Origin of the sequence: Fodinicola feengrottensis (genome assembly GCF_010993775.1) — a bacterium.
Taxonomy (GTDB): domain Bacteria; phylum Actinomycetota; class Actinomycetes; order Mycobacteriales; family HKI-0501; genus Fodinicola; species Fodinicola feengrottensis.
Map to the genome: position 1 here is coordinate 1 of NZ_WOTO01000010.1, position 108,727 is coordinate 108,727.

The 108,727-nt window shown below is 66.1% G+C and carries 129 protein-coding genes, 1 tRNA gene and 22 pseudogenes (1 of these 152 cut by a window edge); 76 read left to right on the forward strand and 76 right to left on the reverse strand.

Annotated features, from left to right (window positions below):
* Positions 1-312, reverse strand: a 312-nt coding sequence (locus tag GNX96_RS50780) for a hypothetical protein (protein WP_279580016.1), incomplete at its 3' end; no start/stop codon positions are given.
* Positions 313-531: 219 nt separating this feature from the next.
* The gene (locus GNX96_RS11295) at positions 532-963 is read right to left on the reverse strand and encodes an NUDIX domain-containing protein (RefSeq protein WP_163568058.1); all 432 of its coding nucleotides are present in this window, start codon (positions 961-963) and stop codon (positions 532-534) included.
* A gap of 46 nt (positions 964-1,009) precedes the next feature.
* Between GNX96_RS11295 and GNX96_RS11300 the strand changes: the two genes are divergently transcribed.
* Both GNX96_RS11300 and GNX96_RS50785 read left to right on the forward strand, forming a co-directional pair.
* Positions 1,010-1,855 (forward strand): glycosyltransferase family protein, encoded by an 846-nt coding sequence (locus tag GNX96_RS11300; protein ID WP_163568059.1) that lies wholly within the window; start codon positions 1,010-1,012, stop codon positions 1,853-1,855.
* Between the two features lie 312 nt (positions 1,856-2,167).
* A complete protein-coding gene (locus GNX96_RS50785; RefSeq protein WP_279580017.1) occupies positions 2,168-2,620 on the forward strand; it encodes a hypothetical protein in 453 nt (150 codons plus the stop codon).
* A 220-nt stretch (positions 2,621-2,840) separates the two neighbouring features.
* Here GNX96_RS50785 and GNX96_RS11310 read toward each other — a convergent pair whose 3' ends face one another.
* Positions 2,841-3,305, reverse strand: a complete 465-nt coding sequence (locus GNX96_RS11310; protein WP_163568061.1) for a hypothetical protein — start codon at positions 3,303-3,305, stop codon at positions 2,841-2,843.
* A gap of 910 nt (positions 3,306-4,215) precedes the next feature.
* Between GNX96_RS11310 and GNX96_RS11315 the strand changes: the two genes are divergently transcribed.
* Complete coding sequence (locus GNX96_RS11315; RefSeq protein WP_163568062.1) at positions 4,216-5,784, forward strand: tyrosine-type recombinase/integrase; 1,569 nt, start codon at positions 4,216-4,218, stop codon at positions 5,782-5,784.
* Between the two features lie 196 nt (positions 5,785-5,980).
* Here the strand turns inward: GNX96_RS11315 and GNX96_RS11320 are convergent, their stop codons facing one another.
* The 4 genes from GNX96_RS11320 to GNX96_RS11335 all read right to left on the reverse strand — a co-directional run bounded on the left by GNX96_RS11320 (position 5,981) and on the right by GNX96_RS11335 (position 8,253).
* Positions 5,981-6,736: a hypothetical protein gene (locus tag GNX96_RS11320; RefSeq protein WP_163568063.1), complete on the reverse strand. Its 756-nt coding sequence runs from the start codon at positions 6,734-6,736 to the stop codon at positions 5,981-5,983.
* 81 nt (positions 6,737-6,817) lie between these two features.
* Positions 6,818-7,057, reverse strand: a complete 240-nt coding sequence (locus GNX96_RS11325) for a hypothetical protein (protein ID WP_163568064.1) — start codon at positions 7,055-7,057, stop codon at positions 6,818-6,820.
* 148 nt (positions 7,058-7,205) lie between these two features.
* A complete protein-coding gene (locus tag GNX96_RS11330; RefSeq protein WP_163568065.1) occupies positions 7,206-7,373 on the reverse strand; it encodes a hypothetical protein in 168 nt (55 codons plus the stop codon).
* 682 nt (positions 7,374-8,055) lie between these two features.
* Complete coding sequence (locus GNX96_RS11335; protein ID WP_163568066.1) at positions 8,056-8,253, reverse strand: hypothetical protein; 198 nt, start codon at positions 8,251-8,253, stop codon at positions 8,056-8,058.
* A 79-nt stretch (positions 8,254-8,332) separates the two neighbouring features.
* Here GNX96_RS11335 and GNX96_RS50790 point away from each other — a divergent pair, with 79 nt between their 5' ends.
* From GNX96_RS50790 to GNX96_RS11365, 7 genes are all read left to right on the forward strand, one after another.
* Positions 8,333-8,527, forward strand: coding sequence for a hypothetical protein (locus GNX96_RS50790; protein ID WP_279580018.1), 195 nt, complete (start codon positions 8,333-8,335; stop codon positions 8,525-8,527).
* 43 nt (positions 8,528-8,570) lie between these two features.
* Entirely contained in the window at positions 8,571-10,205 is a 1,635-nt protein-coding gene (locus tag GNX96_RS11340) for a tetratricopeptide repeat protein (RefSeq protein WP_163568067.1), read from the forward strand.
* 361 nt (positions 10,206-10,566) lie between these two features.
* A complete protein-coding gene (locus GNX96_RS11345; RefSeq protein WP_163568068.1) occupies positions 10,567-10,902 on the forward strand; it encodes a hypothetical protein in 336 nt (111 codons plus the stop codon).
* Positions 10,899-11,357 (forward strand): hypothetical protein, encoded by a 459-nt coding sequence (locus GNX96_RS11350; protein ID WP_279580019.1) that lies wholly within the window; start codon positions 10,899-10,901, stop codon positions 11,355-11,357. Before GNX96_RS11345 ends, GNX96_RS11350 begins: the two co-directional genes overlap by 4 nt.
* A gap of 204 nt (positions 11,358-11,561) precedes the next feature.
* Positions 11,562-11,705: a hypothetical protein gene (locus GNX96_RS11355; protein ID WP_163568070.1), complete on the forward strand. Its 144-nt coding sequence runs from the start codon at positions 11,562-11,564 to the stop codon at positions 11,703-11,705.
* Positions 11,706-11,787: 82 nt separating this feature from the next.
* Entirely contained in the window at positions 11,788-11,985 is a 198-nt protein-coding gene (locus GNX96_RS11360; RefSeq protein WP_279580020.1) for a hypothetical protein, read from the forward strand.
* A gap of 272 nt (positions 11,986-12,257) precedes the next feature.
* Positions 12,258-12,337, forward strand: a tRNA-Thr gene (locus GNX96_RS11365).
* A gap of 53 nt (positions 12,338-12,390) precedes the next feature.
* On the opposite strand, the gene GNX96_RS60995 is transcribed toward GNX96_RS11365, so the two are convergent.
* The 7 genes from GNX96_RS60995 to GNX96_RS50815 form a co-directional block, all read right to left on the reverse strand.
* A complete protein-coding gene (locus tag GNX96_RS60995; RefSeq protein WP_313885631.1) occupies positions 12,391-12,969 on the reverse strand; it encodes an NAD(P)-dependent oxidoreductase in 579 nt (192 codons plus the stop codon).
* A gap of 20 nt (positions 12,970-12,989) precedes the next feature.
* Positions 12,990-13,367 (reverse strand): Rossmann-fold NAD(P)-binding domain-containing protein, encoded by a 378-nt coding sequence (locus GNX96_RS61000; RefSeq protein WP_313885632.1) that lies wholly within the window; start codon positions 13,365-13,367, stop codon positions 12,990-12,992.
* 290 nt (positions 13,368-13,657) lie between these two features.
* The gene (locus tag GNX96_RS50795; protein ID WP_279580021.1) at positions 13,658-13,855 is read right to left on the reverse strand and encodes an NAD-dependent epimerase/dehydratase family protein; all 198 of its coding nucleotides are present in this window, start codon (positions 13,853-13,855) and stop codon (positions 13,658-13,660) included.
* Complete coding sequence (locus tag GNX96_RS50800) at positions 13,842-14,030, reverse strand: hypothetical protein (protein ID WP_279580022.1); 189 nt, start codon at positions 14,028-14,030, stop codon at positions 13,842-13,844. Before GNX96_RS50800 ends, GNX96_RS50795 begins: the two co-directional genes overlap by 14 nt.
* A 124-nt stretch (positions 14,031-14,154) precedes the next feature.
* Positions 14,155-14,364, reverse strand: a complete 210-nt coding sequence (locus tag GNX96_RS50805; protein ID WP_279580023.1) for a hypothetical protein — start codon at positions 14,362-14,364, stop codon at positions 14,155-14,157.
* Positions 14,334-14,507 carry an NAD(P)H-binding protein gene (locus GNX96_RS50810; RefSeq protein ID WP_279580024.1) on the reverse strand — a complete coding sequence of 58 codons (174 nt, stop codon included), beginning with the start codon at positions 14,505-14,507 and terminating at the stop codon, positions 14,334-14,336. The genes GNX96_RS50805 and GNX96_RS50810 overlap by 31 nt, the downstream gene beginning before the upstream one ends.
* Before the next feature lie 94 nt (positions 14,508-14,601).
* Positions 14,602-14,946, reverse strand: coding sequence for a DUF4232 domain-containing protein (locus GNX96_RS50815; protein ID WP_279580025.1), 345 nt, complete (start codon positions 14,944-14,946; stop codon positions 14,602-14,604).
* Between GNX96_RS50815 and GNX96_RS50820 the strand changes: the two genes are divergently transcribed.
* A complete protein-coding gene (locus GNX96_RS50820; protein WP_279580026.1) occupies positions 14,947-15,276 on the forward strand; it encodes a hypothetical protein in 330 nt (109 codons plus the stop codon).
* Positions 15,277-15,338: 62 nt separating this feature from the next.
* On the opposite strand, the gene GNX96_RS11385 is transcribed toward GNX96_RS50820, so the two are convergent.
* Complete coding sequence (locus GNX96_RS11385; protein WP_279580027.1) at positions 15,339-15,980, reverse strand: TetR/AcrR family transcriptional regulator; 642 nt, start codon at positions 15,978-15,980, stop codon at positions 15,339-15,341.
* Between the two features lie 101 nt (positions 15,981-16,081).
* Between GNX96_RS11385 and GNX96_RS11390 the strand changes: the two genes are divergently transcribed.
* Positions 16,082-17,209 (forward strand): FAD-dependent oxidoreductase, encoded by a 1,128-nt coding sequence (locus GNX96_RS11390; RefSeq protein WP_163568165.1) that lies wholly within the window; start codon positions 16,082-16,084, stop codon positions 17,207-17,209.
* Positions 17,210-17,241: 32 nt separating this feature from the next.
* On the opposite strand, the gene GNX96_RS11395 is transcribed toward GNX96_RS11390, so the two are convergent.
* A complete protein-coding gene (locus tag GNX96_RS11395; RefSeq protein ID WP_163568073.1) occupies positions 17,242-18,315 on the reverse strand; it encodes an alpha/beta hydrolase in 1,074 nt (357 codons plus the stop codon).
* A 148-nt stretch (positions 18,316-18,463) separates the two neighbouring features.
* Here GNX96_RS11395 and GNX96_RS11400 point away from each other — a divergent pair, with 148 nt between their 5' ends.
* Together GNX96_RS11400 and GNX96_RS11405 are read left to right on the forward strand one after the other, a co-directional pair.
* Positions 18,464-21,016 (forward strand): helix-turn-helix domain-containing protein, encoded by a 2,553-nt coding sequence (locus GNX96_RS11400; RefSeq protein WP_279580028.1) that lies wholly within the window; start codon positions 18,464-18,466, stop codon positions 21,014-21,016.
* Positions 20,971-21,693, forward strand: a complete 723-nt coding sequence (locus tag GNX96_RS11405; protein ID WP_163568074.1) for a hypothetical protein — start codon at positions 20,971-20,973, stop codon at positions 21,691-21,693. Before GNX96_RS11400 ends, GNX96_RS11405 begins: the two co-directional genes overlap by 46 nt.
* 173 nt (positions 21,694-21,866) lie before the next feature.
* On the opposite strand, the gene GNX96_RS50825 is transcribed toward GNX96_RS11405, so the two are convergent.
* The 4 genes and pseudogenes from GNX96_RS50825 to GNX96_RS11420 form a co-directional block, all read right to left on the reverse strand.
* Entirely contained in the window at positions 21,867-23,021 is a 1,155-nt protein-coding gene (locus tag GNX96_RS50825; protein ID WP_279580029.1) for a WXG100-like domain-containing protein, read from the reverse strand.
* 26 nt (positions 23,022-23,047) lie between these two features.
* A pseudogene (locus GNX96_RS67135) lies at positions 23,048-23,143 on the reverse strand (hypothetical protein); the annotation flags it as partial.
* Positions 23,136-23,414, reverse strand: a complete 279-nt coding sequence (locus tag GNX96_RS11415; protein WP_163568075.1) for a hypothetical protein — start codon at positions 23,412-23,414, stop codon at positions 23,136-23,138. The gene GNX96_RS11415 and the pseudogene GNX96_RS67135, both read right to left, overlap by 8 nt.
* Positions 23,415-23,530: 116 nt before the next feature.
* Positions 23,531-23,959: a MarR family winged helix-turn-helix transcriptional regulator gene (locus GNX96_RS11420; RefSeq protein ID WP_279580101.1), complete on the reverse strand. Its 429-nt coding sequence runs from the start codon at positions 23,957-23,959 to the stop codon at positions 23,531-23,533.
* Here GNX96_RS11420 and GNX96_RS50830 point away from each other — a divergent pair.
* The 5 genes from GNX96_RS50830 to GNX96_RS11440 all read left to right on the forward strand — a co-directional run bounded on the left by GNX96_RS50830 (position 23,846) and on the right by GNX96_RS11440 (position 26,536).
* Positions 23,846-24,121, forward strand: coding sequence for a hypothetical protein (locus GNX96_RS50830; protein WP_279580117.1), 276 nt, complete (start codon positions 23,846-23,848; stop codon positions 24,119-24,121). The genes GNX96_RS11420 and GNX96_RS50830 overlap by 114 nt on opposite strands.
* 65 nt (positions 24,122-24,186) lie before the next feature.
* Positions 24,187-24,369 (forward strand): hypothetical protein, encoded by a 183-nt coding sequence (locus GNX96_RS11425; protein ID WP_163568077.1) that lies wholly within the window; start codon positions 24,187-24,189, stop codon positions 24,367-24,369.
* Complete coding sequence (locus tag GNX96_RS11430) at positions 24,350-25,345, forward strand: hypothetical protein (protein ID WP_163568078.1); 996 nt, start codon at positions 24,350-24,352, stop codon at positions 25,343-25,345. Before GNX96_RS11425 ends, GNX96_RS11430 begins: the two co-directional genes overlap by 20 nt.
* Positions 25,346-25,547: 202 nt before the next feature.
* A complete protein-coding gene (locus GNX96_RS11435; RefSeq protein ID WP_163568079.1) occupies positions 25,548-25,826 on the forward strand; it encodes an alpha/beta hydrolase in 279 nt (92 codons plus the stop codon).
* A 71-nt stretch (positions 25,827-25,897) separates the two neighbouring features.
* Positions 25,898-26,536 (forward strand): hypothetical protein, encoded by a 639-nt coding sequence (locus GNX96_RS11440; RefSeq protein WP_163568080.1) that lies wholly within the window; start codon positions 25,898-25,900, stop codon positions 26,534-26,536.
* A gap of 7 nt (positions 26,537-26,543) precedes the next feature.
* Here GNX96_RS11440 and GNX96_RS11445 read toward each other — a convergent pair whose 3' ends face one another.
* On the reverse strand, positions 26,544-27,107 hold the full coding sequence (locus GNX96_RS11445) for a TetR/AcrR family transcriptional regulator (RefSeq protein WP_163568081.1): 564 nt from the start codon (positions 27,105-27,107) through the stop codon (positions 26,544-26,546).
* Between the two features lie 163 nt (positions 27,108-27,270).
* Between GNX96_RS11445 and GNX96_RS11450 the strand changes: the two genes are divergently transcribed.
* The 9 genes and pseudogenes from GNX96_RS11450 (at position 27,271) to pnuC (ending at position 32,409) form a co-directional block, all read left to right on the forward strand.
* Positions 27,271-27,780, forward strand: a complete 510-nt coding sequence (locus GNX96_RS11450; protein ID WP_452124470.1) for a (2Fe-2S)-binding protein — start codon at positions 27,271-27,273, stop codon at positions 27,778-27,780.
* Positions 27,767-28,732: an FAD binding domain-containing protein gene (locus GNX96_RS11455; RefSeq protein ID WP_163568082.1), complete on the forward strand. Its 966-nt coding sequence runs from the start codon at positions 27,767-27,769 to the stop codon at positions 28,730-28,732. Before GNX96_RS11450 ends, GNX96_RS11455 begins: the two co-directional genes overlap by 14 nt.
* A gap of 71 nt (positions 28,733-28,803) precedes the next feature.
* Positions 28,804-28,848 (forward strand): annotated as a pseudogene (locus GNX96_RS61005) (hypothetical protein); the annotation flags it as partial.
* A 113-nt stretch (positions 28,849-28,961) separates the two neighbouring features.
* The gene (locus GNX96_RS50840) at positions 28,962-29,489 is read left to right on the forward strand and encodes a molybdopterin cofactor-binding domain-containing protein (RefSeq protein ID WP_279580102.1); all 528 of its coding nucleotides are present in this window, start codon (positions 28,962-28,964) and stop codon (positions 29,487-29,489) included.
* Positions 29,490-29,589: 100 nt separating this feature from the next.
* Positions 29,590-30,165: pseudogene (locus tag GNX96_RS50845) on the forward strand (molybdopterin cofactor-binding domain-containing protein); the annotation flags it as partial.
* Between the two features lie 46 nt (positions 30,166-30,211).
* Positions 30,212-30,904, forward strand: a complete 693-nt coding sequence (locus tag GNX96_RS50850) for a xanthine dehydrogenase family protein molybdopterin-binding subunit (RefSeq protein WP_279580031.1) — start codon at positions 30,212-30,214, stop codon at positions 30,902-30,904.
* A 118-nt stretch (positions 30,905-31,022) separates the two neighbouring features.
* Positions 31,023-31,193 (forward strand): annotated as a pseudogene (locus GNX96_RS63150) (trypsin-like serine protease); the annotation flags it as partial.
* 64 nt (positions 31,194-31,257) lie between these two features.
* Positions 31,258-31,734 carry a trypsin-like serine protease gene (locus GNX96_RS11465; RefSeq protein ID WP_279580103.1) on the forward strand — a complete coding sequence of 159 codons (477 nt, stop codon included), beginning with the start codon at positions 31,258-31,260 and terminating at the stop codon, positions 31,732-31,734.
* Positions 31,735-31,803: 69 nt separating this feature from the next.
* Positions 31,804-32,409, forward strand: coding sequence for a nicotinamide riboside transporter PnuC (pnuC, locus tag GNX96_RS11470; protein ID WP_163568083.1), 606 nt, complete (start codon positions 31,804-31,806; stop codon positions 32,407-32,409).
* Positions 32,410-32,464: 55 nt separating this feature from the next.
* On the opposite strand, the gene GNX96_RS50855 is transcribed toward pnuC, so the two are convergent.
* A complete protein-coding gene (locus tag GNX96_RS50855; protein WP_279580032.1) occupies positions 32,465-32,626 on the reverse strand; it encodes a hypothetical protein in 162 nt (53 codons plus the stop codon).
* Between the two features lie 288 nt (positions 32,627-32,914).
* On the opposite strand from GNX96_RS50855, the gene GNX96_RS50860 reads away from it, so the two are divergent.
* Positions 32,915-33,448 carry an AAA family ATPase gene (locus GNX96_RS50860; protein WP_279580104.1) on the forward strand — a complete coding sequence of 178 codons (534 nt, stop codon included), beginning with the start codon at positions 32,915-32,917 and terminating at the stop codon, positions 33,446-33,448.
* 108 nt (positions 33,449-33,556) lie between these two features.
* Here the strand turns inward: GNX96_RS50860 and GNX96_RS50865 are convergent, their stop codons facing one another.
* Positions 33,557-33,805, reverse strand: coding sequence for a hypothetical protein (locus tag GNX96_RS50865; RefSeq protein WP_279580118.1), 249 nt, complete (start codon positions 33,803-33,805; stop codon positions 33,557-33,559).
* On the opposite strand from GNX96_RS50865, the pseudogene GNX96_RS50870 reads away from it, so the two are divergent.
* The 3 genes and pseudogenes from GNX96_RS50870 to GNX96_RS11485 form a co-directional block, all read left to right on the forward strand.
* Positions 33,761-33,904, forward strand: a pseudogene (locus GNX96_RS50870) (SAM-dependent methyltransferase); the annotation flags it as partial. The gene GNX96_RS50865 and the pseudogene GNX96_RS50870 sit on opposite strands and share 45 nt — an antisense overlap.
* Before the next feature lie 68 nt (positions 33,905-33,972).
* Entirely contained in the window at positions 33,973-34,419 is a 447-nt protein-coding gene (locus tag GNX96_RS50875) for a class I SAM-dependent methyltransferase (protein ID WP_279580033.1), read from the forward strand.
* Positions 34,420-34,440: 21 nt separating this feature from the next.
* Positions 34,441-35,529, forward strand: coding sequence for a terpene synthase family protein (locus GNX96_RS11485; RefSeq protein WP_279580105.1), 1,089 nt, complete (start codon positions 34,441-34,443; stop codon positions 35,527-35,529).
* A gap of 715 nt (positions 35,530-36,244) precedes the next feature.
* Here the strand turns inward: GNX96_RS11485 and GNX96_RS11490 are convergent.
* Positions 36,245-36,733, reverse strand: coding sequence for an RICIN domain-containing protein (locus GNX96_RS11490; protein WP_163568084.1), 489 nt, complete (start codon positions 36,731-36,733; stop codon positions 36,245-36,247).
* A gap of 178 nt (positions 36,734-36,911) precedes the next feature.
* On the reverse strand, positions 36,912-37,442 hold the full coding sequence (locus GNX96_RS11495; RefSeq protein WP_390623974.1) for an MFS transporter: 531 nt from the start codon (positions 37,440-37,442) through the stop codon (positions 36,912-36,914).
* Here GNX96_RS11495 and GNX96_RS50880 point away from each other — a divergent pair.
* Positions 37,387-37,779 (forward strand): hypothetical protein, encoded by a 393-nt coding sequence (locus GNX96_RS50880; RefSeq protein ID WP_279580035.1) that lies wholly within the window; start codon positions 37,387-37,389, stop codon positions 37,777-37,779. The genes GNX96_RS11495 and GNX96_RS50880 overlap by 56 nt on opposite strands.
* Before the next feature lie 262 nt (positions 37,780-38,041).
* Here the strand turns inward: GNX96_RS50880 and GNX96_RS63155 are convergent.
* A pseudogene (locus GNX96_RS63155) lies at positions 38,042-38,239 on the reverse strand (MFS transporter); the annotation flags it as partial.
* Between the two features lie 315 nt (positions 38,240-38,554).
* Here GNX96_RS63155 and GNX96_RS11505 point away from each other — a divergent pair.
* The gene (locus GNX96_RS11505; protein WP_279580106.1) at positions 38,555-39,148 is read left to right on the forward strand and encodes a TetR/AcrR family transcriptional regulator; all 594 of its coding nucleotides are present in this window, start codon (positions 38,555-38,557) and stop codon (positions 39,146-39,148) included.
* 380 nt (positions 39,149-39,528) lie between these two features.
* Here GNX96_RS11505 and GNX96_RS11510 read toward each other — a convergent pair whose 3' ends face one another.
* The 5 genes and pseudogenes from GNX96_RS11510 to GNX96_RS11530 all read right to left on the reverse strand — a co-directional run bounded on the left by GNX96_RS11510 (position 39,529) and on the right by GNX96_RS11530 (position 43,634).
* Positions 39,529-39,927, reverse strand: coding sequence for a GNAT family N-acetyltransferase (locus GNX96_RS11510; protein WP_163568166.1), 399 nt, complete (start codon positions 39,925-39,927; stop codon positions 39,529-39,531).
* Positions 39,928-39,987: 60 nt separating this feature from the next.
* Positions 39,988-40,631, reverse strand: a pseudogene (gene vanX / locus GNX96_RS11515) (D-Ala-D-Ala dipeptidase VanX).
* Positions 40,628-41,673 (reverse strand): annotated as a pseudogene (vanA, locus tag GNX96_RS11520) (D-alanine--(R)-lactate ligase). The pseudogenes vanX and vanA overlap by 4 nt, the downstream one beginning before the upstream one ends.
* Positions 41,670-42,651 (reverse strand): annotated as a pseudogene (gene vanH / locus GNX96_RS11525) (D-lactate dehydrogenase VanH). Before vanH ends, vanA begins: the two co-directional pseudogenes overlap by 4 nt.
* Positions 42,652-42,656: 5 nt before the next feature.
* Complete coding sequence (locus GNX96_RS11530) at positions 42,657-43,634, reverse strand: D-alanine--D-alanine ligase family protein (RefSeq protein WP_163568088.1); 978 nt, start codon at positions 43,632-43,634, stop codon at positions 42,657-42,659.
* A 224-nt stretch (positions 43,635-43,858) separates the two neighbouring features.
* On the opposite strand from GNX96_RS11530, the gene GNX96_RS61010 reads away from it, so the two are divergent.
* The 5 genes and pseudogenes from GNX96_RS61010 (at position 43,859) to GNX96_RS11550 (ending at position 48,329) form a co-directional block, all read left to right on the forward strand.
* Positions 43,859-44,080 carry a response regulator gene (locus tag GNX96_RS61010; protein WP_313885634.1) on the forward strand — a complete coding sequence of 74 codons (222 nt, stop codon included), beginning with the start codon at positions 43,859-43,861 and terminating at the stop codon, positions 44,078-44,080.
* The gene (locus tag GNX96_RS61015; RefSeq protein ID WP_390623980.1) at positions 44,061-44,513 is read left to right on the forward strand and encodes a winged helix-turn-helix domain-containing protein; all 453 of its coding nucleotides are present in this window, start codon (positions 44,061-44,063) and stop codon (positions 44,511-44,513) included. The genes GNX96_RS61010 and GNX96_RS61015 overlap by 20 nt, the downstream gene beginning before the upstream one ends.
* The gene (locus GNX96_RS11540; protein WP_163568089.1) at positions 44,510-46,009 is read left to right on the forward strand and encodes a sensor histidine kinase; all 1,500 of its coding nucleotides are present in this window, start codon (positions 44,510-44,512) and stop codon (positions 46,007-46,009) included. The genes GNX96_RS61015 and GNX96_RS11540 overlap by 4 nt, the downstream gene beginning before the upstream one ends.
* A gap of 199 nt (positions 46,010-46,208) precedes the next feature.
* Positions 46,209-47,633, forward strand: a pseudogene (rox, locus tag GNX96_RS11545) (rifampin monooxygenase).
* Positions 47,634-47,885: 252 nt separating this feature from the next.
* Positions 47,886-48,329: a hypothetical protein gene (locus GNX96_RS11550; RefSeq protein WP_279580036.1), complete on the forward strand. Its 444-nt coding sequence runs from the start codon at positions 47,886-47,888 to the stop codon at positions 48,327-48,329.
* A gap of 52 nt (positions 48,330-48,381) precedes the next feature.
* Here GNX96_RS11550 and GNX96_RS11555 read toward each other — a convergent pair whose 3' ends face one another.
* Positions 48,382-48,726, reverse strand: a complete 345-nt coding sequence (locus GNX96_RS11555) for an EthD family reductase (RefSeq protein ID WP_279580037.1) — start codon at positions 48,724-48,726, stop codon at positions 48,382-48,384.
* Between the two features lie 107 nt (positions 48,727-48,833).
* Complete coding sequence (locus GNX96_RS11560) at positions 48,834-49,970, reverse strand: NB-ARC domain-containing protein (protein WP_390623975.1); 1,137 nt, start codon at positions 49,968-49,970, stop codon at positions 48,834-48,836.
* A gap of 244 nt (positions 49,971-50,214) precedes the next feature.
* On the opposite strand from GNX96_RS11560, the pseudogene GNX96_RS11565 reads away from it, so the two are divergent.
* Positions 50,215-50,764: pseudogene (locus GNX96_RS11565) on the forward strand (GNAT family N-acetyltransferase).
* Positions 50,765-50,845: 81 nt separating this feature from the next.
* Here the strand turns inward: GNX96_RS11565 and GNX96_RS11570 are convergent.
* The 7 genes and pseudogenes from GNX96_RS11570 to GNX96_RS11585 all read right to left on the reverse strand — a co-directional run bounded on the left by GNX96_RS11570 (position 50,846) and on the right by GNX96_RS11585 (position 56,153).
* Entirely contained in the window at positions 50,846-51,232 is a 387-nt protein-coding gene (locus tag GNX96_RS11570) for a nuclear transport factor 2 family protein (protein ID WP_163568092.1), read from the reverse strand.
* 58 nt (positions 51,233-51,290) lie between these two features.
* On the reverse strand, positions 51,291-51,485 hold the full coding sequence (locus GNX96_RS50885) for a hypothetical protein (RefSeq protein WP_279580038.1): 195 nt from the start codon (positions 51,483-51,485) through the stop codon (positions 51,291-51,293).
* 117 nt (positions 51,486-51,602) lie between these two features.
* A pseudogene (locus tag GNX96_RS63160) lies at positions 51,603-51,986 on the reverse strand (WD40 repeat domain-containing protein); the annotation flags it as partial.
* 14 nt (positions 51,987-52,000) lie between these two features.
* Positions 52,001-53,179 (reverse strand): annotated as a pseudogene (locus tag GNX96_RS50890) (WD40 repeat domain-containing protein); the annotation flags it as partial.
* On the reverse strand, positions 53,091-55,100 hold the full coding sequence (locus GNX96_RS50895) for an nSTAND1 domain-containing NTPase (RefSeq protein WP_279580040.1): 2,010 nt from the start codon (positions 55,098-55,100) through the stop codon (positions 53,091-53,093). The pseudogene GNX96_RS50890 and the gene GNX96_RS50895, both read right to left, overlap by 89 nt.
* An 86-nt stretch (positions 55,101-55,186) precedes the next feature.
* Complete coding sequence (locus GNX96_RS11580; RefSeq protein WP_163568093.1) at positions 55,187-55,666, reverse strand: DUF2716 domain-containing protein; 480 nt, start codon at positions 55,664-55,666, stop codon at positions 55,187-55,189.
* Between the two features lie 34 nt (positions 55,667-55,700).
* The gene (locus GNX96_RS11585) at positions 55,701-56,153 is read right to left on the reverse strand and encodes a hypothetical protein (RefSeq protein WP_163568094.1); all 453 of its coding nucleotides are present in this window, start codon (positions 56,151-56,153) and stop codon (positions 55,701-55,703) included.
* Between the two features lie 234 nt (positions 56,154-56,387).
* On the opposite strand from GNX96_RS11585, the gene GNX96_RS11590 reads away from it, so the two are divergent.
* Positions 56,388-56,705 (forward strand): hypothetical protein, encoded by a 318-nt coding sequence (locus tag GNX96_RS11590; protein ID WP_279580041.1) that lies wholly within the window; start codon positions 56,388-56,390, stop codon positions 56,703-56,705.
* A gap of 2 nt (positions 56,706-56,707) precedes the next feature.
* Entirely contained in the window at positions 56,708-57,067 is a 360-nt protein-coding gene (locus tag GNX96_RS11595; RefSeq protein WP_163568096.1) for a hypothetical protein, read from the forward strand.
* 120 nt (positions 57,068-57,187) lie between these two features.
* On the opposite strand, the gene GNX96_RS50900 is transcribed toward GNX96_RS11595, so the two are convergent.
* Positions 57,188-57,499: a hypothetical protein gene (locus GNX96_RS50900; protein WP_279580042.1), complete on the reverse strand. Its 312-nt coding sequence runs from the start codon at positions 57,497-57,499 to the stop codon at positions 57,188-57,190.
* Positions 57,415-58,434, reverse strand: coding sequence for an MFS transporter (locus GNX96_RS11600; protein ID WP_279580043.1), 1,020 nt, complete (start codon positions 58,432-58,434; stop codon positions 57,415-57,417). The genes GNX96_RS50900 and GNX96_RS11600 overlap by 85 nt, the downstream gene beginning before the upstream one ends.
* Positions 58,435-58,505: 71 nt before the next feature.
* Between GNX96_RS11600 and GNX96_RS11605 the strand changes: the two genes are divergently transcribed.
* A complete protein-coding gene (locus GNX96_RS11605; protein WP_163568097.1) occupies positions 58,506-59,348 on the forward strand; it encodes a LysR family transcriptional regulator in 843 nt (280 codons plus the stop codon).
* A 7-nt stretch (positions 59,349-59,355) separates the two neighbouring features.
* Here the strand turns inward: GNX96_RS11605 and GNX96_RS11610 are convergent, their stop codons facing one another.
* Together GNX96_RS11610 and GNX96_RS11615 are read right to left on the reverse strand one after the other, a co-directional pair.
* Positions 59,356-61,773 carry a M15 family metallopeptidase gene (locus tag GNX96_RS11610; protein WP_163568098.1) on the reverse strand — a complete coding sequence of 806 codons (2,418 nt, stop codon included), beginning with the start codon at positions 61,771-61,773 and terminating at the stop codon, positions 59,356-59,358.
* A 399-nt stretch (positions 61,774-62,172) separates the two neighbouring features.
* Positions 62,173-62,580, reverse strand: a complete 408-nt coding sequence (locus GNX96_RS11615) for a VOC family protein (protein WP_163568099.1) — start codon at positions 62,578-62,580, stop codon at positions 62,173-62,175.
* Positions 62,581-62,764: 184 nt separating this feature from the next.
* Between GNX96_RS11615 and GNX96_RS63165 the strand changes: the two are divergent.
* Both GNX96_RS63165 and GNX96_RS11625 read left to right on the forward strand, forming a co-directional pair.
* Positions 62,765-63,933: pseudogene (locus tag GNX96_RS63165) on the forward strand (serine hydrolase domain-containing protein).
* Positions 63,934-64,068: 135 nt separating this feature from the next.
* A complete protein-coding gene (locus GNX96_RS11625) occupies positions 64,069-64,599 on the forward strand; it encodes an Lsr2 family DNA-binding protein (protein ID WP_163568100.1) in 531 nt (176 codons plus the stop codon).
* A gap of 50 nt (positions 64,600-64,649) precedes the next feature.
* Here GNX96_RS11625 and GNX96_RS11630 read toward each other — a convergent pair whose 3' ends face one another.
* The 3 genes and pseudogenes from GNX96_RS11630 to GNX96_RS50910 form a co-directional block, all read right to left on the reverse strand.
* Positions 64,650-65,636: a response regulator transcription factor gene (locus tag GNX96_RS11630; RefSeq protein ID WP_452124471.1), complete on the reverse strand. Its 987-nt coding sequence runs from the start codon at positions 65,634-65,636 to the stop codon at positions 64,650-64,652.
* A gap of 82 nt (positions 65,637-65,718) precedes the next feature.
* A pseudogene (locus tag GNX96_RS50905) lies at positions 65,719-65,970 on the reverse strand (histidine kinase); the annotation flags it as partial.
* A complete protein-coding gene (locus GNX96_RS50910; protein ID WP_279580044.1) occupies positions 65,903-66,526 on the reverse strand; it encodes a hypothetical protein in 624 nt (207 codons plus the stop codon). The pseudogene GNX96_RS50905 and the gene GNX96_RS50910, both read right to left, overlap by 68 nt.
* Before the next feature lie 177 nt (positions 66,527-66,703).
* On the opposite strand from GNX96_RS50910, the pseudogene GNX96_RS63170 reads away from it, so the two are divergent.
* Both GNX96_RS63170 and GNX96_RS11645 read left to right on the forward strand, forming a co-directional pair.
* Positions 66,704-67,444: pseudogene (locus tag GNX96_RS63170) on the forward strand (acyltransferase family protein); the annotation flags it as partial.
* 85 nt (positions 67,445-67,529) lie between these two features.
* The gene (locus GNX96_RS11645) at positions 67,530-67,871 is read left to right on the forward strand and encodes a hypothetical protein (protein ID WP_163568102.1); all 342 of its coding nucleotides are present in this window, start codon (positions 67,530-67,532) and stop codon (positions 67,869-67,871) included.
* A gap of 5 nt (positions 67,872-67,876) precedes the next feature.
* On the opposite strand, the gene GNX96_RS11650 is transcribed toward GNX96_RS11645, so the two are convergent.
* The 4 genes from GNX96_RS11650 to GNX96_RS50915 form a co-directional block, all read right to left on the reverse strand.
* Positions 67,877-68,536: a peptidylprolyl isomerase gene (locus GNX96_RS11650; RefSeq protein ID WP_163568103.1), complete on the reverse strand. Its 660-nt coding sequence runs from the start codon at positions 68,534-68,536 to the stop codon at positions 67,877-67,879.
* A gap of 27 nt (positions 68,537-68,563) precedes the next feature.
* Positions 68,564-68,929 (reverse strand): hypothetical protein, encoded by a 366-nt coding sequence (locus GNX96_RS11655; RefSeq protein WP_163568104.1) that lies wholly within the window; start codon positions 68,927-68,929, stop codon positions 68,564-68,566.
* Entirely contained in the window at positions 68,926-69,222 is a 297-nt protein-coding gene (locus GNX96_RS11660; RefSeq protein ID WP_163568105.1) for an SRPBCC family protein, read from the reverse strand. Before GNX96_RS11660 ends, GNX96_RS11655 begins: the two co-directional genes overlap by 4 nt.
* 194 nt (positions 69,223-69,416) lie before the next feature.
* On the reverse strand, positions 69,417-69,704 hold the full coding sequence (locus tag GNX96_RS50915) for a MarR family transcriptional regulator (RefSeq protein WP_279580045.1): 288 nt from the start codon (positions 69,702-69,704) through the stop codon (positions 69,417-69,419).
* Between the two features lie 208 nt (positions 69,705-69,912).
* Here GNX96_RS50915 and GNX96_RS63175 point away from each other — a divergent pair.
* Positions 69,913-70,221: pseudogene (locus GNX96_RS63175) on the forward strand (WHG domain-containing protein); the annotation flags it as partial.
* Positions 70,149-70,556: a TetR-like C-terminal domain-containing protein gene (locus GNX96_RS63180; RefSeq protein WP_390623981.1), complete on the forward strand. Its 408-nt coding sequence runs from the start codon at positions 70,149-70,151 to the stop codon at positions 70,554-70,556. The pseudogene GNX96_RS63175 and the gene GNX96_RS63180, both read left to right, overlap by 73 nt.
* Here GNX96_RS63180 and GNX96_RS11675 read toward each other — a convergent pair.
* From GNX96_RS11675 to GNX96_RS63190, 4 genes and pseudogenes are all read right to left on the reverse strand, one after another.
* Positions 70,507-71,427 (reverse strand): aminoglycoside phosphotransferase family protein, encoded by a 921-nt coding sequence (locus GNX96_RS11675; protein ID WP_163568106.1) that lies wholly within the window; start codon positions 71,425-71,427, stop codon positions 70,507-70,509. The two genes, GNX96_RS63180 and GNX96_RS11675, sit on opposite strands and share 50 nt — an antisense overlap.
* Before the next feature lie 52 nt (positions 71,428-71,479).
* Positions 71,480-71,818 (reverse strand): TetR/AcrR family transcriptional regulator C-terminal domain-containing protein, encoded by a 339-nt coding sequence (locus GNX96_RS50920; protein WP_279580047.1) that lies wholly within the window; start codon positions 71,816-71,818, stop codon positions 71,480-71,482.
* Positions 71,803-71,955, reverse strand: a pseudogene (locus GNX96_RS63185) (hypothetical protein); the annotation flags it as partial. The gene GNX96_RS50920 and the pseudogene GNX96_RS63185, both read right to left, overlap by 16 nt.
* Positions 71,956-72,020: 65 nt before the next feature.
* Positions 72,021-72,095, reverse strand: a pseudogene (locus tag GNX96_RS63190) (hypothetical protein); the annotation flags it as partial.
* 147 nt (positions 72,096-72,242) lie between these two features.
* On the opposite strand from GNX96_RS63190, the gene GNX96_RS11685 reads away from it, so the two are divergent.
* Together GNX96_RS11685 and GNX96_RS11690 are read left to right on the forward strand one after the other, a co-directional pair.
* Positions 72,243-72,629: a Dabb family protein gene (locus tag GNX96_RS11685; RefSeq protein ID WP_313885639.1), complete on the forward strand. Its 387-nt coding sequence runs from the start codon at positions 72,243-72,245 to the stop codon at positions 72,627-72,629.
* 9 nt (positions 72,630-72,638) lie between these two features.
* Complete coding sequence (locus tag GNX96_RS11690; RefSeq protein ID WP_313885641.1) at positions 72,639-73,079, forward strand: RrF2 family transcriptional regulator; 441 nt, start codon at positions 72,639-72,641, stop codon at positions 73,077-73,079.
* Positions 73,080-73,151: 72 nt separating this feature from the next.
* Here the strand turns inward: GNX96_RS11690 and GNX96_RS11695 are convergent, their stop codons facing one another.
* A complete protein-coding gene (locus GNX96_RS11695) occupies positions 73,152-74,006 on the reverse strand; it encodes a nuclear transport factor 2 family protein (RefSeq protein WP_163568108.1) in 855 nt (284 codons plus the stop codon).
* Positions 74,007-74,135: 129 nt separating this feature from the next.
* On the opposite strand from GNX96_RS11695, the gene GNX96_RS11700 reads away from it, so the two are divergent.
* Positions 74,136-74,534, forward strand: a complete 399-nt coding sequence (locus GNX96_RS11700; RefSeq protein WP_163568109.1) for a winged helix-turn-helix transcriptional regulator — start codon at positions 74,136-74,138, stop codon at positions 74,532-74,534.
* Positions 74,521-75,819: an erythromycin esterase family protein gene (locus GNX96_RS11705; protein WP_163568110.1), complete on the forward strand. Its 1,299-nt coding sequence runs from the start codon at positions 74,521-74,523 to the stop codon at positions 75,817-75,819. Before GNX96_RS11700 ends, GNX96_RS11705 begins: the two co-directional genes overlap by 14 nt.
* Here the strand turns inward: GNX96_RS11705 and GNX96_RS11710 are convergent.
* Positions 75,809-76,474: a TetR/AcrR family transcriptional regulator gene (locus GNX96_RS11710; RefSeq protein ID WP_279580048.1), complete on the reverse strand. Its 666-nt coding sequence runs from the start codon at positions 76,472-76,474 to the stop codon at positions 75,809-75,811. The genes GNX96_RS11705 and GNX96_RS11710 overlap by 11 nt on opposite strands.
* Before the next feature lie 194 nt (positions 76,475-76,668).
* Between GNX96_RS11710 and GNX96_RS50925 the strand changes: the two genes are divergently transcribed.
* Genes GNX96_RS50925 through GNX96_RS11720 form a run of 4 tightly spaced genes read left to right on the forward strand, consistent with a single transcriptional unit; the run spans position 76,669 to position 78,849 of the window.
* Positions 76,669-77,046: a class II glutamine amidotransferase domain-containing protein gene (locus GNX96_RS50925; protein ID WP_279580049.1), complete on the forward strand. Its 378-nt coding sequence runs from the start codon at positions 76,669-76,671 to the stop codon at positions 77,044-77,046.
* Complete coding sequence (asnB, locus tag GNX96_RS11715; protein ID WP_279580108.1) at positions 77,043-78,428, forward strand: asparagine synthase (glutamine-hydrolyzing); 1,386 nt, start codon at positions 77,043-77,045, stop codon at positions 78,426-78,428. The genes GNX96_RS50925 and asnB overlap by 4 nt, the downstream gene beginning before the upstream one ends.
* 12 nt (positions 78,429-78,440) lie before the next feature.
* Positions 78,441-78,545 carry a MerR family DNA-binding transcriptional regulator gene (locus GNX96_RS63195; protein WP_390623976.1) on the forward strand — a complete coding sequence of 35 codons (105 nt, stop codon included), beginning with the start codon at positions 78,441-78,443 and terminating at the stop codon, positions 78,543-78,545.
* Complete coding sequence (locus GNX96_RS11720; RefSeq protein WP_390623982.1) at positions 78,523-78,849, forward strand: MerR family DNA-binding protein; 327 nt, start codon at positions 78,523-78,525, stop codon at positions 78,847-78,849. The genes GNX96_RS63195 and GNX96_RS11720 overlap by 23 nt, the downstream gene beginning before the upstream one ends.
* Positions 78,850-79,076: 227 nt before the next feature.
* On the opposite strand, the pseudogene GNX96_RS63200 reads toward GNX96_RS11720, so the two are convergent.
* Positions 79,077-79,939: pseudogene (locus tag GNX96_RS63200) on the reverse strand (aldo/keto reductase); the annotation flags it as partial.
* Between the two features lie 144 nt (positions 79,940-80,083).
* Here GNX96_RS63200 and GNX96_RS11730 point away from each other — a divergent pair.
* On the forward strand, positions 80,084-80,965 hold the full coding sequence (locus GNX96_RS11730) for an AraC family transcriptional regulator (protein WP_163568111.1): 882 nt from the start codon (positions 80,084-80,086) through the stop codon (positions 80,963-80,965).
* Between the two features lie 104 nt (positions 80,966-81,069).
* The gene (locus tag GNX96_RS11735; protein ID WP_163568112.1) at positions 81,070-81,888 is read left to right on the forward strand and encodes an SAM-dependent methyltransferase; all 819 of its coding nucleotides are present in this window, start codon (positions 81,070-81,072) and stop codon (positions 81,886-81,888) included.
* 259 nt (positions 81,889-82,147) lie between these two features.
* On the opposite strand, the pseudogene GNX96_RS11740 reads toward GNX96_RS11735, so the two are convergent.
* The 7 genes and pseudogenes from GNX96_RS11740 to GNX96_RS11770 form a co-directional block, all read right to left on the reverse strand.
* Positions 82,148-82,354 (reverse strand): annotated as a pseudogene (locus GNX96_RS11740) (IS982 family transposase); the annotation flags it as partial.
* 308 nt (positions 82,355-82,662) lie between these two features.
* On the reverse strand, positions 82,663-82,998 hold the full coding sequence (locus GNX96_RS63205; protein ID WP_163568113.1) for an HNH endonuclease: 336 nt from the start codon (positions 82,996-82,998) through the stop codon (positions 82,663-82,665).
* A 16-nt stretch (positions 82,999-83,014) separates the two neighbouring features.
* A complete protein-coding gene (locus GNX96_RS11750; protein WP_163568114.1) occupies positions 83,015-83,908 on the reverse strand; it encodes a DUF222 domain-containing protein in 894 nt (297 codons plus the stop codon).
* Positions 83,909-84,174: 266 nt separating this feature from the next.
* Complete coding sequence (locus GNX96_RS11755) at positions 84,175-85,623, reverse strand: MFS transporter (RefSeq protein ID WP_279580052.1); 1,449 nt, start codon at positions 85,621-85,623, stop codon at positions 84,175-84,177.
* Positions 85,616-85,963 (reverse strand): VOC family protein, encoded by a 348-nt coding sequence (locus GNX96_RS11760; protein WP_163568116.1) that lies wholly within the window; start codon positions 85,961-85,963, stop codon positions 85,616-85,618. Before GNX96_RS11760 ends, GNX96_RS11755 begins: the two co-directional genes overlap by 8 nt.
* 1 nt (position 85,964) lies before the next feature.
* Entirely contained in the window at positions 85,965-86,144 is a 180-nt protein-coding gene (locus GNX96_RS11765) for a ribbon-helix-helix protein, CopG family (RefSeq protein ID WP_163568117.1), read from the reverse strand.
* Positions 86,145-86,270: 126 nt separating this feature from the next.
* Positions 86,271-87,146, reverse strand: a complete 876-nt coding sequence (locus GNX96_RS11770; protein ID WP_163568118.1) for an SDR family NAD(P)-dependent oxidoreductase — start codon at positions 87,144-87,146, stop codon at positions 86,271-86,273.
* Positions 87,147-87,277: 131 nt separating this feature from the next.
* Here GNX96_RS11770 and GNX96_RS11775 point away from each other — a divergent pair, with 131 nt between their 5' ends.
* Positions 87,278-87,832: a TetR/AcrR family transcriptional regulator gene (locus GNX96_RS11775; RefSeq protein ID WP_279580053.1), complete on the forward strand. Its 555-nt coding sequence runs from the start codon at positions 87,278-87,280 to the stop codon at positions 87,830-87,832.
* Here the strand turns inward: GNX96_RS11775 and GNX96_RS63210 are convergent.
* Genes GNX96_RS63210 through GNX96_RS11780 form a run of 3 tightly spaced genes read right to left on the reverse strand, consistent with a single transcriptional unit; the run spans position 87,829 to position 89,414 of the window.
* On the reverse strand, positions 87,829-88,092 hold the full coding sequence (locus tag GNX96_RS63210; RefSeq protein WP_390623977.1) for a BBE domain-containing protein: 264 nt from the start codon (positions 88,090-88,092) through the stop codon (positions 87,829-87,831). The two genes, GNX96_RS11775 and GNX96_RS63210, sit on opposite strands and share 4 nt — an antisense overlap.
* Complete coding sequence (locus tag GNX96_RS50940; RefSeq protein WP_279580054.1) at positions 87,974-88,372, reverse strand: hypothetical protein; 399 nt, start codon at positions 88,370-88,372, stop codon at positions 87,974-87,976. The genes GNX96_RS63210 and GNX96_RS50940 overlap by 119 nt, the downstream gene beginning before the upstream one ends.
* Positions 88,341-89,414 carry an FAD-binding oxidoreductase gene (locus GNX96_RS11780; RefSeq protein ID WP_279580055.1) on the reverse strand — a complete coding sequence of 358 codons (1,074 nt, stop codon included), beginning with the start codon at positions 89,412-89,414 and terminating at the stop codon, positions 88,341-88,343. Before GNX96_RS11780 ends, GNX96_RS50940 begins: the two co-directional genes overlap by 32 nt.
* A 324-nt stretch (positions 89,415-89,738) precedes the next feature.
* Here GNX96_RS11780 and GNX96_RS11785 point away from each other — a divergent pair, with 324 nt between their 5' ends.
* From GNX96_RS11785 to GNX96_RS11795, 3 genes are all read left to right on the forward strand, one after another.
* Complete coding sequence (locus tag GNX96_RS11785) at positions 89,739-90,140, forward strand: hypothetical protein (protein WP_163568119.1); 402 nt, start codon at positions 89,739-89,741, stop codon at positions 90,138-90,140.
* Positions 90,074-90,667, forward strand: a complete 594-nt coding sequence (locus GNX96_RS11790; RefSeq protein WP_163568120.1) for a hypothetical protein — start codon at positions 90,074-90,076, stop codon at positions 90,665-90,667. The genes GNX96_RS11785 and GNX96_RS11790 overlap by 67 nt, the downstream gene beginning before the upstream one ends.
* A 62-nt stretch (positions 90,668-90,729) precedes the next feature.
* The gene (locus GNX96_RS11795; RefSeq protein ID WP_163568121.1) at positions 90,730-91,023 is read left to right on the forward strand and encodes a hypothetical protein; all 294 of its coding nucleotides are present in this window, start codon (positions 90,730-90,732) and stop codon (positions 91,021-91,023) included.
* A 67-nt stretch (positions 91,024-91,090) separates the two neighbouring features.
* Here the strand turns inward: GNX96_RS11795 and GNX96_RS11800 are convergent, their stop codons facing one another.
* A complete protein-coding gene (locus tag GNX96_RS11800) occupies positions 91,091-92,266 on the reverse strand; it encodes a S53 family peptidase (protein ID WP_279580056.1) in 1,176 nt (391 codons plus the stop codon).
* Between the two features lie 3 nt (positions 92,267-92,269).
* Positions 92,270-94,354, reverse strand: coding sequence for a hypothetical protein (locus tag GNX96_RS11805; protein WP_279580057.1), 2,085 nt, complete (start codon positions 94,352-94,354; stop codon positions 92,270-92,272).
* 609 nt (positions 94,355-94,963) lie between these two features.
* On the opposite strand from GNX96_RS11805, the gene GNX96_RS11810 reads away from it, so the two are divergent.
* The 3 genes from GNX96_RS11810 to GNX96_RS11820 all read left to right on the forward strand — a co-directional run bounded on the left by GNX96_RS11810 (position 94,964) and on the right by GNX96_RS11820 (position 98,070).
* Positions 94,964-95,821 (forward strand): hypothetical protein, encoded by an 858-nt coding sequence (locus GNX96_RS11810; protein ID WP_279580058.1) that lies wholly within the window; start codon positions 94,964-94,966, stop codon positions 95,819-95,821.
* Entirely contained in the window at positions 95,757-96,869 is a 1,113-nt protein-coding gene (locus GNX96_RS11815) for a hypothetical protein (protein ID WP_163568124.1), read from the forward strand. The genes GNX96_RS11810 and GNX96_RS11815 overlap by 65 nt, the downstream gene beginning before the upstream one ends.
* A 688-nt stretch (positions 96,870-97,557) precedes the next feature.
* On the forward strand, positions 97,558-98,070 hold the full coding sequence (locus GNX96_RS11820) for a S8 family serine peptidase (RefSeq protein WP_163568125.1): 513 nt from the start codon (positions 97,558-97,560) through the stop codon (positions 98,068-98,070).
* Between the two features lie 172 nt (positions 98,071-98,242).
* Here GNX96_RS11820 and GNX96_RS11825 read toward each other — a convergent pair whose 3' ends face one another.
* The 3 genes from GNX96_RS11825 to GNX96_RS11835 all read right to left on the reverse strand — a co-directional run bounded on the left by GNX96_RS11825 (position 98,243) and on the right by GNX96_RS11835 (position 101,275).
* Positions 98,243-99,601, reverse strand: a complete 1,359-nt coding sequence (locus GNX96_RS11825; protein WP_279580059.1) for a cellulose binding domain-containing protein — start codon at positions 99,599-99,601, stop codon at positions 98,243-98,245.
* 12 nt (positions 99,602-99,613) lie between these two features.
* Entirely contained in the window at positions 99,614-100,276 is a 663-nt protein-coding gene (locus GNX96_RS11830; protein ID WP_279580060.1) for a 3D domain-containing protein, read from the reverse strand.
* 423 nt (positions 100,277-100,699) lie between these two features.
* Entirely contained in the window at positions 100,700-101,275 is a 576-nt protein-coding gene (locus GNX96_RS11835) for a TetR/AcrR family transcriptional regulator (RefSeq protein WP_279580061.1), read from the reverse strand.
* Positions 101,276-101,374: 99 nt separating this feature from the next.
* Here GNX96_RS11835 and GNX96_RS11840 point away from each other — a divergent pair, with 99 nt between their 5' ends.
* A complete protein-coding gene (locus GNX96_RS11840; protein ID WP_163568126.1) occupies positions 101,375-102,487 on the forward strand; it encodes an FAD-dependent oxidoreductase in 1,113 nt (370 codons plus the stop codon).
* A 46-nt stretch (positions 102,488-102,533) separates the two neighbouring features.
* On the opposite strand, the gene GNX96_RS11845 is transcribed toward GNX96_RS11840, so the two are convergent.
* Entirely contained in the window at positions 102,534-102,845 is a 312-nt protein-coding gene (locus GNX96_RS11845) for a DUF6355 family natural product biosynthesis protein (RefSeq protein WP_163568127.1), read from the reverse strand.
* A gap of 227 nt (positions 102,846-103,072) precedes the next feature.
* Between GNX96_RS11845 and GNX96_RS11850 the strand changes: the two genes are divergently transcribed.
* The 9 genes from GNX96_RS11850 (at position 103,073) to GNX96_RS50960 (ending at position 107,649) form a co-directional block, all read left to right on the forward strand.
* Positions 103,073-103,915, forward strand: coding sequence for a polysaccharide deacetylase family protein (locus tag GNX96_RS11850; RefSeq protein WP_163568128.1), 843 nt, complete (start codon positions 103,073-103,075; stop codon positions 103,913-103,915).
* A 120-nt stretch (positions 103,916-104,035) separates the two neighbouring features.
* Positions 104,036-104,221 (forward strand): hypothetical protein, encoded by a 186-nt coding sequence (locus GNX96_RS11855; protein ID WP_163568129.1) that lies wholly within the window; start codon positions 104,036-104,038, stop codon positions 104,219-104,221.
* Positions 104,172-104,486 carry a hypothetical protein gene (locus tag GNX96_RS11860; protein WP_163568130.1) on the forward strand — a complete coding sequence of 105 codons (315 nt, stop codon included), beginning with the start codon at positions 104,172-104,174 and terminating at the stop codon, positions 104,484-104,486. Before GNX96_RS11855 ends, GNX96_RS11860 begins: the two co-directional genes overlap by 50 nt.
* 19 nt (positions 104,487-104,505) lie before the next feature.
* Complete coding sequence (locus tag GNX96_RS11865) at positions 104,506-104,685, forward strand: hypothetical protein (protein ID WP_163568131.1); 180 nt, start codon at positions 104,506-104,508, stop codon at positions 104,683-104,685.
* A 12-nt stretch (positions 104,686-104,697) separates the two neighbouring features.
* Positions 104,698-105,051 carry a helix-turn-helix domain-containing protein gene (locus GNX96_RS50945; protein WP_279580062.1) on the forward strand — a complete coding sequence of 118 codons (354 nt, stop codon included), beginning with the start codon at positions 104,698-104,700 and terminating at the stop codon, positions 105,049-105,051.
* A 50-nt stretch (positions 105,052-105,101) separates the two neighbouring features.
* Positions 105,102-105,512, forward strand: a complete 411-nt coding sequence (locus GNX96_RS50950; RefSeq protein ID WP_279580063.1) for an ImmA/IrrE family metallo-endopeptidase — start codon at positions 105,102-105,104, stop codon at positions 105,510-105,512.
* Positions 105,509-105,793, forward strand: a complete 285-nt coding sequence (locus tag GNX96_RS50955; RefSeq protein WP_279580064.1) for a hypothetical protein — start codon at positions 105,509-105,511, stop codon at positions 105,791-105,793. Before GNX96_RS50950 ends, GNX96_RS50955 begins: the two co-directional genes overlap by 4 nt.
* Before the next feature lie 35 nt (positions 105,794-105,828).
* Positions 105,829-107,160 carry a hypothetical protein gene (locus GNX96_RS11875; protein ID WP_163568132.1) on the forward strand — a complete coding sequence of 444 codons (1,332 nt, stop codon included), beginning with the start codon at positions 105,829-105,831 and terminating at the stop codon, positions 107,158-107,160.
* 21 nt (positions 107,161-107,181) lie between these two features.
* Positions 107,182-107,649, forward strand: coding sequence for a DUF1737 domain-containing protein (locus GNX96_RS50960; RefSeq protein WP_279580065.1), 468 nt, complete (start codon positions 107,182-107,184; stop codon positions 107,647-107,649).
* Positions 107,650-107,684: 35 nt separating this feature from the next.
* Here GNX96_RS50960 and GNX96_RS63215 read toward each other — a convergent pair.
* Together GNX96_RS63215 and GNX96_RS11890 are read right to left on the reverse strand one after the other, a co-directional pair.
* Positions 107,685-108,604, reverse strand: a pseudogene (locus GNX96_RS63215) (alpha/beta hydrolase).
* Positions 108,601-108,727, reverse strand: the 3' portion of a protein-coding gene (locus GNX96_RS11890) for an SDR family NAD(P)-dependent oxidoreductase (RefSeq protein ID WP_279580067.1). The gene runs 632 nt beyond the window's last position; 127 of the gene's 759 nt are visible here — the last part of the coding sequence; the start codon falls outside the window, past its right edge; its stop codon occupies positions 108,601-108,603. The pseudogene GNX96_RS63215 and the gene GNX96_RS11890 overlap by 4 nt, the downstream one beginning before the upstream one ends.

The following is a 108,727-nucleotide window of genomic DNA, read 5'->3' on the forward strand; positions in this document are numbered from 1 at the left end:
CCACCCGGCGTACTGGGTGACTGGATCGGCGCCGCGCCATTCGCCGCCTTGACCGGTGCCGACTGCCCACCCGCAGCCGTGAGCTTGCAACCGCCACCCCCTGGGCGCGCCGATACCGACCAACACATGTACGCGGTCCGGCGACGTGGGCGCCCGCGACTCGCACCCGGCCGCGAGCCAGCTCGACATCCACCACCGGGTCGGCAACCTGCAGACCTGGTGCGGCGACGGCCCACCCGGCGGCCGCCACCAGCCCGTCGCGAGGTACCTGTTCGGTGCCGCCTGGAACACCCCAGCCGGCCGGACGGCCATCACCGCCATTCGATCCCGCCAGCTGCTCGGCGGCTCACGCGGAATCGGCTTGCGCCCTGTCCGTGACACGGAAAACCGGACGCTGGAGACCGCCGAGCTGGCCGGCGGGCTGTGGCGCTGGATCCACAGCCTCCGCGACCGAGCCCAACCGCTGCAGACCCTCGACCAGACCGTCCTCGACCTGCTCGCCCCACCGCCCCAGCCTGCGGTCGCGGCGGGTCAGCCCAAGCCGATCGCTGACTTCGGCCCCATGTACGAACCCGCGCCCGGAAATCCATCCTGGCACAGCTGCACGAAACGCTCGCTGAACCCGCGCCCCGGCAGGTCAGCGATCGTCACGAATTCCACTCCTCTGATCGGTCGGGAGTCCTTACCGGGCTCACCGGCCCCGACTCGGCCGCCGACTCGGCGAGCCTCGAAGGTGATGTGAACAACGTGCGCCCCAACGTGATCACATACGTACAGCATCCGGCCGACCTCGACAACGACGCCGGCCTCCTCCCGGACTTCCCGCACCAGCGCCTCGGCGAGGGTCTCGCCATCCTCGACCTTCCCGCCGGGAAGGCTCCAGGTGCGATCGCCATCGGTGTCCTGGTCCAGCAACAGAATCCGGTCGTCCTCGATGACGATCCCGGTTACGCGGATATGCACCCAGCGACCGTAGCAAGCCGCTGGTCCGCAACAATGCGGTGACCCGGTGACTACCGAACGTGTCGCACATGTGGTCGTCGCCGCGGGTGGGCTCGGCACCAGGGCCGCGAGCTGGTCCCAGTTCCTGCCCAAGGAGTTCTACCCCGTGCAGGGCCGGCCGGGCATCGCGCACCTGCTCGACGAGATCGCCGCCGTCGGTCCGGCGCGAGCCGCGATCGTCTACCACCCGTACTACGAAACGTTCGTCCGCTGGGCACGCTTGACCCTGTCGGCCGGTGCCCAATATCGCTACCGGACGCTCGCGCGGCAGCCTGTTGCGATCCGCTCGGCTTGGGCCGACCTTGATGTCATCTTCGTACGTCAGCGCGGCGACTACGCCGACATCACCTCCGTACTCAACGGCGCCGCCACCCTCCACCCACCCGGTGACCTCTACCTCGCCTTCGCCGACAACCTCTACCCAGCCGCGCCGCCGATGCCGATGCTGGCCGCAGCAGCGGCGGACACCGTCACCGTGCTGGCTCGTCCGTTCGACCTCGACGCGGCCGCCCATCGCGGAGTGATCATCTGCCCTGACACGACCGTCAGCGGCCGTCCCATCATGACGTCCTTGATCGAAAAACCGACCCGCGACCAGGCGGTCCTGCTCCTGGACCGGTACGGCCACAACGGTCTACGACTGATGGAAGGTCGCGCCCGGCTCACCCAAGACTTCGTGGAACATCTCCGGAGCGAACCTCCCACCGGTCCGATCCACGAACCAAAGTTGTCACTGGCTTTGGCGTCTTACAGCCGCAAACGACGCGTCGAGATCCTGACCACCACCGCGCCGGTCATCGACCTCGGAACCACAGAGGCGGACTCGCGCCTCGATCCATCGCACTGCGGCTGACTTCAAACGCTTGGAATCCGACGGGTCCGTAACACGAACGGTTCGGTGATTAAAGGCGTCGGCGGCCCCACGCACTGAGGAGCCATATGGGAGTGTGCGCCGATGGCCGCCGGGATCATGATCGACCGTGACGGTCCACGCCGCCACGAACGTGCTGCAGGGGCTTGAAAGAGTTCGGCCGGCTGCAACTGAGCCCACGTAGTGCCCGACGGCGTGCCAAGCGGGCTCGAGATGGCACATTATGGCCACGATGTCCGATTCGGCGGGTAGAGTGCTCCTCTATCCAAGGCTATCTAAGGAGGGCTGTTCAAAATGGCGTTGCGACCACCGTCCCCATCCGAGCCGAGTAGCGGCGAGCTCGCGCCCCTGGTTGCCGATATTCAGCAGGCACTGACCGAACTGGCGGCGGTCAGTGAGAAGGAACGACAGTCCGTCGACATGGCTCGCCTGGAAGCCGAGCGGGCCAATCAGAATCTGGTGGACGTACAGACGGCCGCCAACCAGCGGATCGCTGCCGCACAGGAGAAGTTCGACGATGCTTATCGCCAGGCGGCTGCTGTTGGGCAATGGCCCGCCGCGGAACCTGGGGCACCGCGGGCACCAGCTGGACGACAGCGTCGCTCACACCACAGCAGCACAACCTCCTCAGCGACCAAGCGGACGCGGACACCCCAGTCAGCCATGAGCGGCACCGCGGACTCGCCGCAACGCAAGGTGCCATCTGACGCTGCTGCTAACGCCCGCCCATCGGTGTCAGCATTGTGAGCAGGTCTCCCACATGACTCCGGCATTAAGCGCGCCGCACCAGCGCCTGAGCCCTTGACCAGCAGCCTGGAGTGCGGAACGTCGACCGACGCCGCATGGCATCACCGCGGCGTCACGGCCGTCGCCGGTCGGCTCGGTATCCCCCGCCGGGGTTTGGTTGGTAGGGTCTACACCCACGACGCTCCGATTTCCCCAAGACCGCCGGTCAGTGGCACCGGTCTCAGGTGCTGGGAGTCGGTGGTGTCGTGTTGGCGGATCCAAGGCGCGGCGCCGCGACTGATGGGCCGACCAGCGCGGCGGTTAGCCAGATCATCGTCGGCACTACCAGTGGCCCGAGCTCCTCGAAGGCGTCATCGATCGTCTTGTGCCATGGGTGCGCTTGGGTGACCGACGAACCCGCCGAGGATGACGGCGCGGTGATTGCCTCACTGCCGAGACTGTTGACGATCAAGGTAGTAGCGGCGGTTGGCGGTAGGTCGTAGCCGGCGGTGTGAGCCAGCCGGTCAGGATCGCGAACATCTCGATCGTCAACGCCGTGGAGGCGTCGGCCTCGGAGTTTCGTTGGTTGCGGGATCGGCGGTGACCTGTCCATCAGATGGAGTGTGGCGACAACGTCGCGGTCGTCAATAACCACCTGTTCGAGCACATCGGCGGCATCGTCGTCGATGATGTCTTCGTCGTCCAAGCCATCGGGGTCGTCGTCCCATTCGCCACCGGCGGCTTGGATCTCGTGTCATTCGACTATCTCCAGGTACGTCTGAACCTCGATGGCAGAGAACAGGTGCTGGTTGGCGTCCATGACCTGGTATGCGGTCTTCCGCCACGCCTTAACCCGGGTCGATGCCTGCTTCGGCGAATCCGTCGTGAGCTTGTCCAGGTGTTCCAGTCCTTAGGTCATCGCGGTTGGCGCGTCGGCGGCCGCGTCGGGGTCGAGGATCAGCGAATCGCTAGGGCCGGACTCGCGGCCGAATTTGTCTCGGAACGCGTCCCGTTGTTGCTCCAGCGCCCCCGGTGAGTTGCCGGCCTTCAGGCGTTTCGGTCGACAACAGGTGTTCCTCTTGCTGATGTAGATCGGCGGTCAACCGCCGTTGTTCGGTGTGCCGGCGGTCAGCCGCCGCCTTCAGTTGGTGCGGTGATTGCTTCCTCGGCATCGGCGGCATTCTCCACGAATTGACTCGACATCGTTGACGATGCCAGGGCAGCGGGTGCGCGTTGGCCGTCGGCGGCTATCCAGACTGTCCGTCGCGCAAGTATGTGTGCCGGAAGCATGCGGTCGAGCTATCGATGTACAGCTGGACGAATGACAACCGCTACTCGGAATGAGAACAGCCGCCACCGAGAGCCGCCGGACAAGGAGAAAGGCGGCCGTCGTGAACCCTGCGGCCAACAAATCGACAATGCGATATTTGTCTGTGGCGGGGCACTTGGCGCGCGCTGATGAGCCCAGTAGGGTGCAGTCCGCGGCGCTTGGATGTGCGTCGCTCGACACATTTAACAGATTCCTCCATCCTCCTCGTTCCCGAGCTTCCTCGTTCGGTGCCTTTTGGTCGCGATATCGAGGATGCAGCGATGTCCTGTGTTTCGACGTTAGTCTCATGCGTGAAAGGGAAAAGCAAATGGCATCCGGATCAGTAACAAAGCGTTGCACCTGTCGCGACAAGAAAACCGGTCGCGAGTTGGGAGCGCAGTGCCCAGATCTCGGAAAGAAGCGCCATGGCACGTGGACAGTTCGCCAGGAACTCGCGACTGGGGCGGACGGGGAACGACGGTTGTTTCGTCGCAAGGGATACGACACGCAGACTGAGGGGCAAGTTGATCTGGACCGCGTGAGGACAATTCTCGCTATTCCGGATCCGGGAGACGATGATGCGATCGATAATGTCGCCGCGCTTTTGGCGCGGGTCTCTCGTACCCGCGAGCCTCTGCCGGACGCCGAGACCGTTCGTCGCCTGTTGAAGACGCCACACATTCTCAACGCCCATGTAATAGTGGCTGATTATCTGGACATGTGGTTGGCCAACCAGCGAGGTAGGAAGTCCGGAATCAAACGCTACGAGATGGACGTGCGCTGTCACCTCAAACCACACCTTGGGCATGTCCGTCTGGACAAGCTAAGCATCGGACACGTCATCGACATGTTTGATGCGATCAACGAAGCCAATGATGCCATCGCCGCGAATAACGCGATCCGCCATGAGATAAACGCCAAACGCAAGACGGCAAAGTCTCGCGCCGAATCACGGGCGCTATGTGCGGAGTTACGCGAACTTCCGCCGTTTCGGCGAACCACCGGTACGTCTACCCAGAAGCACATCAAAGCGACACTTCGTGCCGCGCTGAACAGGGCCATCTCCCCATACCGGTTGATTACCTTCAATCCGGCGGCTCACGTCGAGATCGCCGATGACGGCCGGTCAGCGAAGGCTCTGGTGTGGACCGACTCGCGGGTCGAATACTGGGAGGAGACTGGCCTCACGCCGTCTCCAGTGATGGTCTGGATGCCAGAGCAAGTTGGGCAATTTCTTGACACTATCGTTGACCACGAGCTATACGCGATGTGGCATCTAATGGCCTACCGAGGTCTGCGGCGAGGTGAAGCCTGTGGGGTGAGGTGGATGGACCTCAACGAGATAGAGGAATCGCTGACCATCGCCACGCAGCTCGTCCAGGACGGGTGGGACATCGTAGAGTCAGCACCGAAGACCAAAGATAGCCACCGAACGATAGCCTTGGACGCCAAGACCCTCGGAGTCCTTCGTCGACACCGCAAGCGCCAGCTAGAAGCCCGCATGGCCGCCGGCGAGACTTGGACCGAGACTGGTCGGATATTCACGAACGCCGACGGCTCCCTTCTGCATCCAGGAAAGATCAGCAAGCATTTTAACCGTCTTGTCGAATTCTCCGACCTACCACCGGTACGTCTGCACGATCTCCGACACGTGGCGGCGACCATTCACCTGGCCGCGGGGGTCCAGATGAAGGTCGTCCAAGAAATGCTCGGCCACAGCAGCGATCGGGTCACCTCGAAGTTCTACACGAGCGTCCTTCCCCAGCTCGCAAAAGCTGCCGCTGAGAAAGGCGCGCCGCGCTCATTCCTCGCAGGACAGCATAGAGCCGCTTTGCCAAGCATCGTCGATGCTGACCTGTCCGCCGCAGGCGTGTGACTATGCGGATATTTTTTTCTTCTATTGCACTGAAATCGCCGTCGGAGTCCGCGACTGTAATCGAACCTCAGTCACAGACCGCGCGGCAGCGATTCGAAGGTGCCTGCGAGGCTTATCAGAATCAGATCCGGCTACCGCCCGACGGGAGGTCCGGCGTATTACCTGTCGGAATCCTTGGCGTGGCCACGGCCGATCGTTATGTGCTGCTCGGCTGTTGGGTGGGCAGCCAGAACACCGTACGGCTGACGTCGTATCCGGCCTCACGCAGTATCCAGCCGACCGCTGTTTCGGCTTCGTCGTCGGACGTTGCCCGGCGTGCCAGGAACGCCACTTCCTGCGCCGCGGTGTTGGGATCCGAGTCCAGTGCCGCGTACAGGACTTCGTATGCCGACGCCGCCATGTGCGCGCGTTCTATCAGGTCGTCCTGTCCATCGGGTACTGGTTCGCCAGCATCCTCGGCTTGGCGCTGTCGGTTCCACAGTTTGTCGTGAGCCGAGTTGGCTATCTTCGCTTGCTGCCCGACCCAGGCTCGCAGCTCGGTGTCGCCGAAGTCTCCGGTGTGCACCGCGGTCAGCACCTCGGCTCCGCGGTTCACCGTCACTCGTTCGGTCACCAAGACGATCAGTGACAGTGCCAGCCGCCGCTGGACCTGCGGGCCGGCGGACTCGATCTGCCGGGAAAGCTCCGGACGTAAGCCCGCGTACCTCACTGACCGTGGTCCTTTCTTCGGATCCTGGCATGCTCCCAGTCGTACGGCAGGTGGCGGCGGACCGTAGGCCAAGGGCGGTTCTGGTTCTGGCTGACCCGGCGGCCGCTGCGCGAGCGTGGTCAACGGGTTGGTCCGCTCCCGACGCAACACCGGCTGGCACCGCCTCCAACACACGTTATACGCAGCGGCCACCGACTCTAGCCGGATGCCGTCGAATTCATCTGGCTCCAGCCCATCCCGCACCGCACGCTCGTTCCGCAGACAACTGGGAACGCGAGGTATTCGAAGTTGTCGAATCCTGGGTTGCCCCATTTCGGTGTTGGGCTATGGATTCTGTCTGGTGTTGTGGCGCCGGAGGAAGTTCAGGATCAGGGCGAGGGTGGCGCGGGCGGCGTCGCGGCGTGTTTTGGTTTTTGCGTGGGCGCTGGTGAGTGCGAGCCAGACGATCAGGGCTAGGAATACGCCGCCGCCGGTGGCTGCTGCCACGGGCAGGTGAGTCGCGGTGAGCAGGCCGGCGCCCGTGGCGATGGCCCGGCCGAGCATGGACACGATGTTGCTGGTCATGCTGTCCACTGAACGTAGGTGGGCGTCCGGTGTGGTCCGGTGCCAGAGATCGGACACCGCCGGACGGTCAGCGGGACACGTCGACGGACGCGCGGTGTCAGGCGGTTGACCGGACTGCGACCATAGCCATGTGGACGCCCCGCCACCGTCATCGCAGCGCCCGGAGTTGGTTGCTGCCCTGCGCGGGCTCCGGGATCTGGTGGGTAGTCCGTCGTTGCGGGCGGGCGTTGGAGGCTGCGGCGGCCCGTGCGGGTCGGTCGTTGCCGCGTTCGACCGTGGGCGATCTGCTCAACGACGGCAAGCCGGCGTGGGCCACGGTCGAGGCGTTCGTGCTGGCATGTCAGCAACACGCTACGAGCCAGCGGCTGGCGACGCCGGAGGGCTCGTTCGACCCCGCCGGGTGGCGCCGCAAGTACAAGCATGCGCACGGGCCGACCAGCGCTTTAGCCGATGCTTCGCTTCACGCAACGGGGGCGACCGCGCCGCCGGTTTCCCGACGACCGGCGGGTGCGGGCATTCACAGCACGGTTGCGGGTTCTGTCGAGCCGGTCATCTCCGCCGGACACATTGAAATCATCGGGTTCGGCGACACCATCCGGATATCGCAAACGGCCGCCGGTGCCCATGTGCCGACGCAGCCGTTGACGGGATTGGTCGAACTGCCGTTGGATGACGGAGATCTGCCGGCGATGCGGGATCTGGACCCGTACCAATTGGGAGCCTCACCGACCGAGTTCGGTGACCGTGACACTTACCGCCAGCAAGACCAGTATGTTCCGCGAACCCGCAATAACGTTGACGACGTACTTCGCGACAAACTCGTGCCCGGACGGCTCGTGGTGGTCGTTGGGCCATCGAAGACAGGCAAGACCAGGACCGCGTTCGAAGCCGTCCAGGAGCGTTGGCCCGACGCCCGTGTCCTAGCCCCCGTTCCCGCGCTCGGTCAACTGGCACGCCACCCACGAATCGAAGGATCGACCGATCTATTGGTGGTGTGGCTAGATGACCTGCAACGGTTCCTGACCACCACGGACGCCCTGACTCCGGCCGTACTGGTCCAGCTCACTGCCCGCCCCGGACCGACCCTGCTCATCGCCACACTGCGGCGGGAGGAACGAGACCGCCTCACCGCCGACACTGGCGAGCTGACCCGCGACACCCGCCAACTTCTCAACGACGCGACTGTCATCGAACATCGAACTGGGACCGACCAGCGACGACGACAAGGAACAAGCGGCCGCCCGAGCCGCCTACCCGTCCGCGGATCTGTCGATCGTGGGACTGGGCGAACGATTGGCGGGCGCGCCGCAGCTGCTTCGGCAATACCGCGACGCGCAACCGATTCTGCTCTCAATCGTGCAAACCGCGATCGACTGGGCACGGGTCGGCATGCAGCGGCCGATCCCCGCCGACGACCTCACCACCCTCGCCCTCGACCGCCCGCCTCTTCCACGACCATCCCGAACTTGACCCCAGCGATGCCGACATCGCAGCTGCGCTCCACACGGCCCGCATGCCGCCGCGGGGTGCTGGAAGGGTCGCCGCGCTGCGTACCGTGCCGCTGGCTGACGGGACACGCGGATACCGCGTCTTCGACTACCTCATCGCCCAGGACGACAACCAAACTGACGCCCCGCGACCCATCCCCACCACCTTCTGGGACCAGGCCCTCCAGCGCGCCAACCCAGAAGACGCGTTCACCATCGGCATCACCGCCTACGAACGCAGCAATCTGCAGATCACACGATCAGCCTGGGAAATCAGCGCCACCGCCGGCAACACCGCCGCCATGGTCAATCTTGGCGTTCTGCTGTCCGACTATCTCCAGCCGCCGGACTTAGACCGAGCGTGTGTCTGGTATGAACGCGCCGCCACTGCCGGTCACACCGACGGGATGGTTGGCCTCGGCAATCTGCTGTCCGACAGTGTGCGGCCGCCGGACCTGGAGGGAGCCCGCACCTGGTACGAACGCGCCGCAACCGCAGGCAACACCGACGCCATGAACAACCTCGGCAATCTGCTGTGCCACAGTGTGCGGCCGCCGGACCTGGTGGGGGCCCGCACCTGGTACGAACGCGCCGCAACCGCAGGCAACATACTCGCCATGAATGCCCTGGGTTTGCTGCTCGCGTACGAGCTACAGCCGCCGGACCTGAAGGGAGGACGCAACTGGTTGGAGCGCGGGGCCACCGCCGGAGACACCGACGCCATGAACAACCTGGGTGTCCTGCTGGCGTACGAGCTACAGCCGCCGGACCTGGAGGGAGCACGTGCCTGGTTGGAGCGTGCGGCCACCGCGGGAAACGCCGACGCCATGTTCAGTCTCGGCGTCTTACTGGCCGGTAAGGTGCGGCCGCCGGACCTGGAGGGAGCCCGCTCTTGGTACGAAGCCGCCGCAACCGCCGGAAACACCAGTGCGCTGAACAACCTGGGTATCCTCCTGGCCAGCCAGATGCAGCCGCCGGACCTGGAGGGGGCCCGCGTCTGGTATGAACGCGCGGCCACCGCTGGGGACACCATCGCGATGGCAAATCTGGGGGGCTTGCTGGCCGGTCAGGTGCAGCCGCCGGACCTGGAGGGGGCCTACGTCTGGTACGAACGCGCCGCAACCGCCGGAAACATCGGTGCCATGAACAGCCTGGGCATCCTCCTGTCCAGCAAGATGCAGCCGCCGGACCTGGAGGGGGCACGTGGCTGGTACGAAGCCGCCGCAGCCGCCGGGAACACCAATGCTATGAACAACATAGGAGCCATGCTGGCCTATCAGGTGCAGCCGCGGGACCTGGAGGCAGCGCGGACCTGGTACGAACGCGCCGCTGAAGCCGGCCACACCCTTGCCATGAACAGCCTGGGCGTCCTGCTGTGCCTCGAGGTGCAGGGGCCGGACCTGGACGGGGCGCGGACCTGGTACGAACGCGCCGCTGACGCCGGAAACACCGACGCCATGGTCAACCTCGGCAATCGGCAATCTGCTGTCGGATCAGCTGCAGCCTCCAGACCTGGATGGGGCACGCGCCTGGTACGAACGCGCCGCCAACTCCGGAAATACCAACGCCATGGTCTGCCTCGGCATCCTGCTGTCGGATCAACTGCAGCCTCCAGATCTGGGTGGCGCACGCGCCTGGCGCGAACGCGCCGCCACCGCTGATACAGACGGTCGCCACCCTGAAGGATCGAGGGTGCCTATTACTCCCAACACCGCCCCGCCCTCGACGTAGGACGACGGCCAGAACGCATTCGCATTCCGTGGATCGGGCCCGCAGGGCGGATTCCCTGATGGTCAGCGGCACGACGTTGCCGGGTGGCATGCTGCGGGCATGGACGGAGGTGAGGGGCTCGACGAGCTGGGCCGACAATGGGCTGCCTATCTTGAGCGAAAGGCCGCCTGGTTCCAGGATCTGATCCCACAGCCTGGCCCGACCCGTTCGGGCCGGTGGCCGTCGTCGCGTCCCTGCGTTGCGTTCGGAGTAGCGAAGAGTCAGGCCGGCGCGCGGCAGGAAGTGATGGCGATGTCCGGCGACGGGTACATTCCGCGGCAGATCAAGAAGCATCTGTCGACCGAGGTGCGGGCCACGTTGCCAGATGATGTGTCGCTGGATGCGGAGCGGCGGATGATCGCTTACACCGACTTGGCGGAGCTGCCGTTACCGCCCGGCGAGGACGAGCCGTATCCGTTGAGGGGGTTCCGGTTGGAGTCGATCGCGGCCGGTTATCGGATCTGCTACCAGTGCCAGCTGGCCATGCAGCAGGCTCAGGTGCTGCCGGCCAGCGCGGTGGCTCCGCCGCCGGCTGGTTATCCTGCGATTTTCCGCACGCCGAGGAGAGGGATGGAACCGTCGTGGTGAGCCGTTTGCGGATGGGCGACCGGGCTGTGGCCGACCGCATCACCGCTGCAGGGCAGTCCGCCCAGCGGCAGGTCGCTGCCGCGGTCACCGCCTACGTGTTGAACCTGGTGCCGATCACCGGCGCCCAGGAGTTGCTGGCCGCTCTGAGCGCTGGCGAATACGGCGACTCTCCGCTACGGCAATGGCTGGAGACGCAGGGCGACGAGGCCGACAGTGAACGCCTCATGCGGGAGGAAGACATCCAGCAGGCCCAGCAGGACGGGCGCGACATCACCCGGCTCGATCAGGAGCGGCGCCGGTGGCGCAATGTTGCCCGCGCCCACATACTCGCTTACTACGCGCTGGATCCCGACTCCGATGAGGCCGCCCAAGAGGTCGTGTACGAGGCCAGCTTCATCCTGGACAAGTCCGACCTGACCGCCCTCGTGCAGGCAACCCTCAACGGGCAGCGCTAAACGCGCTGGTCACGCACGGCGACAGTGCCGCTTACGTGCTCATGCGGTGCTGCCAGGGCCTCCTTGTCGAGCCGTGCCTTGGCGCGCTTGTGGGGTAACGCGTGAGTACATCGACTGCGGTCAGCTCGGGTCTCGGTCGACCGGCCGAGCCAGCCGGCCAGCGACGTACGTTCCCCAGGGGCGCCCGGCGAGGACCGACCATCGATGGGGGGCCTGGTGGGAGAGGCCGAGGAGGTCAGCGGTGACTGCCGGTGGCAGGCTCCCGGCCAGGTGCAGCAGTGCGGATTCTCGGTAGTCGCTGGGCTGCATGCCCAGACGCTGGAGCCGGTGGGTGATGGTGCCGGGTAGGGCTGGTCGTCCGGGCTGCAGGCCGGGAAACAGCCATAGTCCGGGATCTGTGCCGTCCGCGCGGGCTAGCGATGAGGCATGGATGGTAACTGTGTTGTGCCGTACCGACCTCGGCGTCCTCGACCGCGACAACCTCCCGGCAGTCACCGGCGCCGACGACGCCGCGGAGGCGCGTTGGGTTAGTGCCAGCACGTATGACGAACTCGTTGCCTGTGCAGCCGCAACAGGTGGTCGGATCTTTGCCGCCCATCGTGACATGCTCGCCGACGTGTTGGGGTAGCTCGAGCCAGAACTGCCGGCCGGCGGAGTCACGGAGCGCGCGCAACCCGTCCTTGTCTTGGCTCTCCGTAACCGCCGGAAAGTTGGACTGGGCGGCCCATAAGCCGGCTGGGCGCCCCGGTTGCGTGCCCAGAGCGTGCCCAGAGGAACCACAACCAGGCCCCACAGACCGGCACAGACCAACATCGTTGGGTTCTCCAACTGACCCATGCCCCCTGCCTCACCTGGACAAACCAGCACTCAGCTAGACTGCTTACCGGCAAACAGCACTACGCCGCCTTAGCTCAGTTGGCCAGAGCGACGCACTCGTAATGCGTAGGTCCCGAGTTCGATTCTCGGAGGAGGCGGCTCCACACACTGACCACCAACGACGAAAGCTCACCAAACGCCAGCGGGATCGAACCCCCTAGGCCAGCACTTGGTTCCGCGGTGCCTCGCCGGCCGCGACACGGCGCAGGTTCGCCGCGATCTCGGCGGTCCGGCTGCGGAAGGTGGCCGCGGTGACGCCGGAGATGTGTGGGCTCATGAGGACATTTCTCAGGTCTCGGAACGGAAAGTCGCTCGGCTGCGCTCGCAGGTCGAGGCCCGGGTAGTGATACCAGACGTCGATCGCCGCACCCGCGATCACTCCGTCCCGCAGCGCCTCGTACAAGCCGCGCTCATCGACCAGCGGCCCACGTCCGACGTTGACCAGGACGGCGCAACGCCGCATCCCCGCGAGTTCCGCCGGCCCGATCATGCCGGTGGTCTGCTCGTTCAGCGGCGCGCTGAGTACCACGGCGTCGGACTCGCTCAGCAGGTCGGCGAGCCGGTCGACGCCGCCCAGCCAGTCCAGGCCGTACTCGGCCGGGTCACCTTTGCCGCGGCCGGTCACGGCGATCCCACGCATGCCGAAGGCGCGCAGAAACCGCCACGAGGAAACCCCGATGTGGCCGAATCCCACGAAACCGACGGTCTGACCGTCCAAAGTGGACGGTTGGGCCATCAGGCTGGCCCGTTTCGGCGTCAGCCAGTCACGGACCGCAATGCCCGATCCTGCTCCGGAATCCGCCGGTTCAGCAGGATCAGCGCGGAAACGACGTACTCGCCGATCGACGGGCCGTGGTGGTAGGTGTTGGCGCACACCGCATCCGCTGGCAGCGCACCAAAATCGATGCCGTTCGTCCCCGCGCCCGGCACCTGTACGAACCGCAGCCGACGCGCGCCAGTCGCCATCGACCGAGTCAACACCGACCCAACGTACGCGTCGGCGTCGGCAAGGTCAGCGCCGACCGGGCCCTCGGTAAAGCTGTCGTGCCAGGAAAACACCGCGTCCGGCGGGCCAAGCTCGACCATCAGGTCACGGTGCGGCAGCAGGTACGGCTCGGCAACGACAACCTTCACGACGGCCCTCCGGGTCGGACTGTGCTCACCATAGCCCGCCCAGTTGTCAGCCCCAGAGTCCCCGGAATCGGCGTTGTCGCCGCCAGCTCAGTATTTCGCCGACTGCGTGACCGGATCTGGGCGGCCGACATCTCGCACCGGGACGCGACATGCAAAGTTTCGCCGGGACTTGACCAAAAACCAGGCGCCCAGGCATCGACCGCCTGATAGGCGCCGGTCCAGAAATCCTTCTTGTTGTCAAAGCCTGATGTCGTTTTGTGGCTGGGCATGCCTCCGAGGAGAGGGGAAAATCAAAGGTCGGTGAAGCCGGTACGCCAGGATGGCCGCTCGGGTGTCCACTTGAGACGGTCGCGCGCGTGGCGGTTGTCCGCGCCCCGGGCCCACGGCTGCCGGTCGCCGCCGGCGGTGGGCGACGGTGCGCCGACGGCCCGGCAGAAGGCTGGCACCCAGATCGACCCGGCGGCCGGCTCGTCGTCACAGACGTTCACCGCACCGGTGGGCCAGCACAGCGCCATCGCCGCCGCGCGCCGCGGCGTCGTCGATGTGCACGAAACTCGCGATGTCGCCAGTGGCCGGCAGCTCGCCAGCGCGCGCCTTGTCCGCCATCAGGCCGTCCTTCGCATACCAGGTGCCCGGCCCGTAGAAGAGGCCATAGCGCAGCACGACCCACTCGGGTGCCTCGCGTACGGTCCGCTCCAGCTCGGCGACCGCCGCAACGGTCGTCGCTCGTACGCCCTCGGCTTGGACATCGAGCGGTGTCTGCTCGTCCGCTGGCGTCTCCCCCGGCTCATACGCCCATCCGATGCTTTTGCGCGACGATCCGTCGTACGCCCGCCGCCAGCGCCGCGTCCGTGAGGTTGCGGGTGCCGCGCCGGCGGATCTCCGCGTTCGCGCCGGTGTCCCCCGCCGAGAGGTCCGTCAGCTGGTGCATAACGACATCCGGAGCGGCCTGCCGTACGGCGGCGGTCAACGCATCGAGGTCGTAGACGTCAGCCACGCCGCGTCGGCTCCGGCCGCCCGAAGGGCATCTGCCTGCGTCTCGCGCCGGGTCAGTCCAGTGACCTGATGACCGTCGGCGACCAGTATCGGAATGAGGCGACGCCCCAACGCGCCGGTCGCACCAGCCAAGAAAACACGCATCGTCAGCTCCTCACCAGAAATGCCATCGCTGTCAACGCTATCCGCGCTTGTCAGTGGCAACAGGTCCAGTTCAGAGCCAATTCGACGGTCCGCTTCAGTGCACCGTGTCGACCTGCAGCTGGCTCTGCTTCGGGTTCGAACACACCTGCTGCGACATCGCCACGAACGCCGCGCCGTAGTCGTCCGGCGGGTAGATCCGCAGCCCACGGACCTGCACCAGGTTGCACGGCTGCAGCGGCCCGTTGCTGGTGATCACCAACGTACTGATCGCATAGCCGCCGGCCGGAATGGTCACCTTGTGTCCCTTCGCCTTCGGCTGGCGAACCGCCGCCGGGCCGACCTGGGTGCCCTTGTCGCCGGCGACGAAGGAGACGCCCGGCGAGCCCCACAGATAGCAGGACTGCTTGGTGGTGTTGGTGAACCGCAGGTAGTAGCCCACGTGGCCGGCGGCACCACCATCACCGCTCGCGACCGTGACCTTGAGGCCCTTCCGACCGTGCAGTTGGTCAGGCCCGCGTTCGAGGCGCCGCCGTTGCCACTGCCGGCTCCGGACGTGCTGCCTGACGTGCCGCCGGACGACCCGTCCGACGAGCCCGTACCGCCCGGTGTCGACGCCGTCGGAGCAGGCGTCGGTGTCGAGGACGGCGATGGGCCTGCGTTGCCACCACCTTGCCCGCAACCAGCCAAAACGACTGCGGCCAGCCCCATTGACACCAACAGGCTGCTGTTCTTTCCCATCGTTCCTCCCCCGCGGATACCGTCCCGGTAACCATGTCTCGCCGCCTAAGACGCCGCTCGCCCGCCGTTGGTTGTCCAGCCGACGATGTCCGTTCAGCTGGTGATGCCGTCGAGGATGGTGATCAGGTTGTGGTGGAAGGTTTCCTCGGGGTTGAGGTGGGCGCCGTCGATGACGAGCCGGGCGACGGTGGGGTAGCGGCCCGTTTTGAGCATGCGGGTCAGGTACGGCCCGAGGGTTTTCTGCCAGGTGGTCACGTCGGTGCCGGTGGTACGGGCGGTGCGTCGCTCGGTGACTTCCCTGCGGAGCGCTCCGATGACGAAGGCGTTGAGGGCGCCGACGATTCGCTGGAGGTCGTCGATGTCGCGTACGGCGGGTGCCTGACTGAGTGCCGCCGCGGTCGATTCGCCGACGGCGAGCGCGTGTGGCCCCAAGTGCGGCCTTCCGCCGAGCAGGTCGGAGAACCACTCATGATCAAGGGTGGCATCGCGGGTTCGGTGATATATGGCCAAAACGGTGGCGCGCCACTGCGAGTGCTGGTCGGCTTCGGCGATCTGGGCGTAGATGGCGTCGACCATGAGATCGAGCAGTTCGGATCTGTTGACCACGTAGTCGTAGAGCCGCATCGGACCGACGCCGAGCTCCTTTGCGAGCTTGCGTACCGACAGACCGTCGAGGCCGTGTACGTCCGCGAGCTGGATCGCCGCGGCGGCGATCTTCGCGCGGCTGAGCGGCACGGGCGCCGACGCGGGTGCGGCTCCGGCCGTTCCCAGACGGGCAGCGGTGCGCTACCGTACGGCGTATCCATAAGGTACAGCGTACGGTAACGGAGACGATGATGCGAATCGCGATAGCTGGTGGCGGCCTCGGCGGCCTGACCCTGGCCAGGGTCCTGCACCTGCACGGCATCCACGCGCAGGTGTACGAGCGTGAGGCAACCCGATCCGCGCGATCACAGGGCGGCATGCTCGACCTGCATGCGGAGTCCGGGCAGCAGGCCCTGGCCAAGGCCGGTCTCGCCGGCCAGTTCCAGTCGAAGGCGCGGCCGGAGGGCGAGGAACATCGCATCCTCGACCCGGCTGGGCGCATCCTTGTGCACCACATACCCAAGCCCGGCTCATTCTCTGGACGTCCCGAGATCGATCGGAGGGCGTTGCGCGATCTCCTGCTCGATTCGCTCCCCGGCGAGGCGGTGGCCTGGCAGCGTCGGCTCGTCGCGGCGACGCCACGAGCCGGCGGAGGTTTCGGGCTGACTTTCGATGACGGGCACAGCGCCGACTGCGACGTCCTCATTGGCGCGGACGGCGCACGCTCGGTCGTCCGGTCCCTGCTGACCGACGCGCCACTGTCGTACGTCGGCACCTCGGTGGCGCTGACCATCAGCGATGTTGACCGGCGTTATCCGGACATCGCCGAGCTGGTCGGTCGGTCGGGGAACATGTGGTGCGTCGGCGTGAGCCAGATCCTCTCGGCGCAACGCCTCGGCGACGGCAGCATTCGAGTCGGGATGTCCCTGGGGCCGACCGATCGCCACGTGGACACGTACCGCAGCAAAGCCGGTCTGCTGGACATTTTCGCTGGCTGGGCTCCCCAGGTCACCGCGCTTATCGCGGCCGGCGACGGCTCGCCTTTCGTACGCAGGATCGAGACGATGCCCACCGACGCACGCTGGGACCCGCAGGCGGGTGTCACCCTCATCGGGGACGCCGCACACCTCATGCCGCCGGTCGGCGAGGGCGCCAACCAGGCCATGCTCGACGGCGCCGAACTCGCCGCCGAACTCGCCGCGAATCCCGCCGATCCCGACTCGGCGATCCGTGCGTACGAGCGGGCGATGTTCACCAGGATCCAGCCGATCGCCGAAATGTCCGCGCGCATCCAGGCGATGATGATGTCTCCCACCGCGGCCGACGACCTCGTCCGCTTCTTCACCCCGCGGACCACCGAGCCGGCACCCGCGGACTGACAACTACTGGGGTCACACCCGTACGACAAACGTCAGGGGTGCTGGAGCCGCTGCATGATCAGTGGGATGAAGTGGTCCATGTCGGCCTGCAGGCACGGTTGCTGGGCATGTTTGCCGGTGCAGCCCGGCGCCCAGGCGCTGCCGTCGCCGTAGTCGGCGAAGTCGTACGGGATGCCGGCGGCCTTGAGGTTGGTCGCGGTCACCAGGGCGGTTTCCCTGGCCCGGTTCTCGATCACGGCCTGGATCGGATCGACGGTCAGGTCACCGCCGTTGCCGACGTACATCGCGACTCCCATGCCGCGCAGCGACGCGACATGCTGGGCCGGGCTCTGCGCATTCCACGCACCGTCCAGCGGCCAGGTCGGCGGGCCGAAGATCGAGTCGACGGCCACCGTCGGGGTGCCCGACGCCGGGTCCAGTTCGGTCTCCACCACCGCGGCTCGCTGCTCCTGGCTGAGCAGGTCCAGACCGCCGGAGAGGCTGCCCACATAGCTGAACAGGTCCGGCCGGTCCTCGGCGTAGTGGAACGCGCCGAAGCCGCCCATCGAGTGGCCCACAATCGCCCGGCCAGCCCTGGTGGCGACGGTTTTCAGGTTGGCGTCGACCAGCGGGATCACCTGGTCGAGATGGAAGGTCTCCCAGTTCTGCGGGCCGAGCGCGCCGGGGTTCGCCCAGTTCGCGTACCAGCTGCGTACGCCGTTGGGGGCCACCGTGATCAGTGGTACGCCTTGCGTCGACTGCTCGGTGATCTGCAGGTTCGCCACGGTGTTCGGCCGGTCCGGGTTGCCGTGCAGGTTATAGAGGACCGGATAGCGGGTGGCGGCTGCGCCGTCGTACCCGGCTGGCAGGGTAACCATGATCAGGTGCTGCCCAGCGGTCTGGCCCGGCAGCAACGTCGGATTCGGAACTTGGTCGGAGCTCACCGCGAAAGTAAAAGTGCGGTGGTTGGCATCCACCCACGCCGGCTGGCTGACCACGGTCAGCCCGAACCCGTCGGCGAAGTGCGGCGGCGCAGCCTCGGCGGCTTCGGTCGGGGCGGCCGCCAGTACGAGTGCGACGGCCAGACCCGCCCCACCACAAAGTAACGCCCGGAAACGGATTCTCATCGCATTCCACCTTCGCCAGAGATGACCTCGCCCCGTCGGCGAGCGCCGGCTTTTCGTCGGCGCCGCTCATGATGCGGTTCGTACGCATAAACGGACCAGGCAGGAGGACCGGCCAAATATGGCCGGATATCCCGCTAAGGTCGGCGGGGTGACGAGCCAGTTCGGAACGCTGCTGCGTCAGCTGCGGCGGCAGGTCGGGATGACCCAGGAACAACTGGCCGAACAGTCCGGGTTGGGCGTACGCACCATCCGGAGACTGGAAACCGGCGAGCCGACCGACCCCCGGTTGGGAACAGTAAAACTGCTTGCCGACGCGTTGGGCATCGCGCCGCAAGAGCGCCAGAACCTGCTGTCCGAAGCCGGCGGCGCAACGCCCCCGGACCCGCCCCCGGACGCCGTTCCGGTCGCCAGTGAACCGGCCGGCCAGCAGCGCGGTACGCCCTCGGCGGCCGGGATCGCGCTGGCCGAAGCCGCCGGCCAGCTGGCCCAGGTGGTCAGCGACCGCTGGCAGCGCGAGGAGGAACAGCGCCGGATCCACGACCCGTTTCCGCTGCCGGTCCGGTGGCGGCCGGTGGCCGCGGAGCTGACCGACCACTGGGACAACATCCGCCGCATTCCGGCCGGGGCCACGTCCGGCCCGTTGGACCTGGCCGGCGACCTCGCCGCGATCGCCGACACGTACCAGCGGATTCCCTCCGGACGGCTGGTGGTGCTGGGCCGCGCCGGATCTGGGAAGACGGTCCTGACCTCGCGATTCGCCCTGGACTACCTGCGCACGCGGACCAGCGCCGACCCGGTGCCGGTGATCTTCAGCCTCGGGTCTTGGGATCCGACGACCACCGCCCTGCGGGACTGGCTGACCGATCAGCTGCTGCGCGACTACCCCGGCCTCGCGGCGAGGGCACCGGCCCGGTCGACGCTGGCCGCCGCACTGGTCGGGGCCGACCTGATCCTGCCGGTGCTGGACGGGTTCGACGAGATCGCCGACGGTCTGCACGGCCCCGCGTTGGAAGCACTCAACGCCTCCTCATTGCCGTTGCTGCTGACCAGCCGTCCCGGCGAGTACGCGCGAGCGGTGGCGGCGACCGATGTGCTGACCCGCGCCGCCGGGGTCGAGCTGACCGATCTCACCCCGGCCGACCTGGTCAACTACCTCCCCCGCAGCACCCGCCCGAACGCGCCGGGCAATGGCTCACCCAGCAGCGGTACCACCGGGACCGTGTGGGATCCCGTCCTGAACGAGCTGTCCGCCCACCCGGAACGCCCGGCGTGCGCCACCCTCGCCGCGGTCCTGAGCACCCCATTGATGGTCGTCCTCGCCAGGACCGTTTACAGCGACACCCTCGACCCTGACCCGGCGGCGCTGCTGGACACGCACCGTTTCCCCAGCTCGCAGGCCTTGGAAGAGCACCTGCTGGGCAGCTTCGTACGCACCGTCTACCGGCACCAGCCGCACCACCACCGGAAATGGGACCCCGAAGATGTCCAGCGCTGGCTGGGTTACCTCGCGCGGCACCTGGATCGGCGCGGCACGTACGACCTCGCGTGGTGGCAGCTCGGCGACTCGCTGCGCCGTTCGTCGCGCATCCTCATTGTCGTGCTGACGGCCGCGCTGGCCACCGCCGGTTCCGACTGGCTCGTCTCGCTGCCCCTGGACCTGACCAGGTACGGAGGCTCGTTCGGACTCGGCGCCGGGCTGCTGGACGGCGTGCTGGTCGGCTCGCTGGTCGGCCTCGCCTTCGGGCTCGTGTACGGGCTGATGGTCGGATACGGCGGGGTCCGGTTCGAACCCGCCCGCGTCCGCGTACGGCTGCCCCGGCCGGGGCGGCAGAACCGGCGGCGGCCTCGTCCGCAGGTTCGCCGGCAGGTTCGGCGGCGGCCTGCTGGGCGGGTTCGCGGTGGGCCTCGGGTACGGGCCGGTGACCGCGGTGGCGCGGGGGCTGTTCTACGGGTTTGCGGCCGACCTCGGGGTGGTGGTCAAGGTCGCGCTGATCAACACCCTGGTGACCGGAACAGTGTTCGGGCTCGCGGCCGGGTCGACGTTCGGGCTCACCGCGGTCCTGGAGGCACCGCTGGATCTGAGCGCGGCGACCAGCCCGACCGGGCTGCTCGTCACGAACCGTACGACCGTGGTTCGCCAGGCGCTGATGCTTGGCGTGCTGCTCATGGTCGCGATCATCTTTGGCGGCCAGTTGGTTGTGGACCTCCTCCAGGGAACGCTGGGACCGCTCGTCTGGGGCATGCCCGACTCGCTCGTCATCGGGGCGGTGGGCGGGCTGGGAGGCGGGCTCTCGTACGCGTTCGCCTTCACTGCCTGGGGCCAATGGGTCGTCCTGTCACGCATCTGGTTGCCGCTGACGGGCCGGCTGCCCTGGGCGACGGTCGCCTTCCTGGACGACGCTTACCGGCGCGGCGTCCTGCGTCAGGCCGGTGCGGTTTACCAGTTTCGCCACGCCCGGCTCCAGGACCACCTCAGCCGTACTTTCGCAGCTCGCGGCGACGACCGGTCGTAAATGGCCGGCCGCTGGCCTGGTACGCGGACGATCCGGACGAAACGATCAATCTTGCCTTTGACCCCACACCCTGGGTCATCCGCAGCATCGACCACAGACGAGGAGAAACCGTGACGAGAAGGCTCAGTCCGCCACGACTGCGATGGGGTTTGGCCACGTGCTGTCGATCGCCACCGCCGCCAGCGTGACCATCGGGTCGGCCGCTGCGGCCCAGGCCACCGCGGTACGCCCAGCCGGGGCCTGCGGTCCGGTCATGTTCGTGGTTCCCGGCTACCAGGACGGCGGGGCTTTCAAACTCCTGGACCGGAATTTCTCGCCCGGCGGAGCCGACCCCGTACGCATCCCCTACCCCAACAGTGTCACCGACGTGAACCTCTACAGCGATGTCGACGCCGGTGTCGCCAACCTCAGGACGGCGCTCTACAACCTGTACGTCACCTCAGGATGTGACCTCAGCACGAAGGTCTACATCGTCGGGTTCAGCCTCGGCGCGCTGGTCGCGGGCACCGTCCTGGAAACCGAACCGCCGGGCCGGAACATCCAGGGCGTGCTTTTCTCCGACGGCCGCCGCCAGCCCGGCGAGTCGAACTGGCCGGGCGACCCCGGCGGGCTCATCGGTTACCTAAACGTGCCCGGCCCCGGTGGCACCGGCGACCGTCCGCTCGACGGATTCAAGTACCCGACGCTGAGCCTCTGCAACGGGCCGAACTCGGCCGGCGGAGCGGACCTCATCTGCTTCGGCGGCAACAACCTGGACAGCTACCGCACCTCGCACCCGTACTACAGCTTCGATGTGGCCACCGAACTGAACATCCACGGCGAGGGCCCGTACCCATACAACCTCCGCAACCGCGTCATTCCGTAAGCCGCCTCGGACCCGAACCGAGGAGCGTTTCCCTGGTTCGGAGGAACCGTCACTCAGGGCCACGTTTGGTGCGAGCGCACCAAACGTGGCCCTCTGAGTGCGACTAGGAAGATGAGACAGCGGAGGCCGTACGCATTGACCTACGCGTCGAGCGCGGCCACCACTTCCCGCAGCTATGCCTCGACCGGGTAACCACCGTCATCTCCGCCGCCGTCCCCGCCGCCGTCCCCGCCTCCGTCCCCGCCTCCACTGTCGCCGGAGCCGCCACTGTCTCCACCGTCGCCAGAATCGCCGCTGTCGCCGGAGCCGCCGGAATCTCCAGAATCGCCGGAGTCACCGCTATCACCGGAATCGCCGGAATCGCCGCTGTCTCCAGAGTCGCCGCTGTCACCGGAGTCACCACTGTCACCAGAATCGCCGGAATCGCCACTGTCACCGGAGTCACCACTGTCTCCAGAGTCACCGGAATCACCGCTATCACCGGAATCGCCGCTGTCACCAGAGTCGCCACTGTCACCGGAGTCACCAGAATCGCCGGAGTCACCGCCGTCTCCAGAGTCGCCGGAATCTCCACCGTCGCCAGAATCACCGGAGTCGCCACCGTCTCCGGAATCGCCGGAATCTCCACCGTCGCCAGAATCACCGCTGTCACCAGAATCGCCGCTGTCGCCGGAGTCTCCGCTGTCCCCAGAATCCCCAGAATCGCCACTGTCGCCCGAGTCGCCACTGTCGCCGGAGTCGCCGCCCGCGTTGGCGGCTCCCTGCCGCAATATCTCCCTGAGCAGCGCTAGTGAGCCACCGATCATCAGTCCACCGGCCAGTCCGAGAACGGCGGTGCCGCCACCGGGTTCCAGAACTGTTCCAATACCACCACCGATGGCCGCGCCCGCGGCGAATCCCGCTCCGAACCTGCTCAGCCGCCGGTCGAAGTCGTCGTCCCCGACATTGCTCTTGTCGCTCAGGTCCGCGGCCTCTTGTGCCACTTTCTGCTGGAACAACGTCGAGAGCTCCTGCGCCAACTGCTGTTGCATGGCCGGCCCGTCCGCTCCCATCTGCGGGTCACCCAGTTGGGCGTACGTGTCGTCGTACTGGCTGACAGCGTTGCTGATGAACGTTTTGGTGCTGGTCAACGCGCCGGCATAGTTGCTGGCCTTGGTCGCCTGGTTCGCCATTGCCTGGCCGAGGAGCTGGAGCTGCTGTCCGTGCGAGTCGATTGCCGAGCCGAGGCTCGAGCCGGCCGGGTCCTGCCAGGCCGCCTGCGTCTCGCCGAACGCCTTGTTGGTCTGAGAGCGGTGGCGGTCGCGGTGTCCTGGCTGGCTCGCTGCCATGCGTCGGCGAGCGCGGTCATCTGGGCTTCGTTTCCCTGCGGCCAGGGATCTCCCTGTGCGACGATCGCGCCCCACAACGGCCCGGTCGGCTCCGGAATCGTTCCGTCGAGCGCGCTAGTCATGACTGATCTCCCCGAAAAAAAAGCCGCGCGACATGGTGTCGGCGGCCTCGTAGTTGTCGATGCCGCGATGGCCCGCGTCGGCGAGCAGACCGGGAACCTGGACCGATTTCCGCATCGCCTTGGCGATGATGGTGGCTCTGGGCTGGTACGTCTGGAGGAAGGTCTGACCGAGGAGGTCGCTGCCCGTCTGTCCAGATGCACCGCTGATCGCACCATGAGCGGACGACCAGTTGGACGTAAGGTCCTGACCTGCCTGTCCCAGTACTGTCATGGCGTATCGGGCATCGTCGGTGATCATGGAAATGTCACCAGAATCGGTTGCCATTTGCGTGCTCCCATCCCACGGCTGCGATTTGTCACTCAGTCTCAGCAGTGCCGGGTGGGGTGTCACAGCCTTGTCAGGTTCATGCCAGATCCGACCGGCGTACGAGTGATGTCGGAATTCTGCTGCCCACCGAGACGAGTCAGGGATGACGCTGGCTGGCGTCCCCGTTCGACGTTCCCCGGATGGACTCGACGACGGCGTCCTGCGCCGCGTGGGTGGTCCGCAGGAAGTCGAGTACGAGCCGCAGCTCGCCGTCGCCGTACTTGTGCAGGCGGGCTTCGCCGTGCTGGCGGGGGGGGGCCAGCAGCGGGGTGATCGCGTCGACGAGCTTCGCGGTGGGTACGACCAGTTTTGCGCCGGCCGTGCTGCGGGTCATCGTGCCGGGTGGCGTATCCAGCGCGTTCCAGGCGGTCGACCAGGGTGGTCATGGAACCGCGGGTCAGGTGCAGCCGAGCGCCGAGCTGGCTGGCGGTTTGCGGTCCTTCCCGCACGATCAGGTCCAGGCAGCGCAGGTCCGTGCGGTTGACCCCCAACGCGTCGGGCAAGGCCTGGTCGCGGTCGTCATAGACGGCCTGCAAATCGGCCAGGGCCGCGCTCACCTGAGCGACCAGCGCCTTTCGACTCGGCGGCATTCGACCTCCAAAGATGTTTGACAATCAAGCATACTTGCCCTAGTGTCCTACTTGCTTGATAGTCAAACATAACGGAGGGGTTCCCGATGTCGAAGGAAAAACAAGAACACGGTCTGATCGACTTCACCGACCAACTGGCCGGTGGAGTGCTGTCCTGGATCGCCGGCAAGGACACCATCCGATCTGGACGCTCGGCGGTGGATTCCACGCTCGGCGAGCTGGTGTCGTGGACCGGGCTGGTACGGGCCGGTGACCGTCGTGCTCGGTAGTCGGCTGCCGGCCACCTTTGCCGGTCTGACACTGGTCGCCGCGCTGGCGGCCCCCACCGGTACGACTGCCGCTGCTCCCGCCGGGGCCATCGCGTGGACGACGTGCGAACAGCCGGCGGCGGCGAAATACCAGGCGCGGTGCGGCACCGTACGAGTGCCGGTGGACTGGGCGAAGCCGTCGGGACCGTCGATCGCGCTGGCGCTGCTGCGAGTTCCGGCCACCGGCGACTCGACCGGCACGGTGGTGTCGGATTCGGAGGAACTGGCCGGCTACGGCGGCTCCCAGATCTCGTTCTTCCTTCAGCACGGCGGAAACTACCTGTCACGGCTGCCCCGTACGCACGCCACGAAGGACATCGTCATCTTCGACCCGCGCGGACTTGGCGGCAGCGCCGGCGTGCACTGCGCGGTGCCAGGCCACGACCCGGCTGTCTCCAGCTTCGCGACCTCGGTCGGCACGTACGACCGGCTGCTCGCCCACAATGCCGCCACCTTCGCCGGCTGCCAGGGCACCGCGGGCCTGACCGCGCACATGGGCGTCCACGATCAGGTACGCGACCTGGACGCGATCCGTTCAGCGCTTGGCGAGTCGCGGCTGAACTGGCTGGCCAGGCCGACGGCGGCGAACGCGGAGCGGCGTACGCGGCCGCCTATCCCGGCCGTACCGGCGCCATCGTCCTGGACGCGGCGGTCGACCCGAACCGGTCGGCGGCGGTACGGGCGATCGACGCGGCCAGCGCCGAGGAGACCGCGTTCACCCATTTCGCGACCTGGTGCGACACCGACACCACCTGCGCGCTGCACGGCCAGGACGTGGGCAAGGTCTTCGACCAGGTCGTCGCCAAGGCCGACGCCGGCGGTGTGTCGAACCAAGCGCCGTCTCCCCGACCACTCACCGGCGCCGAAATCCGCATCACCGCCGGGCAGTATCTGGCCGGCTATCCCTTCGCGTGGCCGGGCCTGGCCGCCGGCATAGCCAGCGCCGCCAACGGCAACGGCCAGACCTTCGCCACCTATTCGGCCCTCACGTACACCGACCCCGACTACACCGCCAGCCGCATCCAGACCTGCGCCGACAGCCCCGCACCCGCCGGCCTGCCACGGTTGAGAGACTCCTGGCCCAACTGGTCCGACGAAGCGCACCCCACACCGGCGGCCTCTCGATCGCCTGGGAGGCGATGGCCGGCTGCGTCGGCCAGCCGACAGCCCATCCGTACACCCTTCCCGCCCGCGTCCGGCCGAGCTCGTCCATCCTGGTCACCGGCACCACCGGCGACCCCATCTCCCCGTACGCATGGACCCGGAGCCTGGCCAGCGACCTGGCCGGCAGCCGACTGGTCACCGCCACGATCGACGGCCATGGCGCCTTCGACAACTCACCCTGCGCCGACGGCGTGATCGACGGATATCTCGCGAACGGAACGCTCCCCGCGGCCAACCTCGTCTGCCGGACCTAAGCACGGCAGACCTGGAATTCTCGGGATTTCGGGTCGCCGGCGCACATTTGGCGCGGTCGTATAGTGGCCTGATGAACGCGCGGGCGGGGGCGCCGAATGAGTTCGTTGTGCAGGTCGATCAGGGCGTCGTGGCCCAGGCCCGGGCGACCACGTTGCGGGCGTTGACTTTCTCCGCCGGGGTGAGCCTGGTCGGCGGCGGGCTGATCCTTGGCATCGGGATCCTGGTCGGCTTCTTGATCGCGACCGTTGGCGGCGAACCGCTACAGGCCTTCTGGCTTGGCCCGATTGTCGTGCCAGGACTCTTCCTGACGTACGACGGATGCCGCAAGCGCGCCAGGATCCGGCGGCTCCGCACCACCTGGGCGGCCAGCGGGATCGCTCCGGTCGCGATGCGGTTCTCCCCGCTCGGGCTGCGGGCCAGCATCGACGCGGCGCCGGACTCGGTCTTCCTGCCGTGGAGCACGGTCGCGGGACTCCGCCGCCACGCCTGGCGAGGTCAGCAGTCCCTCGTGATCGACCTGATGCCCGGGGTCAGTCCGGCGACCCCCGGCGTACAAGGCATCGCGCACCCCGAGGTCCAGCGCGTCCTGCACCGGAAGGTGCTGGGCACCACCGGACTTCGGGTCGCGACCCGAGTTCTCCGGCAGCCGGTTCCGGAGATCGACCAGGCGCTGGCCGCTTTCACCTCGGGACGGCTCCGCATTCGCTGAGCAGCGGTCAAACCTGCGCCCGCATCCCTGCCCACAGCAGGTCGACCAGGGCTTTCGTGTCGGCTTTCCAGTTGCCTTCCGGGTCGAGGAACATCAGGCCGCCGAGGCCGCGCATCAGGGTCTCGACGGTCAGGTCCGCTCGGATCAGGCCGGCCTCGACGTTGGCTTTTCGCAGCGTGTCCAGCGCATCCAGCAGCGACTTGTACGTGTGCGTGGGTAGCTCGCCCGGGCCAGCCCGCAGGGCGGTCATCAGCCCGCGTTTGGTCATCATGTAGTGCGCCAGGTGGTCGATCACCCAGACGCGGAAGGCGTTGTCGGGTGACTGCCGTTCCAGCAGGGTGGGCACGATGTCGATGAGGTGGTTCACCTCGCGTTGGTAAACGGCCAGGATCAGGTCCTCTGGCGTGGGGAAGTGCCGATAGACGGTCCCGACGCCGACGCCGGCCAGTTTCGCGATCCCGTTGTACGACACGTCTCCGGTGCGTCTCAACGCCTCGGCCGCGACAACCAGGATGCTCTCGTGATTGCGTCGGGTGTCCGCCCGGCGCGGGCTGACCGATCCCGTCGGCATCCTTCCTCCTGGTCTCGCTAGCGCGCTTCTGGAATGCCCGGCCTTCGTTTGCCAAGCGGATTTTAATCCGCTAGCCTCGGTCGAGCAAGCCGAAGCGGATTTCTATCCGGATCGGCGCCAACCCCAGAATACCCACAAGCCATGCGGCCGGAAGCCTGGCTGCATGGCGATCCGCGGGAAAGAGATCCCAGTGGACATCTCACTTGACATCAATGGCAGGTCGGAGCCGCTCAGCGTCGATCCGGGCGTGACGCTGCTGGACGCCCTGCGCGAACGGCTCGGCGTCACCGGTCGAAGAAGAAAGGCTGCGACCGCGGCCAGTGCGGCGCCTGCACGGTGCACGTCGACGGTAAGCCAGTGCTCGCCTGCCTTACCCTCCCTCGCCGCCACCGTACGGCGGCCGGTGACCACGGTCGAAGGACTGTCCACCGGGGACGAGCTGCATCCGGTTCAGCGGGCGTTCGTGGATCAGGACGCATTGCAGTGCGGCTTCTGCACGTCCGGCCAGATCATGTCCGCGGTCGCCGCGGTGCGTGAGGATGTGTCGGATGTACGCGAGTTCATGTCGGGCAACCTCTGCCGCTGCTCGGCGTACCCGAACATCATCGCCGCGATAAAGCAGGCATCAGAGCAGGCGGCAGCAGACACGAGGCGGGCCGATGCGACCGTTTGAGCTGACCAGGGCCGCCACGGTGCAGGACGCACTCGAGTCCACCGGCGCCTTCCTCGCTGGCGGCACCACGCTGGTGGATCTGATGAAGCTGGACGTCCTCACGCCGCCATGCGTGCTGGACATCAACGACCTCCCGCTGCGCGGCATCAGTACGTCCGACGGCATGCGTTTTGGCGCGCTGGAACGGATGGCCGACGTCGCGGCACATCCCGGCGTTTACCCCGCGATCTCCAAGGCCCTGGTGCTCAGTGCCTCGCAGCAGCTGCGGAACATGGCGAGCATCGGCGGCAACCTGATGCAGCGCACCCGGTGTTCGTACTTTCGCGACGTCACCATGCCGTGCAACCGGCGGGTTCCGGGCAGTGGATGCCCCGCGATCGGCGGCACCAACCGGATGCACGCGATCCTGGGCACCAGCGACGCCTGCGTGGCGACCCACGCCAGCGATGTCGCGGTAGCGCTGGTCGCACTGGACGCCGAGGTCGTACTGACCAGCGCGGACGGGACCCGGACGCTCCCGCTGCGGGACTTCTACCGAGTTCCGGGTTCGACCCCCGAGGTGGAGAACGACCTGCGTGCCGGCGAACTGATCACCGAGGTGTACGTGCCCCGGCTGGACTGGGCCGCCACCTCCACGTACGTGAAGGTGCGCGACCGCCAGTCGTACGAGTTCGCGTTGTGCTCGGCCGCGGTCGCCCTCGACGTACGCGACGGCCGGATCCTGGACGCCCGGGTCGCGGTCGGTGGTGGGGTGGCGACGGTGCCGTGGCGGTTGACGGCGGTCGAGGCCGCGCTGCAAGGAGCGCAGCTGACTGAGGAGGCCTTCGCGGACGCTGCTTCGGTGGCGGCCGAGGGCGCGCATCCGTTGTCCGGCAACGAATTCAAGACCACCCTGCTGACGCGGACCATCGTCCGCGCGCTGCTGGAGCTGACCGAAGGGAGCCACCGATGACCGGCAGGCTGGACGCCGTGCCGAAGGTCACGGGGCGGGCCAAGTACGCGGCGGACAACAACTTCCCCGGCATGGTCTACGGCTATGTCGTACTCAGCACGATCGCCTGCGGCGAGATTGCCGCCATGGACGTGGCAGCGGCCAAGAGCGCGCCTGGCGTCGTCGCCGTGTACACGCCGTTCGAAGGGCTGGGGCTGTCCGTCGCGTCGTCGCCGATGATGGGCGAGACCTGGGTTCCGCTGCGCAACACACCGACGTCGCGTACCGCGGCCAGCCGATCGGCGTCGTCGTGGCGGAGACGTTCGAGCAGGCCCGCGACGCCGCCGCGCTCGTTCAGGTGTCGTACGACCAGAAGCCGGCGCGTACGTCTTTCGAGGCCGGGATCGCCACCGCCGAGGACGCACCCGCGTTCATGGGCAACGAACTTTCGGCCACGGTGCTCGCACCGGGCGTCGAGTCCATTGAGGACGCGCTCGCGGCCAGCCCGGTTGTCGTCGAGGCGACCTACCGTACGGCGACCCAGAACCACGCTCCGATGGAGCCGCATTCCGCGGTCGCCGTCTGGGCCGACGGCACCCTGACCATTTACAGCGGAAACCAGGGCAGTGACCTGCAGGCGATGGAGGTGGCCGGTGCGCTGAACCTGCCGATTTCAGCCGTACACGCGGTGAATCCGTACGTCGGCGGCGCGTTCGGGGGCAAGGGGCGTACGTCCGTGCCAGCGTTCCTCGCCGCGGCCGCGGCCCGGGCCCCCTGAACCGCCCGGTCAAGTGCGCGCTCACCCGTGAACAGGTCTTCACCGCGACCGCGGGCCGCGCGGCCACCCTGCAGAAGATCGCCCTCGCGCGGACAAAAACGGCACGTTGCTGGCCGTACGGCACGACTCGTGGTCCAGCACCGCGATGGATCGCTCGTTCGTGGAACCGACCTCGCATGGCACCTCGCGCGAGTGGTACGCCACCGAGAACCTGTCCATCAGCCAGAAGATGGTCCCGCTGAACGTCCCGCTGACCACGTTCATGCGTGCTCCCGGCGAGGCGCCCGGCTCGTTCGCGCTGGAAAGCGCCATGGACGAGCTGGCCGTCGCGTTGAAGATGGACCCCATCCAGCTGCGCAGGCGGAACAGCTCCACCGCGCCGCCCGGCAAGGACCTGCAGTGGTCGAGCAAACATCTCGAAGAGTGCTTCGACATCGGTGCGCGGCGGTTCGGCTGGGCTAATCGGTCACCACGCGGGCGCGTGGACGGCGACTGGCTCGTCGGCATCGGCACGGCGACCGCGATGTTCCCGGCGCTGCGGTTCCCGGCCACCGTCGAGATCACGCTCAACGCGGACGAGACAGCCGAGGTCCGTACCAGTGGCGCCGACCCGGGCACCGGCCTGCTGACCGTGCTGTCGACCATCGGCGCCGAATCGCTGGACATCGCACCGGAACGGATCACCCCCGCGACTCGGCGACTCCCGATATCCGTCCGGTGGCATGTCCGGCGGCTCGACCGCCACGGCGAGCGCTGGTACAGCCATCATGGTCGCCGCGACCGAGGTCATCGACGACCTGCTGGCGCTCGCCTCGGCGCCGGGTGGACCGTACGAAGGCCAGGAAGTGACCTACGCCGACGGCCGGGTGTACGGCACCGACGACACCGTGCCGTTCGGTGAGCTGTTGCGAGCAGTAGGTCGCGAGTCCCTGTCCGCCAAGGGATCCTCGGCGCCGGGCGAGGAAATGACCAAGCACTCGTTCAGCTCGTTCGGGGCCCAGTTCTGTGAGGTACGAGTGCACCGCCTGACCGGCGAGGCCCGCGTGTCGCGCCTGTTGGGAGTGTTCGACGCGGGCCGGATCATCAACGAGAAACTGGCCAGCAGCCAGCTGTCCGGCGGCCTGATCTGGGGCGTGTCAGCGGCACTCCACGAAGGCCTGGAGATCGAATCGGACGGCCGTCTCGCGAACGCCGACTTCGCGAGTTACCTGCTCCCGGTCAACGCCGACATCCCCGCCATCGATGTTGAGTTCGTGCAGTACCCGGACACCCTCCACAACGCGGTCGGTGCCCGCGGCATCGGCGAGATTGGCGTGGTCGGCGTCGCGGCGGCGATCGCCAACGCGATCTACAACGCGACCGGCATCCGCGTCCGCCACATCCCGATCACGATCGAGGACCTGCTGGTGCACTGAGCTGACCGACACATCACCGCTGATGAGCAAACCGGCAGGTGCCATCGGACGTCTTCTGATCGACTTTTTCGTTGAGAGGAGCTCCGGGGTGGTACGCCGCATTCGTGTCTTGTTGATGATGATCCCGTTCCTGCTGGCCGGCGTACTGGCGACGGCGTCGCCAGCCTCGGCCGTCATCGGCGGAGCGGTGAGCCCGTCCGGGCCGTGGGCCGTACGGATATTGCTGGACGGCCATCCGTGGTGCACCGGTACGGCGATCTCGCCGCAGTGGGTCATCAGCGCGTCGCACTGTTTTTTTCGACAAGCCGGACGCTCCTTTCGCCGACTCGCGACTCTCCTTTCGAGTCGGCAACCTGGATCAGCGCAAGGGCAGGCTCGTCCACCCGATCCCGCACAGCCGGGTGGACAACCCGCACGCCGACATCACGATGATCAAGGTGCAGCCGATGAATGTCCCGGTGGCCAAGCTCGCCACCACGTCGGTCCACATTGGACAGATCGTGCGCCAGTACGGCTGGGGCGCCACTTGCACCAGCGACGAGAACGCGTGCCAGTCGAACGTACTGCGGCAATCGGTCCTGCTGCGAGTGGTGTCTCCTCACGACCCACGCTGTGTGGGGCTGGTGGGACCGGGTGGCACCGACTTCTGCGCGCAGAAGGTCTGGGGCATTCCCGCCGGCGGCGACTCCGGCGGACCGGTCATGACCGGTGCGGCAGCGGGGACGCAGGTGCTGGTCGGCGTCCTAGACGGCTCCGACCGCGACAGCACCGCCAACGCCGGGCAGATTTTCGCCCAACTGCAGTGGATCCACGCGGTCTTGCGCAAATGACGAATTAGTGACACTCCCGATCTCGATGTCATAGCTGTGGCATCGTGAGGCACCACGGGAGAGGGCGGCATGATCGACTGGCTCAACCATGTGCTGTTCGTGCTCGGCGACGACCAGGTGTCGGTGGCTGAGCTGCTGGGATTCGTGACTGGCGGGGCCTGCGTCGTACTGACGGTCGTCGCCCACGTGGCGAACTTCCCGGTGGGCATTGCCAACAGCGCGTTCTTCCTGGTCCTGTTCGTGTCTGCGCAGTTCTACGCGGACGCGGGCCTGCAGGTGGTCTACATCGTGCTCGGCTTCATCGGCTGGTGGCAGTGGGTACGAGGCGGCCCGCAGCGGTCGGCGCTGGAGGCAGGGCGGGCGAGCCCGCTGACGCTGGCCGGTTGCCTGGTGTTCGTGCTGGTCGGTACGGCGAGCCTGACGGTCCTGTTGACGGCGGTGCACGACGCGGCGCCGTTCTGGGACGCGCTGACCACCGCGATCTCGCTGGCCGCGCAGTATCTGCTGAACGCGAAGAAGATCCAGAACTGGTTTTTCTGGATCGCCGCCGACATCATTTACGTGCCGTTCTACCTGGCCAAACAACTGGAACTAACGGCGATTGTGTACGTGCTGTTCCTCGGCTTGTGTGTGCTCGGCCTGCGGCAATGGCGGCGAAGCCTGGCCACCGCATGACGTACGAACACGGCCTGGTGGTAGGCAAGTTCTACCCGCCGCATACCGGCCACCATCACCTCGTACGGACAGCCGCGGCCCGTTGCCGGCGGCTGACGGTGTTGGTGGAGGCGGCCAGCGTGGAGTCGATCCCGCTGGCGGACCGGGTGGCCTGGATGCGCGCGGTGCACCCGGACGTGGAGGTCGTTGGCACCCGTTGTGACGTGCCGGTGGACATGGCGGACGAACCGATCTGGGCCGCGCAGGTCGCAGTGATGCGCGCGGCGCTCGGGAACGCACCGGTAGACGCCGTGTTCTCCTCGGAGAAGTACGGCGACGAGCTGGCCCATCGGTTCGGCGCGGAGCATGTTGTCGTCGATCCGGACCGCCTGCACGTACCCGTGTCCGCGACCGCAATCCGGGCGGACCTCGCCGGCCAGTGGGACTTCCTGGACCCGGTGGTACGCGCCGGGGGCTCGCGGCTCGGCTGGTGTTCGTCGGCGCCGAGTCGACTGGCACCACCACGGTGTCCCGGCTGGTCGCGGAGGCGTTCCGCGACCGGGGGGGGGGGTGGCGGCGGACCGGCTGGGTGCGGAGTACGGCCGCGACTACACGTACGAGAAGTGGCGGGGCCGAGGGCGGCGAGCTGGATCAGCTGGTCTGGGACCAAAAAGACTTCGACCTGATCGCCGTGGAACAACGCCGACGTGAGGAAGAGGCCGCAGCGGCTGGCTCGCCGCTGCTGGTCTGCGACACGGACGCGTTCGCGACGGCGGTGTGGGAGCGCCGGTATCTCGGGTCGTGGCGACCGCGACGGGGACTCGGGGATTTCTACCTGCTCACAGACCACGTCGGCGTGCCCTGGCTGAACGACGGCCTACGCGAAGGCGACCTCGCGGTCAGGGCCGAGATGACGGCGTGGTTCACCACCGCGCTCCAAGAGGCAGGCCATGCCTGGGCGCTGCTCACCGGCAGTCTGGAGCAGCGCGTACAGCTGGCCATCAAAATCGCCGAGCAGACCCTGCGGCAGCGATCCACCTTCGCGAAACCGCTGGGATAGCGCGGCCGATTGGGGCGTCCTTTCCCGCAGGTTGGATCCAAGGTGACATGGCTTCTCGGTGGTCGCGTTCTATAAGAATGCCGTTACGTCCTAATTGAAGGAGCGGCATCAATGACGACCATTGACCAGCGAGTGGTGCGTACCGCGTACCAGCAGTCGATCGCCGACTACTGGAACAAGGAAAAAGACCCCGTCAACCTGCGGCTCGGCGATGTCGACGGTCTCTACCATCACCACTACGGCATTGGTGCGTACGATCCCGCGGTGCTCGACGCTGCCGCCGCGGTTCGCGACGACGCGATCGTCCAGGAGATGCACCGCCTCGAGACCGCGCAGGCCGACGTTCTGCTCGACCATCTCGGTGCGATCGGTCCCGGTGACCGGTTGCTGGACGCCGGATGCGGCCGAGGCGGCACCAGCATCATGGCCAACCAGCGCTTCGGCTGCCAGGTGGACGGGGTGTCGATCTCGGAGCAGCAGGTCGGGTTCGCGAACGGGCAGGCGAAAAAAAAAAAAACGCGGAGTTGCGGGATCAGGTCAAGTATCACCTTCGCAACATGCTGGACACCGGTTTCGAGACAGGATCGTTCAGGGGTGCCTGGAACAACGAGAGCACCATGTACGTCGACCTGTACGACCTGTTCGCCGAACACGCCCGCCAACTCGCGCCCGGCGGCCGCTATGTCACCATCACCGGCTGCTACAACGATGTCACCGGCGGCCGGTCGCGGGCGGTGAGCCAGATCGATCAGCACTACATCTGCAACATCCATCCCCGCAGCGAATACTTCAAGGCCCTGGCCGCCAACGGGTTCGTCCCCATCGCCGTTGTCGACCTGACGGCAGCGACGATCCCGTACTGGGAGTTGCGAGAGCAGTCCGCGGTCGCCACCGGCATCGAGAAGCCGTTTCTCACCGCGTACCGCGAAGGCAGCTTCCACTACCTGCTCATCGCCGCCGACCGGATCTGACCACAGGAGGAGTCAACGGTGATGGACACCGCTGCCGCGTTGCGTACCGGACCGACCGGCCTCGGTCGGTACGTCAGCGGCCCGCATGACGGCGCGGTTCGCGTCCGCTGGGGGACCCGATCGGGGGTACGCGGAAATCCCCTGGGGCGACGGGTCGGCGTCACCGCTCTACTGCCCAGTGGTCGAGCGGGTCAACGAGCCACTCGCCGAGGAGGTCGACCGCCGCCTGGTTGTCTGGGCGCAGGAGTGCGGATTCACCGGCGAGGGACTCGACCAGATCCGCGAGGCCGGCTTCGGGCGGCTCGCGATGCTCACCCACGCCGACGCCGACGATCCCGATCTGCTCCTGATCGCGGCGCAGTTGAACGCGGCCTGGTGGGCCGCCGACGACTACTACGCCGACGACAGCGAACTCGGTGCCACGCCAACGAAAACCCCGCCACGGCTCGCGCTGGTCATGGCGGCGATGGACCCGGTCGCGCCCGCTGGCGAATTCTCCAGTCAGCTCGACGAGGCCCTTCGGGGCGATCCCATTCTGGTGGCGCTGCACTCCAGCGTCGGCCACACCTGGCCCGCCACGGCACACCCGTACAAGTCCAGCGAGTGTGCTACGCGACCTTCTCGATGTTCGTCACCTGGAGCGCCTACGCGGCGTGGCGGCACACCGGTGCCTACCCACCGGCGTGGGAATACCTCGCCGCGCGCCAGCACGACAGCTTCTACACCTCGATGACCTTGGTGGACCCCGTCGGCGGATACGAGCTGCCGGCGGGCCTGTATTACGACCCTCGCGTTCGACAGGCCCTCATGCAGGCAGGCACCGCGTCCGTACTCGTGAACGACCTCCATTCGGTGGCCAAGGACGCCGCCGACGAGAAGCCGGTCTGCAACATGGTCCTGCAGGTCGCGGCCGACCGGAACTGCTCCATCCAGGAGTCAACCGAGATCACCGTCGATCTTCACAACAATCTCGTACGCGACTTCGAGGCAGGTCACCGAAAACTCCGAACCGTGCCCTCACCCGAACTGCACCGTTTCCTGAACGGAGTCAAGGCATGGATGGGCGGTGGCCTCGAATGGCACGCCACCAACCCCCGCTACGAAAGCTAACCGCCGGACTCGCTTGCCGGGGGTGGGTTTGAGAACACCCGTAGGCGTTGTTGGTCATGGGACAAATCCCATGACCAACAACGAAAGGTCGGGTCAGGGAGCGTCGTAATAGCTCGTGTAGGCCTGCACGTTGCCGGGCTGGACCAGTACGCCGGTCAAGTAGGAGTCGTTCGCGGCGGTGGCGGCCGTCAAAACCAGGCTGGCCACGTCACTGCAGGGCGTACTTGGCGAAAACTGTGAGTGGTTGTGCCAAAGTTGCAAAGAGAAAGTGCAGTTGGCCGGAGCCGAGGAAAAAACACGGCGTAGGCACGAACCTGCCCGCCCTGGAAGGACAGACACGGGGTGACAGTGCCGCCACCCTGCAGGTTTGTCGTATTTTCACAATGGGTGACAGGTGCGCTTGGAGCAGCGATGGCCGGAGCCGCGAAGCCCACGGTCAGCGCACCAGCGGCGGCCACGGTCAAGGCTAGCCGGCGGGCTATCGAAGTCGTCATTTTTTGGCCTTTCTGCAGAGGGATCTCGGACCGCCAGGTGGTCTCACCACCGGACGGTTGGTCGCTGCTCCCCGATATCCCTTCGTCATTCTTGGGGCGGATTCACGACATCGACAGACACGACACAAGTGTGGCCAAGGTTCACTTATGTCCCCATGCGGTCGCGAATGCCGGCCCCCGCATTGCCGCGCCACCCCAGCACTGTCGCTCTCGTGCGCAGGTCAACTGGTGGGCACGTACCACCGCTGCTGTACGGCGCTGTTGCAGTCCCACAGTTGGACCGGAGTTCCGTTGCCGTAATAGTTGATGTTGGCATCGAGGCACCGTCCGAATCGGTAGTTGACAAGGCCGAAATTGGCGCTGTTGTTCCAGGTCTGCTGAGCGGTGCCGTTGCAGTCCCACAGCTGAACCCGCGTCCCGTTACCGCCGTGGGTCGCGTCCGCGTCCAGGCAGCGATTGAATTTCGCGTTGACGATGGTGTTTCCGTTGACGTACCACCGCTGCTGGACGCTGCCGTTGCACGCCCACAGCTGCACGGTCGTACCGTTGCCACCTTGAGTGGCATTCGCGTCGAGGCAGCCATAATAGCCACTGTTTATCTGTTTCGCGGCCGCCGCGGTCGCCGGCGACGCGAACCCCGCGGACATCGCCGCGAAGACGGCAACTGACAGCAGGATGGCAGCAGTTCTAGTGACTCGTACTCCGCGCATGAGACCTCTCCAAAAGTGGGAAATGCGAAGCCAACTCGCGTCTTGACGACACGCTTTTTTTTTGTTTAGCAGACTTCGATTGTTCGGAATCGGGCGACAGCACGCCGAACAACAATTTCCCACCATACGAAGGCCCAGTTTCACTGGTTCTATCACATAATGTCACCCTCTGCGGTGCTCAAGCGCGTATTAATGCGCCTCTTGCCGAGGCTGCATAGGCAGCCGGAATACCAGCACGAAGGCGGCTGCGCGGTACGAGGCAGGCCCACGCGGTGATCTGCAGTGCGTGTGTCGGGACGTGGCGGTCGAAAGCGGAAAAGAAGATGGTGCCAAGGACGGCGACTCCGAGCGAGGACGACAACTGTTGGACGGCTTCCATGACACCGGAGGCCGAACCGACTTCGGCCATGGTCACGCTGGTCAGGATGAACCGGAAGAGCTGCCCGACGCAGGCGCCAACGCCCACGCCGATGAACAGGAGCGCGGGGACAAGGTCCCAGCCCGAGGACGTACGGGCACCGGTCAGCGTCAGGGCGAGTACGGTCGAGCCGCCGCCGATGAACAGGATGCCGGCGTGCAGCAGGTGACGGCCGAACCGCTTGACGAGGGCGAGCGAGGCGACCATGCCCAGCACCATGCCGATGACCATCGGCGTGAGCGCCAGACCCGCGTGCACCGGTGACCAGCCTTCGCCGAGTTGCCCGTACAACGAAATGCAGAGCAGAAGCCCGCTGAACGCCCCGAACGAACAGGGCCAGCGTCACGGCGATGCCGCCGAGGAAAGTGCGGTTGGTGAGCAGGCTTGGTTCGATCAGCGGGCTGTGCTTGCGGCGCCGTTCCCAGAGCAGGAAGACCAGCAGCAGGACCACCCCGGCGGCGAGCAGACCGAAGCACCAGGCGGGCCAACCGGCGGCTTGGCCCTGGATCAGCGGATAGATGATCGCGACCAACCCCAGCCCCACCAGGCCAACGCCGCCGAAGTCGAGCTTGACGCCCGGATGGCTGGCGCCCCGCGGCAACGAGCGGATGGCCAACGGCAGCATTAGTACGCCAATCGGCACATTGATGAGGAACACCAGTCGCCACCCGGTGCCCCATAGGTTGGCGTCCACGAGCGCGCCGGCGAGCAGCGGAGCGATCAGCATGGCCACTCCGGTGACGGGACCGAACGGCCCGGTCGCCTTGTCGAACTCGTCGTCGTCGAAGACCTCCTTCAGCAGGCCGAAGCCCTGCGGGATCATGAGAGCGCGCGCCGAAGGCTCCTTGCAGCGCCCGAAAAACGATGAGCGCGCCGATGCTCGGCGCGAAGGCGCACGCGGCTGAGAAGAGGGTGAAACCGGCCGAGCCGACCAGGAACAGCCGACGCCGGCCGAGGATGTCGCCGAGCCGCGCGCCGGCGATCAACAGGACGGCGAAGGCGAGCGTGTAGCCGGCGCTCAGCCACTGGATCGTGGCCGCGCCGCCGCCGAGATCACGGTGGATGGCTGGCGCCGCGACGTTGACGATCGTGGCGTCGAGTACGTCGATGGTGCTCGCGGCCAGCACAACGACCGCCACGACCCAGCGCAGCCGGTAGCGCTGCCGGGCGGTGGAACTGCTGATGGGGACGGTCTCCATGAGGTCCTCCTGAGCTTGGACCAGGTACAGTGTTTGTTACGAACACCGTACGCCCCGAACGGCGTTCGTAACAAACACTGTTCGTTAAGACACTTTCTCTCGCCGGGAGGTCGCCACCGATGAGCCCCCACCAGCCGCCAGCGTTCGACGCGGGACCGCCCCGCGAAGGCACCGCTCAGCGAGGACGCGGTCATTGACGCGGCGCTGGCCATCCTGAAATCCGACGGGCTGGCGGCGGTCTCGATGCGGCGGGTCGCGACCGCTCTCGACACTGGAGCCGGCTCGCTTTACGTCTACGTCTCCGGCCGCGATGCCCTGCTGCAGGCGATGCAGGATCGCGTCATCGCCACCATCGAGCTTGAAACGCCGAACTCGTCACGTTGGCGTACGCAGCTGCATTCACTGCTTGGCCGCATGCGCCACGCGCTGCTCGCGCATCCCGGAATCGCCGCGGCGGCGATGGGCAGCCCCCCTCGTACCGAAGCTTCGCTTCGCCTCCTGGAGAACCTGCTGGGAATCCTGCTCGCGGGCGACATCGAGCCGCAACGCGCGGTCTGGGCCACCGATGTCCTCGCCGCCCTGGTCAGCCATGCCGCGGTGGAAGACGACCTCCGGCGCGGCGCTGGTCAGGAATGGGTCGGCGAGCTCCGCCAGACGTTCGCCGACCTGCCGTCCGACCGGTTCCCGCTCATCTCCACGCATGCCGCACAGCTCACCGCGGGCAACAGCGACGAGCGGTTTCGGTTCGCGGTCGACGTTGTCGTCGACGGCTTGCTCGCCGGCGCGAACCCCGCCTGAATAGACCCTGTCGCGGCACCATTCTCACCACATTGCTTAGGGTTGAACGCGAACGCGCACGCACAGGGTGCGGCGCGAAAAACTGTCGTACCCCCCCAAAAAAATCCCCCCCACCCAGTGACGGGTGGGGGGCGGGTTCGAGGACCGATGTTCAACTAAAAATTAAGGTCCACCTCTCGACCCACCCCCCGCCCGTTCAAAGGGAGGGGGAAAGAAAAACAGACACCTACGACAATTTCGCGCCGCACCCACCTTTGGTACGCGACATTTTCGGGCTCCGGGATGTCTCAACACGGCCTGACAGGGAGGGCAACCCTACCCGCCCCGGAGGTGCATCCCAGAGTGTTGCCGTGGACGAGAGCATGACCGCCGTTTCCGGGTCAGGTCGGATCGTTGAGATCGCGCAAAAATCGGGATGACTTCCCCGCTTGGTCGGGATAGCCACGGTGCCGGTAGAACTCGTGTGCGGCTTGGCGACGGTCCGCGCTGGTGACCTCCATGCGTACGCATCCATGACTTGTCGCGAACGTTTCCGCCACTGCGACAAGCGCAGTGCCCACACCCTGGCCGCGGGCTTGATCGGAGACGACCAGAGCCACGATCCGCCCCCAGGAACCGGCGCGCTCGAAGAACGGGCAGATGTGGACGGCGACCAGACCGAGAAGATCACCGTCCGCCTCGGCCACGTACACCGCGCTCGCGGGATCGTCATCCCAGGCCTGGATGCGAGTCGCTGTCGTCGTGGTGTCGTCCTGGGGATGGTCCAGCTGGCGAAGCAGTTCGTTGACGGCCGCGGCGTCGTCGGGGGTGCGCCAGCCGTATCCGGATGCCTTTCCCTGTCAACGCTTCGCCAGCTCCCTCGGTCGACTCAAGTCGGTGACAGGAAAATCGAAATAGGTGTCTGGATAGGGTTCGTTTTTCAGAGTGTAGTGCCACCACTCGCACTCGTACGAGCTGAACCCACTGACTTCCATGACAGCGCGAAGGTGGTGGCGGTTCTGCGCTTCGACCTGCGTGATTCCTTTCGCTCCATGGTGCGAAACGGAGTCCATCAGATCATGGTCACCGCCCATCAAAGCGAGCCCACCGGTAGCCAGGTGGTAGAAAGTCAGGTCGACGGTGCTGCCTCGGCTGTGGCCCGACTTGGCGGCCACATATCCCTCTTCGAACATCTCGGCTCTGTCAATATTCGGATAGTGCCTGAGTTTCGTCCGGCCATCCTCGGGCTGTTGCGACCAGCGAACAAAACAGTCGACGGCGCGTTGCGGCCGGTAGCCATCCCAGAGAAGCAAGCCAAACCCCAGGGATGCGGCCGCTTCTCGGGCTCTTTCCAGAGCTGCGCGCACAGCGCCCTCGTACCAACGATTCGGTTCACCACATATCCGTCTACCGGCTTGCCGGTAAAATTGTCCCAGGTGGCGTATTTGGTGTCCCAACGTATTCCGGGTACGTATTCATCCACGAAGACGAAATCGTCTTTCATTGGGCTTTTCCGGTCAAGGTCAACGACACCAGCATGTCGATCACCTCGGCAAGGGAGTATCCAGCGGCCGCCATCATCCGCGGATAGCGGCTGTAGGAGGTCAGGCCGGGGAGGGTGTTGACCTCGTTGAGCACCACCTTTCCGTCCTCCTTCAGGAACACGTCCACTCGCGCCAGCCCACCGCATCCCAAGGCGCGATAGATGGCCTTCGCCGTCTCGTGTACGAGCGAGCGCGACTCCGCCGAGATGTCCGCCGGACAGATGAAAGACGAGTTTTCCGAACCGGTTTCCGGGTGGCTTTCCTGGTGAATCTTGAAGAACCCATGAGACAGGGCGACCCGGTCCGACTCGCCCACGATCAGATCAGGTCCTGGTCGTTCCCCAGGATGGAGCAGCCGATCTCGCTGCCGACGACGGCTTCTTCGATCAGCACCTTCGAGTCGTACTCCCTCGCGGCCTCCACCGCGCTCAGCAGTTCTTCTTCGCCGGACACCTTGGTGACGCCGAAGGATGAACCCGAACGGGCCGGCTTCACGAAGACCGGATAGGTGAGCTGGTCGGGATCGATGTCCTGGTCCGCCGTGACAATCCAGAACTTCGGAGTGGCGATGCCCGCGCCTGCGACGACTGTATAGGCAAGGGCTTTGTCCATGCACAGAGCCGAACTCTGGACATCGCAGCCCACATAGGGGAGGCCGGAGAGCTCGAACAAGCCCTGGATCGCACCGTCCTCGCCAAGCTTGCCGTGCAGCACCGGAAACACGACGTCCAGACTGATGGTTTCGCATTTCGCCTGGTCAATGACCAGCAATCCGCGGGGTGCTGCGATCTGGTGACAGCACGGCACGGCGGCCGTTATTTTCCCAGCCCTCGTCAGGACCGTCACACAGCTTCCAGACGCCGCTTTCGGTGATGCCAATCCAGAAAGGGTCATACTTGTCGGTATCGAGGCTCCTCGCGACCTCTCGCGCGGACTTGAGGGAGATGGGGTGCTCTTCACAGGCGCCCCCGAAAAAATGATGCCGATCTTCGTCTTGTTCATGCGGTATTTTCGCTTTCAAATCTCAGACAGTTGATAATGGAGTTTTCGACGGTGTCGCCCAGAGCGTGGTCCGTGTAGTACGCGGTGTGCGGACTGATGATCACATTCGGCAGTTCCTGAAGCCGCAGCAACAACTTGCTTTCGATGGGCCTGTCTCTACGGTCCGCGTAGAATATTCCTTCCTCTCCTTCGAGAACATCCAACGCGGCACCACCCAGTCGACCGCATTCCAATGCCGAGACGAGAGCCTCGGTGTCCAGCAGCGGACCGCGCCCGGTGTTGACGAGGTACGCGCCACGGCTCATCTGTTCGATACGCTTGACAGTCCAAGAGGTGGTACGTGTCCGCGTTAAGCGGCGTATGTAGCGTGATGATGTCGCTGTGACCGAGCAATTCGTCGAGGGGGACGTAGTCGACGGAAGTCGCGGGAAACGTGTCATAGGCCAATATCCGACAGCCAAAGCCCCGCAGCCGGTCAATCACCGCGGCACCAATGCGTCCTGTTCCCACCACTCCGACGGTCAGGTCGCGCAGCTCTTTCCCGCGTACGTCATCCAGTCGGTAGTCATGAACGTCCGCACGCCGGACCATGGACTTTGCGTTTCGTACACACATCAGCATGAGCATCAGCGTGTAGTCGGCCACACTGTCGGGCGAATAGGTGACGTTTTCGACGGAAATGCCAACGCTCCGGGCGTACTTCACATCGATATGGTTGTATCCGATACTTCTGGTGGACATATACCGGACGCCGGCTCGGCTGAGCGCGAGCAGCGTGGCGTTCGTGATGTGAGTTTTGTGGCCCACGCTGACGCATCGTTTTCCGGACGCCAGGTGAATGTTCCCCTCAGAGGCCGGTGTTTCGGTCATGGTGGGCATAACGCCGAAGCGAGGCGCCAGCTCTCGGAACAAGATGGCTTCGTCCCGCTCGCATCCATAGATCGTGACGGGGACGGCATGGGGGCGACGGTCTGACAGCGGGATCACTTCTGGTTCCCCGATCGGCGGCGCAAAGCGGTTTGAATCAAGGTGTCCAGCAGTTCCGGGTAGTCCAGGCCGGCCGCCTGCCACATTCGCGGGTACGGCGACGCGGAGGTAAAGCGCGGAAAGGTGTTTACCTCGTTGACGACGACTTCGCCGTCCGCGTCGACGAAGCAGGTGACGCGAAGCAGCCCCGTGCAGTCCAACGCGGCGAATGCCTGCCGGGCCACCCGGTCCAGCCGTACGAGAGTCTGCTGATCCACGCTGGCCGGAACTTCGAGAGCGGTGGAATCCAGCGGCGGGCTCACGTGCACGGCCCCGTCGGGCGTCTCGAGTACGCCGATGCCGATCTTTCGTCCTCGGACCGCCGTTTCGACCAGGACCTTCGGGTCGATCCGCCGGGCCGCCGCGATGGCCGCGGCCAGGTCATCCCAACTGTCCACTGTGGACACATGAAGACTGGACCCGGCGCGCGCGGGTTTAACGAACACCGGCAAACCAAGGCGTTCTTTTTCCGCGGTGGTCAGGTCACTGCGGCCCGCTCGCAACACGACTCCGTCCGGCACGGTCAGCCCGGCGGCGGCGAGGAGCTTCCTGGCGTACTCCCGGTCCATTCCGGCCGCGCTGGCCAAGGTGCCGTTTCCGACGTACGGGAGGCGGGCCAGCTCCAGCAACGACTGAATGGTGCCGTCCTGGCCATGGCAGCCGTGCAGGGCCGGGAGCACGATGTCGACGTCCCGCAACCGCTCCAAGGTGCCCCAGATGCTGCGCAGTCGATCCGCCTCGGGGAGCCGCCCGCGGCTGGGGAAGTCCGGGCCGCTGATCCGCCAGCGGCCAGCAACGCTGATCTTGACCGCGACGACGTCGTATCGACGGCTGTCGAGGTGGGTGACGATGCTGGCGGCGGACTCGCATGACACGTCGTGGTCACCGCTTGGTCCGCCGTACACAACGGCGATCCGCGTTCTGGTTTCATTCACTGGCGAACCGCGATCGACTGCGCGCTGGGGGCGTCGAGGTCAGCGGTGACATGTCGATCACGCTAGGGCGGCTTTGTACCAGGACTGTGACAGTTCGTCGACAGGTCAGCACGTCTGCGATAACCCTGGCTTAATGTAGTTATGGTCGCGTCGAACCGGTGCTGGCCACTGTCTGGTAAGGAGTCGTCACCGTTTCTCGTCTGCTGCTCGTCGAGGACGACGCCGTGCTGGCCGAGACACTGTCCCGCGCACTGCGTGGATTCGGCCACGAGGTGGTGGTGACTCCCAGCGGTGAGCAGGCCCTGGAGTCACTGTTCGAGCGGCGGGAACCAGCCGAGGTGGTCTTGCTCGACGTGATGCTGCCCGGGATAGACGGATTCGAGGGTCTGCCGCCGCATCAGGGCGGCCGACGCGCTCCCGGTCATCCTGCTCACCGCTCGAGGTGACGCGATGGACGTGGACGTCGTGGTGGGGCTGGAGTGCGGGGCCGACGACTATGTCGTCAAGCCGGTCGAACCGCGGGTGCTCGACGCGCGGGTGAAGACGATCCTGCGGCGTACGACACCGGCACAGCGGACCACCCGCAGGATCGGCGACCTGGAGATCGACAGTACGGCGTTGGTGGTGACCAAGGGCGGGACCGAGCTGGTCCTCACCGCGACCGAACTTCGCCTGCTGGTGGAGTTCGCCGACCACACCGGGCAGGTGCTGAGCCGGCAGACGCTGCTGCAACGGGTGTGGGACTACGGATACACCGGCGACACCCGGCTGGTCGATGCCGCGGTGTCCCGCCTGCGCGCGAAAATCGAGCCGGATCCCGGCAACCCCACCGTGCTGCGTACCGTACGCGGGCTCGGCTATCGCCTGGTCACACCATGACGTGGCGACTGGGGCTGCGGGCCAGCATCGCGCTCACAGTCGTGCTGGTCACCACCCTCGCGGCGGCCGTGATGGCACTGGTGACCTACCAGTTGCAGACCGGGCCCACCAGGGACCGGTACATCGGGGCCGCCACGGTGAACTTCCTTTACGACGCCCGGCAGCTGAGCGAGCAAGTCAACGCGGCCACTGTTGCCACCAAGATCGACGTCAACAAGTTCCGCGACTACAAGCTCACCCGGCCGGGAATCATCTGGGCGGTGCTCACCGCCAAGGTCGACAGCAGCCCCGGCGGCTCCATAAGCCGCGATGCCGCCCCCGGCGACGAGAAGTTCGTCGTCACAGCAGGTAACAGCAGCTTGCTGGTCAGCCAGCTCTCCTTGCCCGAGGCGGACATGGTGCAATCCGCGGTGAGCCTCGCGCGGCGAAGTCCGCAGCCGGTGACCCGTATCGTCAACACCAAGCTCGGCCCGAAGCTGATCATCGTCGGCCAACTCGGCCCGGGTCTGCTGTTCGCCGAGGCGTTCGACACCCATCAACTGGACAGCGAGCTGTCCACCCTGCGGCTGCAGCTCGATGGCATCGCGGCCGGGGCGGCCCTGCTCGGCGTCCTCATCGGAGTGGTGGCCGCGGGGCGCATCCAGCGACGCGTACGCACCGCGGCCGTGGCGGCCAGAAAGCTCGGCGACGGCGCGCTGGACACCCGCCTGCCGGTGCGCGGACGGGACGAACTCGCCGACCTCGCCAGCTCGTTCAACGCGATGGCCCAACGACTGAGCGAATCCATCCAACAGCTGCAGGTGAACGACCAGCGCCAGCGGCGTTTCATCGCCGATGTGGCGCACGACCTGCGCACCCCGCTGGCTTCGATGATCGCGGCGGCGGCCAGCCTGAACGCCAAGGACACTGACGACCGGGTACGTTCGGCGGAGCTGGTCAGCAGTCAGGTCCAGCGGCTGAGCTCGCTCGTCGAGGACCTGCTGGAGATGTCCCGGTTCGACGCCGGGTGGCCGAGCTGCGGCCGGAGTCCGTCGACCTGGAACCCCCTCGCGGCCGACGCCGTCGCGCTGAGCGCGCCGGAAGCCGGGATCCAGGTGGCCGTCACCGGGGACGCCACTATCGTCGGCGATCCGCGCCGGTTGCACACGATCGTACGGAACCTGGTGACCAACGCCGACCGCCACGGCGCGCGACCGATCACCGTCACCATCGACGGCAGCGCGGTCGACCTGGTACGCGTCGCGGTCGCCGATTCCGGACCGGGGCTGCCCGCCGACCTCGCCCCGTTCGTGTTCGACCGGTTCGCCCGCGGCGACCGCGCCCGCCAGAAGACCGAGGGAAGCGGCCTGGGGTTGGCGATCGCGTACGAGAACGCCGCCCTGCACGGCGGCCGGCTGGAGGTCGCGAACTCCGCGGGCGCGGTCTTCACCCTCACCGTGCCGCGCGGCACCGCGGCGGACTCCGGTCCCGTACCAGAAAACCCACCGACGAGTTGACCTCGACAAAGGCGCGGTTTCGGCGGTGAAACCAAGATAGCGAGGAGTTTCACTCCCCGCCATTATTAACATATATCGCATGGGGGGGCTTGCCACAAGACCCCCATCGTGCTGCAGAATCTGCGAGCCCGATGCCACCACCTGCGGAAACAGATCCGCGGGATTGGCGAAACGCAGTCTGTAGTGAATGGATGGCTCATTGTTTGACGTAATCGTGGCCGGTGGTGGACCGACCGGCATGATGCTCGCCAGCGAATTGCGGCTGCACGACGTACCCGTGCTGGTGCTGGAGAAGGAGACCGAGCCGACCAAGGTTATTCGTGCGTTGGGCATGCACGTACGCAGCGCCGAGATCATGGATCAGCGCGGCCTACTGGAGCGGTTCATCGAGAACGGCGGCAAAAAACATCAGATCGGCGGCTATTTCGCCGGAATCAACAAGCCGTGGCCCGAGCGGATGGACACCGCGCATTCGTACGTCTTCGGGCTCGCGCAGAGCGTCATCGATCGCCTGCTGTCCGAGCACGCCGTCGAGCTCGGCGCCGAGGTTCGGCGCGGCACTGAACTGGTCGGGTTCAGCCAGGACAAGCAGGGAGTAACCGTCGAACTGACCGACGGCACGCAGCTGCGTACGCGCTATCTCGTGGGCTGCGATGGCGGTCGCAGTACGGTGCGAAAACTGCTCGGCGTCGACTTCCCCGGCGAGCCGGCGAGCATGGAGTGGCTGCTGGGTGAGATGCAGCTGACCGCGCCGCAGGACGAGGTGGCCACGATGGTGGCCGAAGTCCGCAAAACCCAGCACTGGTACGGCGTCTGGCCGATCGGGGATGGGTCGTACCGCGTCATCGTGCCAGCCGAGACGGTGGCCGAGGACCGGACTGTGCCGCCATCTCTCGACGAAATCAAACGGCAGCTGAATGTGTTTGGTGGCAGCGATTTCGGGGTGCACTCGCCGCGCTGGCTGTCGCGCTTTGGCGACCACCCGGCTGGCTGACCGCTATCGGGTCGATCGGGTGCTGCTGGCCGGCGACGCGGCCCACGTCCACCCGCCGATCGGTGGTCAGGGCCTCAACCTCGGTGTCCAGGACGCGTTCAACCTGGGGTGGAAACTGGCCGCGCAGATCAGGGGCTGGGCTCCGGAGGGGCTGCTGGACAGCTACTACGACGAACGGCACCCGGTCGCGGCGGCGTACTGGACAACGTACGAGCGCAGGCCGAGCTGATGTCCTTCAAGCCTGGTCCGCAGGCCCTGCGCCGGCTGATGACAGAGCTGATGGACTTCGACGAGGTGAACCGGCTGCTGATCGAGCGGGTCACCGCGATCAGTGTTCGCTATGACTTCGGCGATGGCCATCCGCTGCTGGGCCGGCGGCTGAAGGACATCGCTTTGAAGCGGGGCCGGCTGTACGAGCTGATGCACGCCGGCCGCGGACTGCTGATCGACCAGACCGGCCGACTGTCGGTGACGGGCTGGACGGATCGAGTCGCCCACGTCGTCGACGTGAGCGAGGAACTGGACGCCCCGGCCGTACTGCTGCGCCCGGACGGCCACGTGGCCTGGGCCGGCGAGGATCAGGCCGATCTCGTCAGCCACTTGTCCCAGTGGTTCGGCATGGCCAGCTAGGTCCTGTCTGGTTATTCCGGTGGGATGAGAGTCGAGATCCAGGAGTCGGCTGGCGGCACCGCGGGAAAGCCTTCATAGCAGCGCTATGGGGGCTTTTCCGCGGTGCCGCCAGGCGGCTCCTGGGCTCGGCTATCGCCCGCCGCAATAACCAGACAGGACCTCGTCCAAAAGCTTCCCGATCGAACCACTATCTGGCAAGATTTGGTGGGAGGTAACAAAAAAATGACATTTGTCAGACGAACGGTCGTCGCCTTGACGGCCGGCATCGGTCTCGCGGTCGCCATGCTGCCAGGCGCAGCCACCGCCGCTCCGGCGTTCCTGTGCAACGACGGCAGCAACACGTGCGTCAACCACGGCTTCGTGTTCCAGACACCGGGGCAGGGCGTGGCCTCACCAAGTGGACGTACGGTCCTGCAGCTGAGCAAGTTCCCGATGGGCTACAACGGGCTGCAGCTTTTTCACTGGAGCGACCCGGAATGGACGTCGAACAACAACGACGGCCAGTACGCGGTGTGGCAGCACGACGGCAACCTGGTCGTCTACGCGGCCGGCGGCGCGGCGATGTGGGCGACGAACACCAAAGGCGCGTGCTCGGCGGTGTATGACGGATGCCAACTCGCGATCCAAAATGACGGCAACGTGGTGATCTACAACCAGAACAGCCGCCCGGTCTGGGCCAGCAACACCGCTTTCTAACGCGCGGGCGGCCCGTACCAACCTGGTACGGGCCGCCTGGAGCTAAAAGCGGTTAAATGTCCTCGACTATTTCCGCGAATGCGATCGCTACGCCACCGGTGGAGTGCTCGACGGTGGCGCCGACCAAGCTGCCCGCCTCAGCGGCGGCGGCGCTGGCCGCCGCGTAGTCGGCGAAGTAAAGGTCCAACAGCCGGTACGCCGGGGTTGGGCCGCCGTCTTCCTTTGGCCAGACTTTCGACACCTGGAGCCGAACCAGACCGGGAAGCTTGCGCGCCAGCGCGAGCTGGTCGGGGTAAGCGGCCTCGAAGGCGGCCGGGTCCTTCGGGTTCGAATAGACGAAGCTGATCTTGGTCGGGTGATCCGACATGAATGCTGTTTCCTTCTCGTCGAGTGACATCTTGACCGGTGACGCCGGTCCCGCTGCGGTCAAGTCAACCGGCGGGGAATCGCCGGCACCACGCAGAACAGCACGCAGAAGTGCGTACGCAGAGCGCTCCCGATCGGTCAGGACTGCGTGGCGTACGCCTGTGCCGCACGTGCCGTCAGTGCCTCACGTTCGGCTGGGGACTCCGCTGCCTCCAGCCGCAGGCGAGCGAACAGCCGGACCAGATCGTGGAACCGGTAGCGCCCCGCCACGCTGTCCATCAGCAGGCCAAGGTCGACGAGTTCGTCCAGCGCATCCCAGGCGACCTCCATCGGCACCTCGCCAACGACCGCGGCGAGGGCCGCGTCAAAGTCGCTTTCCGGTACCACGGCCAGCCGCCGAAACACCCGCTGGGCGGTGTCCGAGAGCTGCTCGTACGACATCCCGAACGCGGTGGCGATCTTCAGGTCACCGGCCTTGAACTGATCCAGCCGGTGTTCCTCGTCGGCGAGCCGAGCCACCAGTGCGGCGGCATCCCAGCCGGGCCGGCTGACCAGCCGGTTCCCGATGATCCGCAGCGCCAGCGGCATGCCCTCGGACAACTCGGCCAGCTGGTGGAGTGCCGATTCCTGGTCGCGGGCGGCACGCACGCCCAGAATCCCGGCCAGCAGCTCGGTGGCCTCGGACGGTGAGTGAGGTCCGAGGGCGAGCCGGCGTACGCCCTCCAGACCAGCCAGCAGCCGCCGGGCCGTGATCAGCGCCCGGCTCGCGCCATCTCCCGGCAGCAGGGGGCGCACCTGCTCCTCCTCCTCCGACCCGGCGTTGTCCAGCACGACCAGCGCATGCCGGTCCCGCAGCAGCGACCGATACACCGAAGCGCGCTCCCCGGCATCGTCCGGGATCTCCTCGTCCGCGACACCGAGCGTACGAAGGAGCAGCCACAACGTGTCCGCGGCGGTCGCTGGCCGCGGGGACATCCCCAGCAGGTCAACGAAAAACACTCCGCCGGGGAAGCTTGGACGCAGGGCGTGGGCCGCCCGGACGGCAAGGGTGGTCTTGCCCATGCCCCCGGAGCCGGTGATCAACGAGACCACACTCTCGGCGCACTCCAGCTCACTCGTCCAGGCCAGTTCCGCGGCACGGCCGGTGAAGTCGTCGACCGGTCGGGGCAGTTCACAGAGGCTGGCTGGACGGGCCCAGTGATCCCGTAGCCGGCCGTCCCGCGCCAGCTCGACAAGCTGCTTGCCGGCATCCCCTTCCAGGGCAAGCGCCTCCACCAAGGCCGTGACAGTCCGATGGTGCGGCCCCTTGCTTCGGCCACGCTCCAGATCCGACAGGGTCCTCGCACTGACCCCCGACCTCTCGGCCAACTGTTTCCAGCGTCAGCCGCGCCGCGCGCCGATGGCCGCGCAGCACTTCTCCAAAACCCGGACCGTCAATGATCGGAAACTATAGATAACGCGCGAGGTAGGCAAACAAACCGGGTGCCATCATGATCGCCCCCACCCGTACTATCCGCGCATGCGCCAGCCGACCTACCCCATCGACACCGACCGCCTCTTCCTCCGCCTTTACCAGCACAGTGATCTCGATCAGCTGCACGACATCCACCGCCGATCCGACGTGGTGCGCTATCTCTACTGGACCGAGAAGTCCCATGAACAGACCAAAGAGATGCTCGACCGGCGCATGCAGAAGACCGTTTTCGACCCCGACTCCGACGGCCTCATCCTCGCTGTCGAACGCAAGGACACCGGAGAACTGATCGGCGACATCAGCTTGTTCGACTACGACAAAGTCACACCAGGCCGAGTTCGGGTTCATTTTCCATCCCGACCACCAAGGCCGTGGATTTGCCAGCGAGGCCGCCCGGGTCGGGCTTGACCTCGCCTTCGACGCTTTCGGACTGCGTCGGGTGATTGGCCGTTGCGACGCCCGGAACACCGCGTCAGCGAAGCTGATGGAACGGCTTGGTTTGCGGCGCGAGGCGCATTTCCGGGAAGACGAGTTCTTCAAAGGCGAGTGGAGTTCCACGTACGTCTACGCCATTCTCGCCAGCGAATGGAACTAAGTCCTGCTGCCCGCAGGAGCGCCTCCCACCTGGTGAACGGTCGGTTGACGCTCAAGTCCGCGACGGCCGGAAGTTGCCGATCTAGCCGGTGATCGGCTCGGCTAGCGCCGCTCGCGAGGAAGGCGCTGGGAAAGGGTCGGCGAAATACTGCGTTTCATGCGTCACGAAACCGTCGGCGAACTCCATGATGCTGACCGTGTTGGTCGGTACGCCGTCATAGGTGATCACACATTCGCTCACCCAAAGGTCACCACCGCCGACTATGCGGGTGATGGTGAAATGGCGCTCGGCCGGGTGTCCGCCACGCTGCGCCTGGATTCTTGCGCGGCCTCGAAACCGCTCCCCCGACTGGGGATAGTCCAAAATCGCGTCGGCGGCATAGACCGCGTGCTCGGTGTCAACGTCCCCGCGCTCGGAGGCCGTCCAGTGCTCCGCTATCCGCGCTCGCGTCTGGGAATCCTGCGTCATTTGTCTGCCTCATCTGGTCGGAGCCAAGAATCCTACCCACGACCTTTACCGTACAAAATCAAGAAAAGGACCCGCGACACGGCGGCGAGTAGCGCATGCCGGGGAAATACTGGTTCCATTGGGCCTTGGTGATCTGCGGCGACACCAGTGCGCACACCTGGTTCGCCACCTGGTCGGGATCGGTCTGCCAGAGCACCGCGGTCTCGTCGTCGCCGGCGCTGATCAGCCGGTGCGAATCCGGCCCGAAAGCCACCGTTCGTACGGATCCGGTGGCCGCGCTGAGAGTGGCCAGCGGGCTCGGCTGCCGGAGGTTGGCGATGTCCCAGAGCACGACGGTGTGGTCGGCACTGGCCGCCGCGGCGACGGTCTGGTCGTCGGGACTGACGGCGACCGCGTCCACCGCGTCGGTCGGTCCGACGAGGGTGGCGAGGGCGGCGGGCCGCGACCCGTTGCTGACATCCCACAGCCGTACGGTCCGGTCATTGCCCCCGCTGACCAGAAGCCGGCCGTCTCGGCCGAACATGACCGACTGGACCGCTCCGCCATGCCCGCCCAGCGTGGCCGACAGCGACCAGTGGTGTGGATCGGCCACCTTCCACAGTCGGATCGTGTTGGCGTCCACCACCGCGAGCGTCCGACCGTCTGGGCTGTACGCAAGGGAAAGCGCGCCATCGGAGTGCGAGTTCGGCAGCACCGCGACGACGGCCGGGTGGGTCGGGTCGGCGAGGTCCCAGATCCGGGCGGTGCCGTCCACACTGCCGGCGCGAGGGTGCGCCCGTCCGGACTGAAAGCGACCGCGAAAACGGCCGCGGTGTGACCGGTGACGGCGCCGAGCCGGACCGGGTCGCGCGGCTGGGCGATGTTCCAGAGCTGCACGGTGGCGTCATTTCTGGCGACCGCCAGCGTCCGCCCGTTCGGGCTGAACGCGAGGCCGAAAATCGCATTGCCACCAAAGACCGCGGTCGCCGGGCCGGTGAGGACGGCCATCGCGCCGGGGTGGTCCGGGTCGGTGACATTCCACAACCGAGTGGTTCCGTCCGCACCCGCGGTCGCCGCCATGCCGCCGTTCGGGCTGTACGCGGCGGCGTTCACGGTGTCGGTGTGGCCGGCCAGCATCGGCCCGGGAAGGTCGTGCAGCCAGACCGTGTGGTCCGAGCTCGCGGTGGCCAGCGTCCGACCGTCCGGGCTGAAGGCCACCGCGTTGATCTCGTCGGTTTGCCCTCCGAGCACCGGCAGCGCCACCGGTTGCCGGGGATCGGTGAGATCCCACCGCCGTACGGTGTGGTCGACCGCGCCGGTGGCGATGGTCCGGCCGTCCGGACTGAAAGCGACCGAGAGGACCTGGTTGTCCTGGCTGACGGTGGCCAGCGGACTCGGCTGGCTCGGCACCGCGACATCCCACAGCCGTACGGTGTGGTCCCGGCTCGCGCCGGCCAGCTCCCGGCCGTCCGGGCTGAACGCCACCGAGTTGACGCTGTCCGCGGCGCCGGTCAGGCTGGCATCGCTGGTGGGATGGGAAAGATCGGCGACATCCCACAGCCGTACGAGGTGATCCGCGGTCGCGGTAGCCAGCGTCCCCCCGTCGTGGCCGAACGCCACCGACAACACCGCGGCGGTGCCGGGGATAGTCCCCGCCAGCCGCGGATGGCCCACCAACCACAGCTGCGTCGCCCCGTTTTCCTGCGCAGCGGCCAAAGTCCGGCCGTCCGGCGCGAATGCCACCGACGTCACCGCGGCTGCGCACCGCAGCACGCCCTCGGTGACCGGGTGGCGCGGGTTGGCGACGCCCCACAGTCGTACGGTGCCATCGCTGCCGGCGGAGGCCAGCATCGTCCCGTCCGGGCTGAAAGCAACCGCGTTAACGACGTTCGAGTGACCCGTCAGCAGGGCCAGTGAGCTGGGATGATGCGGGTCGGTGACGCTCCACAGCCGGACCGACTCGTCCACCCCCCGCGGTCGCCAGCACCTTCCCGTTGGGGCTGTAGGCGGCCGCCTCCACGCTGTCAGTGTGGCCGGTCAGCGCCGTCGCGTACGGCTGCGCGAGCGTACTCACCAAGCTGCTACGAGCCGCCGTGGTCGGGCTCAGCCGGTACGCGGCGAGGCTCAGCTGGGCGGCCAGCGCCGGGTTGGTGGCACGCAGCGCAGTGGCCTGCTGGGCGACGCTGTCCGCCTGTGCCCGGTCCCGTTGCTGGTTCGCCGTCCCTTCGGCGTAGGTCGCGAAGCCGGTCGCGGTGGTGAGCAGCACGAGCGCGACGGTCAGCAGGGCGACGAGCTGCCGCAACCGCCTGGTTCGCCGCCGGGTCGCGGTGTTCTCCGCCGTCTCGGCAGCCTCGCTGGCCGTCAGGAACCGCTGTTCCGGGCCGGTCAGGTGAGCATCGTGGCTCGCCATCCAGTCCCGTACGGCGGCCAGCCGGGCACCCCGATAAAGCGCGCCAGGATCCTGGTCGAGTGACTCCCACCCGGCGGCCGCGACAGTGAGGGACCGGTGGATCCGGAGCCCGTCGCGGTCCTCCGCTAGCCATTCGCGCAGCCGCGGCCAGCTCCGGATCAGCGCCTCGTGGGTGACCTCGATCCACTGCGCGTCGACGGTGATCAGCCGCGCGGCAACCAGCCGCTCCAGCAGGACCTCGACCTGCGGCCGGTCGGTGCAGAGCTCGGCACGATCGATCCGCCGCCGAGTGTCCTCGGTGCCCTCCCCCAGCGCGGTGAGCCGCAGGAAGAGGTCTTTCGCGAGCTTGCGCTGGGCCGCGTCGAGGTCCCGATAGACGGCGTCCGCAGTCTGCGCGACCGCATGCACGATCCCACCGGCGGCCTCATAACCGGCCAGCGTCAAGGTGTTTCCGCGGCGGCGCCGCCAGGTTTCCAGCAATGCATGGGAAACCAGTGGCAACACGGCTGGTTGACCCACGCTGTCAGCGACCACCCGGGCGAGCAACGCACCCTCGACGACATAGCCGGCCAGCGTCGCCGGCCTGGTGGTCACCTGCCGCAACTGGTCCGCCGTCAGCGGGGTGACCAGCAGTTGCGCATCCTGCAACGCCTCGGCGAGCGGCTGGTGGCTGACGCAGTGGGTAAAGAAATCGGTGCGTACGCCAATGACCACCCGGACCCTGCTCGTCGGCGCTTTCACCACATAGAGCAGGCAGTCGACGAACCTTTCGCGTTCCTGTTTGTCAGGACAGAGCGTGAACAGCTCCTCGAACTGATCGACCACGATCAGCACGTCGTCGTCGGTCTCCGAGACCAGTTGGCGGACGATCAGATGCAGGCTCGCCGGGTCGGCGTCCAGCTCCGTACGCACCGCGCTCGCGGACCTGCCGGTCGCCGTGGCCACCGCGAGCGCCAGCTCCTGCAGTGGACGCGCGCCCGGGCTCAGCAGCAGCACCGGGCGCGACTCGGTGGCGCCGAACCGGGGCACCAGTCCGGCGCGCAGCACCGAGGACTTTCCGGCCCCGGATGCGCCGAACACCGCCAGGAACCGCTGCCTTTCCAGCCGGCGGCTGATCTCGTCGACCAGGTCCTCCCGGCCGTAAAACCGGTCGGCGTCGGCGGGTTGGAATGCGGCGAGCCCGACGTAGGGCGCGGTGTGCGGATCCGGTTCGGCCTCGGATTCCGCACCACTCGCCTCAGCCGCCACCGCCGCGGCGACCGCATGCCAGCGCTGCTCCCACTCGGTGTCGTCGCCGTCACAGGCGCGTACGTACGCGAGGGTCACCGCGAGGCTCGGCAGTTTGCGGCCACCGGCGGCGTCGGACAGCGTGCCGGCCGAGAAATGCGCACGACGGGACAGCTCGCGGTACGGCGGGCTGCCGGCCTTTTCGCGTACCGCCCGCAAATCGGCGGCGAACCGTACCAACGCGCTGTCCACGGTGTCTAACGGACGCTCCGGACGCGGCATGATCACGAAGGTTAACCGGTTGCCGCCCGATGTCCACCGGTTTAGCGCAAACATCGCTATTCGTTGACTGGTGCGGCCCTCTTATCCCGCTTCACCGGCAGCCATCGCGTCAGTTCCGGCACCAGCGCGGCGACCAGGCCAGCGCCGAAAACACACAGGGTTTGTTCCCATGGATGTCCGAAAAGCCCACTGGTCAGATCTTCGGTAAGGAAAATATGGTAATCCCCGTTCGGAAAAGGGCGGACCGGCGGCAACTCGCCATGAGCTGGTACGAACCAGAAGCCGGAATGGAACCAGTCAAGAGCGGCCAGCCCGGTGCCGCCGGGAAATGCCTCGATCATCGCGGCCAGCACCTGCGTGTCGAGGTCGTCGGCACCGCGGCCGGCGGCGGTGAAGATCGGCGCCAGGTCGATCGTCACCGCACCGGCCGGCTCGCGGATGGCCGGCCAGCTGGACACCGTCGTACCCGGGCGAAACTGGAAGTCGGCCTGAAAACGCTGCCGCCAGCGCTCGTCGTCGAGCAGGATCCAGCTCAAGCCGGCCTCCTCCTTTCGTGACGGCGATCGCGGGTCAGTCCAGGGTGATCTGGCAGACGTTGACCGCGGGAGAGTAATCCTCGCTGTTGTTGTGATAGAAGATCCGGACAGTCTGGCAGTTATAACCGGGCGCGAACGATATGGTGAATTGACCAGCCGCACCATAAGAGGACTTGTATTCACTCACGTCCGACACTTTCTCGTTAAGCGTCCCGTGCCCGGAGAAGCAATACCACCAAGGGGCACCGGTCTCCACACCGGTGAGAAATCCGATCGCGGACGCATCGCTGCATGATCCCGGGCCGATGCCGTTGGGCCCGATGGTGGCTTTGACGATCTGCAGGTGCACCCCCGACTGCCCAACCTGCTCGGCTTGCGAAGTCTGCTCGGCGGCCGCGGCCGGCATCGCCGTCGCCGCACAGAGGCCGACCGCGGTGAGCGCGCGCACCCGGTCGCGGCGATCAGTCTGGCTGTTCGCATCTTCCATCCTCCCAAGGATCGCTGGTTTCCCGTTCGACAGCCTTTGTCTAGTGGATCCGGGCTGTTCGCGTTCGGTTCGCCCATACCGAACGACAAACACCGGACAACCGCTCGACCGGCCGCACTCGTACGCCCGGGGGATGTTCGGGGTTTGTCGTTCGGTGCGCGATCGTCGATGCCGAACAACGTTGGTCGGCTAGACAGAACTGGCCGTACCCGTGCACCGACGAAGGACGTGATGGTGAACCGTCAGAAAACCTGGGCCCGAGCGGTCACGCTGGCCGGCGGCACGCTGGCCAGCCTCGTACTGATTTCCTCGCCCGCGTGGGCCGGCAACAGCTCGCCGAACGCGCCCTCGGAACCCACTCACTCGATCTTCTGCTCCAACCCGGCCGGCTGGCATGTCGACTACGGCTTCTCCGGAACGGCCAACAACAACACCGAAGGCGGCTGGGTCATCAACGCGATCCGGGACACGCCTGAGGAGACGTTCTACTGGGCCACCTACTACCAGCAGGATCCGCCCGGCTCCAGCTCCAACGTCGAATGGACCTGCTGAAGATGCCCGCCACCACTGAAAGGGACACTTCCATGCGTCGTACGAGCTGCTGGCGATGGGGACTGCGAACCTCGATAGCCGCGACACTGCTCGCCGGCCTGGTCGCCACGGCCGGCCCGGCCTGGGCCGGCAACAGCCAGTCGCTGGCCCCGAGCCCACCGGTCATGGGCCACTTCTGTTCGTACGACAACGCGCCGAACTGGAAGGTGGGCTACCGGTTCGACGGCTACAGCAACAACAATAATTACGGCGAATGGCGGATTAACTCCGTAACGCGCGACACCCCCGAAGAGACCTTCTTCTCCACGACTTTCGAGGACTTCACCATTCCTGGCTACTCCAACGTCGAAATCACCTGCTAGCCGTCGAGCGCCGGACAATGTCCCGCAGTCGATGTCGAGTGCGGGACATTGTGCTGCAGTCGATGAGCTGCTTCCTACTCAGTGGCAAGAAAAGTGTGGCACTTGGCGAGCCGCCGGCGCTCACATGGTGGGCCGGACGGCGGCGGTGCACGACTCGAGAGCCGGTGGCTCGGCTGGCCCGGGAGCACTGGGCGAAGGCCGGTGTTGGGCCGGCGGTCGGCGTGACAGCAGGTATCCGGTGAGTGCGGTGACGAGGCCGGCGAGCCCGGCTACCGCGAAGCCGCCCACCGGCACCCAGGCGTCGATCGTTCCTCCGACGATCGGGGAGCCGAGTGCGAAGCCCGCGCTCAGTGCCGAGGACTGAAGGCCCGTCGCGACGCCGCGCACGCCGGCCGGCGCGAGCCGGCTGACCGCGTCGGCGACCGCGGACAAGGTCGGCGCGGTGAGCAGCCCGGCACCGACACCGGCCACGCACAACCAGGCCCAGCGGGGGCAAGCCCCGCGGGGATGGTCGCCAGCCCGAGCAGGCCGAGCAGGAGCCAGGTGGACAGCGGCCGGGACAGCGCGCCGTACACCAACCCGCCGACGACCGAGGACGCCCCGTATACGGCCACCACCACGGCGGCCCAGGACACCTGGCCGACCGCCTTGAGGGTGGCGACGATGGCGAGGTCGGTGCCGCTGAGCAGCATCGTGGTGCCGAACGCCATCACCAGCACGGCGATCATGCGCGGGCCCATCCACTCCCGGAGACGGGGACGGCCGGCCGGCCCGGCATCGATCTCGCTGTCGGCCCGCAGCGGCGGATTGAGCAGGGCAATCCCCACCCCACCCGCCGCGATCGCCGCGCCGACGCCCCCCCACGCCACCACGCCCGACGACAGCTGTGACGCGCAGAGGATCGCGATCGGTGGGCCGACCATATAAGACAATTCGCCCTGCACCGACTCCAGCGCGAACGCGGCCCGGCGCTGTCCCGCCGTCGTCGTCGCGGTGATCGCCTGCCTGGTCACCAACTGGGCCGGCACCATCAACAGGCCCGCCGCACCGGCGGCGGGAAGCAGGATCCCGTACGGCAGTGCCGGCACGCCCAGCCAGAACACCACCTGCGCGGCGGCGGTGACCAGCAGGACGATCCGCGGGCCTCGCCGGTCGACCATCCGACCCGCCAGCGGCCCGCCCAGCGCCATCCCGGCGGTCATGGCCGCCGCGACACCGCCGGCCGCCGCGTAGCTCATGTGCAGGCCCAGCACGATGTACATAGTCAGCGCCATCACGTCAGCCGTGATCGCGACGCGGGCCACCAGCGAGACGCCCAGCAACGGCGCCATCCCCGGCGCGGCGAGCACCTGTCGGTAGCTGGTCACCGGCGCAACCATAGATCGCCCCTTACGCCATAGGAACTGGTGATCCGTTGGAGCTGACATAACGTCTGCTTATGGCCCGGGACTTGGAGACCGCTCTGCTCCGCTCCTTCGTCACCGCCGTGCGGGCCGGCAGCATCAGCCGGGCCGCGACCGCGCTCGGGCACACCCAGCCGGCGCTCAGCCAGCAGCTACGCAGGCTCGAACGCACCGTCGGTCGTCCGCTGCTGAACCGGTCGCCGTCCGGAGTTTCGCCGACCCGGGCGGGTGAGGAGTTGCTGCCGTACGCCGAACGCATCCTCTCACTCTGCACACAGGCACTCACCGAGACCGGGCGCGCGCTGACTGGCCACTGCGGCGTCGGCCTCCTGGAGGACCTCGCTCCGTCCCACCTTCCGCTGGTCCTGGCCGACCTGGCCCGGCTGCACCCCGGCGTGACGCTGGAGGTCCTCTGCCCCCCCGCCGCCGCGATGCGCGATGCCTACGACGCGGGCCGCGTCCAGCTCGTACTCGACGAGGTCATCTACCTGCCGGCGCCACCCCGCTGGACGGTCCACCGTCCGCTGGTGTGGGCGGTCGGCGAGGGCGTCGACGTGGCCGCGGATCCGCTGCCCGTGGTGCTGTTCGCGAACACCTGCACGTGGCGGACCTCGACCCTGGAGGCGCTGGCCGGCGCGGACCGGCGCTGGCGGGTCGCGTTCGAAAGCGACACCCTCGCCGGCCTGCTCGCCGCGCTGCAGGCCGGGCTCGGCGTCACCGCCCTCATGCCCGCCAACGTCGACCCGGCCATGGCCTGCCACCACCCGGACGCCCTGCCCACCCTGCCGGACGTGGAACTCGGCCTCACCCGACACCCACGCACCGGCGGGGATCCGCTGGTCGATGCCGTCGAGACCGCGCTGCGTCGGATGATCTGAGAAACAGCTATTTCTCGGCCTTGTGTTTCTGCCGGGCCGCGTCGATTTTGGCGCCCTCACCGGAGCGGAGGTCGAAGTGCATCAGGTCCTTGGTGCCGCCGTACGTGCCGCCCCAGGTGAGACCGGCGCCGGCGAGGGCCATCACCACCGACTCCTGGAAGTCGATGAAGCCCTTCTCCGGCGAGGTGTGGCCGGCGAAGTCCTTGCTCCCGACAATCGCCTTGTCGTCCTTCTCGATCTGGGCCAGCCAGCCGGCCTCGTCCGTCGGCTCGCCCTTGCGAGGTGTGTGCGCGTCGACCGCCGCCTTGAGGGCCGGCCTGTTCGCGGGATCCTTGAACGAGAGGTACGTGATCAGCGCACTGGAGGCGCCGGTGAGCTTGTCGTACGACGTCTTGGTGTCGCCAAGTGACGTACCCACATCCACCGGGCTGCCAGCGACCAGGCTGGTCGCGCGCACGATGACGTTGGGCGCGGTCCGGCCGTTCAGCACCAGGTACGGGTTGCCCGCGTAGTTCAGATCAACCGCCAGCCCGAACGTGTGCATGCTGATGCTGGTGCCACCGACGGCGGCTTTGGGGATCCGCATGTCGGCGGCCCGCGGGCTCATGCCGAGCTTCTTGCCCAGCGCGACCGCGTCCAGCTTGTCCGGATTGGCTTTCGGGTCGGCGACCAGGGCCGCCTCGGCCCGCTGGAGCGCCTCGGCCAGGTCCTTGTGTACGCGTACCGAGACGTTGAGAAACTTCCCCTGCTGAACGTCCCCGTACCAGCCGACGACCGTGTGACCGGCCGCCTTCAAGATGTCCTCGACATCCTCGGTCTTCAGCGCCATTTGCGCGGCCGCGACCTTGGTCCGCAGGGCTCGCAGGTCGGCCAGCTCCTTGGCGTCCGCCTCGGGCATCTCGGTTTTGGCCTTGGTGGCCTTTTTCTCGGCCTTGATCAGCGCCGCGAGCCGCTTCGTACCGTCCTTGAGTGCCTTGGCGTCCGTCGCCCGCTGCTCCGGGGTCTGCGCGGCGATCGCGTCTTTTTGGGCCTGAGTCAATGAATACTCCGACGCCGCGCTACTCGCCCGCCAGCCCTTGAGCGCGCCCGCCGCCGCGGGTGCGGTGGCCGGCGCCGTCGCGGTCGTCCCCTTGATGATAGCGGCCGGCATGGTCGTGGCGGTTCCGCTGACCGCTGGCGTGGTCTTGACCGCTGGCGGGATTTTGGTTGGTACGACAGGTGCGGCTGCCTTCGTCGTACCGGCCCAGGACCATTTCACTGCCTGACCCCGGTCGCTGGTCGGGTCCGTAGACGCGCGCAAGGCGTCCGCCACTGCCCCGTTCTTCGCGCCGCCTTTGGTGCCCTTGCTGATCAAATGCTCGTGGTCGACACCCGCCGCGGAAACCTCGATGAACCGGAACAGGTCCGCCACAGTCACAGCTGAGGAGGTCGGGTCGCGCCACGGGGCAGGCACCTTCTCGATCGCCTCACCGAGCGCCGCGTTCTGCTTCTGGTAGCGAGCCACGTAGAACCCGCCGGCAGCGAAGTAGGCCCGCAGCTTCGGGGTCGCCGCGATGGCCGCCTGCGCGTCCTCAGGTCTGGCGACTGTTTTGAGCGCGATCGTCAGGGCGTTGACCTGCTCAATCGCCCACTTGGTGACCTCAACCTCTCCCTCGGCGTCGAACACCACCACCATGTCGGACGGCTGTGGCGCGGCTTTGCCGTCCTCGGCCGCCGGCAGCTTGCCCCGATCGGACGTCTTCGCGGTCCCGCTCTTCAGGCTGTTGGCGAGGGCGAAGCCACCGCCGCTGTGCGCGGTCTGGATCAACGAGTAGTTCGTGATTTCCTTCAGCTCGGGCACCTTACTGAACACGTCCGCGATGTAGTCGAAGGTCGGCACCTTGCCGAAGTCGGACATGCCACGGCCCTGCACCAAAATCGTCACCACCGACGGCCCCTTGGCCGCCTCGCGCTCCTTGTCGACCGCACCCAGCTGCTGTTCCCAGTGCTCCTGATCGACATCGCGGACAGTGCCCTTCTTGCCCGCCTCCGCCGACACGGTGTAACCGGCGTACGGATCGCCTCCCCGGAAGCCGTAACCGTGGAAGTGCAGCACCACCTGGACCGGCTCCTTGCCCAGCGAACTGGGAAAGATCGCCACTGCCATGTGGTCGACGTCTTCGTGGGTCTTGGTCCGTTCGGTGCTCTGATGGTCCACCGTGACGGTCTTCTTCTCTTTGGTGACCGGGTCCACCGTCGTACGGGTGCTGGTGTACTTGTCCTGGAAGCTGCCTTTCAGGCCGTACTTGAGCCCATGCACCTCGCGCCGGACCACCCCTTCGTCCTTGAACGACCGGCCGTCCTTCGAGGAATAGCCGTTCGGGTCCGCGTCCTTGTCCAGCGGCGCCCGCTGAACTGTCCAGCTGCCCCAGCGGTGTGTCCTCATCACGGCGGCCTGACCGTACGAGCCGTTGCACCGCGCGATTGCCGGCCGTGCGCTGGATGGTTCCCATCGCCCTCGCCATGGCGCCGCGATCGCCACCGCGCGGCAGAACTGGCCGGGCCACCGGGCGATCTGGTGGGACCGCCCGCGCGGGCGCCGGCCGGGCCTCCCACTGTTTGGCCTGGTCCACCCCGGTCTTGTCCACCTCGCCTCCGCTCACCCGCACTCACCGAGAAGACGTGACACGGCCGTGCCATCTGCCCGATCAGGAAAAGCGCGTGACTCGATCGGGAAGGCTCCGCTTATGACTTGCCAGGTGGGTGACGCGTTTCGTCAGAGTATGGGCGCCATGATGCAATCAAAGACAGCGCTCATCATTGGGATCGAGCCTTGGGCCTGAGGTCAGGAGGCGGTGATGTTGACTAGCCAGGGGATGCCGAATTTGTCCGTACAGGAGCCGAACTCGTCACCCCACATCTGCTTCTCCAGTGGCGTCGACACGGTGCCGCCGGCGGACAGCTTCTCCCAGTAGCCACGCAGCTCGTCGGCATCGTCTCCGCTCAGGCTGACGGTGATGTTGGTGCCGGGGTTGTACTCCATGCCCGGCGGTGTGTCGGAGACCATCAGCGTGTAGCCGCTGTCGGTTTCCAACTGGCCGTGCATGATCTGATCCGCCTCCGGCGAGTCCGGCATGCCGAACTCCCGGAAAGTCGACATCGTCAGGGTCCCCCCGAGGACCGTCTGGTAGAACTCCAACGCCGCACGGGCGTCGCCGCGGAAGCTGAGGTACGGGTTCAAACGACTCGTCATGCGGCCATCTTCGCAGCTCAACAAGGTCTCCACCAGGCGACACAGGCAAGCCAACCGGCTCCTGCATCATTTGTCACAGTAGGGGCATCCCTACCCTGCTTTGGTGGGTTGACACGACTCACCGGACCCGGCCAGCCGTGTCAGGCTCGGCATACTTCCCTTATGCCACGCCAAAGGACCGATGATGGTAAAAACATTCGCACTGGCCGCGGCCGCACTGGTGGCCAGTGTCGCGATCGCTGCTCCGCACCAGGACCTGCCGCCGCTCAATGACTCGGTCTTGCGCCACGCACTGCAAGTCCGGCCGACCGACAAAGTCACCGGCGCGCTGTTGCGGATCACCGGTTCGGCCGGCCAATGGTCTGGCACGTCCGGTGCCGGAGACATCGCGAACCACCAGCCGGTGCCACTCAACGGCCGGTTCCGGATCGGCAGCATCAGCAAGGTCTTCACCGCGGCCGTCGTCCTGCAGCTCGCCGCTGAACACAAAATCGTTCTCACCAATACCGTGCAGCACTACCTTCCCGGCCTGCTACCGGAAAATCTGCCACCGGTCACCATCGGCCAGCTACTCAACCACACCAGCGGACTTCCGGACGACGACAGTCCATTCAAGACCACCGGCGACGCTCAATGGTTCGTCGACCACCGTTTCGACGTGTGGACCCCAGCGCAGATCGTCGCCATCGACAGTCGGCATCCGATGCAGTTCGCGCCGGGTACGAAACAGAAGTACGACGGGATCAACTACTACCTGGCCGGCTTGTTGATCGAGAAAATCACCGGCAACACGTACGCGGCAGAGGTCCAGCACCGGATTATCAGCCCGCTGGGACTGCACTGCACGACACGTCCGTCCCTGGCCCGTACGATTTCGCGATTCCAGGCCCACATTCGCACGGATATGTAGCTGTTGGCGACAAGCTGGTGGACGTAACCGAGGAAAGCCCGTGGGCGTGGGCCGAAGGCGGCCTGATCTCCAGCGCCGCCGACCTGGACCACTTCCTTACCGCACTGTTCAAAGGGGGAAAAATCGTACCCGCCAGCGAGCTCAACGAGATGTTCACGCTGCCGGTGAGCCCGGACGGCACACCAGTCCCGTACGTTGACGCATCCAACTGCCCAGGCGGCAACGCCTGCTACAGCATGGGACTGATGAAGGTCTCGCTGCCCGGCACCACGATTTTCGCGTGGGGCAAGACCGGCTCACGTCCCGGCTACACGGACGGCGTGTTCGCCACCCCTGACCTGAAGCGCAAAATCGTCTATGTGTTGAACCCGACCGGCAACAAGGACGGCTCCGAACAGCCATTCGTGCTGCGGTTGGCATCGGCCGCCTTCCTCGGTAAATAATCAGACCCGAAACGCCCGGAAAAGTGTCCCGACAGTTTCCAGTGGCGCTCCCAGCAGCGTTTCCACGCGCGCGAATCACCTCTTCGTATTAGTATCGCGGGAACATGTCACAGTTCCCCCGAGGAGAAGGTCATCATGCGAGTTAACCTGGATGTCGCGGACGCGGTTATCGATATTGGCGACAAGGGAGTTCAGCTGTCGCTTTCGGATAACTCCGGTTCGGTCGTCGGGCACGTGCGGATCGGCCATTCGGGAGTGGAGTGGCGCAAGGGCGCCAGCCGGGTCGGCCGGGCGAAGAAGATTCCGTTGCGACAGTTCATCACCGCGTTGGAAAAGGCGATGGACGGCGGCCCAGTCGCGGCCAGTCGCAAGGTGACTCCACCGGCGGCGAAGAAGGCTGCCAAGAAGGCAGCGCCAGCGGCGGCGAAGAAGGCCGCCAAGAAGGCGAGCAAGGCAAAGGCCGCACCGGCAGTGGCCAAACGCGGCCCCGGCCGTCCGCGCAAGAAGGTCGCCGCACCGGCACGTAAGGCCGCGAAGCGCCCCGGCCGTCGCGCCGCGATCGACACCCAGACCGTCCGCGCCTGGGCGCAGGGGCAGGGAATGCAGGTCGCTGGCCGCGGCCGGCTGTCCAGCTCCATCATCGACGCGTACCGCCAGGCCAACTAAAGAAACGGCAGCGACCGAATTCAGCGACCCCTTTTCGCCGCCGGCAGCGATTAGGGTTTGTTGAGATAGCTGAGAACGGCGAGGACGCGGCGATTGTTGTTGTCGTCGTCAGTAATGCCGAGTTTTCCGAAGATCGACGTGGTGTATTTGCTGATGGCGCTCTCGCTGAGAAAAAGCCGTTGGGCGACGGCCTGGTTGGACAGGCCTTCGGCCATCAGGCTGAGGACGGACTGTTCGCGTTCGGTGAGGCTTCCCAGCCGCCGGTTCGACGTGCCGCTGGCGAACAGTTTGGTGATGACAGCCGAATCCATGGCGGTGCCACCACCAGAAACCCGAGTGAGGGCGTCCATGAACTGGTCGGCGTCGAACACGCTTTCCTTGAGGAAATAGCCGACGCCCCCGGCGCCGTCGGCCAGCAGTTCCCGGGCATAGAGCTGTTCGACGTGCTGCGACAGGATCAACACCGGCAGGCCGGGGACTTTCCGGCGGGCCTCCAGCGCCGCCCGCAGTCCCTCATCCGTCTGGGTCGGCGGCATCCGTACGTCCACGATGGCGACGTCCGGTTGCCAGGCCAACAGGGCGTCGAGGGTCTCGGGCCCGGTCGTCGCGGTCGCCACGACCTCGTGCCCGTACGCCTCTATAAGGCGCACTATTCCGTCGCGTAAAAGGTAAAGATCCTCGGCTACAACGATTCGCATGGCACCACCATTCTCGCGCGGGTCGGACCGCCGGCCGGACTGTCGACCTCCAGGGTGCCGTCGAAGGCCGCGAGCCGGCGACGCAGCCCCTCCAGTCCGCCGCCGGTACGTACGCTGGCGCCGCCCTGACCGTTGTCTTCGACCTCCGCGACGATCCCGGTGCCGTCGTGGGCGACGGAGATCCGCGCTGGGACGCGTGGGCATGCTTGACGGCGTTGGTGAGCAACTCGGCGACCCCGAAATACACCGCCGACTCGATCGGCGGGTCCAGACGCGACTGAGCATCGGCGTTGACGGTCGTTTCCAACGGGCTGTCCAAGGCGAGGGCGCGTACGGCATCGACGAGACCGCGCTCGTTCAAAACCGGCGGGCTGATGCCCTTGACCAGGTCACGGAGCTCGGTCAGGGACGTGGAGGCGCCGACCCGCGCCTCCCGTAGCAGCGCCCGGGCCTGGTCGGGGTTGGTTTCCATCAGCTTTTCCGCGGTCGCCAGCGAAAGCCCGAGCGCGACCAGCCGGGCCTGCGCGCCATCGTGCAGGTCCCGCTCGATCCGGCGGATCTCGGCGGCCTGCGCGACCGTCGCGTCGGCCCGCTGGTCAGTCAGGTCACCCACCCGCTCCGCCAGCTCCATCGCGGCCGACGGGCGCAGGAAACGGACGGCGACCGGCTTCATAACCCGCCACGCGTACGGGGCGCGGTGCCCACCGCGACGATCGCGCCGGCAACCGCGGCGGCGACCCCGAAGCGGGTGAACCCGAGGATCGCCGCCACCACGGCGGCCGGCGGGATGGCCGCGACACCCCCCCCATCGTCAGCGGCGCGATCAAGACGAACCGCAGGTCACGCCAGGTGGCCGGGTCGTTCCACACCAGCCGCCAGCGCTGCTGCTGGCGGGCGTCTCGCTGGCTTCGCGCGTACGTGAACCCGTTCCACCAGTAGCCGGTCGCCATCCGGGTCACCGGGACGGCCTTGCGGTACCCGGCCGCAATCGCGGTGCCCGTCCACCTCGCGACCAGGAACCGAACCAGCCGGGACAGTGGGCGCGGGAGCGCGACAGTTCCGATGCCCGCCCAGACAATCGGCGCTATCGAGGCCCACAGGCCCCACCAGATCACCGCCACCACCACGGCCGCCCACAGAGCCGGAATCACCAGCGCGACAGCCAGGACGACACTCGCTCGTACGAACCCGATGCAGGCGCTCGCAAGCCACCCCATTAGCTGTTTCATGACCCCTCTTCGCAATTCTGTGACCCGACTGTACGGCCGGGAACGACTTCGGTGAGTCAACTGTGCACGCTGGACGGCCCGATTCTCGCCGTTGAGAGCGTGAAGTAGGTCTAGCCACACCCAACCGTGCGGCCAGGCCCATTCCGCCGATGACCCGCGTTTCCTACTGTCACATCCATGACATTCACCCCGAGAAAAGAAACAGACCTGAAACCCACCAGGGCCGACCAGATTTCGGCCGCTCCCAGCACCCTGCCCGCCGCACGACTGTGGTTCGTCGACAATCTGCGGGTCATCCTGACCGCGCTGGTGATCCTGCACCACATCGCGGTCACCTACAGTGGGCTTTCAGTCTGGTATTACAACGAAAAGCCGGCCAGCGCGGCCGTCGGGCTCGGGCTGACCATCTTCGCGCTGGTCAACCAGTCCTGGTTCATGGGCGCGTTCTTCCTGCTCTCCGGCTATTTCACGCCCGGATCGTACGATCGCAAGGGTCCGCGCGCGTTCCTGCGTGACCGGCTGGTCCGGCTGGGGATCCCGTTGGCGGTGTTCTATTTCGTGCTCAACCCATTGCTCTACCTCGGCGCCTACCCAGGCGGTTCGCCAGTGGACTTCTACCTGCGGACCATCGGGTCCGGGCCGTTGTGGTTCGTGCTCGCGCTTTTCGTCTTCGACGGCGCGTACGCGGCTTTTCGGCACTTGACCAGGAACCGCACGCCGCGCGAACGCCGTTCCCAGCCACTCACCTACCCGATGGTGCTGGGGTTCGTACTAGCGCTCGCTTTGACGACCTACGCGTGGCGTGTCATCGTTCCGGAAGGCACCTTCGTACCGATCATCGGCTTCCCGAGCAGTGGCTACTTGCCGCAGTACATCAGCTTTTTCGTGCTGGGCACAGTGGCGTACCGACGCGGTTGGCTGACCACCATCACCGCCGCGATGGGCTGGGGCGGGCTCGGGACTGGCCACCGGTGCCACCCTGATCTTCCTTCCGGTCGCACTCATGGGCGGAACCACGGCGATCTTCGGACACGGCACTCTCAGCTCGCTGTTCTACGCCCTCTGGGACTCCACTTTCGCTGTTGGCATGGTCCTCGCGTTGCTGACTTTCTTCCGCGGCAAGGTCAACGGGCATGGACCGGTACGCCGATACCTGTCCAGCAACGTGTTCGCAGTTTACGTCATTCACGCTTTCGTGGTGACGGCAGCCGGTTACGCACTCAGCACCGCGGCCGTACCCACCTTGGCGAAATTCGCTATCGGGGGGGCCGTCGTCGCGCTGCCGGTCTGTTTTCTGCTCGCCGGCGCGATCCGCAAACTCCCCGGCGTCCGTCGAGTACTCTAAACCAGTCAGAAGCCGAAGTTCGTACGCTTGATGACGACCGGCTTGGCCGGCAGGCCGTCGAGTGGGCCGCGGTCGCTGGGAATGATGCCGGCGGCGACGATCCGGTCGAGGGTGTCCATGCCGCTGACAACCCGGCCCAGCACCGAGTAGTTCGCCGGAATGTGGGCGAAAGAATGCACGATGAAGAATTCGCTGCCGTTCGTCCCAGGCCCTTGGTTGCCCATCGCGATGGTGCCCCGAGGGTACGTCTCAGTGCCGTTGACCTCGTCGGGGAATTTATAGCCGGGACCGCCCTTCTCCACCTCAACGAGATCTCCGCACTGCAGCACTCCCAGCCGCGCACTGTTGGTCAGCCGCCAGCATTGGCTGTGTTCATAGAAATGCTGCAGCACCAGGCTCGCCATGTTGTGAACAGCGCAGGGCGCGGCTCCGGCGCGGTTCAGCCGTACAGTGACTGGCCCGTAGTTGAAACGGAACGTGACGTCCACAGTCCCTACGGTCAGCGCGTACGGCGTCGGCCGCAGGACCGGGCGGGCCGCCGGATTTTCCGGCGTCGGGGTGAAGGTGCACCGGACCACCGGGGCGGCGGCCGATGCCGGCGCGGCGGCGATGAGAGACCCGGACAGCGAAATCAGGACGGTGGCGACGACCCAGCGCAGCTTCATGGCATGAAAATACCAAGGGCTCTCGCGTTAGGAAACTGGTGCGCCAGAATCCAGCTCCACCGGCCGATCGCCACCAGCGAGGTCCGCCCGGCGGGCCAGGCCGATGCCAAGGACATCGCGAATGTAGATCTCGATGAACTCCGGCAACCACGGATCAGCGTCTATCCTGGCGAACACTTCCAGCAGCCGCTCGTCCGGCTGAGCCGCGAGATGGACGATCCGCCATTCGTTCAGTGGCCGGTTTTCGTCGCCACCAACGGAATGCTCGACATGGAAGATCGGCTGGTCGGTGCTGGCGTGGAGCTGCACACCGTCGCGGTCCGGATGTTCGGCCGCCCCGACAAAGGTGACTTTCTGTTCGGCGTGGTTGAGGTGGGTCTGTTCGATAATCAAGCCGTATTGCTCACGCGCGAGCCACAGACGCTGGGACGAGGTGCGTACGAAGGTGTCGTCACCTCCCCAAGCCTGCGCACTGCCTTTTTGGCCACCACACCAGGAATGAACAGATCGGGTCGGCGCGCCTTGCGTACCTCGACATCCCACAGCTGAGCCCGGCTCAGGCGTTCACTCGGTTCGTACCGTTCGGCCAGCACGCTGTTGACATCAATCGGACGCATTTCATAGCGGGTATTGGCTGGATCGGCCCACGCCTGGGCGAATATCGTCTCGTAATCGAGAAAGTCCATCGAAACCTCCGTAGTTCAGCTTCTCTTCTCCGAAAACCGACGACTGGAGCGTCTGGTGTCGACGTTGTCGGTCATGGCACCCAAAACGTGGGGCAACTCGGCCACCGTCCGAGCGGGCAGGCCGGCGGCAGTTTCGTCAGCCAGTCCACGCCACAGCTCTTTGACCTGGTCGACGAGGGCTTTACCCTGGTCGGTCAACTCAACGATGCTGGCGCGCTTGTCGGAAGGCGCGGGCGTACGACGAATGTGCCCGATGGTTTCGAGAGCTTGCGACTCATCAGCGTGACGCTGGGCGGCTCGCAGCCCAGCGCCTCGCTGAGCTGGGCCTGAATCATCGGGCCAGTACGGGCGAGCTCGAGCAACAGCGCCTCCTGCCCGGGATAGAGACCAAGCGGGGCCAGCAACTCCGCGGCTCTCGCGCGGTGCCGCAGACACAGCAGGCGGATGGCCTGGTTGAGGACATCGGCGCTCTCGAAATCCACGCGACCTCCTCAGCGAGTTGGTTACGCGCATAACGTTATGCGCATAACCAACTATTCGCAAGGCCCTGATGCGTGGTTACTACCGCTAACTTGGGTGAGATGGTCTGACAAGAGTACGATGTGTTCGCGATCGTGAATGTCGAGGAGTGTGAGTTGAGAAGTCCAAGAGAGCGTTATCGCGAGCAGGTACGCGACGAGGTCAAGGCGCATGCCTGGCGGCAGGTCGCCACCACCGGCGCCACGGCACTGTCCCTCAACGCGATCGCCAAGCAGATGGGGGGTGAGCGGTCCGGCGCTCTACCGCTATTTCGCCAGCCGAGACGAGCTGATCACCGCGCTCATCCTGGACGCCTACCGCGACCTGTCCACGGCTGGCCAGGCCGCCGCCGCAGCAGCCAAAACGCCGGCCGCCCAGCTGGCCGCGATCGCCTTGGCCATCCGCGAATGGGCGCTCGCCGAACCGCATCGCTACCTACTTATTTACGGCACACCAGTGCCGGGTTACGTGGCGCCGACGGAAGCGACCACCCTCGCTGCCAGTCTCATGGCGCTGCTATTGGACGCCTTCGCGGACATCCCGTCGACACCTGGCTCAAAATCGGCCACTGCCTTGGGAAAAAAAAACACCTGGCCACTCACCGCGACTGGGCCGGCAACGAGCACGCTGGCGACTCGGCGCTGCACCGTGCGCTCGCCTTCTGGACGCGGGTGCACGGCGTCCTCAGCCTGGAACTGGCCGGCCATTTCGTCGGCATGGCGTTCGATCCGGCGCTCCTTTACGCCGCCGAGGTCGACGCGGCCATCACCGAAAACGCGGAGCAAGGTCGTGGTCGGCCAGCACCTGCTCGATGATGTGTTCGTTGACCGCTGCCAGTTTGTCGTCCTTGCCGCGAGAACTGACCAGCGTCAGCATCGACTTCCACAGGGCCCAGCCGCGCGCCCGGGCCCAGGCGCCGTCGTCGTGGTCGACTACGTGCCGAAACACCGCACGGCTCTGGCCGGAGAACATCGTCCACGCGATAACGAGATCGCAGGCCGGGTCGCCGATCCCGGACGTGCCGAAATCGATGACGGCCGCGAGTTTTCCGTCCTCCACCAACAGATTCCCGTGCGCGATGTCACCGTGGAACCACACTGGCGGACCGGTCCATTCGGCCGCCAAGGCGGCCTCCCAGACGACTGTGGCACGATCGGTGTCGATGTGCCCAGCCAACTCGGCGAGGCACCGCCGCGTTTCGTCGTCATAGTGTTTTGGCGGGGCTCCACGGTAAAAACTGTGTTCGCCGGCAAGCGGACCGCCGGTGGGATCGCAGCGCTGCAGGGCTCGGATGAATTCGGCTACGGAGAGCGCGAACCGTTGCAGATCCCCGATTCGGTCCAGATCCGCTGCCGTCTCGCCGGACAGCCACCCTCGTACGGACCACGGAAACGGATATCCCTCGCCCGGCTCGCCCTCGCCGAGAATGGTCGGCACCGCGACCGGCAGCGTCGGCGCGAGTCGCGGCAGCCAGTAGTTCTCCTTGGCGACGGCCGGCACATAACCGGCCGCGGTGGGCAGCCGTACGGTCGCCTGCTCACCCAGGCGATAGGTGCGGTTGTCCCAGCCATCAACCGCGACCGGAATGATCGGCAGGCCGCTCCACTGCGGAAACTGTGCGGCGATAAGGCGCTCGACCAGGGCCGCATCGATCCCAGCACGACCATCGGCGGGAAGACTGTTCACCGGAAGATCATCCGTACCAGCGCAGGCCTTGGCAACCGAATTGACCGCCAAGTCACGCGTACGCGCAAAGGAACGTTTCGACAGCGGCCTCGGCGACCTTGCGCGCCTCGGCCGCGGGGACCCGCCGGGTGCCCAGCCGCGACCGGATCTCCATCGGCGCGGTGAGCAGCGCGAGCAACTGCTCAGCCGCTTGGACCGGGTCGGCGGCCCGCAGCCGGCCAGCCGCGCAGAGCCGGCCCAGCCGATCGGCCAGCGCCTCGCGCAACCGCACCTGGGTCCGCTCCTGAACCGTCGCGATCAGGTCCGGGAAGCGCCCGACCTGGGCATATGTGAGCCACCGCAGGGAACGCGAGCGCTCGGCGCAACACGCCTGAATCAGCCGGTACGACACGTCGCGCAGCGTCGCGGCGAGGTCGTCGCCGGGATCGCGCAGCCGGTCCAGGATCGGCAGGTTCTCGGCGTCGACCTGCGCGCCGCCGCGGCCGCCATCGCCGCCCGGAACAGCGTTTCCTTGTCCCCGAAATGGCTGTAGACGGTGGGCTTCGCGACCCCGGCGGCATCGGCGCGATCTCGCGCACCTGGGTCTGCGCGTAGCCCTGTCGGGCGAAGACCTCGAACGCCACGTCCAGGATCGCCTGTCGCTTGTCGATCCGCCCGGTGCTGCTCACGACCCCGATCGTACCTGAACCCGCGAGTTCAGTATCTCAGCCTCTTGCGTCAGGTCTCACGGGAACATTACATTGAACCCGCAGGTTCATTCGAGAGGAGTTTTCGCGATGATAGCTATCGTTTTGCGGTTCGCGTTCCGTGATGACGTGACCGACACAGAGAAGGCCAGAGTGCTGGAGCTGATGAAGCGAACCGCTTCGGTCGGGACGCTGGGCTCGGCCGTCGGGCAGGACCTGGGGGATCCGGCGGAGGGTTACACGCACGCGTACTGCGCCATGCTGCCGGACGAGGAGGCGCTCTACCACTACATGAACCATGACTACCTGATCGACGGCGACCTGGAACTGCTGCCATACCTGTCCCGACTGCATCCGATGCGGCTGTCCGACGACCTCGACCCGCGGCTGAGCGAGCGGATCACGGCCGTACACCTGGAAAGGCTGGCCGCGCATCCAGAGCTGGCGAGGGCGATGAACGCCGTCCCGGCGAGGGTAGCCACAACTCGGACATACATTGTCCGGGCAAGCCGTTAGGCTCGTGGGATGAGGTTGTCCGGTGGGGTGGAATCGGCGTTGCACTGTTGTGTGGTGCTGACGTCGACGGCCGAGCCGGTGCCCGCGACGCGGCTGGCCGAGCTGCACGGCGTCTCGGCGACCTATCTCGCCAAACAGCTGCAGGCGCTGTCCCGCGCCGATCTCGTCCACTCCGTGCAGGGAAAATCCGGCGGGTACGTGCTGACCCGCTCGCCAGCCAAGATCACCGTCCTGGACGTCGTCGAGGCGGTCGACGGGTCGGAGCCGACGTACGTGTGCACGGAGATCCGCCAGCGTGGCCCGCTGGCCGCACCGCCGGAGGCGTGCACCGCGCCGTGCGCGATCGCTCGTACGATGTCGCCGCCGACCGCGCCTGGCGGGCCGCGCTTGCCGAGGTGTCGATCGCGGACCTGCGCCGGATGGTCGGCGACGACTACGACATGGACGTGATGAGCGAGGTCGGAAAGTGGCTGCGGTCCTGAAAGGTTTTAGGACCCGGTTATTGTCGTCCATTGCAGCGGATCAGAAGCGGGTGATCGCGTGGGTGTCGAAGTAACGGCACCAGCGACCGATCCGGCCTTCGCCGGTGACCTGGAAGAAGTCCACCGCACCGAGGTCGACGGCGGTCCGGGTCGGTACGAAGGTGCCGCGTACGGTCGTCGTCACCGCGACGGCACCGCCTTCGGCCACCAGATGCGGCACGGGTTTGTCGGTGAGTTCCAGGCTGTCCCGCATCGCCGCCGTCATCCGGACGAACTCGTCCCGGCCATGCCACGTACCAGCGAACCTGAGCCGGCGCGGGTCGCCCGGCATCAGCGCGGTCGCCTTCTCGTCGAGCAACTCCCGCACGTCCGGGAACGCGGCATAGAAGCGCTCGACCGCGGCGATCGCCGCGTCCGCCGAGATGTCCTGCTCACCGCTGACCAGGTCCGGAGGCAGCACCGGCACCTCGATCGCGCTCTGCCCACCGAGCGCCTGCACCGCGGTGACCATATCGGTGTAGTTGTCCAGCCGGCAGATCCGGTTGTCAGCGTCGAAGATCATGTGATGGACGACGCCGACCCGCCATGGCTGCCGGGTCGAGCGGCCAACGAAAATCTCGTCGTTCAGCGAGAAGACCTCGCTGGGCCCCGCGACCGAACGCGTCTCCACCATGTCCACCAGGCCAAAAGCCGCGGTGAACGCCTGGAAACACAGCATGACCTGGCTCTTTCCGCGCCACTGGCCGGAGTACGGCACCAGGTCGGCCGGGCCGGGAACGGTGTAGACGACATCGTCGCTGAGAAAGTCCAACGCGCCGAAAAAAATCCCCGGTATTGGTTCGTTCGTAATAGCGCGACATCGTCTCGGCGTTCTTCGGGTCGGGTCGAGCGGCATTCGTCCTCCTGCGTGATATTGCTGATTTCGGGTGGCTGATTTTGAGAGACCCGCAGAGGTACGGTAAGGCCGGCCGATGCCTGGCGGAAGTACGTACGCCGAGGTTCGTAACCCTCCGGGGAGTGAGAATTGCCGTCCGCCTACGACATATACGATCCCGATTGCCCGTCGCGCCAGCTGCTCACCCTGATCGCCCAGCGATGGAGCGTACTGGTTTTGCACGCGCTCGACGAGGGCGTCAGCCGCCCGGCCGACCTCGGTCGCCGCATCGGCGGAATAAGTCAAAAAATGCTGACCCAAACATTGCGCGACCTGATCCGGGCCGGGCTGGTCGACCGTACGCCCTACCCCGAGGTGCCACCGCGAGTCGAATACACCCTGACCGACGCTGGCCGCGAGATCGCCCCACTGCTCGCCGCGATCTGTGACTGGGCGGAGAAACACACCGCCACGGCCATTTCCGTCGCCGGAACGGTTGAACCTCCCCGACGACGTGAGGTTCTAGGGTCGCCGTATGACCACCCCTGACATCGGCGGCTGGCTGCGGGACAACGCCAGCCTGCTGCGAACTCTCGACCCGAACGACGACGACTTCAGCGACCTGGAACCGCTGCGGGACATCGTTGGCACGGCCCGGGTGGTCGCCATTGGCGAGAACACCCACCGGATCCACGAGTTCTATCAGATCCGCCACCGGCTGACCCGATTCCTGGTCCGCGAACTGGGATTCACCGCCTTCGTGATGGAGTCCGGCTTTCCGGAGGGTTTCGCGGTAAACGAGTGGGTCACCGGTGGCGCCGGCGACCTGGAATCGCTGCTGCGCCACGGAATCACGTACCACATGGGCCGTTGCGCGGAAATGCGTGACCAGCTCAGGTGGATGCGCGCACAGGAACTACCGGTGCACTTCTACGGCATGGACATACCGGACTCCAGCGCGTCGTCGCGACCAGCGACGCAGACCGCGCTGACCTACCTGGACAAGGTCGACCAGCCGTACGCCGACGCGGCCCGAGGCCGGCTGATGCCGCTGTACGACTACCTGCCGACCGACCGCGGCGGGCTGGCCTGGTCGGCCCCCACGCTGCAGGCATATCTCGCGCTGCCACCGGCTGCCCGCTTCGAGATGACGGCCCGCATCGGCGAACTCGTCGAGCGGATGCGGGCGATGCGAGTCACGTACGTGAGCCGCTCCGGCGAAGAAGCCTTCGAGGTGGCGTACCAATGTGCGATCACCGGTCGCCATACCGACGCGTTTCTGCAGGCGATGGCGGCCGGTGCCGAGCGTACGTACGCCGGCGCGAACATCCGCGATGTGGCGATGGCCGAAAACGTCGAATGGATCCTGGGCCGCGAGGAACGCATCGTCCTCGCCGGCGCCAACGGGCACGTCCAACGCTGGCCTTTCTCGGCGCCACCCATCATCAACGACCCGCTGACCACGGTCGGCGAGCACCTGGCCGCGAGCCTTGGCGACGAACTGGTGGTGATTGGTACGACCTTCGGCGGTGGCGAGCTGTTCGTCCACCGGCCCATTCCCGGCGGGCTCCCAGGCCACACCCGTACGAGCGTCGAAGAGCTGCCCGAACTCGCCCCGGACAGCATCGACGAACTGCTCGCTTCTTCCGGCATGCCACGCTTCCTCCTCGACCTGCGCTCGGTGCCCACAACCGGAGTGGTCGCCGAAAGGTTCGCCGCGACCCGCTCGACGATGACCGGGAGCCAGCCGTCTCCGCTGGACCCACTGGCCGCGTACGACGCGGTCGTCCACGTCGGCGCGGTCACTCCCTGGCACCACACGCTCATCTCCTAATGAGGAGTCCGTCGACGAAGGCACGCAGCCCGTGCGGGAAGGTGTCCCGGGAAGCCAGGCTGGGCCAGCGGTTCCCGACCGCCGCGAGGTGCGGGAACCGGGATTCGTCCAGGCTCTGGAAAACCGTGTCGCGATAACGAGGCCGGTCATCGTTCGCGCGCTGTTTTGAGTGCGCTCGTACGAGAATCTCGCCGACCGTGAAATACCAGAGGTTGCGGTAAAGCTCCACGGCCTGCTCCGGCGTACACCCGCAGTCAACCGCACCGCCCACGATGGTTTCCACCATCCACAGCGCGGACTCGCCAAGGAGGTCGTCCGCGGTCAGGATCTCAACGGCCTGCGGCCAGTCCCCCAGCGAATCGTGCATGACCGTGGTGGCCACGATAATTCGCTCACGCGGGTCACTCGGAAGCTCCGGCCGCTGAATCTGCGCGGCGGAGTCGTTGAGCAACTGGATCAGCAGGTCATCTTTGTCCCGTACATGGTGATAAAGCGTCGTCGCCCCCACCCCGACCTCAGCCGCCAACCGCCGAATCGTGAGCCGCTCCCACCCATCCCGATCGATCAGCCGCCGCCGCGTCGCCGCCATGATCTGGTCACGCGAGGTAAGCGGCGGACGGCCGGTACGGATGGGTGGCAATTCGGGATCGGACACCTCCCCATCCTGCCGCAAGACACATGTTCACTCCGAGGGCCGCCCGCAAACCTACAGGCTTGACTTGAAGTTGACTTCAACTGTGAGCCTGTGTGGTGTTCGTACGACGACAAGGAGCGCAGACGATGTGTGGCATTGCTGGCTGGGTGGACTGGGAGCGGGACCTTACCCAGGAACGCACGACGATAGAGACAATGACCGACACGCTCGTGCCGCGTGGGCCTGATGCCGGCGGTGTGTGGCTTTCGCCGCAGGCGACGCTGGGACATCGACGGCTGGCGGTGATTGACCTTGCGGGTGGGGTGCAGCCGATGCGGGCGGCCCGCCATGGCCAGCAGCCGTGTGTGCTGACTTTTAGCGGCGAGATCTACAATTTTCGTGAGCTGCGCGCTGAGCTACGGCAGTTGGGCCACGATTTCCGCACCAGTTCGGACACCGAGGTCTTGCTGCACTGCTACCTCGAATGGGGCGAGAAATGCGTGCCGAAGCTCAACGGCATGTTTGCCTTCGGGATCTGGGACCCGAACCGAACCGGCAGGGCCTTCTGCTCGTACGTGATCGGTTGGGCGTGAAACCGTTGTTCTATTTTCCGTATGCGACCGGTGCGGTGTTCGGCTCGGAGTTGAAGACTGTCCTCGCCCATCCACTCGCGTCGCCGGCGGTTGGGCTGGAAGGTTTCGCCGAGATTCTGTGCTTCACGCAGACCCCGGGCGTGCCGATTTTCCGCGATATCCGGCCGCTGCGTTCAGGTCATTACGCCTGGATCGATCGCCAGGGCTGCCACGAACAGCGTTATTGGGCGCTGGAAAGCGCACCGCATCCCGATGACCTTCCCACCTCGGTTGGTACGGTTCGGGGCCTGCTCGACGACATTGTGCGACGACAGCTGATCGCCGATGTTCCGGTCGCTACCCTGCTGTCAGGTGGTCTGGATTCCAGTGCGGTGACCGCACTGGCCACCGAGGTCCTGCGCGAACAGGAGCGCGGCACACTCGCCACGTACTCGATTGATTTCGAGGGCAATCAAGATAATTTCGCACCCACCGCGATAAGACCGGAGCAGGACACACCGTTCGCGCGGCTGGTCACCCAGCACGTGGGCAGTGACCACACCGAGTTGCTACTGCGGACCGACGACGTGATCAAGGCCCGGCCAGAAGTGTTGCGGGCTCGGGATCTGCCCGGTTTCGCCGACATCAACGCGGCCCAGTATCTGCTGTTCCGTGAGGTCAAGGGACACTCGACAGTAGCGCTGTCCGGCGAGTCCGCGGATGAGATTTTCGGTGGCTACCCGTGGTTTTTCGATCCACGGATGCGGGACGCGCCGACTTTTCCCTGGGCTGCCAGTTTGGCGGCTTTCGAGCCGTTGCTGGACCCGGGGCTCTGGCAGGCGTTGCGGCCACGCGAATACGTCGCTGACCGCTATTCGCAGGCGATCGCCGAAGTTCCGCGGCTTGCTGGGGAGGCGCCGGCCGACGCTCGGGTACGAGAGATGTTCTATCTCAACCTCACTCGCTGGCTCAGCATGTTGCTGGAATTCAAGGACCGGATGAGCATGCGGGTCGGCCTCGAAGTCCGGGTGCCGTTCTGCGACCACCGGCTGGTGGAATACGTCTGGAACACGCCCTGGGCGTTCAAAGCCGCCGACGGCCGAATCAAGGGCCTCCTGCGTGACGCCGTGGCGGACCTGCTGCCGGCAGCCGTGCTCAACCGAAAGAAGACTTCCTTCCCCGTCAGCCAAAATCCGGCGTACGAGCAGGCCCTCCGAGAGGAAATGCGGGCCGAGCTGGCAGATCCGCAGTCTGCGCTGCGGCCGCTCGTACGACCCGCCGCTGTGCTGGATCTCGTCGCGGGGGAGCAGCAAGAGCAGGCCATGTGGCGTTCGGCCGACACGCTTTCCTTCCTCCTGCAGGTCGCTGAGTGGCTACGTGTCTACAACGTACGGATAGAGTGAGACTCTTAGCGGATGAAGTCCTTGTCGATCGGCGAGGTCGCCGAGCTGTTAGGTGTCGCCACCTCGACGTTGCGCTGGTGGGAAAAGCAGGGGCCTGCTCGCGCCGGCAGAGCGTAAGGGTGGCCGGCGGCACTACCGCCCGGCGGAGGTCCGCCGGGCGGCGATGATCCGGTTCTGGCAGGAAACCGGCATGATGAGCCTCGACGACATCGGCGCGGTGCTCGCCGGCCGAGATGACGCCCATGACTGGCATGATGTCGTCCAGAACCGCATCGACGCCTTCGACGCACAAATCGAGCGCCTCACCGCGGCCAAGGCGTATTTGCGGCACTCGCTGAAATGTCCTCGAAGCAACCCGGCCACCGACTGTCCGAGCTTGAAAAAGGACATCGACACCTGGCTGAAAGCTCGCCGTACGTGAAGGGTGGTCAATAGCGAGCAGGGTTCGCCAGCAGCGGTGGGTACGCCTGCGTCTGCTGTCCGTCGACGGTGGCGCCGGAGTATTTGAGCATCGGCGCGAGCTCGCGGTTCAGGTCGGCCGGGAAATTCAGGGTAGGAGCCGAAACCTCGTCCAGCGCGGCGATCTGTTTCAGCGGTCAGCCGCAGGTCCAGTCCGGCGAGGTTGTCTTCCAGATGCTCGATCCGGCGCGGCCCGATAATGGCGGACGAGACGCCGGGCCGCTGCTGGACCCACCCGAGCGCGACCGCGGCGGAGCTCGCACCAACCTCCTGCGCGACACCCGCCAGCACGTCGATCACCTGGTATTGGGCCTCATTCGGCCGACCGAGGGCAGCCGACCGCTTGGTGTCGTCGGGGGTTTCGTTGGTACGCGTGTATTTCCCGGACAGGTATCCGCTCTTGAGTGGGCTCCACGGCAGGATTCCCATTCCACTGTCCTGCGCGAGCGGCACCAGCTCGCCTTCGATCGTACGTTCCAGCAGCGAATACTCCATCTGCAGGGCGGTGATCGGCGTCCAGCCACGCAGCAGCGCGGTGGTGTGTGCTTTCGCGGTGAGCCACGCCGGTGTGTCGGAGAAACCGACGTAGCGGATTTTCCCAGCGGTGACAGGTCGTCGAGCGTACGCAGGGTTTCCTCGATCGGCGTGGACCAGTCGTAGTTGTGCAGCCAGTAAAGGTCGACGTAGTCGGTACGCAGCCGGCGCAGCGAGTCCTCCAGCTGCGCGACGATGGCTTTCCTGCTCGCGCCGCCGCCATTGGGGTCGCCCAGATGCAGGTTGCAGAAGAACTTGGTGGCGAGCACGATCCGATCGCGCGATCCCGGCCGCTGGGCGAAAAAGTCGCCCAGGATCTGCTCCGAATGGCCGTTGGTGTAGAAGTTGGCGGTGTCCAGGAAATTGCCGCCGCGGTCGAGATAGGTCTGCACGATCTTCTCGGATTCCTCAACGCTGCAACCGAACCCGTGATCCTCGCCGAAATTCATCGTACCCAGGCAGAACGGGCTCACCTTGAGTCCCGACCGGCCGAGGCTGACGTACGAGTCGAATGTCATTTTCGCTCTCCGTTGATAGACGCTTGCGAACCACTACGTCGAGTACAGCGCCGCCCCACCTGGGCGAAGGTTAGATCGATACGAGCGCTCTCTTGCACGATCGTGGCGACTTCGACAGGACCAAGCGTGTGTTTCAATCGGTCCATGTCCCTGGCTGACCTGCGCACGCTGATCACCAAGTACGCCGAGCGGCCCGCCGACGGACTCGACGGCATGCTGCTGTCGATGGTCCGAAAGCCGACTCCGCCGACCGCCAGCAGCTCTTATCCGGTGCTGGCCCTGGTCGCCCAGGGCTCGAAACGCCTGATGGTGGGCGATCGGGTCTACGACTACGGCGCCGGCCAGTATTTGGTGGTGTCAGTTGACCTGCCGATCACCGGCCATTTCACCGAGGCCAGTGTCCAGCGGCCGTTTCTCGGTTTCGGCCTGCGGCTGCGGCCGGCCGCCATTGCCTCGTTGCTGCTGGAGGCTGGACTGGAGACCGGACATCTCGGCGATGCCGGCCGGCGGCCGCAGACCCCGGCCGGCATCGCGGTGAGCGATGCGACCGACGAGCTCATCGACGCGGTCATCCGGCGGATCAGGCTGCTGGACAGCCCAGCCGACCGTCCGGTGCTCGCCCCCATGGTCGAAAAGGAGATTCTCTGGCGGCTGATCACCGGCGAGCAGGGCGCGATGGTCCGCCAGATCGGCCTCGCGGACAGCCGGCTTTCCCATGTCAGTCGGGCGATCCGCTGGATCCGGGAGCACCACGCGGAGGTGATCCGGATCGACGAGCTGGCTCGGCTGTCGACCATGAGCGTGTCCGCGTTGCACCGGCATTTCCGGGCGGTCACCGCGATGACGCCGATCCAGTACCAGAAACGCATCCGCCTGCAGGAAGCGCGACTGCTGCTGATGAGCAGCCCGCTGGATGTGGCGAGCGTCGGTCTTTCGGTGGGTTACGACAGCGCTTCGCAGTTCAGCCGCGAATATCGCCGCCAGTTCGGCGTACCACCGGGCCAGGACCCGGCAAGGCTCCGCTAGCGGACCGAAGCCGTACGACACCCGGATTGCCTGGGGTTGGACCGCGAACAGCCGCCTGGTGAGGCAGAATCGAGGTCAGCAACACCGATGATGGGGGCTGACCGATGAGCACCGGCGGGCATCCGGAGATCGACACCAGCAAGCCGAGCATCGCGCGGGTGTACGACTACGCGCTCGGCGGCAAGGACAACTTCGAGGTGGACCGCCAGGTGCTGGCGAGCATGTTGCTCATCGACCCGGAGATCCCGACGGTGGCGCGGGCGCATCGGGACTGGTCTCGGCGGGTGATCCGGTGGCTGGTCGAGCGGGTCGGGATCGACCAGTTCCTGGACTGCGGTTCCGGGCTGCCCACCATGGAGAACACCCACGAGGTCGCGCAACAGGTGGACCCGGACGCGCGGGTGGTCTATGTCGACAACGACCCGGTGGTGATCGCGCACGGCCGGGCGTTGCTGGAGGACAACCCGAACACCCGGTTCGTGAACGCCGACCTGCGCGAGCCGCAGAAGCTGTTCCGGATGGCCGGGCTGGTGGTGGACTTCCTGGACCTGGAGCGCCCGGCCGCGCTCATCCAGTGCGGCACGATCCACCACATCGACCAGCTCGCCGACCAGCAGGCGATCATGCGCCAGTATGTGGACACTCTGGTCAGCGGCTCGTACGTGGCAATGACCCACGTCCACGACCCGGCCGACGGGAGCGAGGCCAGCAAGCTCGCGCAGCGCATCGAGGCCGGCTACCGGTCCACCAACGCGACCACCCACTGGCGGCCCAGGCACGAGATCGAAACCCTTTTCGCCGGCCTGGAGATCGTCCCGCCCGGGCTGGTAGCGCTGCCCCGCTGGTGGCCGGCCGGGCCGCCCAACGGCGACCTCGACCCGATCTACGACATCATTCTCGGCGCCGTCGCACACAAACCCTGACCTTAGCTTGACATTTGGACTATGGGCTTGGTGTTGGACCCCAGTTGATCATGGAAGCAGCCCACCCAACGCGACCGCGGTCGCGATATCACCCACGATCTTCCCCGATCATGACTGGCCCGACTGCCCCGCCACGGCGCCAACGCCCGACGCAGTGACTTGAGACATCGCAATCCCAAGTTTCCAGCACTGGACAGGCACTTCCGTGCATTTCAGACCGTGTCACTCGCCAACAGACGAAATCCCGAGGCTAGATGACCTATTTGTCGTTGTGCCAGATGGCGGCGGTGAGGGCGAGTACGCGTTGCAGGACGCGCACGATGACGCCGTTGGGGGTGCGGCTTCCGTGTCGTTCCAGGTCGAGTTGGTTTTTGAAGGTCTGGTTGATCGATTCGATGACCTGCCGCAAAGGTTTGAACAGGTGCGCTCCGGGGCGTTCGGTTTCGCCTTTGCGGGCCGGGCGCAGCCATTGTGACTCCGAAGTGAATCCGAGCAAGGCCTGCATCACCGCCAAGGTGACCAACTCAGCGTCGGTCAGCTTCGGGGCGATCCCACCTCCGGTCGCCACGGCGCCAGCCCGGGTGCGGCTTTGAGCAAGTCGTCAACCGTCACGTACAAGTGCAGTAGCGAGGATGTCCAGGTTGTTCGTCACAAAACGATCATGGACGCCCTCGCCTCGACTCTGAGCAAGCCATGTCCTTGGAATAGGTCATCTAGTAGAGCAGGGTTGTGGGCCGCCGGGCGTAGTGGTGCCCGGCGGCCGGGTGGATTTTTCTATGCGGCGAGTTGGTTGATGCCGCGGATGGGTCTTCGTTCGCGGTCAACGTACGCGGGCGGCAGGAATTCAACAATTCCGTCAACAATGCGTACATCCCAACCGCCGTGATGGACGAGCCGATGACACCTATCGCAAAGGAGCACGCAATTTTCAAGGGAAGTAGCTCCACCGTCCGCCCAGTGACAAATGTGATGCCCCCGTGTCCAGCGGGGTGGTCGACCGCATCTGGCGCAGCCTTTGTCGCGCGCTATCAAGGCTTTGCGTAGGGCTGGTGTGATGAGTCGTTCGTTGCGTCCAACATCAAGGGGCACGCTGTCGCTGCCCAGCACCATCGGGATGATGTCCGCGTCACAAGCCAGCCAGCCGGCGGACGCCCTCTGGGGAAATCGGTGCGCCGCTGTGCGGATAGGCGACACCGATCCGGTCCCGCAGCATGTCCCAGCTGATGGTAATGGTGAGATGCGGCCGCTCGGCACCCTGGATCGGGAGTTTCCCGGAGTCCGCGATCAGATTCAACGCTTCCGCTAACGCGTCCCCGTTGCGCTCGGACACTGACCGCTGATCAGGGGTCCCGTTCTCGGCCGGGCGGGGTTTGGCCAGGGGGCTGAGGATCTCGCTGAAGAGGGTCCCGGTTTCGCCGTCGAAGGAGCCACTGAAGTTCAGTCGTCCGTCTGTGCCGGTGTGGAGGGATAGTTCTCGGCGTGGTGTCTCGTTTTCGTGTTCGGAGGGCGCGGGTCCGTCGGGGTCCAGGTGATCATGGATGCGTCGCCCTACTTTGGCCAGACCGGGTGCGGTGTACCGTTTCGCGTGCTCCACCAGGGAAGCCTCGGCTTCCTCACGGTCCTTGATGGTCACCCTGGCCGGGAGCCTGTTAACGACCCCAACGATCGTGTCGATTTGGGAGTCGGCGAGTTCCCCGCGGCGCATCGCATGGCTCGCGATGCTGAGTGTGGGTGCGAGTGTTTCCCCGGTCAGGGCTTGGCTGGGGCACAGGTTCAGGGCTCGTTTGTAGCGTCGGGATGCCTCTGTGGGGGACAGTCGAAGGAGGTCTTGCAGCATGCCCAGGGTGTTGCGGTGTCCGAGCGTCTTGCCGACGTTTCCTCGGTGGATCGCGGCGACAATGTCCAGTACTTCGACCTGCAGTAGCCGGACCGCTTTTTCTTTCTTCTGTAGCAGCTCGCCGAGCTCGTCTGGGTCACACCTCCAGAGTTCTGGAGTGGTGGTGTCGTCGCCGGCGGCCATGACATTAATTCTACCGCCGGCACCGACAGTTTGGTCGCGTACGGGTGATCAGGAAATGGATACTTTCACAATAATCCCAACGAAACATAGAGCGCGCGCATTCAACTCCTGCGAGTTGGGCGGCGAACCCATCAGAATGCCTCCAGTTTCGCGCTCTCGTCGCGCAGGGTGCGGAGTTTGGTCGCGATCTCCGCGATGCTGGCCAGGTGCTGCGCGGTGGAATGCAACGAGTCTCCCGGTCGCTCGTACGGACATCTGTGCGCAGGCTAGGCGCGGACCGCACGGCCACGGATCGCGGACAGCACGGCGGCCAGCACCATGATTCCCGTCAGGGTGTAGAAAGCCACACTGACTCCGCTGGTGAAAGCGACCGCCGCAGGCCCGTGCAGGCTGGCGGTGCCCACGAAGATGGCGAAGGCGGTGCTCCGCGGAATAGCGAATGCGGCGACCAGAATGGCGAGGGTGAAGGAAAACACCATGCCGACACTGGCAAAGGTACGCATCACACCGGAAGCGATCCCGAGCCGCTCCGCTGGCGCGGCCTTCATCACCGCGGAGCTGTTGGCGGAATAGAAGAAACTGCCGCCCACCATGATCACCGCATTACCGATCGCCGGCAGCCACAGGCTGCTGGTAATGGTCATCTGCGCGAAAATCACCAAGGCGATCACCGAAATTCCCAAACCGGCGGTCGCCGGGATGACCGGCCCGAGCCGGTCGGCGACCCGCCCGGTGTACGGGCCGGTGATCGCGCCGATCAGATAGCCCGGCACCATCAGCAACGACGCGTCGATCGGGGTCAGTCCACGCGGACCCTGCAAATACATGATCACCAGGAAAAGCACCGCGAAACTGGCGAGATTTTGCAGGAGTGCGGCCACCAACGCCGGCACCATCGTCGGAATGCGGAACAGCGACAGATCCAACGTCGGCTCTTTGTGCCGCAACTCGATGAACACGAAAGCCACCAGCAGCACCACGCCGCCGACCAGGAAACCGACCTGGACGGCGTTCAACGGCTCGACGGCCAGTTTCGTCATCACCCACACCACGGCGAACAGCCCGAGGCCCAGCGTGATCATTCCCAGTGGGTCGAGCCGCCGGCGTACCCGCTCGCCGCGATCGCGCAGCACCAGCGCCGCCAGCACCAGCGCGACCAGACCGATCGGCAGGTTGATCCAGAAGATACACCGCCATGACACGTACGTGACGATGACCCCGCCGAGCAGCACGCCCAGCACCGAGCCCAGCGAATAGCCGAGCGCGTTGATGCCGTACGCGCGACCGCGTTCCTCCGGCGGGTAGAGCTCGGAAATCACCGCGCCACTGTTGGCGGCGACCAGCGCCGCGCCCAGGCCCTGCAGCACTCGGAAACCGATGATGGACGGCCCGTCCCAGGCCACCGCGCACAGCACCGAGCCCAGGACGAAGATCCCGAAGCCGACCTCGTACATCCGGACCCGGCCGTACATGTCTCCCAGCCGCCCGACCTGGGTGGCCAACACGGTGACTACCAGCAGATACGCCACCACCACCCAGGTGACCGAGGCCAGCGAGATCTTCAGCTCATGCTGGATCGCGGGCAGCGCGAGCACCACGATGGTGCCGTCGATCGCGGCGATGAGCACGCCGATCATCACGACCAGCATGCCCAGCCCGCGCCGCGCCTGGACAGGCGGCGCGTCGACTGTTTGGCTCACCATCGCCTCAGGCATCTTTCGCGGGAGCCTGCAGCGTCCACGTCCGGCCGTCGGGGTCGCGTACGGTCATCATCTTGCTGCCGAAGTGGGTTTCCTCGAACGGACTCACCACCTCAACGATCGCGTCCGGCTCGAACTTGTCGGCGTCCGGCACCTTCAGCACCAGCTGGATCCCCAACTGCTGACTTTCGGGCACCTCGGCGATGAAGATCGGCGGACTGTCGCCGTTGCGCAGCTGGCCGGAGTTGTGGTCGGTCGCGAACTCCAGCTCATAGCCCAGGGCCTGGAAGAACTTCGCGGACTTGCCCCAGTTGTGGGTGTCCAGGAAAACGGTCTCGATGCCTTCGGTGGTCATGTCATTTCTCCTTGTCGGCGGCGGTCGGGTTGTCGAGGTGGGCGCGGTCGAGGTAGGCGCGCAGCGCGTCGGCGACCAGCGCCGAGAGCGACAGCTCCGCCTCGATGGCGCGGTACTTGACCTGCTTGATCAACCCAACCGGTAGGTACACGTTGAACTGCTTCACGTCGTCGTCTCCCACGGCTACTATGCTAGCAACCTAGACGGCTAGAACGCTAGTGGTATCGACTGACGGAAGCGTCAGGGCATCGAGGAGTCGCGGAACTGGGCGGCCATGATTCGCTCGGCGTCGCTCAGGTCGTGCACATCAGAGTCTGATGAGGTCGAGCGAGACTCGCCATAGGTGAGCCGCGCGCTCGGGATCCAGTGCGTACGCGGCAACCCCGCGGCGGATCCCGGGCTGGTGCTCAGGAGCTTGCGCGCAGTCCTCGAAGTAACTGCCGGTGACACCTTCCACCAGCGGGGACGCGGCCAGCAACACCGAAGTCGCGGCGCCCTGCTGAACGGTCTTCCACGACACGTCCGTGCTGGTCGAGTCGAAGGAAGCCGGCGCGGCCGCGAGGTCATCGATGTGCCGGGACAGGTGGGTGGCGGTGATCCGGCCCGGGTTGAGCGCGTTCACCGCGATGCCGTCGCTGGCCCAGCGTTTGGCGGCTTCGACGGCGAAGAGAATGTTCGCCGTCTTCGACTGCCCGTAGGCGAGCCACCGGTCGTACGGCCGGCGGACGAACTGGAGGTCGTCGAAGTCGACATCGCTGTTCACGTGCCCGACCGAGCTGACCGACACCACGCGCGCGCTCCCAGCCGCGGCGAGGGCGTCGTGCAGGCCGGTGGCGAGCGCGAAGTGGCCGAGGTGGTTGGTCGCGAACTGCAGTTCCCAGCCCTGCGAAGTCCTGGTCTCGGGGGTAGCCATGATGCCGGCGTTGTTGACCAGGATGTGCAGCGGTCCGGTCCAGCCGTCGACGAACGCGGCCACCGACCCTTGATCGGCGAGGTCAAGCGGCGCGACCAGCACGTTCCGCCCGATTTCCAGGGCCGTACGTCGGCCGGCTTCCACGTTGCGTACGGCCAGTGTCACCTCAGCACCGGCGCCCGCGAGCGCCCGGGCGGTCTCCACGCCGATGCCCGATGCGCCGCCGGTGACGATCGCCCGCCGGCCACCCAAGTCGATCCCGGCGACCACGTCGGCCGCTGTCGAGAAGGCCCCGAAAAGGGGTGTTCATGATGGCGCCTCCGATGACTGTACGCTTAAGCGGATGCGGCTCCGCTAAATCCGAGAATAAGCGGAGTCAGCTCCGGATGCAAGGAGGAGCAGTGCGCGCCGACGCCCAGCAAAACCACGAACGGTTGCTTGAGATGGCCGCGAAGGCCTTCGCACGGGACGGGACGGGAGCGTCGCTGAAGGCGATCGCGGAAGCGGCCGGCGTCGGCATCGGCACCCTCTACCGGCGGTTTCCCACCCGCGAGACGCTCGTGGAAGCGGTCTATCGCAACGAAGTGACGAACCTCTGTGCGGCCGCGCAGACCCTGCTGGCTGAGCTGTCGCCGGTGGACGCTGTGCAGGCGTGGTCGGAGCGGTTCGTCGACTTCATGACCGCCAAGCGGGGCATGGCCGCCGCATTGCGGGTCGTCCTCACCTCCCCGGACGACCTCATGCGTACCCGCTTCCTGTTGCGCGACGCGATCGCGATGCTGCTCAACGCGGGCGCCGCCGACGGTTCGATCCGGGCCGGCCTCGACCCGTACGACGTGCTGATGGGCCTCGGCGGGATCACCCTGATCGCCGAAGAGCAGCGGGACCTCGCGCTGCGGCTCGTCGATCTCCTCATCAACGGAGTAATTGCCGGCGCGACGCTTTCAGACAACTAGGCTGGTTCGATCGAGAGGGCGTGCCGGAAAACATTTCGCGGGTCCCAGCGGGATTTGATTCGCTGCAGCCGCGGGTAGTTTTCCTTGTAATACAAGGTGGACCATGGCACGCCTGAGGTGTTCCAAACCGGGTCCGCGAGGTCAACGTCGGGGTAGTTGACGGTACGAGCCGTCGCTGACCTCGCCGGGCACCGGCACCCCACCTGTGTCGGCGTAAACGTCACGATAGAAATTGCGAATCCAGGCCAAATTGCTGGCATCGTCGGAGTCATTCGTCCAGAGCGCCGCGAAAACCGCCTTCATGACCACATCCCGCTGGGCCACCGCGGTGTCACTCGGCTTGACGGCCTGGACCTCGCCGCCGTATCCGACCAGCAGCATGCCGCCGCCCGAGTTGCCGGTGGAATTGGTCAGGTGGCGGTAAATCGTGGCGAGCTGGGTGTCCGTGTACGAGCGGCGCAAATAGGCCGCTTTGTTCTTGTAGCGGCGGGTGATCAGATCGCCCGGCTCACCAGCGCCCGGCCAGGTGGTCGAATGCAACCAGGGCATCGTCCCGCCGGTCGTTCAGGATCGGTTTCACCGTGACACCCGCGGTGACCTCCTTCACAAAGGCGCTGACCAGCGCGTTCGCGTTCGGGATGCCGGCGTCGATCTGGATGAACAGCTGGAAGCTGCCAGCACTGCGGTGCGTCGGCATCAGAATCGCGTAGAGGCCGGCGTACGGCGAACCGGGCGCGCTGTTGCGCTCATGCCAAGTGCCGAAGTTTCGCATCAGCTTGCCGAAATCCGATTCGGTCATCTGCTCCCAGGGCCAAATAACCAAGCATGCGAGCTCTTGGCTGGGTGCCGGCGGCAGCAGCTGCGAGGTGCCGGGCGTACGCAGCCAATATCGAGTGACCACACCGAAATTGCCACCCCCGCCGCCGGTGTGCGCCCACCAGAGGTCGTGGTTCGGGTCGTCCGGTTCGCGGCTGGCCACCACCGCGCGGGCGGTGCCGTTCCGGTCGACCACGACGACCTCCACGGCATCCAGGTGATCGACCACCGACCCGTACCGGCGGGACAGCGGCCCGTACCCACCACCGGCGAAGTGCCCACCGGCGCCGACATCCGGGCAGCCGCCGGCCGGGATCGTCACACCCCAGCCCTTGAACAAGGTCTTATAGACGTGTCCGAGGGTGGCGCCGGGTTGTACGGCGAACGCGCCGCGGTCAGCGTCGAAGCCGACCGCGTCCATCGGCGCCAGGTCCAGCAGCATCCGCACCGCCGGGTCGGCGGTGAAGTTCTCAAAGCAATGCCCACCACTGCGTACGGCGACTCGCCGCCCGGACCGCACCGCGTCGGACACCGCCCGCACCACCTGGTCGGTCGATCCGACCACCCGGATTTCGTCCGGCCGGCCAACGAAGCGGAAGTTGTTGCCACGCAACAAACTCTCATAGCGCGGATCGGTCGGGCGTACGCTCATCGGCCCGAAGCCCGCCGGGGTCGGCGGTGCCGCGGCAGCCGCCGCCTTGGGGACGAGCGCCGCGGCGACGCCGCCCGCGGTAAGCAATTTCCGGCGATTCAACGAAATGTCCATGACGATCTCCCGAAAGTCGTGTTTTGCCTGCTGTCGTTGACGTTATGGACGCCATCGGGCGTACGACATCCGGCTGGGGCCTAGACCTCAGTGGTGCTAGCCCCACCCTGCAAGTTAGGCTGCCCTAAGTTGAACGGGAAGGATGATCGTGGTCAGCGCCAGCGGTTGCTCGGCTGAGATTTCGCACAATCGGCATGTCTTCCGCGTACGAAACGCCGACTAACTAAATAGCCGGTCGAAGTGGCGATATGCGGGTTTGGCACTTGACGTTTGTCATTTTTGCTCAGATTATCGGCGCGGCCTTATCGAAGGAGACCAGTGCCGATGCCCGCTAACCGTGGTGCCCGTCTGTCCCGGCGCGAACTGCTGGCCGCCGCCGGCGGAGTCGCCCTCGCCGCCTCGCTCGGCCCGGGAAGGGCATCGGCGGCGCCCGCGACTGTGCCGGATATCCTGTCCAACGGCGTCTTCCCGATCGGGATGTTCCGGCCGCCGCCGCTGTCCCAGACAACCGACGCCCGGTACCAGGAGATCGCCGACGCGGGTTTCACCTTCGTCTCGGCCGGCACCGGCGGCTGCGATGTCTACAACCTCGCCGCGAACGGACTTTGCTTCCACTGTGCGAGAACCACGGTCTGCTGGCGATCGTCAACGACACCCGGATGGGCCAGGTCGGGGCCAGCACCACACCGCAGGACCAGTGGCAGCCCATCACCCAGGCCGTACTGAACGACTACAACCCCTATCCGGCCTTCGCCGGGCTGCATACCGGCGACGAACCGGTGCCCTCGCAGTACGCCCCGATCGGCACCGCTGTGCGGCTCGTCCGTCAGCTGGCGCCGACCAAGCTCGTCGACAACAACCTCGCCGGCTATTTCGGCGGTCCCGACTGGGGCGGGGTCGTGCAGGGCTTCATCGACCAGGTGCACCCGTCGTACTTCAGCTTCGACCGCTACATGCTGCTGATGCCGGACGGCTACCACAACACGCCGGCCCAGCAGGCCACCGCGGAAAGCCAGTTTTTCACCACCCTCGCGAATTCCCGACTGAAGTCGGTCGCTAATGGCGTTCCGTTCTGGTGCTATCTGCAGGGCGTCGCCCACCACTCGGGCGCCAACTACTTCCGGCACCCGAACTACGGCGAGACGATCTGGCAGATCAACGCGGCACTCGCGTACGGCGCCCGCGGCCTGCAGTGGTTCACCTACTGGTCCCCCCCGGCGGCGCCGACTTCGGCGACGCGGTTCTCACGGTAAGCGGCGCAGAGAGCGATGTTTATGGCTATCTCAAACACTTCCAGAACGACTACCTGCGTCCGATGGGCAAGGAGTTGCTCACCCTGACCACCGAGCGGACCGCGCATTTCGGCGAGAAGACACTGCCGTCCGCGGTGATCGGTTTCAGCAACGACGGCTGGATTTCGGCCATCAGCGGCAGCCCGGTCATCGTCACCCGGCTGAACCGGAACAGCACGAAGCAGCGGTGGATCTTCGTCGCCAACCGGTCCTACTCGACGACCGCGACCGCCAGCCTGGCTGTCGGGCCGGCGGTCACGACCGTCGAGGAATTCGTCAATGCTTCACAGACGTACCAGCCGACACCGCACCGCTGACCAGTGCCCGGGCGATCTCGTACCAATGCACCCCGGGCACCGCGCGTCTTTATCGCCTGACAACCGCCTAAAGTCCGCTGAGGCCGGCGGGACTGCCGATGCCGGTAGGCGCGTCATAACCGCGCTTACCGGTGCACAGGTAGTCGCCACCGCAGAAGCCGTTGCTTCCGCCGACCACGTCGAAGAACGCCGATGGGTGGGCATAGACGGGCTGCGCGTCGGTGATGACGTGGCCGGACCGAGCGATCATCCCGGCCACCAGCGGCGCGGACGCGCTGGTCCCGCCGACGACGATGAAACCTCCGCCGTTGATCAGGCCAAACGTGTCATAGACAGCGAGACCGGTGGCCGGGTCGGCGACCGCGGACAGGTCGGCAGTCGTACGCAGTGAGCAGTGCTTGTCGTGCTGCCAGGACGGCTTCGAGACGTACGCCGAGCAGCCACTGCCTCCGTGTGACCAGGCCGTTTCCGTCCACCCACGGGCACTGCCGGCGGCCTTGCTCAGGGTGGTGCCACCCACCGCGATAGTGCTGGACAGCACCGCCGGGAAGGACGCGGTGGTGAACCCGGAGTCGCCGGCGCTGGCGACCATCGCAGTGCCCGGATGCTGGTAATGCCCGGCGTCCGCGCCCATGCTTGGCGACTCATCGCTGCCATAGCTGTTCGAGACGACGTGCGCGCCGAGGGCGACCGCGGTGTCCACGCTCGCGGCCAGGTCGTTGGGGCTGAGCAGCGAACTGTCGGCCTCCACCAGCAGAATCCGGCAGGACGGGCAGGACGCCGACACGGCATCCAGGTCGAGCGACGTTTCCACTCCCCAGTTCGGATCCGGCGTCGGCAACGGGGTGGCCGCGCCACGCTGGTTGACCTTGGAGAAGCAACCGCTGGCGCTCGTACACGCCGGCAGGCCGTATGTCTGCCGGTAGACCGCGAGGTCCGCCTCGGCATTCGGGTTGTCGTACGCATCGACGACCGCCACCAGGCTGTTGGGTTGCACATTCGCCGGCAGTTGGTACGCGCTCGCGATGTCGGCCGGGCCCAACCCAGCGGGCAGCGCGCTCGTACGTGCGGCGCGTTTGGCCGGCGAGCGGCCGATGTCGGCGAAGCAGTGGAATCGGCCGGCCTGTACGACCGCGCAGCCGGTGCGGCCCACAGTGCCGGCCGGGGCGGGAGCCGCGTTGGCCGGGACGGCGGCGCTGAGCACCGCGACGAAGGCGAACGCGATCAGGGTTTTGCGGGTCATCGGTCAGCTCCCGGTCACGGTGTAGGCGTTTTCGGTCGTCGTGCTGAGCGAGCCGCCGGCGGCGTCCTGGGCGGTGACCCGTACGGACACCGGGTGGCCGGTCGCGGCGGACCGCAGCGTCACCCGGTAGCGGCCATTGCCAAGGCCGGTGACGGTCGCCGGCACGTACGCCCCACCGTCGACGCTGGTCGCGAAGGTGAGACCGGTAATCGCGGACTTCGTCGCGGCGGCGGTCACATGTCCTGCTGTGACAACGAAAGTTGAAGTGCCGGCCGGCAGTGTGCCGGCCTGGCTCACCGGCAGCGGGACATTCATCGTCAGCAGCGGCAAAATCGTGCACGCCTCGGTCGCACTCGCGGCGCAGTTCCAGCCGGTCGGCACCGCCGCGCCCGAGGTCGCCGACGACGAAAACGTGTAGACCGACGATATTTTCGTCGACGTACTGAATCCCATGGCCGCGCGATCGACGGTGTCCTCAATACGGTACGTGTGCGAGTCCGCCGGAAGGGGCACGGTCAGGTCGTCTTTGTCAGTGGTGTCAACGATGCTGGTGCCGTCCTGGAACACCTGGAGCCGTTCGAAACCCGGATTCGCACCACCGACCCAGCCGGAATGGTCTGGATTCGAGTCCATCACGAATGTCGACAAGGCCAGCTTGTCAGCCGTCCGGCAGGCCACGCAGTATGGCCGCGGAAACGGCTTACCACCGAAGAAACCGGCCGTCGCCAGGCCATGCATCCAGTCCACCGGGTAGGACCGTCCCGGCTGGTACGCCTGCGGAACGGTCTCCATGCCTTCAGCGCCGCTGGCTGCGCCCTGATACGCAGCCGCGTCCCAACGCACATTCGGCGGCCCGTACAAATAGTCGACCAACGACGGCGTGTTCGGCACCGTGTCGGAGTCGGAGCTGGTTTCGCCGCGCAGGTCCGGGTAAACCGGACCGCGGCCGAACGCACGTTGCCCGCTCGCGTCACCACCGAAAATGCGGTCGGAAACGCGCGCCAGCTGGTTCGGCTGGACCGTACGGTGCAGGTCCGCCGGAATTCCAGCGGACCAGTCGGCGGTGAGGTGATAGGTGGCGGGAGTGCCGTCGGGCTCGGTCGCGGACCGGCGCTCGTACGCGTCGAATTCCAGGATTCCGTGTCGTGGCGCCGAAGTCGGTTGTACGAAGACATGGTCGTTCGGGCCATCCAGCACCCCGAAGCCATTCGCTATCCCGTCGGTGGCGCGAGCCGGTATCAGGTCTGCACCAGCGTCCAAGACCGAGCTTGGCCTCGGGGTGGTGAAGGACGGGGGGGTCGCGGTCGCCCTACCGCCGTCGAGCGCGACAGTCTGTCCGTCGCCGGTGACGGCATTGTCCGTACTGGTCGCGAAGTAGCTGTCTGTTGCCTTGCCGTCAACTGACTTCGCGATCGTATTGACGATAATCGTGTAATGACCTTTTGGCAGGCTGACCTTGATATAGTTCTCGCTGCCTATCCCCACGAAGTTCGTGTATTTCCGGTTGTCGTCGGTGTTGGTGATCATCGCGAGCGTGCCCAGCGAAGTCACTCCGGCTGGCGGGGTGTAGCGGACCGTCAGCGTCACCATCGCATAGTTCGGCTGCACGGTGCCGGCCGTGGGCGCATCCAGCGCCATCCGCACCGGACTGGCGTTTTTACCGAGTGTGTCACCGAAAACCCTGGCCCCAGCCGCATCCAAATAGCCCTTGGTCACAGTGCCGTTTCGGGACGTGATCGTCACGCCTGGCACCGCTTGGCCGCCTTGCGGGACCGTCACCGGGATCCGGTCGGCGGGCAGCGCGGCCAGCCGGGTCACGTCGAACAGCTCCCGATCAAGCCCAGTCGCGAGATGCCCAACCGCCTCGGCCGGAATGGCGTACACGTCCGCCCCGACTGTGACCACGGTCAGCGCGGACGCCGGCTGGCCGGCCAGCCGGCCCACCCGTACATGACCATTCACCCAGGTCAGGGCCACTTTTTCGCCAGTCGGAAGGATGACCGTACGAGCCGGTTGGACGGGCGGCGGGGCCGCCGTCGCGATGGCGGGCGCGCCGCCAGCGGTAGCGCCGGCAATGACCGCGGCCACCACAACAACACTCTTGCGCAAACGCTGAGATGTTCTTGTTGTTTTCACGCCTCTTACTGTCCAAAACCACCATCACAGTTCCGCTCACAAGCTGGCCGATATGGGCCAGCGGTGAAATACAGGGCGACTTCCGGACACCACTCAATGATGAGGACCCCCGACTCACTGGAGAAAATTCGCATGAAACGACGACTTCCTCCTGGCCCTTCTCATCAAGGAGCCGATGAATCCGCCAAGAATCGAGCGAGCCAATGACCATGAGGAAGCGAACATCTGTCTGCGCCGCAATAGCGGTGTCACTGGCAGTCTCCAGTTGGGTGGCACCCGCGGCTGACTTGCCAGCGGCCGCGGCCGAGTTGCCAGCGGCCGCAGCTGGGCCCGAGCCAGCAAACACGTCGGCGGTCCTGCTTCCTACCGGCGAGCGGCTGACCACTCTTCCGGGAGCCGGATCGGGGAGGATGGGCACGGTAACGCCGGCCAGCACGACCAAACTGGGCCGGACCCTGATGTCATTGACACTGAACGGGAAGCAGTACGAGATTCCCGCCGCCGCGCTGCCGTACCTGGGACGTGGGTTGGATCTGAGTTTGTTCGACGTAGCCGCGTTGCGTGCCGCCGAAGTTGATGGACGTATCCCCGTTAAGCCTCGGTTACCAGGGAAATCAGCCGGCGGTGGCCGGCGTCACCATGACCGGCCCGCACACCGGCTATCTGAGTGCCGAATCCGCGAGGACTTTCGGTGACGCCGTCGCCAGGCAGTTTGTAGCGGACCATCGCAAATCAGGACCGAAGCCGATGGCAAGCCCCACCTTCACCAGCGGAGCGAAGTTGTCACTCGCTGGCGCCACCACGCCAGCGCCCAAACCGATGTATGTGATGAAGACCCTGACACTCAAGGCCAGCGACATCGATGGCGCGCCGGCCAACTCGGCGACGGCTCTGGTGCAGAACCTGGACAACGGCAACCGCTTTGAAGAGATCGACCCGTTCTTTGATGGCGAAGCACGAGAAAGCGTCCCGGTTGGCAACTACGCGGCGACCATCGTCTATTTCGACGTCAACACCGATGGCGACGTCACCGGCCTGCGGGTGGTGACCAGACCCCAGTTCGCGGTAACCGAAGATGCGACCATGTCGTTCGCCGCCACCGAAGCAACCAGCGAAGTCACCATGCGTACACCGCGCCCTGCCGAGCTTCAGGAGGGCGGTTTCGTGCTGGACCGTGGCGGCGCCGCTGGGTACGGGTCATACACCGACGTCGCCGTCGCGTCGCACGGGCGGACCGATCTGGGTGTCGCCCACCACGACACCGGTGACCATCGGCACCATGCACAGCTACCCGTACCGGCGGCTGACATCGCCGGCCGGCCGCGGGGAGCCATACACGTACTCACTGCAGTATTTGAGCACCGGCGTCATCCCACAGCAGGTTTACACGGCCTCATCCGCCAACACTGCCACCATTGACGCTTCGTACTATTCGGACATCGACTCGACCGGCTTCCAAGGCCGAACAGCCTTTTACCCCTTCGAACTGAATTATTTTGTCTTCCACGGTTTTGGTAACCCACTGTCGATGCCTACCCGCCGACTGGAATACGTTTCGGCCGGCAATTCGATCGCATGGGCGGCATTTGCGAGTACGAATGTTTGGACTGACCCCAGATTCCCAGGCTTCCCGATGAGTGGCGGCGGTCAGGGCGGCTCAGCGAGACGCTACACGCCCGGTGAGAAGGTGACTGAGGCGTGGAATGAATTCCCGCTCTCCACACGCGCCCCGGTGAATCTGGCCGGATCGCAGACAAACGGGCAATTCGAACCTGGAGTCGTACGATCCGGTGACACTGAGACGTTCAACCTCTCACCATTTTCCGACAACGAGACAGGACATGTTGGATGGCTTGATATCGGGAATCACAGGGACCCCGAGTCGGAGACCTATGAGCTCGACCAGGATGGCAGTAAAATCGCGGATGGCCCCGTCATAGCCAAGACAGCCCAGATACCAGATGCGACGGTGAAGGCCGCCGTCTCGACGCTACATCTGACTATTGATGCGGCAAGGTCCGGGCCGGACTACAAACTGTCCACTGGCAATCACTCCGAATGGACCTGGCAGAGTCACCACCAAGAGGGCACCCTCCCACCCGGCTATGGATGCGGATTCGAGTTTGTGTCGCCCACGAACTGCTCGGTTGAACCCCTCATGACCGCGCAGACGGTCGTACGTGGGATGAGTCTGCACGGCACCGTACCCGCGGGGTTGCAGACGATGGACCTGACGCTGAGCCATCTCCAGCTGACACCGCAGTCCCCCATCCCCAGCGCCAAGGTGGAATTTTCCACGGACGATGGCACGACCTGGCACCAGGCGCGCACCGTGCGAGTGGGAAACGGGCATTACCTCGCTGTTTTCACGGCTCCCACCGGCTTTGTCAGCCTGCGAGTGTCCGGCACTGACACAGTTGGCGGCTCAATCATCCAGACCGTAAATCACGCCTACCAGACAGTATGAAAGGAGGGGGAATGTTGCGTTTCACAGCCACCAGAGTGGGCGCTTTGACGCTGGCGATGGGATTGCTCGGCGCGATCTCGGCAGCCCCCGCATACTCGGCCACCCCACCGGCCACCTCCGCCAAGCAGGGATACCGGCAGGCCTGTACGGCTCGTTCAGGCAATTATTTTCATTGCCTCACTTTGATTGCTCCACGGCACGCCAACGGCAAGTCGCCTCAAGCCGCTGCCGCGAAGCCCGATGGACTGGGCGTCCAGGACCTGCGCAAGGCCTATCAACTTCCGCAAAACCCACCAGCGGGCGCGACTGTGGCGATTGCGATCGCATTCCACTCCCCGACTCTGGAAAGTGATCTCAACACTTACCGGAAACAGTACGGTTTGTCGGCCTGCACCGTCGCCAATAGATGTCTGACAGTCCTGAACCAGAACGGCGACGCCACGCCCGTTCCAGAGAATGATCCCGGGTGGGAGGTCGAGGAAACCCTCGACGTGTCGATGGTGTCAGCGTCCTGCCCGAGCTGCCGTATCGTCGTCGTGGAAGCGACAGACGACTCGTTTAACAACCTGGCCGCGGCGACCGTCATGGCCGGCCAGCACGCGACCGTGGTCTCAAACAGTTATGGCGGCCCAAAAATGGCCTTGCCCAACAATTCGCCGGCGCTTACGACCAACCCAATCACCAAGTGGTGGTCTCCTCCGGAGACGATGGATTCACCAAGGCGTCGTTTCCTGCGACGGTCGCCAGTGTCATCGCGGTGGGTGGCACGGAGCTCACAAAAGCCGACAACACTCGTGGATTCACCGAGTCCACCTGGGCGGACGGCAGCAGTGGCTGCTCCGCCTACGTCGCGAAACCGGCACGGCAACATGATCCGCACTGCTCAATGCGTACGGTGGCTGATGTTTCCGCGGTCGCCGACAACGTCAGCATGTTCAACGCCGGAAACGGAGGCTGGTTCGACGTTGCCGGCACGAGCGTCGCTGCTCCGTTCATCGCCGGGATGTACGGGCAAGTCAACAACAACGCAACAGTCGACACTCTTTACCAGCACCCGGAGTCATTCAACGACATCACCACCGGCGCTAACGACCACTCAGGAACTGGCGCTGACTGTGGGAATGACTATCTGTGCACGGCACAGCCCGGCTACGACGCACCCACCGGCGTCGGCAGCCCCATCGGGTTGGCCGCATTCTAAACGCACGATGGGCTGAATAGGCCCGACGCGTGACTTTTCGGCGAGAGAGGGGAATTATCCCACTCTCGACGTCGAGTGTGGGATTTTGTCCCACACTCGACGTCGAGAGTAGCCCCGCGGAGCCTTCTCTACTGGAGTTAGAGTGGCTCATGTGACTTGTGAGGCAACCCAGTCAGCTGTACGCCTTGAAGATGTTGGTGAACTCGTACGTGGACTGCGGAATCCCGGAGCAGGTGGCAACAACCCCGCCATTCGGACAGCCGCCATTATCGCGGCCGACCGACCAGAACCCGATGCTCGCCACGTGATTCGCCTGCGCGAAACTCAGCAACTCTCGGGCGGCCGCCTGGTCGGTCACCGGACCAGTGTCGTTATGCCCAATCATCGGCGTCAATCCAAGCATTGCTTTGATTTGCGCATCACTCTTGGAGGGCCAGATCGTCTTCATCTGCCCAATGGTGGCATTCGCCGCCGAGACCAGTGCGTCACCCCATGATCCAGTGTAGCCAAAGTCCATCAGCATCGGATTGACGACGACATTGAGCCCTCGCGATGCCGCGTCCTGGAGGATCTGCACCGAATACGGATCCATGCCGTAATCCTGACCCTGGATCCGCATGGTGTAGCTGATCTTGGTGCCTTTGTTCTGCTGCAGTCGCAACAATGCCTGATTCACCGTGGCGATCGGAATCGATGCTTCCACGTCAACGTCAAGGCTGTTACTACTGACCGCATTCAACGACTGCACGTACGCGTTGTAAAGCGCGTCCACCGAGCCGCAGGTGTCCTCCAGGTACGGCCCTGCCGCACCTCCAGTGGAGACCGTCACCGCGCCGCCCATCGCACGCAGACTGTTGACGTCGTTGATGATTCGCGGCTCGGTCAGCGGAACTGTGCCACCCCAGGATGGATTGCAGCCGGTGCTGTCCGCCAACGCGAAGGCGAGGTTGAAGTTCTTCACGCCCGTCGCGTTCGCCACCGAGACCAGAGACGGAGTCGCGTACGTGATGTCAATGTACGGCGAGACTTTCCCAGCACCACCGCCACCCGGGGGCGGGCTGCTTGGTGGTGCCGAAGTTGGCGGAGCGGACGTAGGCGGCGCTGACGTAGGGGGTGCTGACGCACCACATGGCTGGCCGTTGAGCCTGCAGTTCATCGGCATGCCAAGGCCATTCACCAAAAACCCGAACGTCGTCGACCCGCCCGGCGCGACCGTGCCGTTGTAGTCGCGGTTGACGAATGAGTGGTGCGCCCCGGTCGCGGTGTCAATCGCGTCCCAGTACGAGCCCATCGTCGACCCGGCCGGCAGGTCGAATTCCAGCTTCCAACCAGTCAACCCGGCCGAGCCGCCGGTGACCGTGTATTTCCCTTGGTAGCCGGAATCCCAGGTGGAGTCGGTGGAGAACACCGCGGCAGCCGCGGTGGCCGCCGTCGCTGGCGAGACCACCAGCGGCACCAGCACCAACAGGGCCGCCGCGGCCATCGAGCCGAAGACGAACTTGGCCCTGGTCGAGGTCCTTCTTTCTTTCATGGCCAAGTCCTCCTATTCCACGGTGAGGGTCAGTTGCTGGACGCCCCAGTCGTTGGCCTGGGTGCCGGGCAGCCAAACGTCGACGATGTCGTCCTTGATCCAGCTGCCGATGTCCGCGGCATAGCAGTGTCCATAGCCGGGCACGTAAAACCGCGTTCCCCAGGGGATGTTCCGCGCGTCTACCGCGCAGAATCCGGGGCCGGCGTTGTAGCCCAGGGCGGTCTGGCCGGTGTCGTTGTACGACGTGACGCGATAGTTCAGCGTCGTACCCGGGGTCATCGCGTACGGCGCCAGCTGATTCGCGCTGTTGAGCCGGTACGAGCGGGAAATCTGGCCGACCGAGGAGGCGGACGCGTTGTCGGCCGTCATCGCATAAACCTGGTAGTTCGCGTTCTGGCAGGGACTCGGGTCGGTAACCAGGAAACTGGGCTGGCCCCAGTCGCTGATCCACTGCAACGCCTGGCCGTTGCGAAATGCCCGGTACGCCACCGCGCCGGCGACCCTGGCGAACGTGAAGGTGACTTTTCCGTCCGTACCAAGGCCACCGCTGACGCCGCCGGGCGCCGGCAGCCGGCCGCTCACGTCGACGGCGCCCACCAGGGTGCCGGGGCCGTGGCCGCCGGTCACCGGCCGAACGGGGATGGTGCCGGTGTAGAAGTGTTGGCAGGCAGGCAAAAGCCGCGGCCGCCGGAGTGGCCGGGGCCAGCAGCAGCCCGCCGACGGCGAGCGCCGCCAAGGTGAGGGCACCGCGAAAGAAGGGTTTGAGCATGACGTGAGCCTCCCGGGTGGGACCGAACCGGAGGAAACGCATGGTCGCGAGGTGATCACCTGCTGTCAGACCGTAGGTGTCCCCACCCACCCAGTCAAGAGATCTCGATCTTTAGCGTGAACATTCGGAAAATCTTCGCTGTTCGGACGAGCACGGCCATCTGAACCATGTTCGGACATCGCCGTGAGATCTGTCGAATTAGTCGCGTACGACCGAAAGAACCACTGGCCCGAATGCTCGCATCGACCGCCTTTCCTTTGGCTACAACTTGAACCAAGCACCGGCCCTGCACGCTCGACAGGGACCGAAAATAGCCATCGGAATGTTCGTCAACCAGCTGACCAGCCGTCGTCCAACAAAGCGAAGATCTCCCGGGTGGCCTGCCGCGGGTCGTCGTACGCCTTGATGAGGTGACGGGCTTCCAGCGCGAAATGCGCCAGCGCGACGCACCGGACGTCGTCGTCGGGAGCACCGACCTCGGCCGCGATCGCCTGCGCGACCGCCGTTTCGTGCCGCATCCACATCCGGTGGGCGTAGTCGCGCAGCACCGGGGTGCCGTCGACCATCCGGAGAAACGCGGTGATCTCCGGAGTGCCCCCGTGCACCGATCTCACCATGTGGTCGCACAGCGACTGCGGGATCGACTGGCCGGGACGGCGGTCGCGTACGGCCGAGACCAGCTCCGCCTCGATGTCTTCGGCCTGGTCGAAAACCAACGCTTCCTTGCCGGAAAAGTGTTTGAACAAGGTCGTCACCGACACATCGGCGGCGTCGGCGATTTCCTTGACGCTCACGTGGTCGTAGCCACGCTCAAGAAAGAGCCGGAGCGCGGCGTCTGCCAACGCCTGGCGGGTCTGGGCCTTCTTGCGCTCGCGGCGCCCGATCGGCTCGGTCGATTCGGTCACCAGTTCAGCGTACCTCAGAGTGAACTGACTTTAAAAGTGTAGTGATTGCACTTTCGTAGTCGATGTGCTTATCTGGTCCTACGACAGAGAGGACATGACATGAGAACCACCGATAAACCCCGCATCGCCATCGTCGGCGGCGGCCTCGGCGGGCTGGCCTGCGCCCGCGTCCTGCAGCTGCACGGGCACAGCGCCACCGTCTTCGAGTACGAGGAGACGCTCGGCGCGCGCTCCCAAGGCGGCACTCTCGACATGCACGAAGGCACCGGCCAGGTCGCTTTGTGGGCGGCCGGCCTCTTCGACGAGTTCACCGCGCTGGCCCGCCCGGAGGGGCAGGAGTGGCGCAGGATCGACCACCTCAGCGGCCTCGTAGTCCAGGACAACCAGCCCGAGGACGGCCCGGAATCCCGGCCGGAAATCGACCGCGGCCAGCTGCGCGGCATCCTGCTGAACTCGCTGACCGCCGGTACGGTCCGATGGAACGCCCAGGTCACCGCCGTCACCACCCTCGGCGACGGCACCTGGCAGCTGGTTTTCGCCCATGGCAGCAGCGAAACCTTCGATCTCGTGGTCGGCGCCGACGGCGCCTGGTCACGCGTACGAGCGGCTCTGACCGGCGCCGAGCCGCTCTACACCGGCGTTTCGTTCATCGAGGTCGGCTTCGACGATGCGGACCGCCGGCATGCCGAGCTCGCCCGGTTGACCGGCAACGGCACGATGATCGCGAAGGCACCCGGCCTGTCGTTTTTCGTCCAGCGCAACAGCAATGCGCATCTCCGCGCCTACATCGCCATGCGTACGCCGGAGAACTGGCATCAGGCTGTCGGCCTGGATTTCGCGGACACGGCGGCCGTACGAGCCCACCTACTGACGATTTTCGCTGGATGGCACGACAATCTCCTCGATGTTCTGCGCAACAACGACGGCGGCTTCATTCACCGGCCGCTCTACAAGCTGCCGGTGCCGCATGTCTGGGAGCACACCCCCGGCCTCACCTTGCTGGGCGACGCGGCCCATCTGATGCCGCCGCTCGGGCTGGGCGCCAACCTCGCGATGCTCGACGGCGTCGAACTCGCCGCCGCTGTCGACACCGAATCCAGCCTCGATGAAGCGGTGCGTACGTACGAATCCATCATGCTGCCACGCTCGACGGATGCCGCGAAACGCACCGGCGAAGGCCTCGATCACCTGATGCCACCGGTCACCGCGTGACCGGGACGGTCCTGCCCCGCGGCGGCAGGACCGTCCCCAGTGGACGTCAGCAGAAGCCACCCTCGAAATCGGCTGTCCGGATGTTGAACTCCAGGCCCAGGTCGGTAGTTGTGTTGGCCAACGCGCAAAAAGTCCAGTTGTCCCCGAACCAGGTGTGCACCACGACCACCACGTTGCGGCCGTCCGGCGCGCAGTGGCCGTAATGCGCGTGCCACGGACCGGACGAGTCCGCCCAGAAACCACAGGTCGCCGGCGGGCCGTCCAGATGCACAGCGGCGGCCGCCGGCTGGGCCGCGACACCCGCGAGCAGGCCGCCCCCGAGGGCGGCGGTGGCCAGCGCGATCGCGAACTTCTTCATGGGAATCTCCTCATCTGGCGGTGCATCCCGCCACCCAAATCCGACAACCACGCCCGATGCGCGGTCACCTTCACAAACGCCCCCAGCGGTGACGAGTCACACTGAAAAGGATGATTTTCCGTTTAGGTCGATAACCCGGCATGTCACCAGAAGAAGCCCAGCCGAGGCGGCCCTCGGGAGCAGCCGTAGGCTGTTTGTTGCAGATCGATGGCAACAAAGGGAGTGGGATGCCCGAACCGGAAGTCGCGCGGCCTGGTGACCGCGACAGGACGGAGCGGATCAGCCGCCGAACGCTGCTGCGGGCCGGCGCGACCGTGCCGCTACTGCTGAGCGCGGCCGCTTGCGCGCGCGACCCCGCCGGCGAGTACGCCACCACCGCCATCGAAGTCCGCGGCTCCGCCGGAGCCCCCACCCCGTCACCAACCCCGACCACTTTTCCGGTGCAACAAAAGGCGATTTACACGCTCGCTGAATACGCGGCTCGTACGCCCGGTGCGCAGCCGTTTGCGGCCAAGGCGATCGCGCTGACCCTCGACGACGGCCCGCACGCGGTGTGGACGCCGAAAATGCTGCGGCTGCTCAAACAGCTGGACATCCACGCCACCTTTTTCATGATCGGTGTGCAGGCGAAAGGCCATCCGGATCTGATCAAGGCGATCCACGACGGCGGCCACGCGCTCGGAAACCACACGTACAACCATCTCGAAACGCTGCCGCACCTGTCCGTACCGAACATCCGGCAGCAGATCGTCGCCACCCAGGACGCGGTCTTCAAAGCATGCGGTGCCTATCCCCGAGTTTTTTTCCGTGCTCCCGGCGGAAACTGGGGGCCGCCGGTGTTCGCCGAGGTGGCCGCGGCCGGCATGATGCCGATCCACTGGCAGACCGACACCAACGACTGGACCCGGCCCGGCACCAGCTCGATCGAGCGCCGGGTGGCCGGCGCTCCGGTCGGTTCCATCGTGCTCTGCCACGACGGCGGCGGCGACCGGTCCGAGACGATCGCCGCGCTCACCCAGGCCGTGCCAGCGCTAAAAGCCCGCGGCTATCAGTTCGTGACGCTCGCTTGACTCGCTAACCTTCCGCGTACCGAGCCTGAAACAGGCGGCGTGGCTTCGCGTTTCGCGACCTCATTTGAGGTACGGTTCCGTGAAGTCAGGGAGGTCGGCGAAATCGGGGGAGCTGGTCAGATGGGCGCACGGATCGTGGTCGAGGCGGCGGCCGTCGACCGGCTGGCCGAGCTGGGCTTGAGCGTGCAGATCCTGGAGCGGGTGTGTGCGCCGCGCGGACGCCGAGGTGAGTACGTGCACGCCGCTGGATCCGCCGATGATGGCCGGCCTGATCCGGTGGGCCCGGACCGCCCGCTACCTGCGTGAGGAGCTGGTGCCGGCGGGCTGGCACTTCGACAACCCGCAGAACCTGCCGCGCACGATTCACCCGAGCGGCGACTTCGCGATCGTGGCGATCACCGGCGACGAGCTCACCGGCGGGCTGGATGTGTTGCCCACCACCAAGCATCCGCGCGGCCCAGCCACCGCGCTCGCGGTGGCCACCAACGAGCAACTCAACTCCCCTTCGACTTCGACGGCTTCGACTTCGGGCTGGCCCCGGGCCGGACGCTGGACGCCGGCCATCTGCTGACCTGGATCCTGCTTTTTCCGTGCACGACGAGGCGTTCCAGGTCGAGCTGTCGCTGCCGGACGCGATCGAGGATGGCCGGATCACCGGCTGGGCCGAACGGATCATCGTGCCGCCGTTCCCGCGCGAGCCGGTCGCGCTCCCGGACGTCTCGGCGGATCTGTCGATGGGCGAGATCGTCGTCGAGGTCAACCGCAGGTAGGGAGGCCCGGCGGTGCTTACTCCATCCCGGCTTGTCATCGCACGAAAACGGCGTGGTCTGACGTTGACCCGGCTCGCCGAACTGGCTGGCCTGAGCACCCGCAGTATTTCGTTGTACGAGAACGGACATCAGACCCCGTCCGAGGAAACTTTGTTGCTACTGGCCGAGATTCTCGGCGTCTCGCCAGCTTTTCTGGGCGCCGCCGACCTCGACGAGATCCCGCCGGACGCGGTGAGCTTCCGGGCGCTGAGCAAGATGACCGCCCGCGAGCGCGACCGCGCGCTCAGCTCCGGCCGGATCGCGCTGCTGATCAGCGACTGGATCGATGCCCGGTTCGAGCTGCCGCGGCGCAGATCCCGACGCTGAGTGGCTATCACCCGGAGTCGGCGGCCGAGGTCGTACGAGCACGATGGGGGTTGGGCGAGCGGCCGATCGGCAACATCCTGCACCTGCTCGAAGCACATGGCGCTCGGATTTATTCGCTCACCGTGGAAAACAACGACCTGGACGCCCTGTCGTTCTACTGGCATTGGCAGCCGTACATTTTCCTCAGCACCACCAAATCCGGTGAACGCGGTCGCTTCGACGCCGCCCACGAACTGGGCCACCTGGTCCTGCATGGCGAGCACGAAGTGCCGCATCGACCGTCCGCGGAGGTCGAGGCGAACCGGTTCGCGGCGGCTTTTTTGATGCCCAGAGCCAGTGTTCTCGCGCACGGCTTGAACGACGCGACCGTCGATCGCATTCTGACGGCCAAGCAGACCTGGAAAGTGGCCGCGATGGCGCTCACCCACCGGCTGCACGAGCTGGACCTGCTGACCGAGTGAGGGGCTACCGCACGGCCTGCGTGCAGCTGTCCCGACTGGGCTATCGGCGCAGCGAGCCGGAAGGGATCCCGCGCGAGTCTTCCCAGTTGCTGGCCAAGGTTTTCCGGTCCGTACGGGACGAAGGCGAGTCGCCGGCGACCATCGCGGCCGCCATCGGGATCACCCCGGACGAACTGCAGGCGCACGTCTTTGGGCTCACGTTGACCGCGGTCAGCGGCGATCGGCAGCCAGGCTCCCGGGCCGGCAAGGGAGAACTCCGGCTGCTGCCGCCCGTACGATAACCCGCACCAGCGCGCGGCCGGTATCGTGCGTTTCCATGGGCATCGAAGTGTGGGTTCGGGGCGAGGTGGACCAGCCGGCGGCCACCGACCTGCTGGTCCGCGCGGCGGCCTGGTTCGGGAACCGGGTCGGTGACGAACTGCTGCACGCGACCGTCGGCGCCGACCGGCAGCAGCGGCCGAGGCTTCTCGTGAGCCTCTACCCAGGTGCCGAGGACGTCGAGATCACCTTGGATGAGACGCGCCTGGAGGTGTCCGGCAAAACGTCGACGATCGGCCCCGGCTATCACGCGTATGTGTGCGAGTTACTCGAAGAACTCGGTGCCGAGCTGAGCATCGGCTGGCTGCCGCCGGCGCAGGACGAGGACGACTATTTCCGCACTCGCGACGCGGGTGCCCTCGAGCTGGAGTTCCTGAACTGGCTGAACGGCCTCGCCCGGTTCGCGGTGGACAAGTTCGAAACCGGCGGCGCGCAGGGCATCACGGTGTCGATGCCGCTGTCCGTACGGTTCGTCGAGGACTCGTTCATGATCACCCCAATGGGTCCGCGCAGCGTCGACTGGGCCCGCGAGGTGGCCCGTGACCCGCGCCGAGGGATCGACGTTTTTCCCTGGTGGGATCCCGGAAAAGACGGCTCGTACGCGCTCGGCCGGGCGATGGTTTTGATGTGGCAGGACGTGCCGTGGCGGGCGCCGACCGACGACGACGAGATGGCTCTGCTGCGCCGGGTGGACACGTTGTTGACCCAGGCCGACACGCTCACCGCCACCTCGCCACTGCCGTGGGCCGAATGGGGCGAGATTCTGACCTATTTGGGAGAATCCCGGCAGGAAGTGGAAACCCGGGCGGCTTCCTCGTTGCCGCCGCAAATCGGCTACCGGCGCGGCGAGGCGTGGAACGAGCTGAGCGGCCAGTGGTGGGTGCGTACGCCTGGCGCCTTCGTCGGGCGGTTTGAGGACGAAGGCAGCTGGTCAGCCTTTGACGGCGTGCTGACGCTCTGGTTTTCTTCTTTCGCCATCAAAAAAAGACGACGGCAGCCTGGCGCCGGTGGACGGCATCCTGCCGGAGTCGGCGCCCACCGACGGCCGGCCGGTAAGTTTGCCGGCGCTGGACGGCACGCCCTATCGGGCCAGCCTGTCGGTGGCCGACGACGACGAGAACGGCGAATATCTCTGTCTCACCACCGAAGTGGCCGCACCCGGCCGCCTCGGCCTCTCACCGTCGCGTTCTCCGACCAGACCAGGCCGACCTCAGCAAAGCCGTGGACATCGCCAGCACGTTGCGCAACGGCTCGCCGTAGCGGCCACCTTGTCGTAACGGCCACCTTGTCGCGCAGGTCAAGCACCGATCTCCTAGGCTTGGGAGACTGATCACCAGGCGAAGGGCCAGCCATGGCGAGTGTCACCGTGCGGCTCCGCTACCGGGTGCTGACCGGCCCTGACGACGCCGAGTTCTGCCGCCGGGTTTCGGAGGCGTTGGACGAGGGTTATGAGCTGCACGGCAGCCCGGCTCTTACGTACGACGGCACCCGTACGGTCGTCGCCCAGGCCGTCGTCCTCCCGCCGTACGCGGCCGCGTCCTTCCGACCGTCCGCGATCAGCGCCAACCCGATCGTCGACCAGGCGCCCGTGTCCCCTTCTGCCCCAGTGGCTTCGTCGACCCAAGCCCCTTCCTCGAGCGCTGCCTCGTCCTCGAGCACAGCCCCAGCGGCCGAAGCCCAGTCCGCCCGCCCCGCCGGCCGCAACCACGACCAACGGACACCACACCCCCGAAACACGCGGCCGGCTCGTAGTCCGGTCGCCGCACACCTCGGCCGAGGAGAAAAAGTCGCCCCTGAGATTCCCCCAGAACCTGGGTAGGAAATCCTCCACGGTTCTGGGGGACCTCATCTCGTTCAGGTGTCGAGTTTTTCGCGCAGCCACTTGCCAGTCTCGGCGATACTCGCGTCCATTTCGGGCAACCGTCCGGCCAGCAGTTGGAAGGCGTGTGGCATGCCGTCGGCAACGTGCAGGGCGACCTCTACGCCGGATTCCTTGGCCAGCGCGGCGAACCGCCGCACGCTGTCCAGCAACGTCTCGTCGTCGCCACACGTCAGCAGCAACGGCCCAAGCCCGGCCGGATTGGCATACAACGGATTGGCCAACGGATCGGTCGGGGACCGTCCACCGAGGAACATCGGCGCGACGGCGTGCACCAACTGCCGGGAAATGGCCACGTCGACGCCCGCATTGGAGTCGAACGTCGGCCCGTTCGCCTCCATGTCATACCAAGGCGAAAACGCCACGACCGCCGCCGGCAACGGCCGGTTATCCAGTTTGAGCGCGAGCGCCGCACCGGTTGCGATGTTGCCGCCGGCGGAGTCCCCGGCAAGGCGATCTTCGACGGTGGGAAACCCTGGGCGAGCAGCCACTCGTACAGGGACCGCGCGTCTTCGAGCTGTGCCGGAAATGGGTTCGCCGGCGCCAGCCGGTAGTCCGGGATCAGCGTACGAATGCCCGCCGCCTTGGCCAGATGCGCGGCGATTTTCCGGTAGCTTTCCTTCGAGCCGCTGACGAAGCACCGCCGTGGAAGTAGACCAACACCGCCTCGGAATCGCACTCGTTCGGGTTCGCCCAGATCGCGGGCAAGCCAGCCGCGGTGAGCTCCTCGTAAGTGACGTCGGCCGGTTCCTTGGTGAGCGCGTGGAACCGGTCGGCGCCGCCCAGGTCGATCGCCGGGGTCGACGGCCATCACGGCTGCCGTGGTCGCGGCCATGGCCGTGGGCGCGCATGCCGCGAACGTTTCGCGCAGCTCGGACCATTCCTTGCTCGTCATGTCCTGGCAGCCGCTGCCGGCACGAGTTGCGCGAACTGGCGTTCAAGAATCTTGTCCGCCCCCGCGGCCCAGGCCTGTGTCAACGGCGCGGTTGCCGGATCGGGAAAGATGTCCTCCTCGCCC

Coding starts and splice junctions, on each gene's coding strand:
- GNX96_RS50785 (WP_279580017.1), top strand. CDS start 2,168: ATGGCGTTGCGACCACCGTCCCCATCCGAGCCGAGTAGCGGCGAGCTC.
- GNX96_RS11315 (WP_163568062.1), top strand. CDS start 4,216: ATGCGTGAAAGGGAAAAGCAAATGGCATCCGGATCAGTAACAAAGCGT.
- GNX96_RS11325 (WP_163568064.1), bottom strand. CDS start 7,057: ATGACCAGCAACATCGTGTCCATGCTCGGCCGGGCCATCGCCACGGGC.
- GNX96_RS11335 (WP_163568066.1), bottom strand. CDS start 8,253: ATGTTCGATGACAGTCGCGTCGTTGAGAAGTTGGCGGGTGTCGCGGGT.
- GNX96_RS11340 (WP_163568067.1), top strand. CDS start 8,571: ATGCCGCCGCGGGGTGCTGGAAGGGTCGCCGCGCTGCGTACCGTGCCG.
- GNX96_RS11345 (WP_163568068.1), top strand. CDS start 10,567: ATGTCCGGCGACGGGTACATTCCGCGGCAGATCAAGAAGCATCTGTCG.
- GNX96_RS11355 (WP_163568070.1), top strand. CDS start 11,562: ATGGGGGGCCTGGTGGGAGAGGCCGAGGAGGTCAGCGGTGACTGCCGG.
- GNX96_RS11360 (WP_279580020.1), top strand. CDS start 11,788: ATGGTAACTGTGTTGTGCCGTACCGACCTCGGCGTCCTCGACCGCGAC.
- GNX96_RS60995 (WP_313885631.1), bottom strand. CDS start 12,969: ATGGCCCAACCGTCCACTTTGGACGGTCAGACCGTCGGTTTCGTGGGA.
- GNX96_RS50810 (WP_279580024.1), bottom strand. CDS start 14,507: ATGCGTGTTTTCTTGGCTGGTGCGACCGGCGCGTTGGGGCGTCGCCTC.
- GNX96_RS11390 (WP_163568165.1), top strand. CDS start 16,082: ATGCGAATCGCGATAGCTGGTGGCGGCCTCGGCGGCCTGACCCTGGCC.
- GNX96_RS11395 (WP_163568073.1), bottom strand. CDS start 18,315: ATGAGAATCCGTTTCCGGGCGTTACTTTGTGGTGGGGCGGGTCTGGCC.
- GNX96_RS11405 (WP_163568074.1), top strand. CDS start 20,971: ATGGGGTTTGGCCACGTGCTGTCGATCGCCACCGCCGCCAGCGTGACC.
- GNX96_RS50825 (WP_279580029.1), bottom strand. CDS start 23,021: ATGGCAGCGAGCCAGCCAGGACACCGCGACCGCCACCGCTCTCAGACC.
- GNX96_RS11415 (WP_163568075.1), bottom strand. CDS start 23,414: ATGACAGTACTGGGACAGGCAGGTCAGGACCTTACGTCCAACTGGTCG.
- GNX96_RS11425 (WP_163568077.1), top strand. CDS start 24,187: ATGTCGAAGGAAAAACAAGAACACGGTCTGATCGACTTCACCGACCAA.
- GNX96_RS11435 (WP_163568079.1), top strand. CDS start 25,548: ATGGCCGGCTGCGTCGGCCAGCCGACAGCCCATCCGTACACCCTTCCC.
- GNX96_RS11440 (WP_163568080.1), top strand. CDS start 25,898: ATGAACGCGCGGGCGGGGGCGCCGAATGAGTTCGTTGTGCAGGTCGAT.
- GNX96_RS11445 (WP_163568081.1), bottom strand. CDS start 27,107: ATGCCGACGGGATCGGTCAGCCCGCGCCGGGCGGACACCCGACGCAAT.
- GNX96_RS11450 (WP_452124470.1), top strand. CDS start 27,271: ATGGCGATCCGCGGGAAAGAGATCCCAGTGGACATCTCACTTGACATC.
- GNX96_RS11455 (WP_163568082.1), top strand. CDS start 27,767: ATGCGACCGTTTGAGCTGACCAGGGCCGCCACGGTGCAGGACGCACTC.
- GNX96_RS50850 (WP_279580031.1), top strand. CDS start 30,212: ATGTCCGGCGGCTCGACCGCCACGGCGAGCGCTGGTACAGCCATCATG.
- pnuC (WP_163568083.1), top strand. CDS start 31,804: ATGATCGACTGGCTCAACCATGTGCTGTTCGTGCTCGGCGACGACCAG.
- GNX96_RS50855 (WP_279580032.1), bottom strand. CDS start 32,626: ATGTCCACCGGCACGTCACAACGGGTGCCAACGACCTCCACGTCCGGG.
- GNX96_RS50865 (WP_279580118.1), bottom strand. CDS start 33,805: ATGGTCGAGCAGAACGTCGGCCTGCGCGGTCTCGAGGCGGTGCATCTC.
- GNX96_RS11485 (WP_279580105.1), top strand. CDS start 34,441: ATGGACACCGCTGCCGCGTTGCGTACCGGACCGACCGGCCTCGGTCGG.
- GNX96_RS11490 (WP_163568084.1), bottom strand. CDS start 36,733: ATGCGCGGAGTACGAGTCACTAGAACTGCTGCCATCCTGCTGTCAGTT.
- GNX96_RS11540 (WP_163568089.1), top strand. CDS start 44,510: ATGACGTGGCGACTGGGGCTGCGGGCCAGCATCGCGCTCACAGTCGTG.
- GNX96_RS11555 (WP_279580037.1), bottom strand. CDS start 48,726: ATGTCACTCGACGAGAAGGAAACAGCATTCATGTCGGATCACCCGACC.
- GNX96_RS11570 (WP_163568092.1), bottom strand. CDS start 51,232: ATGACGCAGGATTCCCAGACGCGAGCGCGGATAGCGGAGCACTGGACG.
- GNX96_RS11585 (WP_163568094.1), bottom strand. CDS start 56,153: ATGGAAGATGCGAACAGCCAGACTGATCGCCGCGACCGGGTGCGCGCG.
- GNX96_RS11595 (WP_163568096.1), top strand. CDS start 56,708: ATGCCCGCCACCACTGAAAGGGACACTTCCATGCGTCGTACGAGCTGC.
- GNX96_RS11605 (WP_163568097.1), top strand. CDS start 58,506: ATGGCCCGGGACTTGGAGACCGCTCTGCTCCGCTCCTTCGTCACCGCC.
- GNX96_RS11610 (WP_163568098.1), bottom strand. CDS start 61,773: ATGAGGACACACCGCTGGGGCAGCTGGACAGTTCAGCGGGCGCCGCTG.
- GNX96_RS11615 (WP_163568099.1), bottom strand. CDS start 62,580: ATGACGAGTCGTTTGAACCCGTACCTCAGCTTCCGCGGCGACGCCCGT.
- GNX96_RS11625 (WP_163568100.1), top strand. CDS start 64,069: ATGCGAGTTAACCTGGATGTCGCGGACGCGGTTATCGATATTGGCGAC.
- GNX96_RS11630 (WP_452124471.1), bottom strand. CDS start 65,636: ATGCCGTACGCGCCCTCGCCTTGGACAGCCCGTTGGAAACGACCGTCA.
- GNX96_RS50910 (WP_279580044.1), bottom strand. CDS start 66,526: ATGAAACAGCTAATGGGGTGGCTTGCGAGCGCCTGCATCGGGTTCGTA.
- GNX96_RS11645 (WP_163568102.1), top strand. CDS start 67,530: ATGGGCGGAACCACGGCGATCTTCGGACACGGCACTCTCAGCTCGCTG.
- GNX96_RS11650 (WP_163568103.1), bottom strand. CDS start 68,536: ATGAAGCTGCGCTGGGTCGTCGCCACCGTCCTGATTTCGCTGTCCGGG.
- GNX96_RS11660 (WP_163568105.1), bottom strand. CDS start 69,222: ATGGACTTTCTCGATTACGAGACGATATTCGCCCAGGCGTGGGCCGAT.
- GNX96_RS63180 (WP_390623981.1), top strand. CDS start 70,149: ATGGGCGCTCGCCGAACCGCATCGCTACCTACTTATTTACGGCACACC.
- GNX96_RS11690 (WP_313885641.1), top strand. CDS start 72,639: ATGAGGTTGTCCGGTGGGGTGGAATCGGCGTTGCACTGTTGTGTGGTG.
- GNX96_RS11695 (WP_163568108.1), bottom strand. CDS start 74,006: ATGCCGCTCGACCCGACCCGAAGAACGCCGAGACGATGTCGCGCTATT.
- GNX96_RS11705 (WP_163568110.1), top strand. CDS start 74,521: ATGACCACCCCTGACATCGGCGGCTGGCTGCGGGACAACGCCAGCCTG.
- GNX96_RS50925 (WP_279580049.1), top strand. CDS start 76,669: ATGACCGACACGCTCGTGCCGCGTGGGCCTGATGCCGGCGGTGTGTGG.
- GNX96_RS63195 (WP_390623976.1), top strand. CDS start 78,441: ATGAAGTCCTTGTCGATCGGCGAGGTCGCCGAGCTGTTAGGTGTCGCC.
- GNX96_RS11730 (WP_163568111.1), top strand. CDS start 80,084: ATGTCCCTGGCTGACCTGCGCACGCTGATCACCAAGTACGCCGAGCGG.
- GNX96_RS11735 (WP_163568112.1), top strand. CDS start 81,070: ATGAGCACCGGCGGGCATCCGGAGATCGACACCAGCAAGCCGAGCATC.
- GNX96_RS63205 (WP_163568113.1), bottom strand. CDS start 82,998: ATGGTGCTGGGCAGCGACAGCGTGCCCCTTGATGTTGGACGCAACGAA.
- GNX96_RS11750 (WP_163568114.1), bottom strand. CDS start 83,908: ATGGCCGCCGGCGACGACACCACCACTCCAGAACTCTGGAGGTGTGAC.
- GNX96_RS11755 (WP_279580052.1), bottom strand. CDS start 85,623: ATGCCTGAGGCGATGGTGAGCCAAACAGTCGACGCGCCGCCTGTCCAG.
- GNX96_RS11760 (WP_163568116.1), bottom strand. CDS start 85,963: ATGACCACCGAAGGCATCGAGACCGTTTTCCTGGACACCCACAACTGG.
- GNX96_RS63210 (WP_390623977.1), bottom strand. CDS start 88,092: ATGCCAGCAATTTGGCCTGGATTCGCAATTTCTATCGTGACGTTTACG.
- GNX96_RS11780 (WP_279580055.1), bottom strand. CDS start 89,414: ATGGACATTTCGTTGAATCGCCGGAAATTGCTTACCGCGGGCGGCGTC.
- GNX96_RS11785 (WP_163568119.1), top strand. CDS start 89,739: ATGCCCGCTAACCGTGGTGCCCGTCTGTCCCGGCGCGAACTGCTGGCC.
- GNX96_RS11790 (WP_163568120.1), top strand. CDS start 90,074: ATGGGCCAGGTCGGGGCCAGCACCACACCGCAGGACCAGTGGCAGCCC.
- GNX96_RS11795 (WP_163568121.1), top strand. CDS start 90,730: ATGGGCAAGGAGTTGCTCACCCTGACCACCGAGCGGACCGCGCATTTC.
- GNX96_RS11800 (WP_279580056.1), bottom strand. CDS start 92,266: ATGACCCGCAAAACCCTGATCGCGTTCGCCTTCGTCGCGGTGCTCAGC.
- GNX96_RS11825 (WP_279580059.1), bottom strand. CDS start 99,601: ATGAAAGAAAGAAGGACCTCGACCAGGGCCAAGTTCGTCTTCGGCTCG.
- GNX96_RS11840 (WP_163568126.1), top strand. CDS start 101,375: ATGAGAACCACCGATAAACCCCGCATCGCCATCGTCGGCGGCGGCCTC.
- GNX96_RS11845 (WP_163568127.1), bottom strand. CDS start 102,845: ATGAAGAAGTTCGCGATCGCGCTGGCCACCGCCGCCCTCGGGGGCGGC.
- GNX96_RS11850 (WP_163568128.1), top strand. CDS start 103,073: ATGCCCGAACCGGAAGTCGCGCGGCCTGGTGACCGCGACAGGACGGAG.
- GNX96_RS11855 (WP_163568129.1), top strand. CDS start 104,036: ATGGGCGCACGGATCGTGGTCGAGGCGGCGGCCGTCGACCGGCTGGCC.
- GNX96_RS11860 (WP_163568130.1), top strand. CDS start 104,172: ATGATGGCCGGCCTGATCCGGTGGGCCCGGACCGCCCGCTACCTGCGT.
- GNX96_RS11875 (WP_163568132.1), top strand. CDS start 105,829: ATGGGCATCGAAGTGTGGGTTCGGGGCGAGGTGGACCAGCCGGCGGCC.
- GNX96_RS50960 (WP_279580065.1), top strand. CDS start 107,182: ATGGCGAGTGTCACCGTGCGGCTCCGCTACCGGGTGCTGACCGGCCCT.